The following is a 115,343-nucleotide window of genomic DNA, read 5'->3' on the forward strand; positions in this document are numbered from 1 at the left end:
CTCCCGGCGGTCTGGACCAACGACGCGGTCACGATGCACGAGGCCGTCGACCACCTCGTCTCGCTCGGGCACCGGCGTCTCGCGCACGTCACGGGTCCGCGCGAGCTCACCCACACGCTGTCCCGGATGGAGGCGTTCACCCTCGCCTCCGACCTGCCCGACGTGGACACGGTCTCGATCGGCGGCGACTACTCGCGGACGTCCGGCTACCAGGCCATGCAGACGCTGCTCGCCCGAGAGCCCAGACCGACGGCGGTCGTCTTCGACAGCGACGTGATGGCGCTCGGCGGGCTGCAGGCGGTGCAGGAGGCCGGGTTGCGGGTGCCCGACGACCTGTCGATCGTGGCGTGGGACGATTCGGCGCAATGCCAGCTGTCGGACCCGCCGATGTCGGCGCTCAGCCACGACGTGCAACGCATCGGCGAGATGGCGGGCGAGGAGCTGCTCGAGCTGTTGGCGGGTCGCCCAGGTACCACACGGGAAGCGCCGCACGCCGTGGTCATCGAGCGCTCCACCTCGGGTCCCGTCCCCGTCGCTTGAGGTTTCGAGGGCGCGAGTGAGGTGGATTCCCTGTGATCGATTTGTTATATAAATTAATAATGTTTAGTCTTGACGGGCGTGAGACGGCAGACGATGCTGGACAGCGAGCGACGAGGCGACCCGGCCCTTCGCCCCCATGAACGAAGGAGTTCCCATGTCCCGGAGACCGATCATCGGCCTCGCCGCAACGGCTGCGGCCGCGGCACTCGTCCTCAGCGGCTGTTCCGGCGGAGCCGCCAACGACGACGGCGACCCGAGCGGCGAGATCACCGTCCTCACGAACCGCACCGACCTCGTCGACACCACCTTCAAGGACTACGCGGCCGAGTTCGAGAAGCAGTACCCCGGCACCACCGTCAAGTTCGAGGCCCTGACCGACTACGAGGGCGACGCCAAGATCCGCCTCAACTCGAAGGACTACGGCGACGTGCTCCTCATCCCGTCCTCGAATGTCACCAAGGATCAGTACGCGAACTTCTTCGAGCCGCTCGGCAGCACCGAGGAGCAGTCCAAGACCTACCGCTTCGCGAACGAGGCCTCCTTCGACGGGACGGCCTACGGCGTCTCGACCTTCGGTTCCGCCATGGGCTACGTCTTCAACCGCGACGTGTGGACCAAGGCCGGGATCACCGAGCCGCCCGCCACCGAGGAGGAGTACCTCGCCGCACTCGAGAAGGTCAAGGCGAACGGCTCGATCCCGTACTACACGAACTACAAGGACGGCTGGCCGCTCGCGACGCTCGAGGGCAACCTCGGAGCCGGGCAGGGCCCGAAGGTCCGCACCGAGATGATCGCGACCGACAGCCCCTGGACCGAGGGCAACGACCAGTACAACATCGACGGTCTCCTCTTCGACACCGTCGCGGCCGGCCTGAGCGAGCCGGACCCCACCACCACCAACTGGGAGGAGTCGAAGAACCTCCTCGCCTCCGGTGAGATCAGCTCGATGGTGCTCGGCTCCTGGGCCGTCTCGCAGATGCAGGACGCCGCCGAGAAGGCCGGCGAGTCCCGCGACGTGATCGGCTTCTGGCCGATGCCGTGGAAGACCGACGACGGGTTCACCTCCGTCACCGCCTCCGACAAGTTCCTGGCGGTCAGCAAGTACTCGAAGAACAAGGCGACCGCGAAGGCCTGGATCGACTGGTTCACGAACGAGTCAGGATTCGCCGCCAGCCAGGGTGCCATCAGCCCCGTCATCAGCGACCCGGCACCCGACACGCTGGCCGACTTCTCCGACCTCGGCGTCACCTACCTGGAGCTCGCTCCGGACCCGGTGGGCAAGGAGGCCGTGATCAACGACATCGCCAACGCCGCTGAGATCGACCTCTTCGGCAACACCTACCGCCAGAAGCTCATCGACATCGCCCGCGGCGCAGCCGACGGCGACAAGGAGAGCGCCTTCGCCGACCTCAACGAGCGCTGGGCAGCCGCCCGCGCCGACGTCGCCGAGTAGCACCCATCCGATCGACACCCGGGCCCGTCCCCACGGCGGGCCCGGGTGTCCTCCACCCCGCGCAGCGAAGAAGGCAACCAGCATGGTCACAGTCCAGGGAGCGTCACCCGCCACCCGAGCGGTGGTGACGAACCATCCACGCCCGCCGCGCACCCTGCGCCCGGGCAGACCCCCGAAGGCCACCGGGTCGCGTGTCACCCCCTGGCTCTTCCTCGTGGTGCCGCTCGCCTTCCTGATCGTGCTCACCTACGTGCCGGTCGCGAACATGTTCTGGTACAGCCTCACCTCGTGGGACGGACTCGAACCCGAGCAGGAGTTCGTCGGCATCGACAACTTCGTGCAGATCTTCACGAAGCCGGAGATCTTCCAGGTCTTCTTCGTGAGCCTGTACTACCTCGTCGGGGCCGTCGCCCAGCTCGTCCTGGCGCTGTACCTCGCCACGCTGTTGAGCTTCCGCACCCGCTTCAAGAACCTCTTCAAGGGCGTCATCTTCTTCCCCTACCTCATCAACGGGGTCGCGATCGGGCTGGTCTTCCTCTACTTCCTCCGCCCAGGCGGCACCCTCGACGCCCTCCTCGCGGCGGTCGGCGTGCAGGACACCCCGCAGTGGCTCGGCGACCCCTCGTTCGTGAACGCCTCCCTCGCCGCCACGTCCGTCTGGCGGTACATGGGCCTCAACTTCGTCCTGTTCCTCGGTGCGATCCAGTCGGTCCCGTCCGAGCAGTACGAGGCCGCGGACCTCGACGGCGCCAACTCGTGGCACAAGTTCCGCTTCATCATCCTGCCGAGCATCCGGCGCATCCTCGGCCTCTCGTTCATCCTGGCCATCGCCGGAGCACTGTCCGCCTTCGAGATGCCGTACGTCATGACCGGCGGTGCCAACGGCTCCGAGACCTTCGTGATCCAGACGGTGAACACGGCCTTCAAGTTCTCGAAGGTGGGTTTGGCGTCCGCGATGGCCGTCGTCCTGCTGCTGATCGTCCTGATCATCACCTTCGTCCAACGCCGGGTCTTCCCCGACGAGAAGGGAGGCGAATCGTGACCGCCCCCGCCGACCGACCGGTCTCCGCTGCCACACCCGAGCCCCGACGCGCACTGCGACGGACGCGGCGCGGGCCGAAGCGCCCACAGGGTGCCGCCGCCCTCACCGCGACGACGATCAAGTACGCCTCGCTCATCATCGCGAGCCTCTTCGCGGTGGTCCCCCTGGCCACGATCTTCATGCTCGCGTTCAAGACCGACCGCGAACAGCGGACGACCGGTCCCCTCACCCCGCCGTCGAACTGGTTCAACTTCGACAACTTCGTCGTCGCCTTCGACCAGGGCGGCATGGTCACCGGCTTCCTCAACACCGCGATCATCCTGCTCGTGTCCGTCGCCGGGACCATCCTGATCGGCACCATGTCGGCCTACGCACTCGACCGGTTCCGCTTCCGCGGACGGAAGCTCGTCATGGGCCTGTTCCTCCTGGCGACGCTCGTGCCGTCGGTCACGACCCAGGTGGCCACGTTCCAGGTGGTGTCCGCACTCGAGCTGTTCAACACCCGTGGCGCCGCGATCCTGCTCTTCATGGGGACCGACATCGTCGCGATCTACATCTTCCTGCAGTTCATGCAGTCGATTCCCGTCTCCCTCGACGAGGCCGCGATGCTCGACGGCGCGAACCGCTTCACGATCTACTGGCGCATCATCCTCCCGCTACTGAAGCCCGCTGTTGCGACGGTGGTCATCATCAAGGGCATCGCCATCTACAACGAGTTCTACATCCCCTTCCTGTACATGCCGTCGCAGGACCTGGGGGTGATCTCCACCTCGCTGTTCCGGTTCATGGGACCGTTCGGCGCCCAGTGGCAGATCATCGCGGCCGGGACGATCCTCGTGATCATCCCGACGCTCGTCGCCTTCCTCTTCCTGCAGCGATACATCTACAACGGCCTGACCTCTGGAGCAACCAAGTGAGCATCATCGACACCGCCACCGTCCGTCCCCTGACCACCCGCCTCCTGCACGAGGGGTGGAGTCTGCGTGCGGTCGGTGGCGCGATCCCCGAGGCATTCGTCGGGACGAGCGTGCCCGCGACGGTGCCCGGCCTCGTGCACACGGACCTCCTCGACGCCGGGCTCATCCCCGACCCCTTCCTCGACCGCAACGAGCACCTCGTGACGTGGATCGGATCGACGGACTGGGAGTACCGCACCACCTTCACGTGGGAGCCGGACGGCCACGAGCGGCACGACCTCGTGTTCGAGGGACTGGACACCGTGGCGACGGTGACCGTGAACGGCTCGGTCGTCGCGACCACGCGGAACCAGCACCGCACGTACCGCATCGACGTCGGTGCCGTCCTGCGCGAGGGTGAGAACGAGCTCGTCGTCCACTTCGCCTCTCCCGTCGCCGCGGCGGACCTGGCCAGCCTCGAGATCGGCTACCGCCCCCACACCTACTCCCACCCGTTCAACGCCATCCGCAAGGCCGCCTGCAACTTCGGCTGGGACTGGGGACTGGACGCCGCTTCGTCAGGGCTCTGGAAGCCCGTGAGCCTGCAGTCGTGGTCGACGGCCCGGCTCGCCTCGGTGCGTCCGGTCGTGACCGTCGACGGCGGCGAGGGCCGGGTCGCCGTGCACGTCGACGTGGAACGCGCCGGCGGCGGTGACGCGCCCCTCGCGCTCACAGCGACGGTCGCCGATGCGAGCACTGATGTCGTCCTCGCGGCCGGTGCCGACACCGCCGTGGTCGAGCTCACCGTCGCGGATGCCGAACTGTGGTGGCCGCGCGGGTACGGCGAGCAGCCACTGTACGACCTCGACGTCGTGCTCAGGCAGGACGAGGCACGCCTCGGCGAGTGGTCGAAGCGGATCGGGTTCCGGACCGTCGCCGTCGAACTCGAACCCGACGCGGAGGGCACCTCGTTCCGCTTCGTCGTGAACGGCGAGGCCGTCTGGGTGCGAGGCGCCAACTGGATCCCCGATGACGCCTTCGTGACCCGCGTGGATCGCGCACGGCTCGCGCGCCGGATGGACCAGGCCGAGTTTGCGAACCTCAACCTGCTCCGTATCTGGGGCGGCGGCTACTACGAGTCCGACGACTTCTACGAGCTCTGCGACGAGCGCGGGATCATGGTCTGGCAGGACTTCCTCTTCGCCTGCGCGGCCTATGCCGAGGAGGAGCCGCTGTGGAGCGAGGTCGAGGCGGAGGCGCGCGACAACATCACGCGCATCATGCCGCACGCGAGCCTCGTGCTGTGGAACGGCAACAACGAGAACATCTGGGGCTTCGAGGAGTGGGGCTGGGAGAAGCGTGTCCAGGGCCGCACGTGGGGCATGGGCTACTACCTCGATCTGCTGCCACGGCTCGTCGCCGAGCTCGACCCGGCCGGCAACTACACCGCGGGCAGCCCATGGTCGGGAACGCCGGACATCCCGGCCAACGATCCGGACCACGGATCCGTGCACCTCTGGGAGCTGTGGAACCGCGTCGACTACCCCGCCTACCGCGACGTCTCGCCGCGCTTCGTGGCCGAGTTCGGTTGGCAGGGTCCGGCGACGTGGTCGACGATCGATCGAGCCATCTCGGACTCCCCGCTCACGCCGGAGTCGCCCGGCATGATCCACCACCAGAAGGCGACGGACGGGAACGACAAACTGACCGACGGACTCGTCGCGCATCTGCCGCTGCCGGACGACACCGAGGACTGGCACTGGGCGATGTCGCTCAACCAGGCCAACGCCGTGACCGTCGCGATCGAGCACTTCCGGTCGTGGAGCCCACGCTGCATGGGGTCGATCGTCTGGCAGCTGAACGACTGCTGGCCAGTCACGTCCTGGGCGGCCGTCGACGGCGACGAGCGCGCGAAGCCGCTGCTCTACGCCTTGCGACACGTCTACGCCGACCGGCTCGTGACCGTGCAGCCGCGAGGGGAGTCCCTCGTGGTCGCCGTGCTCAACGACGGCCCGGACGCCTGGGCGGGCGACCTCGTCATCCGGCGCCTCCGGTTCGACGGGACCGAACTCGCCTCGGTGCGCGTCCCGGTCGACCTGGACCGACGCTCCTCGACGCTCGTCGAGATCCCCGAAGCGGTCGCGGTCGCGGGCTCGGCACCCGATGAAGTACTCGTCGCCACAGTCGGGGCGGAACGCGGCTTCTGGTCCTTCGCCGAGGCACGTGATTCGACGATCCCCGCCCCTCGGTTCAGCGCCGAGGTCGCCCGCCAGGAGGACGGTTACGCCGTGACCATCACGGCCGAGTCCTTCCTTCGCGACCTCACGCTGCTCGTCGACAAGCTGGACCCGGCCGCCGTCGTCGACGACCAGCTCGTGACCCTCCTGCCGGGAGAGCGCGTGACGTTCCACGTGCGGACCGAGGTGGAACTCGGCGAGGACGAGCTCCTGTCGACCCGGGTCGTGCGCACCGCGAACCAGCTGGTCGAGGACTGGGCACGGTGACCCTGGCGGACATGACCGCGGAGCGGGATCCGTCGGGGTCGGTCGCGCTCGCGGTCGACCTCGGCGGCACCAAAGTGGAGGCCGCGCTCGTCACGGCCGAGGGCGTCGTGGTCGACGGCAGCGCGCATCGGGCGCCGACGGGGCCCGATGCAGGGCGCCGTGCACTGGAAGACGCCGTCGACCGAGTGGTCCTCGCCTCGATCGCGCACCTGCCGGACGGTTCCGCGCTCGTCGGCGTCGGCATCGGTTCGGCGGGTCCCGTCGACCTCGGCCGCGGCACCGTGAGCCCGAAGAACCTCCCGCGACTGCACGGCTTCGACCTCCGGACACACGTCGCGCGGCTGTTACCGGACGCCCCGGTGGTGGTCCGTCTCGACGGGACCTGCATCGCGATCGCGGAGCACTGGCTCGGAGCGACCCGCGGCACCGAGAACTCGATGGCGATGATCGTCTCGACCGGTGTCGGCGGCGGGATCATCCTGCACGGGCGGTTGATCGCCGGCCGGAGCGGCAACGCCGGCCACATCGGTCAGGTGCAGATCGCCTCGCGCGTACCTGGAGAGTCCGCCGACGACGCGACGCTCGAGCGCATCGCCTCCGGACCACGGAGCGTCGCCTGGGCGCGGGCCCACGGCTGGGACGGCCGCACCGGCGAGGAGCTCGCCGTCGACGCCTCGGCGGGGGATCCCGTCGCGCGGTCCGCCGTCGTCCGTTCGGCCACCGCGGTCGGACAGGCGATCGCGAGTGCCGCGACCCTGCTCGACCTGGAGGCGGTCGCCGTCGGCGGCGGGTTCACCGCCGTCAGCACCGACTATCTCGACCTCGTCCGTGCCGCGGTGCAGGACGCCATCGTCCTCGACTACGCGGCCGGCGTCGTCGTGACCGGTTCCGCTCTCGACGGCGCGGGTCCGATCCTCGGCGCCGCAGCACTCATCCACCGACCGGAGGCACTCGGCCTCCCACCGCTCGACCCGATGCACCATCCCAGACGAAGGAGCCTGGCACGATGAATCGCACCCCCGACCCCCGCCCATCGCACCGCGACACGAGCGGCCGCCTCGCCGCCGGCATGCTCGCGGCGGCCGTCACCGCCGCACTGCTCCCGGCGCTCGCGGCGCCGGCAGCTGCAGCCCCGGCCGACTGGACCTCGCTCAACACCTCGTTCGTCGAGCGTGACGGCTCCCGCCTCGTGCTCGACGGCGAGACCTTCCGCTTCAGCGGTCCGAACATCTACTGGCTCGGTCTGGACGAGAACGTGGGCGGGGTCGACTACCCGACTGCGTTCCGCATCGCTGACACCCTCGATGCGGCGGCCAGGATGGGTTCGACCGTCGTGCGGACGCACATGATGACCTCGACGGGCCAGGACGGTGCGAACCCCCTGGCGATCATGCCGGCCCTCGGGCAGATGAACGACGAGGCGTTCGCGACGATCGACTTCGCCGTCGCGTACGCCGGCAAGCTCGGCATCCGGCTGGTGCTCCCGCTCACCGACGAGTGGGAGTACTACCACGGCGGGCATCGCGACTTCACGACCCCGTACGGGCTGACGTCGGCCGACTTCTACACTGACGAGCGGCCGATCGCCGCGTACCAGGCCTACGTCGACGCGATCCTGCAGCGGACGAACGCGCTCACCGGCGTCCGGTACACCGAGGACCCGACGATCATGGCGTGGGAGCTCGGGAACGAGTTGGAGGGGATGACCGCGCCGTGGATCGACCGGCAGGTCGCGTTCATCAAGGAACGCGCCCCGCAGCAGCTCGTCGCGGCCGGTCGTCGATTCGACATCGACCCGGACACGCTCTCGGCGCCGGGGCTCGACATCGTCGATGTGCACTACTACCCGCCCACCGCCGCACGCGTGTCCGCGGACGCGGCCACGGTCACCGCCGCGGGCAAGGTCTACATGGCCGGCGAGTACGCCTCCACTGCTGCGAGCCCGGCGTTGCTCGAACCGCTCGTCGCCGACCCGAACGTGACCGGCATGCTGTTCTGGTCGCTGTTCGGCAACAGCGACCGTGGTGGGCTCGTCCCGCACGACGACGGGTTCACGATCCATGCACCCGGTGCGACCGATGCCGAGCGCGCCCGGGTCTCCGCGATCACCGCCTATGCCGCTGCGATCGGTGCCGTGCCGGCTGCTCCCGCCGTCGGGACACCGCTCATCACAGCGGTCGACCGCGCGGACGGCATCAACACCGTCCGATGGCGCGGGGCCGGCGGCGCGGTCTCGTACCGGCTCGAACGCTCGCTCGACGGGATCTCGTGGACCGCGGTCGACACCGGCGCGCTCCGGGCCGATGCCGGGTCCGCGACGGACTTCGCCTCGCCGACGGGAGCGGTCTACCGCGTCGTCGCGATCGACGGGGCCGGGGCCGACGCGGCGCTGTCGGACCCGGTCATGACCGAGACCGACACCCGCGTGCTCGTCGACCCGCTCGAGTCCTGGCTGCTCACCGAGGCGCACGACGGTGCGACGATCGTTCCACGCGCAGATGGGACGAGCGTGGTCGCCGCCTCCGATGGAGCCAGCGTCACCTGGAAGCAGGACCGACTCTCGGCGGCGTCGTTCATCGTCTCCGGATCGGTCGTGGTCGAGTCCAGCGCTGACGGTTCAGCCTGGGTGACCGCCGCGGCCGAGGTCGGACCCGGCGGCACGGTGATCGCTCGCGATCTGGCGGGGCCGTACCTCCGGGTGACCCTCGCCGCCGGCGCGACCGTGTCGCGGGCCACCATCTGGTCGGCGGTGGACGCTCCGAGCGGGCCGCCGGCGGCGTTCGCATCCGTCTCACCGGCGCCCGGCACCGTCGATGTGACCGCGACGCCGACCTTCACCTGGGAGTCGGCGGCCGGTGCGGCCTACTACCGCTTCACGCTCGCCGCGCAGGCCGACCTCGGAAACCCGGTCGTCGTCGTCGACGGTGTCGGAACCCCCTCGGTCACCCCGACGGTCTCCCTCACGCCGGGACAGCGGTACTGGTGGTCGGTCACCGCGGTCAACGGAGCCGGGACGACCGCCTCGAGCACGGGAGCGGCGGACTTCCTCATGAAGGCGCTGCCGAGCGAACCGCTCGTCGTCGAGGACTTCGAGTCGTACGCCGATGACGCCGCCTTGCAGGCTGCCTACGTGCGGAACACCGGGGGCGGCGCCGTGACACCGACGCTCACGCCGAACCCCGACACCGGCACGAACGCGATGTCGGCCGCGTACGACCTCGCCGGTCCCGGCTATGCCGGCGTCGTCCGCACCTTCCAGACACCGCAGGACTGGTGGGGCTACACCGGGCTCCAGCTCTGGGTGCAGGGGACACCGGGCGACGATGTCACCGTCCAGTTCGTGACGAGTGGGACGTACTGGGAGACGGTCGCGCCCTTCGAGGGCGAGGGTTGGCAGCTGATCGAGATCCCGTTCTCGGCCTTCGCCCCACCGGCCTGGGCCGGCGAGGCGGCGTTCGACCCGACCTCCGTCACCCAGATCGGGTTCTACCTCGGTGGTGAAGGAGCCGGCACCCTGCTGGTCGACGACGTCGTCACGACGGTCGCGGCGGTGGAGCCGGAACCGGGCACGGGACAGCCGGGCACGGGACAGCCGGGTGGGTCTGACGGCGCTGACCCGGTGGCGCCGACGGACGACCTCGCCCGCACCGGCCTGGACGCCACGCCCTGGATCGTCGGCGCGTTCGCGCTGCTCGCGACGGGTGGTCTGCTGCTGGTCCGCGGTCGACGGCGGGCTCTCTGATGGCGCTGCACCGCATCACCAGCGACCCCAAGCGGTACGCCTGGGGGTCGACGACGGCCATCCCGGAGCTGCTGGGGGTGCCCGCCGACGGTTCGCCCCAGGCGGAGCTCTGGCTCGGGGCACACCCTGGCAGCGTGACCGAGTTCGTCGAGCCGGGTCACGGTCGTCCCGACAGCCTCAACGACTGGATCGCGTCGGACCCCGACGCGGCTCTCGGTGGGCGCTCCAGGATGCCGTTCCTGGTGAAGCTGTTGGCCGCCGCGAGGCCGCTCTCCCTCCAGGTCCACCCCACGCCCGACCGGGCCAGGGCGGGGTTCGCGGACGAGGACCGCCGCGGCGTGCCGCTGGATGCACCGCATCGGAACTACAAGGACGCCTGGCACAAGCCGGAGATCATCGTCGCCCTGCAGGACGGCTTCCGCGCCCTCTGCGGATTCCGGGCGGTCGAGGAGTCGCGCGCAATCCTCCTGCACCTGTCCGCCTACGTCGAGGGGCGTGACCGGATGGTGCTCGAGGCGTTCGAGGCGGAGCTCCGTGACGCCGGTCTGGAACCGACGGTGCGAGCGGTGCTCGAACGACGGACGCCCGGCGTGGTCGCCGCCCTGGTGACGGCCGCCGGTGTCGGCACCGGCAGCGGAGCGGTCCCGGACGCCGATCGTCGATCGCGCTGGTCGGCCGAGCGCGAGCTCATCCTGCAGCTCGCCGAAGAGTACCCGGGGGACCCCGGCATCGTCGTCGCGGCGCTCCTCAACCTCGTGACGCTGCGGGAGGGTGAGGCGTTGTTCCTGCCCGCGGGCAACATCCACGCCTACCTCTCCGGCTTCGGGGTCGAGGTCATGGCCTCGAGTGACAACGTGCTTCGCGGCGGACTGACGCCGAAACACGTCGACGTCCCGGAGCTTCTCGCGGTTCTCGATTTCGAACCGTCGCCGGTCCCGTTCGTCGAGCCGATCGTGCGAACCGGCGGTGGGGTCATGTACCCGGTGCCGGTCGACGATTTCCGGCTCGTCCGGATCGATCCCGGGACGGCGACCGACCTTGCTCGCGGCCAGGCGGCGGTGATCCTCGTGACCGGTGGTACGGCGCGGGTGGAACAGGGTGCGGACACCGTCGTGCTCGAGCGCGGGACAGCGGTGTTCGTCTCTCCGGGCCCGGAGTCGGTGACGGTGTCCACGGACGGTCGGGTCTTCGTCGCCACCGGCTGACCGGCCGACACCGTCGGTGGCTGCTGTCCGCCACCCGTAGGCGTGAATCCATGCGGGGACGTTTCGTCGTGACCACAGGCGTGCGCTGCTCGAGCCGCTGCTCGAGCCGCTTCGCGTCGGATGGCTCTTGACGTCGTCGAGCATGCTCGCCATCATTCGAGTGCGATCGACGGCAACGGACCGCCGGCACCCTCGAGAGAGACGGCCCCGATGCCCACCATGATCTTCATCAACCTGCCCGTCAACGACCTGGCGCGGTCACGCGTGTTCTTCGAAGCACTCGGGTACTCGATCAACGAGGGTTTCAGCGACGAGAACGCGATCAGCGTGGTCATCAGCGACACGATCACGGCGATGCTGCTCACGCGAGAGTTCTTCGCGGAGTTCACGAGCAAGTCGATCATCGACGCCACCACCTCCACCGAGGTGCAGCTCGCTCTCAGCGCCGAGAGCAGAGCCGACGTCGATTCGATTGTCGAGAAGGCCATCGCGAGCGGGGCTACGCCTGCCGGCGAACAGGACCATGGCTTCATGTATTCGAAGAGCTTCGACGACCTCGACGGCCACCACTGGGACTTCGTCTGGATGGACCCGGAGGCGGCCGCCGTCGGCGCACCCGAGATGACCGTCGAGGAGATGCGCGCGAACACGACGCACAGCTGAGCGCCTTGATGAGAGGATCGTCCAGCGGAGACGTCTGACACGGATGCTCGAACGAACACCGGAGAGGCCACTCATGACCACCACGCGCAGGCGCATGCTGCAGCGTCGGATCGCCGCTTGGATCACTGTCCTCGGACTGCTGCCAGCGTTCCTCGTTTCAGTCACCACTGCCATGGGGGGAGGTAGCGCTGAAGGCTACATTCTCAGTGCGGTGTTCTTTGTGATCGGCCTCGCCGGGCTCATCTGGTGGGTCATCCTCCGACGCTCGACAGACTGACCCGAGCTCGTCGAGTCCGCTCGGTGTGCCGGCGACCTCCGGCGCACGGCGATGAGCCGGCTCAGACCCCGGCGGTGTTGGCGTCCCGTGGGCGACTCATGCCAACCTGGCATCGGATGGAGAGAGCAGGCGACATGTCGAAGCGTTACGGGAAAGCTCGATGACGGGTGGGTTGGAGCCTGCGTCGAGCATGGGCGATCGGGTGCAGCTGAAGATCCGTCGGGCCGTTCCGGCGGACGCAGGCGCAGTGCTGGCGCTCTTCGATGCAGCAATCGCCTGGTTCGTGCGGATCGGCAACACACGGCAGTGGGGTACCGAACCTGCATCTGGGCAGGAGCGCTGGATCACGCGTGTCGAGCAGTGGTGTGCCTCATCCGATGCCTGGGTCGTCGAGCATCCCACGGTCGGGGTTTGCGGAGCGCTCGTGCTGGGCGAGGCGCTCGAGTACGTGCCGGCCGCCACCGAACCGGAGGTCTACGTCCGCGTGTTGATCGGCTCGCGCGACCCGCGGGTGAAGGGCATCGGTCGCCGCTTGCTGGCATTCGCCGAGGAGCGCGCGCGGGCTGCCGGGGTCGGTCGCATGAGGGTCGACTGCTACGCGGGTGGCTCGGGAGATCTCGTCCGCTTCTACGAGGCCGCTGGCTATGAGCGTGACGTGACGTTCACGGTCGGCGACGGGGCTGGCGCATGGCCGGGCCAGGTGTTGTCACGGCGAGTCGATGTTGCGAACGACCTGGTGCGATGAAGTGATGAGCGCCGGGGAACAGAGGAGGCGTGTGACACCTGCCGGGTAGATGGGGCGATCGGTCTCGCTGATCGACACCCATCGAACCGGACTTCCCTCGTCCAGGACGTGGAGGCGGGCGTCGAGCGGGATGGAATCGATCTCGACGGACTCGACGGCGAAGATGTGGGCGATCTCATGGCCTGGCTCACCCTCGTACTCAAAGATGTTCTCAGCGACGTCGAGCAGGGTGACGGGGCCCAGCGTGACGCCGAGCTCCTCGACGAACTCGCGGCGCAGAGCGGCTTCCGCGGTTTCGCCGAACTCGATGCCGCCCCCGATCGCGCGATGGAAGGCCTGGTCCTTCACGGTGTCCACGCCGTTCAAGACGAGTACGTGACCGTCTCGGATGGGAAGGCCGACGGAGATGTTCCGAATCGAGGGCATGTCATCGACTCTAGAGCGACCGCTGACCTGGTGTATGGAGCGGATGACGGGAATCGAACCCGCGCTATCAGCTTGGGAAGCTGAAGTTACCAACCGTCGACTAACTGGGGCTCACTCGGGCGAACTTCCGTGTGATTTCGCGGGAGCGTTAGACGTGGTTGGACGTGGTGTGCTCGAATTTCGGGTGAGAAAAGGGTGACTACAGTGGTGGTGACTGAGTGGCTCCTGGACCGATGTTCGAGACCAGCTCCGCCCGGTCCTAGAGGATCGGGTGGGCCAGATCCATGAGAAACGCGCCCGCCTCGACCAGGCCGACCATGGGCTCGCTATCCGTCCAGACCGAGACGATCACTGCTCCACTGAACGCGAGTTCCGCACCCGGACGACGCCGGCCGTCGGTGCTAGCTAGCGCGTCAGCGATCGAGCATCCCGTCGACCGAGCATCCCGCGTCCACGCCTATGTGGACACCCGAACGGCGTCCCGCGGTGAGCTGAGTGTCGGCGGTAGGAGAGGTCAAGACCGAAATCAATCGATTCCGGGCCGCCTACGGTTCCGCCCCGATTGTGTTTGGTCACTGGCTTCGGGTGCACTTTGATCAGCGGCGCGGCGCGGCGCACTGCCCGAGGCGAGGGAGGTGAAGACGTCGTCGAAGACGTCGCGGAGCGCGGCAGCCTCGTCGTTCGCCCAGCGTTCCCAGGCGATGTCGACGACCGTGTAGGCGGCGGCGGTGAGGACAGGGGCTGCGTTCGGGTCCTCGATGCGCGTCGCGAGCGCTGCGGCCACCTCCTCGATCTGGGACGCGCGCTTCTCGGCGATACGCGCCTTGAGGGTGGGGAGAGCCGAGATCATGCGCAGCCGTTCGCGCAGCCGCTCCGGCTCACGGTCTGCCGTGATCGCCGCCGGCTCGAAGGCTGCGCGGAGGAGTTCCCAGGCGGTGCCGTCCTCGGCTGAGAGGAGCGCCTCGGCATGCCGGACGCCTGATCCCTCGGTCGCGACGACGATGACGTCCTCCTTCGAGCCGAAGTAGCGGAAGAACGTCGCCCGGGAGATGCCGAGTTGGTGGGAGAGGTCCTCGACCGTGATGCCGTCGAAGCCATGGTCGACGAACAGGTCGACGGCCGCGCGCGCGAGTTCGGCGCGGAAGGCGTCACGAGAGCGTTCTCGAACAGTGGCGGTCATGCGAAGGAGTCTACAAGGTGATATCGTGACTCCATGATGAGACTCAGTCTCATGGACGTTGACGTCGCCACCACCCGCCGCGCGATGTCCGCGGCCCTTCACCTTCAGGAGTTCCCATGACCCGAACCGATTCCGTGCCCGTCCAGCGCGCGAGTGCCAGGCCACCGCGGCATCGGGGCCTCGTCGCCGTGCTCGCTTTCGCAGGCATGGGCGCATCGTTCATGCAGACGATCCTTATCCCCATCCAGGCCCAGCTGCCGCAGCTGCTGAACGCCGCGAGGGAGGACACGGCCTGGGTCATCACCATCACGCTCCTCGTGTCGGCGATCTGCGTGCCGATCTCCGGCAAGCTCGGCGACATGTACGGCAAGCGCCGCGTCGCCCTGGTCCTGCTCGGTCTCCTCGTCACCGGATCGGTGATCGCCGCGCTGTCGCCGACAGTCGTCCCGCTCATCATCGGGCGAGGCCTGCAGGGCACCGGCATGGGCGTCATCCCGCTCGGTATCGCCATCCTGCGCGACACGCTGCCGCCGAAGAAGCTGAGCGGTGCGATCGCACTCGTCAGCGCAACGCTTGGCGTGGGTGGTGCACTGGGCCTGCCGCTCAGCGCGTTCGTGACCGAGCACTTCGACTGGCACATCCTCTTCTGGGTCGCAGCGGGCATCAGCGCAACCTCGTTCGTCCTCTTCGCCACGGTCGTGCCAGCCAGCACACTCCGCACCGGCGGACGGCTCGACATCGTGGGCGCGATCGGGCTGGCGATCGGCCTCGTGGGGGTGCTCCTCGCCGTCTCCAAGGGCAACGAGTGGGGCTGGGACGCACCGCAGACGCTGATCCTCCTGATCGGTGGGGTCGTCGTCCTGCTCGCATGGGGATGGTTCGAGCTGCGCGTCACCAACCCGCTCGTCGACCTCCGGGTGAGCGCCCGCCCGCCGGTGCTGCTGACGAACCTCTCGTCCATCGCGATGGGCTTCGCCCTCTTCTCCTCGAGCATCGTCTTCCCGCAGCTGCTCGAACTCCCGACAGAGACCGGCGGGCTCGGACTCACTCTGCTGCAGGCGAGCTTCATCCTGATGCCCTCAGGCCTCGCCATGCTCGCGATGTCACCGATCGCCGGTCGCCTCTCGCGCACGCTCGGTGCGAAACCGCTGCTCGTGATCGGCGCGAGCATCATCGCGATCAGCTACCTCGGTGCCGTCTTCGTCGACCTGCAGGTCTGGCACGTCCTGCTCTTCAACATCTTGATCGGGATCGGGATCGGCCTCGGCTATGCGGCGATGCCGACGCTCATCATGCAGGCGGTACCCGCGACCGAGACCGGTGCGGCGAACGGCCTCAACACGCTCATGCGGGCCCTCGGGACGAGCGTGGCGGCAGCGATCATCGCGGTGATCCTCGCGGACTCCGCCGTACCGTTCGGCGACACCCTGGTGCCGAGCGGGCCGGGCTTCCAGCTCGCCTTCATCTTCGGGCTGGTCGCGGCAGTGGCCTGTGCCGTGATCGCCGCGTGCATCCCGAAGCCGAAGCCTCACCCAGGCGAGCACGAGGCACTGCCGGAAGACCTCACCTGAGGGAACCGTTCGCCTGTTCCGTCGAGAGCAGCTGCCGTCATGGCAGCAGGAAATGGACGCGATGTCGAAGATGACAGAGCCGACCCCCGCTGATGCGGGCGCAGACAGGGCGGTCGTCGCGGAAGCGTCGGCGACGCCCGGGGTCGGCGAGGCCCTCGCCGCGTCGCCCCCGGAGCCGTCGTCGGGTGTGCCAGGGCTGCGCCGGGTCGAGATCGCCCTGCTCGTCATCGGAATGCTGGGCTCGGCGCTCGCCTATCTCGTGCCGATGGTCTTCACCCTCGCGCTGAAGATCGACTCGCTCGACCCGGGAGACGGGGTGGTCCTCGGTTACATCCTCGGCGTCGGCTCGGTCGTCACGCTCGTCACCGCGCCTTTGACCGGCGTGCTCAGCGACCGGACGCGCACCCGGTGGGGTCGCCGCCGGCCCTTCACCCTCGCCGGGATGCTCGTCGGCATCGGGGCGATCGCGCTGATGGCCGCGTCGCAGGACTTCGTTCTCCTCGGACTCGGCTGGGTGCTCGCCAACCTCGGCTGGGGGACCGCGATGGGTTCGATCGGGAACATCCAGGCCGACCGCCTGGCGCCCTCTCAGCGTGGCAAGGTCGGCGCGATCATCGGTGTCGTCGCGCAGGTCGCGCCGGTGACGGGCATCCTGCTCGTCGGCCCGATCGCCAGCGACATCGGCTTGTCGATGTGGCTCCCGGCCCTCGTCGGCATCCCGCTGGTCGTCGCCTTCCTCATCGGGGTCCGGGAGGCCGATTCGCGCGGCACGGTCTTCGAGACGAGGCTCTCCGTCGGCATGCTGTTCCGCAGCTACGTGTTCCGACCGAGCGAGCATCCGCTGTTCGCCTGGAACTGGCTGGGGCGCTTCCTGTTCTTCGCCGGCATCACCTTCACCTCGACGTATTCGACGTTCTTCCTCGCCTCGCGGCTCGGCCTCTCCGTTCGAGAGATCGCCCCGATCGTGGGGCTCATCTCGCTCACCGGGACGGTGGTGTCGGCGATCGCTGCCATCTCGGCGGGTTGGCTCTCGGACCGCTGGGGGAGACGGCGTCCGTTCATCCTGGTGTCCGTCCTCGTCTACGCAGGAGGCGTCAGCGTGTCGGCGTTCTCCTTCTCGCTTCCGGGCCTCATCGTGGGTGCCGTCTGCGGCTCGCTCGGGGTGGCGTTGTTCCTCGCCGTCAACCAGGCCGTGGTGCTCGATGTGCTCCCGCACCGCGAGACGCAGGCCGGCCGATTCCTCGGTATCACGGCGTTCTCGCAGAAGATCCCCAACGCGCTCGCGCCGCTCGTGGCTCCCGTCCTGCTCGCGACCGGTGCAGCCGGCAGCGACAACTACACCCTGCTCTATCTCAGCGCGGGTGTCCTCGTGCTGCTCGGGGGGTTCATCATCTGCCTCCGCGTCCGGCCCGCGATTCGTTCGTGAGAGCCGCCGGCCGGACACGGGGGTTCCGCTAGATCCTGCCGGACGCCGCGATCTCACCGAGGCGGTACAGGCTCGGCTTCGGGTGGCGCTCGAAGGTCGTGCGGTCCACGGCGATGAGTCCGAACGTCGGCTCCCAGTGGCCCCACTCGAAGTTGTCGAGGAGGCTCCAGTGCAGGTATCCGAGTACCTCGACGCCGTCGGCCATGGCCTCGCCGAGCCCGGCGAGTGCGGACTCCGTGTACGCGATCCGTCGCGCATCGTCTGCGGTCGCGATGCCGTTCTCCGTGATGAGCGCAGGAACGCCTTTGGTGACCGCCCAGGCGTGTCGTACGGCGATGCCGAGGGCGTCCGGGCGGTACGGGGAACCGACGAGCGTGTTGTCGGGGTGGGGCGGGTGCGCGATCGGGCCGTCGGGGCCGACGGCCCGTGTCGAGTAGGCCTGGACGCCGATGAAGTCGTCTCCGCGAGCGGCCTCGAGGAAGACGTCCTCTCGGGCGTAGCGCTCCTCGGTGCACCTCTCCTCGCTGGTGATCACATCTCAAACCTGGCTCGCGCGTTGTTGCGCAAAAGCTTGGCAACCGGTTGTCAGCGATGGTGACATCTGGCTTACTTCTACCAGCGTGCATCGGGCTACGCAGCAACACACTCGATTTCCAGCACTCATTTCATCCAAAGGGGTATGAAACATGTCACCATCCATCCACCGCACGCGAGGACTGGTCCTCGTTGGCCTCCTCGCGGCGAGCGTCATGGCGATCGCCGGCTGTTCAGCGCCCTCGGCCGAGTCGTCGAGCGGTGCCGCAGCAGCGCCAGACCTCAAGATCTCCGCGATCTCCGGCCCCAACTCGCTCGATCCCGCTCAGCTTGTCGACGGTCAGCAGGTGTACGTCTGGTCGTCCGTGTACGACACCCTGCTCGCACGGGACAACAAGACGGCAGAAGTTGTTCCCAATGCAGCCGAGAGCTGGGAGTATAACGACTCTGGGACCGAACTGACCCTCAAGCTCCGGTCCGATATGACCTTCAGTAACGGCGACAAGGTCGACGCGGCCGCGGTCGCTGCGACCATGCTGCGGTCCAAGGACACGCCGGGTATCGTGCAGCCGAAGTTCAGCCTCGTCGCCGACGTCATCGCGAAGGACGAGCTGACGGTCGTCGTCTCGTTCACGAGCTATGACCCCCAATTCCTCTACAACCTGGCGCTCGGCGCTGGAGTGATCGGTGACCCGAAGGGCTTCGACGACCCGGCCCTTGCGACCGACCCCGTCGGGTCCGGACCGTACGAGCTCGACGTCGCCAAGTCCGTTCCGGGGACCACCTACGTCCTTACCAAGCGTGACGACTATTGGAACTCGGACGCGTTCGCCTTCCCGACCGTGACCGTGCGGGTACTGCAGGACCCGACCGCATCACTCAACGCCCTCCAAGCAGGCGAGGTCAACGCGGCCACGGTCCAGGCGCAGCTGGTCAAGCAGCTCGACACCTCCAAGTTCACGGTGAACGAGATCAAGGGACAAGCCCTTGCCTTCCTCGACATCCTCGACCGCGGTGGAGAGACGTGGCCGGCGCTCGGTGACAAGCGGGTCCGCCAGGCGATCAACTACGCCATCGACCGGGAGAACATCCTGACCGGCATCTACCAAGGCGTCGGCGAGACGACACAGCAGGTGTTCAGCACCAACGGCGCAATCTTCGATAAGGCGCTGAATTCCACGTACGAGTACGATCCCGCGAAGGGCAAGAAGCTCGTCGAGGAGGCCGGATATGCCGGTGAGACATTCAAGATCCCCAGTACCTTCCTGACGACCTCCATCGAGCCGACGCTATCGCAGGCGTTCGCGGACATCGGACTCGGGCTTGAATGGGTCGCTGTACCACCGCAGCAGGCGCAGTCGGCGCTCCAGTCAGGCGAGTTCGGCCTCACCTTCCAGGTGACCGGGTACAACTCGGACGCGGCCGACGCCTTCTTCCATTACGGCGTCGGCGGGTACGGCAACCCGCGCAGCTTCTCCGATCCGACTCTGGCGAAGATCTTCGACGACATCGACTCGACGGTCGACCCCGAGCAAGCGGCTCCGTTCTACAAGCAGCTGAACGAGTACGTCGTCGACCAAGCGTTCGAAGCGCCGATCGTCTACGTCGGAACGACCTGGGCGACCACCGATGGCATCTCCATGGTCGCGTACGGCGGAGCTCCAGCGACCGTTCGTACGTTCAGCTTCTCGAGCTGACTCCTCCGGGGGTGGGCCGTAACGCCCATCCCCGTATTCGATTGGAACCTAGATGCTGCTCTACATCGCGAAACGAATCAGCGTCGGAGTGATCCTGGCGCTGCTGGTCACGCTCATCGTCTTCCTCATGCTCAGCACGTCCTTCGTGGACGTCGCCCGGACCATCCTCGGACAGTCCGCGACGCCGGAGAACGTGCAGGGCGTCCTAGCCGCTCGCGGCTGGGACCAGCCCGTGTTGGCCCAGTACGTCACCTGGCTCACCCACGCGCTCCAAGGTGACTTCGGCACCTCGGTCTACACGTCACTGCCGGTCGGACCATCGGTCGTGCAGCGGCTGACCGTGACGCTGTCGATCATCGTGCCGGCCCTACTCATCACGGCCGTCCTCGCAACCCTCCTCGGCGTCTGGTCCGCGGCACGCGGTGGCATCGTCGATCGCATCGCGCAGGGAATATCCCTGGTCGGCTACCTCATTCCAGGGCTGCTGCTCGCCATCGGCCTCGTGGTCATCTTTGCAGTGCAGCTCAAGTGGCTTCCGGCCACCGGGTTCACACCGCTCACGGAGGATCCGGGCGCATGGCTTCGGAGCATTACGATCCCCGTCATCGTCCTCACGATCGGAGGCGTCGCGAACATGGCGGCGCAGGTCCGCGGGCGCATGATCGACGAGCTTCGGAAGGACTACGTCCGGACCCTCCGCACCCGAGGCATCCCCACGAACACCATCATCCTGAAGCACGCGCTCCGTAACGCGGGCAGTCCGGCTCTGACGGTGATGTCCCTGGAGTTCCTGCAGATGTTCGGCGCGGCGCTCATTATCGAGAACGTCTTCGCGCTCCCCGGCTACGGAAGCTTCGCATTCAACGCTTCCTTGCAGGGCGACATCCCCGTCGTCCTCGGGATCACCGCCTTCGGCGTCATGCTCGTCATCGTCGTCAACCTCGCCACCGACCTCGCGAACGGCTGGCTCAATCCGAAAGCGAGAGTCCGATGACCTTGCCGAACGAACCGACAACAAGTCCACCCGCAAATCAGCGCATCGAGACCTCGACGTCCGATCCGATCTCCCCTCAGACGAAGTCGGTCTCTCGACCGGACACCGTCGCCGTCCAGACCGCTCAGGTCGCGAACCGCTCGACGCGGACCCCGCTCTGGAAGCGGCTGGCCAAGGATCCACAGGCGGTCAGCACGGTCGTCATCCTCGTCGCGATCCTCGCGCTCGGCGCCCTCGCTCCGGTGATCGCGCCTTTCGGCCCGAACGAGTCCAGCCTGAAGTTTGTGAATGCGCCAATGGGCACCCCCGGCTACCTGCTCGGTGGGGACGAGTCCGGCCGGGACATCTTCAGCCGTCTCCTGTACTCGATACAGACCGCCGCTATCGCCGGGGTCATCGGCACCGGCGTCGCACTGGTCGTCGGAGTGACCGCTGGCCTCGTCGGCGGCTACTTCGGCCGGTTCACGCAGTCCGCAACGGAGTGGCTCTTCAGCCTCATCATGACGTTCCCGGGCGTCCTGTTGCTGATCATCCTGATGCCGGTCACCGGCGGCGACTATCGCGCGACCATGCTCATCTTCGGCGTCCTGCTCGCGCCAGGCATCTACCGAATCGTCCGCAACCTGGTGCTCGGCGTCAAGAACGAACTGTACGTCGACGCTGCGCGGGTGTCCGGGGTCGGGACGCTTCGAATCCTCGGCCGACACGTCCTGACGGTTGTGCGTGGGCCGATCATCATCGCTGCGGCCTTCCTCGTCGGCTCGGCCATCTCGGTGCAGTCGGGTCTCGCCTTCTTGGGCGTCGGGTCACTGCAGGTGCCGAGTTTCGGGGCGATGATCGCTTCCGGGTTCCGCAACCTGTACATCGCGCCGACGCAGTTCCTGTGGCCGAGTCTGCTGCTCGGGCTGATCACCGCTTCGCTGGTGCTCCTCGGCAACGCACTCCGGGACAACTTCGAGGAGGCACGTCCGAAGCCGGTGAAGGCCGGTGCGGGCCAGCGCGTCGCGGCGGACCCGGTAGCGACGCCGACCGGCGAGGCACCGGGTGCGCTGCTCTCCATCGACAACCTGTCGATCGCGTACCCGGCTCCCGGGGGAGGTCACGTCGAAGTCGTGCGTGCCGTCACCCTGAGCGTCGGGGCTGGCGAGGTCGTCGGCCTGGTGGGGGAATCCGGCTCCGGCAAGTCGCAGACCGCGTTTGCGACTCTCGGCGTCCTGCCGCCTGAGGCGACCATCATGTCGGGGTCGATCAGTTTCGACGGTCGTGAACTCGTCGGACTGAGCGACCGAGACCTCCGGGGTCTGCGAGGCAAAGGCATCGCCTACATCCCGCAGGAACCCATGTCGAACCTCGATCCGTCCTTCACGGTCGGGTACCAACTCATCGAAGGCGTCCGGGCCGCCTTGCGCGTCAGCCGCGCCGAGGCTCGCTCCCGTGTACTCGCTCTGCTCACGCGCTGCGGGATCGCTGATCCCGAGCGCACGTTCAACTCCTACCCCCACCAGATCTCCGGGGGTATGGCGCAGCGGGTCCTCATCGCGGGTGCCGTCGCCAGCCGGCCCAAGCTGCTCATCGCGGATGAACCGACCACCGCCCTCGACGTCACCGTCCAGGCGGAGATCCTCGACCTCCTGCGGGGGATCCAGGCCGAGCTCGGCATGGCGATCCTCATCGTGACGCACAACTTCGGTGTCGTCGCGGATATCTGCGACCGCATCGCCGTCATGCAGCAGGGGCGGATCGTGGAGTCTGGAGACGTCCTCGACGTCTTCCGCGATCCGCAGGACGACTACACGAAGACGCTGCTGGCCGGGATTCTGGATGACGCCACCGTGCGCACCGATCCTCCGGTGGCACGACCGGGAGGTACAGCATGAGTCTGCTCGAGGTGCGGGATCTCCGCGTGAACTTCCCGGGCAAGGGTTTCCGGGCCAAACCGGTCGAAGTGCTCCACGGTATCGACCTCCATGTCGACGAGGGAGAGACCCTCGGCCTCGTCGGAGAGTCCGGCTCAGGTAAGACGACCATCGGACGGGCTGTCCTCGGACTCGTGCCGCTGTCCGGCGGTGAGATCCGATTCGACGATCGATCGATCGGTGGGCTCAGCGGGCGGAAACGGCATGAGGTCGCGAAGGACATCCAGGTGGTGTTCCAGGACCCGTACACCTCGCTCAACCCGTCGCTGACCATCGGCGACATCCTCAGTGAACCGCTCGTGGTCCAGGGCGCGACGCCGCGGGACGCGAGGGCGACGGTGCGAATGCTTCTCGATCAGGTCGGCCTACCGGCGAACGCCGTGGAACGCCTTCCCCGTGAATTCTCGGGCGGACAGCGCCAGCGGATCGCCATCGCGCGCGCGTTGGCACCCGGTCCCCGACTCATCGTGTGCGACGAACCGGTCTCGGCGTTGGACCTTTCGACCCAGGCCCTTGTCTTGGAGCTGTTCATGGAGATCCAACGTGCCACCGGCGTCGCATACCTCTTCATCTCGCACGACCTCGCCGTCATCCGCCACATCAGTCACCGGGTCGCCGTCCTCTACCGAGGAGACCTGGTGGAGACGGGACCTGGGCCCGAGGTCACCTCCCGACCGAAGCACCCGTACACGGAGAAGCTCCTTCTGGCCGCGCCCGTCGCGGACCCCATCGAGCAGCGCCGCCGACGCCTCGAGCGGGAGCGCCTCGCTTCGGCGTGAAGCGCCGTGACGACGCGAACCTCACGAGCCCACCATCGAACACCAAGAAGAACAGGAACTGCGATGAGCACCTTCCCGACCGATTTCCTCTGGGGTGCGGCGACAGCCGGCCACCAAATCGAAGGCAACAACGTCAACAGCGACTGGTGGACGCGCGAACAGACCTCACCAGGAATGGCGCTCTCCCTGGATGCCTGCGACAGTTACCACCGCTATCGCGAGGACATCGCACTCCTCGCGGGGGTTGGGCTGAACGCGTACCGGTTCAGTCTGGAGTGGTCACGGATCGAGCCGTTGCAAGGACATTTCTCGAACGCCGAACTGGCTCACTACCGACGGGTCATCGAGTGCTGCTTCGAACACGGCGTGACGCCGGTCGTGACCATGCAGCACTTCACGGCTCCCCAATGGTTCGCCGACCGGGGCGGCTGGTCTGCCGACGGCGCAGCTGAGTTATTCGCAGCCTACGTGGACCGTGCGTCCTCGATCCTCGACGGCGTCGAGTGGGTCGTGACCATGAACGAACCGAACATGCAGGCGGCGATCATGACAGCCATGCGCCGCATGGCCGAATCCGGTGGCGGCTGGCAGAGCCCGACGGTCGACGATCGGACTGACGAGGAGCGTCAGCGCTCCTCCAGGGAGTTCCTCGCGTACGCCGACCCGGAGATCGGCAGGATGTTCGTGGGCATCCACCATGCCGCGCGAACGGTGCTGAAGGCGAAGACGTCCGCAAAGGTCGGTTGGACGATCGCAGCTCAGGCGCTCACCGCGGCGCCCGGGGGCGAGCAGAAGCTCGCGGAGATGCGCTATGGCAAGGAGGACGTGTTCTGGGAGGGGAGCAGAGGCGACGACTGGGTCGGCGTGCAGGCTTACTCCAGCCAGCAGGTCGATGCCCAGGGGCTCGTTCCACACCCCATTGCACCCGACAACACGCTCGTCGGGACCGCCTACCGCCCCGATGCACTCGCCATGGCTGTCCGCCACGCCCACGAGGTGACCCGTGGGGTCCCGATCATGATCACCGAGAACGGCATCGCCACCGCCGATGACGAGCAGCGGATCCGATACACCGCCGAGGCGCTCGCCGGTCTCGCGGAGACCATGAACGACGGCATCACCGTCCACGGCTACCTGCATTGGAGCCTGCTCGACAACTTCGAATGGGGCCACTGGGAACCGACGTTCGGCCTCATCGCCGTCGACCGTGAGACCTTCGTCCGAACGCCCAAACCGAGCCTGGCGTGGCTCGGCGCAGTGGCCACGAACCAGGGGCTGTCCTGAACGCGGCGGCCCCGAGCCGCGGTCGGCTGCCGATGTCGGGCATCCGCCGCGAGCTGACGACCTCCCTGGACGGGGCTTGGGAGTTCCGGCTCGAAGCGGGTGGGGTAGCGGATGTCGCCGCGGACACCGACGCCGACACCGACTGGACCGTCGTCGACGTGCCCTCGCTCTGGACGATGGATCCGCGGTTCGGTCGACCGCACTACACGAACGTCCCGATGCCCTTCCCGGAAGTCCCACCGCAGGTCCCGGCGGTCAACCCCGTCGGCGTCTATCGAAGGACGTTCGACTGGGCGGAACCGTCGGGCAAGCGACTCGTCCTCCACGTCGGGGCCGCCGTGGGCTGTCTGACGGTCATCGTGAACGACGTCGAGATCGGGACCAGCACGGATTCGCACCTGGCCGCCGAGTTCGACGTCACCGAGGTGGCGGTGGCCGGCGCCAACCGGCTGGAGTTGCGCGTGGCGGCCTGGTCAGCTGAGAGCTATCTGGAAGATCAGGACCACTGGTGGCAGCACGGCCTCAGCCGGTCCGTCGGGCTGATCGAACGTCCGACGATCTCGCTCGACGACCTCGTGGTCGTGAGTGACTACGACCACGTCGCCCAGACCGGATTCCTCCGCGTCACGGCGATCAGCACAGATCTCGCCGACCGCGCAGACACCGGGCATACCGTCCGGGTGACCTTCCTCGAGGCGTCTTATGAGACACCGGTGTCCGGGCGCTTCGTGCAGCCGAGCCTGCCTCGTGGGAAGGCTCCGCGATCCGTACGGCCGGAACCACGCCTGCCGGAGGACTTCATGGACATGATCTCCATCCGCGCCGCGAGTGCTCCGGTCCCACCCGAGTTCCGTGCGATGCCGAACGCCTTCGGTCAGGCTCCGATCGCGGCCAGTCCGGCAGGGACGGCGATCGTCACCGTGCCGGATCTCGCCGTCTCTCCCTGGTCTGCGGAGACGCCGAAGCAGTACCGGCTCGCTGTCGAACTGCTCGGACCGCAGGGCGAGGTTGTCGACGTCGCCGAGCTGCGCGTGGGGTTCCGTCGAGTCGAGGTCGTCGGACGAGACCTGCTCGTGAACGGTGCCCGCATCCTGATCCAGGGCGTGAACCGGCACGACTCCGATCCCTGGACGGGGAGGGTGATGTCAGAGCAACGCATGCGTGACGAGCTCGCGCTCCTGAAACGCTCGAACGTGAACGCCATCCGCACCTCCCACTATCCGAACGACCCCTTCTTCCTCGACCTGTGCGACGAGTACGGCTTCTACGTGGTCGACGAGGCGGACATCGAGGGCCACGCCTTCGCCTCCACGATCGCCGACGACCCGAGATACCTCACGGCGATCGTCGAGCGCGTGCAGCGCATGGTGACGCGCGATCGGAACCGAGCGTGCGTGATCGTCTGGTCGCTCGGGAACGAGACCGGGTACGGCGCCGCCCACGACGCTGCGGCGGCCTGGGTCCGTCACGCCGATTCCACCCGACCGGTGCAGTACGAAGGGGCGGTCTCCACCGACTGGCACGGCGGACATGCCGCGACCGACATCGTCTGCGCGATGTACCCGTCATTCGCGTCGCTGGTGGCCTACTCGAGCGACCCGCGAGCCGACCGCCCGATGATCACCTGCGAGTACGCGTACTCGCAGGGCAACAGCACCGGTGGATTGGCCGAGTACTGGCGACTGTTCGAGTCGCTGCCCGGTTTGCAGGGCGGGTTCATCTGGCAGTTCCTCGACCACTCACTGGATCGCGATCACAACGGTCGGTTCCGCTACGGCGGCGATTTCGGCGATGTACCCAACGATGGTGCCGTCGTGTTGAACGGCCTCGCGTTCAGCGACCTGACGCCGAAACCGGCGCTGCTCGAGGCGCGCGGTCTGTTCAGCCCGATCCGTATCGTCGCGACGCGTCAGAGCGCCCTGCAGGTGCAGAACCGCCAGTCGTTCGCGGCGCTCGACGCGTACGTCATCGAGGCGCGCGTGGAGAGCCGGGATGGCGAGCCGGTCGTGGCGACGCTCGACGTGCCGGACGTGCTGGCCGGGGCCTCCGCGTGGATCCACCTTCCTGATCTCATCATCCAGGCGGCCCGGTCGGCGGACGCGCTGGCGATCACCTTGATCGTCCGGCTCCGGACCGACCTCGCATGGGGGCGAGCCGGGACCGAGATCGCAGCCGTCCAGACCGTGCTCGAACCCCGGACGCCGGCGGAGCTGCCTGTCGCCGCCCGACCCGTCGTCGCCCAAGAGGACCTCGGTCACGCCCTGCTAGCCGCCGCTCCACGACTCTGTCTCTGGCGGGCGATGACCGACAACGACCAGTCCTTCGCCCTCGATCAGCGGTTCGTCAGATCCGGGTTCTTCGACCTGCGGCTCGAGGACGAAGTGGAGACGCAGTCGGAGGTCGGCACGGTTCGTGAACTGACCTACCGGGCGGCGTTCGGCGACATCGTGAAGCACCGCCGACGGCTGACGACCGACGGGGACGGCACCTTCGTCTGCACCGAGGATGTCGTGCTCCCGGAGGGCACCCGCGACGGTTTGCGCGTCGGAATCGAGTTCGAACTCGTGCCAGGGTTCGACGAGGTGGACTGGGTCGGCCTCGGCCCGTGGGAGAACTACTCCGATCGTGCCGCGGCGGCGTTGCTCGGCCGCTGGAGCGCGAGCGTCGACGACATGTCGGTGCCCTACCTCCGCCCGAGTGAGAACGGAACGAGGGGAGGCGTGACCGACGCGCGCATCTGGGGCCCGAGTGGGTCGGTGCGCCTGCGGGCCACCTCGCCGATGCACCTGTCCGTGTCGCGAAACAGTGTGGCGCAGCTGGAGGCGGCCGATCACTGGTGGGAACTCCCTGCCGACCGCTCCACATTCGTCCACCTCGACATCGCCCACCGGGGCGTCGGTACCGCGCTCCTCGGCCCCGACACGCTAGCCCCGCACCGCCTTGTCGGACACGCGTACTCCTGGCGATGGAGTCTGTCGCTCGGATCGTCGTGAGCAGCGACATGCTGGCCGAGGAAGGCGGGCTCGTGGCCGCTGCGTCGGCCCGCCTGCCTCCGCTGCGAGGATTCAGTTTCTCCCGCCCGGCGACCGCGACTTTCGTCCTCTCTCCGGGGGGGCACCTCTTGAACCTGACCGCCGCCGCGTTCGCCCTCACCGACTAATTCGTCATCGTCTTCGGTGTTCCCACATTGACTATCTGGAAAGCAGTCCCTATGCGCCGTCACCTCGACATCACCCTTTCGCCAGCCGACCGCGCCAGCGTACTCCTCGGACAGATGACCGTGCCCGAGAAGGCGCAACAGCTCGTCGGAGTCCTCCCGCACTCGCTCCAAGGATCGGAACGACTGGAGGCCGCTCTCGGACTCGGCATCGGACACATCTCCGGCATGAACATGATGGTGGGCGGCCCGGCCGAACTCGCACAGGCGAACAACGAGTTCCAACGCTTCCTCGTCGAGCGAACCCGTCTCGGCATCCCGGCCATCGTCCACAGCGAAGCGCTCAACGGCCTGCTCGGCAAAGGGTTCACCTCGTTCCCCACGGCGATCGGACTCGCCGCGACGTGGAATCCCGAGCTGGTCACCGACATGGCGGACATCATCAGGCGGCAGGCCCGGTCCATTGGGATCACGCAGGCGCTCTCGCCCGTGCTCGACGTGGCCCGTGATCCGCGCTGGGGCCGGGTCCACGAGACCTACGGGGAAGAGGTGCTCCTCGTCACGGCAATGAGCGTCGCCTACGTCAGCGGCATCCAGGGGACGGATCTCGCTGACGGGGTGCTCGCGACGGCCAAGCACTTCCTCGGCTATGCGGCGACCGAGGCAGGCCAGAACCTCGCCGCAACGCACCTCGGCCCGCGTGAGCTATACGATGTCCACGCGACGCCTTTCGAAGCGGCCATCCGCCTGGCGAAGCTTCAGAGTGTCATGAACAGCTACTCGGAGATTGACGGCGAACCCGTTGCGACCTCCCGGGCCTACCTCACCGAGTGGCTGCGTGATCGGCTGGGCTTCACGGGCACGCTCGTCTCCGACTACCGGACGACGCAGTTCTTGGTCGACCGGCAGCACGTCGCCCGGACCGCAGAGGAGGCCGGAGCACTCACTCTGGCAGCCGGGCTCGATGTCGAGCTCCCGGGCGCGTACGCCTACGGTGCGACGCTTGCAACCGCTGTCGAGGCGGGGCGCATCGATGCCGCCCTGCTCGACCGCAGCGTCCTCCGTGTCTTGGAGCAGAAGTTCGCCTTGGGACTCTTTGAACGCCCGATCGTCGACGAGGATCCGATCGTGCTCGCTACCATCGCGGCGGAGGGCGCCGAACTATCCGCCACGCTCGCCGAACAGTCGATCACGCTCATCCGCAATGATGGAGTCCTCCCACTCGACCTGCAGACGCAGCAGCGTATCGCTGTCGTCGGCCCGCACGCCGCTTCCACCATGTCCGGCTTCGCGAACTACACCTATCCGGCATCCTTGGAGATGCTGCGGGGCCTGGCGACCGGTCGCGCTCGACTCGCTGGCATGGAGGGTGTGCTCGGCGACATGCCGCCCGCGATGCAGCGGGCGGCCGCCGAGCGCATGGAGGCGATGTCCGCCATCGACCTCGACGAGGTGTCCCGAAGCGAGTACGGCGCGATCGGCTTCGGCGAGGCGCTCGCTGCGCTGAACGCGGATTGGGCAGTCGAGACCGTCGCCGGCTTCGACGTAGTCGACCATGACCAGGCGGCGACAGCGGAGGCGATCGAAGCCGCAAAGGGCGCGGACGTCATCGTCGTCGCGCTCGGCGGTCGCTCGGGGGCGTTCGCCGGGCGGATGACGGAGGGGGAGGGCACCGACGCCGCGGACATCGACCTTCCCCAGCACCAGCGCGACCTGGTGAAAGCACTAGCGGTGCTCGGGAAACCGATCGTCGGGGTGCTCTTCGGCGGTCGCCCGTACGGACTGGCCGAGATCGACCCGCTGTGCGCGGCAATCCTCGTCGCCTACTACCCGGGACCAGCGGGCGCTGAGGCCGTCGCCCGCGTCCTCGCCGGACTCGTCTCCCCGAGCGGGAAGCTGCCGTTCACCCTGCCCCGAGCCACCGGCCAGACTCCGATCTACCAGGCCGCCAAGACCGGCAGCGGTTACCGCAGGGAGGCGGCGGACAACTTTCAGGCCTACTCGGACCTCCCCGCGTCACCGCTCTACTCCTTCGGACATGGTCTGTCCTACACACGGTTCGAATACGGTGCGGTGACCGTGACCGACTCCGTGGCGATGGACGGCGTCATCGCGGTGGCCTTCGACGTGACGAACGTCGGCGACGCCAGCGGTGCCGAGGTAGCCCAGATCTACGCATCGACCACGGCGACCGGTCTGACTAGACCCTGGCAGCAACTCGTCGCGTTCGCCCGCGTGGAGCTCGCTGCCGGGGAGCGCGCCCGCGTGAGCGTCGACGTCGATGTCGCCCAGCTCGGCTTCAGCGGTCGTGACGGGCGCTTCGTGGTCGAGCCCGGCAGCGTGACCTTCCGCGTCGGTGCCTCCTCGGAGGACATCCGGACCACGGCGATCGTCGACCTGACCGGCGAGCTCACCGACGTCTCGGGGCGCCGGAGCTTCCTCCCGGAGGTGACCGTGTCCCGAACGCCCTGACGAGCGCGACCGATCGCATCTCGTCGATCTGCCGTCACCTCCTGATCCTCCCGATTCTGCTCACTCGCCCCGGTCCTCGTGACCAGGGGAGAAAGGTCATCATGCTGAAACCCATTGCCACCGCCACCCGAGAGCTCGTCAACCTCGACGGGGTGTGGCGGTTTGCCATCGATTCGCGGCTCCCGGAGAGCCCGTGGACGGCACAGCTGGACACACCGCTTGAGGCGGCCGTGCCAGCCAGCTACAACGACCTCTTCACCGATCCGGAGATCCGCAACCACGTCGGGTGGGTCTACTACCAGCGGCCGGTCCGAGTACCGCGTGGATGGACCGACGACCGCGTACTCCTTCGATTCGGCGCGGCGACGCACGCGGCGAGGGTCTACGTCGACGACCGACTCATCGGCGAGCACATCGGCGGTTACACCCCGTTCGACGTCGACGTCACGGAACACGTGACGGCGGGAGCGGAGTTCCGGCTTACCGTGGCGGTCAGCGGCGACCTGAGCAACGAGACCGTGCCACCCGGGAAGATCGAGGTGACCGGGGCCGGTCGCCGCAAGCAGGTCTATTACCACGACTTCTACAACTACGCTGGCCTGGCCCGGTCGGTGTGGCTGCACAGCCTGCCGCAGGTCGCAATCGACGACATCGTCGTGACGACCGGACACGTCGGGACTGTGGGAAGTGTCCACTACGTGACGCACACGACAGGCGGAGATGAGGTGCGCGTCAGGCTTCGAGACGCGCGCGGTGTGATCGTCGCCGAGGGCAGCGGCCGGGAGGGCACGCTCGAGGTCCAGGACGTGACGCTCTGGAAGCCGGGGGCTGCATACCTCTACGACCTCGAAATCGAACTCCTCACGGGAGCTGCCGTCGTCGACACGTACGCGCTCCCGGTCGGCGTGCGGACCGTCGAGGTCCGGGGCTACGAGTTCCTGATCAACGGCGAACCGTTCTACTTCACCGGCTTCGGAAAGCACGAGGACACCCCGGTGCGCGGCAAGGGGCACGACAACGCCTACCTCGTGCACGACTTCCAGCTCCTCGAATGGATCGGTGCGAACTCCTTCCGGACCTCGCACTACCCCTACGCCGAGGAGGTTCTCGAGTTCGCCGACCGACACGGGATCGTCGTTATCGACGAGACGGCCGCGGTCGGTCTGAACATGGGCGTCGTTGGAGGCCTAGCCGGGAAGCCGCCGTTCCCGACGTTCTCGGAACAGTACGCGAACGACCGGACTCAGGGCGCGCACGCGCAGCACCTCCGCGAACTGATCGAACGCGACCGCAATCACCCCTCAGTGGTCATGTGGTGCATCGCGAACGAGCCGGCATCGAACGAGGACGGCGCGCGCGAGTACTTCGAGCCACTCGTGAACCTCGCCCGAGAGCTCGATCCCACCCGCCCGCTCACCTACGCCGTGGTGCTGTTCGCGACGTTCACGAACGACCAGATCATCGACCTGTTCGACGTGGTGAGCCTGAACCGCTACTACGGCTGGTATGTCGCCGGTGGGGACCTCGAGACGGCTCGCGAGTACCTGGCCCGTGACCTCCAGGGATGGATCGACCGCGTCGAGAAGCCGATCATGATGACGGAGTACGGCGCTGACACCGAGCCAGGCGTGCACTCCGTCTGGGACAAGGTCTGGACCGAGGAGTATCAGACCGCGTTCCTCGAGGCGCACCACGAGGTCTTCGACCGCTTCCCGCAGTTCGTGGGAGAGCAGGTCTGGAACTTCGCCGACTTCGCCACCGACAACGGGCTGCACCGTGTCGACGGCAACAAGAAAGGGATCTTCACGCGGGACCGGAAACCGAAGTCGGCCGCGACGTCGCTTCGCCGACGGTGGCGTGGACTTGACGGGCGGAAGCCCGGGACCACCGAGCATTGAGCGATGACGATGCCTGACCCGCGGGGCGTGCGGTGGGCGGTCGTCGGAACCGGGGCGATCTCGGAGTCGTTCATCGCGGACATCCTCGCAGCCGGCTCCATCGTCTCCGCCGTCTGGGGGCGCCGAGCTCACCGCGCACGTGACGTTGCCGAGCGGTTCGGTATCGCGACCTGGACCGACGACCTGGGCGCGGTTCTGGCCCGGCCGGACGTCGACATCGTGTACATCGCGACACCACCCGCCGTGCATGTCTCGCAGACACTCGCAGCGCTCGACGCAGGAAAGCACGTCCTGGTGGAGAAGCCGATGGCGACGGCGGCCGCGGACGTCGTTCGGATCTTCGACCGGGCGCGCCTGCGCGATCGCTTCGTTATGGAGGCGATGTGGATGAAGTTCAACCCGCTCCATCGGGACGTATTGGCGCGCATCGCGGGCGGCGCGATCGGAACACCGCGGACGATGCGCGGCGGCTTTGGCATGCCGTTCCCGGCCGGCGGCAGTCGGTGGAGTTCCGAACTCGGCGGAAGTTCGGTGCTCGACCAGGGCATCTACGGCATAACGCTGGCGGTATGGGCACTCGGCTCCGTGGTGAACGTCTCAGCTGCCGGTACGGTGCGTGAGGGTGTCGACGTCACCGCCGAACTGACTCTGCAGCACGAGCACGGCTCGACCTCGCAGATCGCCTGTTCGATGCTCGACTTCGTCGACCCTTCCGCCTCCATCAGCGGGAGCCGAGGGTGGATCGAGATCCAAGCGATGTTCTGGGCTACTGACCGTGCGGCTGTCCACGCCGGTTCGGTTGAAGCACTCTGGGAGAGGCCCGAACCGGTCGAGCACCCACGGCAAGGGAACGGATACGTCCCGATGATCCGCGCTGTCGAGGAGGCGCTGTCGACAGGCGTCCTCGAGCACGCCGACCATGATCGGGAGGCGACGCACGCCGTCGCTTCGGTCATGGACGACGTCCGCGCGCTGGTATTCGGTGGTGGGGAGTGAGCGAGGCGCTTCTGACGCACGCTTCCGGCCCGGGGACGCCCCGGGAGGCGACGATCTACGACGTCGCCGAGGCCGCCGGCGTCGCCCCCTCGACCGTGTCGCGGGCGCTCTCGAAACCAGGACGGATCAGTGCGCCGACCGAGGCGAGGATTCGAGCGATCGCCGAACGGCTCAATTTTCGCGTCAACCCCACGGCCCGAGCGCTCCACAGCGGTCGTACCCGGACGCTCGCGCTCGTGGTCGCCGACATCACCAATCCCATCGTCTTCGGCATCGTGCGAGGGGCCGAACATGCGGCGGCGGCGGCGGCGGGATACACCCTGGTCATCGCCGAATCCCAGGAGTCCGGTAGACACGAGGCCAAGACGATGGAGGAGCTGCTGCCGAGTGTTGACGGACTGGTGCTCGCGACGACCCGTCTCCCGGACGTTCGGATCCGTGAGATCGCGCGCCGCAAGCCCGTCGTGCTCATCAATCGTCTCGTCGCCGGCGTCCCCGGTGTCCTGCCGGACGTCGCCGCCGGCATCGACCAACTGTTGAAGTACCTCGCGTCGGAGGGCCATCGTGCGATGGTGTACCTCGCGGGCCCTGAGGCGTCGTGGATCAGCGAGCGCAGATTCGAACAGGTGCTGCGCAACGCTGAGCAGATCGGACTCCGGATCGTCGAGATCGGACCGATTACGCCGACGATCACCGGGGGACATGCGGGGTTCCGCAGCTCGTGATCGCCTCACGCCACAGCCGTCATCGCTCTTAACGACCTCCTGGCGATCGTTGTGCTCCAGGCTCAAACGAACCGGCGATCTGCTCGGCGAACACCTCGCCAATGCTCACGGTGCCTTTCCGTGCGCGTGCAGATCCTGCCGGGTGTCACCGTCGAGCGGGCGCGGCCCGTCGGGATCAGCCACCCCGTTGGCCAGGTCGAGCGCCGGTTCCCCGTTGATACAGATCAATACGGCGGCCCCGCCCGTTGCCGGCGCTCTTCGGCAGAACGAGTCAGCGTTGCGTTCCGGGTCTGGTCTGACGAAAGGTTCGACGGATTGCGTTTTCATGGTCACCTCTACTGCGCGTCGACTTCTCGGCAAAACGCTCATCGCGGATGAGATCGGCTACCGACAGAATCTCCGGATGATTGCAGAAACGCAGGGGTCGCGAGCGGATGCGCCGTTTACGGAATCGCCGTCTGGGTCGACTCCCGAACGACTAGCCGCGTCGGCAGTTCTACCCATTCACCTGAGCCCACAGTACCCGTGCGGAGTTCATGAATGAATTCGACCGCTCGCGAAGCCATCTGGCGAATCGGCTGCCGAACGGTTGTGAGCGGGGGGGAGGACGTTGAGGCCAACGGTGTGTCGTCGAAACCGACGACTGAGAGATCCTGAGGAATGCGGAGCCCCAACGTCTTGGCTGCACGGTACACGCCCATGGCCATCGCGTCGTTGCACGCAAACACACCGAGAGGGAGCTTTGCCTCCCGCAAGAGCGGGCGGAAAGCGACGGCCAAATCTGCATCAGTCCAGTTGGCCTTCACCGTGGTGACTTCGGCTCCGGGCACGAGCTGTTCCACCGCATTGCGAAAACCCTGCTCGCGGGCGCGGCCAAAACGGAATGGCGGGTGGCCGACGACGATGATGAAGTTCTGGAGGCCGCGCTCCGCCAGATGAGCTCCGGCCTCGAAGCCTCCGGCCGCATCAGTGGTGCCGATACCCTCCAGGTCTCCCTGTGGATCCGACCTCGGCTCGAGCAGAACAACGGGGATGTTCAAGCCTCGGAGCTGCGCAAGTTGGTTCTGTGTCGGTCGTATCAAACCGAGAATGACCCCGCCAGATCGACGAGCGGCTGCTCGCCTCGGCCAATCATCGGCCGGGTTGTCGCGCTCTGCCGTAAGGATGAGGTCGTAGCCGAGGCGGGCGGCAGCCGATCTTGCACCGGCTACGACTTCGTCCGTCCAAGGATCATCGAAACCACGGAGCACCAACTCGATCGTTCGTGGATCGTTGGTTGAAGGACGCCCGCGGGGGGCAACATCTCGCACATAGCCGAGCTCTGTCGCGACTACCTGTATGCGCAACCGTGTAGCGGGTGGGAGGTCGCCTCGACCGGACAGCGCGCGCGAAACAGAGGACAGAGAAACCCCCGCTGCCGCTGCCACGTCTTTCATCGTGACGATTCGAGCCAGTGCGCTCATCATTGAACCACCCTCTCCAGGTCTGGGCGCACCTTTTGCGCAAGTGCCGCACGGAACGGACTTTACCCAACATATGATCACTTCGCCACCGGGTAACCGAATGCTCAGACGTGGCTTCGGAGAACGAAACGCATCCCAAGCAGGTAGGTCAATGACGACGACAATCAAAACACCGGTCGCGGTACCGGCGCCGCCGAACAGAACCCGCGGACCGCGCCGCCGACGCAGTTCCGTGGGTCGAGCGCTCTGGTGGTTCGCGGTACCCGCGGTCGCGGTCTACCTGCTCATCGTGATCGTCCCGACGGTCCAGGGCGGCTACATGTCGATGACGGACTGGTCGGCATTCAAACTCGATGCGACCTTCGTCGGGTTCGACAACTTCGTCACCCTGTTCCAGGGCGACTCTGGGGACGCCGCATTCCGCACGCTGTTCATCGCGATCATTACGGTCGTCGCACAGAACGTCCTTGGTCTGCTGTTGGCAGTCGTGCTCAACGGTCGTCTCAGGGGGCGCAACGTACTCCGCACGATCATCTTCGCCCCAATGGTCGTGTCGCCCCTGGTGGTCGGATACCTCTTCAAGTACATCTTTGGCCCGCCGAACACCGGCGCGCTCAACGTCGTGTTCAAGACTTTCGGGTTACCGCAGGTCGACTTCCTGGGCAATCCCACCTCGGCGCTATGGATCATCATCCTCGTCATCATCTGGCAGTTCACGGGTTCAACGATGATCATCTACCTGGCCGGGCTGCAGGGCGTTCCGCCGGAGCTCCTCGAGGCCGCGTCTCTGGATGGCGCCAGCACGTGGAAGAAGTTCTGGTACGTCACCCGACCGCTCCTCGCGCCTGCCGTCACCATCAATCTGATGATCGGACTTATCGGCGGCTTGAAGGTCTTCGACCAAATCTTCGCTATCACGGGCGGTGGCCCGGCGGGATCGACCGAGACTATCTCGACGCTGATCTTCAAGAACTTCTCGCAGTACGGGTACTACGGGCTCTCCGCAGCGCTCGCCATCCTCCTCGCCATCGGCGTCGCGATCCTCTCGCTCATCCAGTTCGCCGTCCTCCGCCGTCAGGAGCGCAATTCATGAGTACTTCGAACACCCTCGGTCGCACAGGCGGCTACGTCTTCTCCTACGGTTCGACGCTTTTCTTCCTGATCCCGGTCTACCTCCTCGTGAACCTGGCCATCCGACCCGCTGGCGACTTCACGCCTGCTTTCATCCCGAGCACTCGGACGACGGGGGACAATTTCGTGCAGGTGTGGACGCAATCCGGTCTGCCCGCAGCCATCGCGACAAGCATGCTCATCACCACCGTGTCCTGCATCGCGATCATGGTCATCGCGACGATGGCCGCCTACCCTCTGGCCCGATCGACCGCGAAGCTGTCGACGACGACGTTTTACTTCTTCCTCATCGGACTCCTTGTGCCTGCTCAGGTTGCCCTGCTGCCGCTGTATCTGACGATGCGAGATCTTGGACTTCTCGGCACGCCCTGGGCGCTGATCATCATCTACGTCGGCGGGAACATGCCGTTCGCAATCTTCCTCACGACGACCTTCCTCCGTTCCAGCGTCCCCCTCGAGTACGAAGAGGCGGCTCGAATCGACGGCTGCAGCGACGCCAGGGTCTTCTTCAACATCGTGCTTCCACTCCTCCGACCGGTGCTTGGAACCCTCATCATCCTGGTTGGCGTCGGTATCTGGAATGACTTCTTCAGCCCGCTGCTCTACCTCGCCGGGAGTGGGATCACCACGATCCCCGTCGCGATCTATCAGTTCGTCGGTGCGTACTCGACCAACTGGTCGTTGATCTTCGCCGCGCTCATCATCTCGATGGTCCCGGTCTTGACGATCTACCTGGTCTTTCAGAGGTACGTCATCCAGGGGTTCGCCGGCGGTCTCAAGGGCTGAACTACGGGCACCGCACGACGAAACAGACTTCCGGCTCTGCCGGTCGGCACCAACCCTCACATCACTCTCAACAGCAATCACAGAAAGCAGGATCGATGAAGATTCGGACCGGACTTGGCGTTACCGCCATTGTCATGACAGGTGCACTGCTCGCCGGCTGTTCCGGCGGCGGCGCAGCCCCCGCGAGCACCAGCGGTGAAATCACCGGAACCGTCACGGGGATCTGGGACGCGACGTTCAAGAGCTCGATCGACCCGATAGCCAAGGCCTTCGAGAAGGAGCACCCGGGCGTCAAGATGGACATCACCTATCAGGGTGGAGACCTCAGCAGCGTTCTCAGCACGCAGCTACAGGCGGGTACCGCACCCGACATTCTCATCACATTCCCTGGCGGCACCCCCGGTGCCGGCGGTGGTACGACGGTTCTGACTCTCGCGTCTCAGGGGCGTCTGCTCGACCTGTCTTCCTCGCCCTGGACCAAGACCATTCCGGATCAGTGGAAGAGCGAGGTTAACTACAAGGACAAGACGTACGCCTACCCCGGCATTGCGCAGGGTATGGGGGCCATCTACAACCAGTCCACGCTTGACGAGTACGGCCTGAAGATCCCGACCACGCTCGACGAGGTGTTCACGCTCTGCGCTGACGCGAAGGACCAAGGTGTCTACGCATATGCGCAGGGCCTCGGCGAGTCCACCGGCGGACCGCAGATGATGTCCTACGCACAGACAGCGACGCTCGTCTACGGACCGGACCCTGACGCTGCGAAAGAGACCACAGACGGGACCTTCGACTTCGCGAAGTCCGGCTGGAAGGACCAGCTCGAAATCTACAAGAAGATGAACGATGAGGGCTGCTTCGGCGAAGGTGCGCTTGGTCGTGACCGTGCTCAAGGAGGCGACGATGTTGCCGCTGGTCGGGCGCTCGGCATCGTTGACGTGTCCGCCGTGATGAGCGCCATCCAGGCGAAGGCGCCGGACGCGAAGTTGGCTTTCGCACCAATGCCCGCAACCAACGATGCGAAAGAGACGGTTGCCGCTGCGCTGCTTGGCTACACCTTGGCGATCAATGCGAAGGCCAAGAACCCTGTTGCGGCGCAGGCGTTCCTTGAGTTCCTGTCGGAGCCGAAGCAGATCGCCACGCACGCAGCGGGATTCGCGGCGCTTCCGGCCATCCCCCAGGAGGGCTACGAGGCGCCAGCTGGCCTCACCGAGTTCGCGAAGTACATCGACTCTGGCAGCTTCACCAAGCTGCCGGTCTGGCCAAACGCGAACACGCAGGACACGATCAACGTGGCCGTTCAGTCCCTGATGCTCGGAAACGACACCGTCGACAGCACGCTGGCGAAGATTCAGGCTGCGTATGACAAGGGTGCCGAGTAGGTCGACTCCCGCCATGCGACGGTGCCCGTCACCTTGGTCCGAGGGTCGAGGTGACGGGTACTCTCGCAGAACTGCTGCACAACAACCGCACGAGATGCAGCATCGCTGCCGAAACACAGCCGAAGACGAGCCCGAGGTGTCCAGTCAAATGATCACAACTCCAGTGACCGACACGGTCTATCCGCCGAGGATCAGTGCCGCGGTCGAACCGATCCTTCACGGGTTCCACCCGGATCCGACCATCTGTCGGGTCGGTGGTGACTACTACATCGCGACCTCGAGCTTCGAGTATTTCCCGGGGGTGCCGATCTTCCACAGCACAGACCTCCTCACCTGGTCTCCGCTCGGCCATATCCTGTCCCGCCGAAGTCAGTTCCGCCCTGGCACCGGAGCGGAGTCGAACGGCATCTACGCTGGCACCCTGCGACACCATGACGGTCGGTTCTGGTACGTCACCACGAACGTCAGTGATTTCGGATCGGGTCAGGTGCTGGTGTCGGCGACTGATCCGGCCGGTCCCTGGTCAGAGCCGGTCTTCATCGGCGAAGCCATCGGCATCGACCCGGACCTCTGCTGGGACGATGAAGGCGACTGCTTCCTCAGTTGGAAGGGTATGGACTTCGTGACGGAGACTGGCATCCTCCAGGCACGTCTCGACCTCGATTCGGGCGCGCTGCTGTCGGCGCCGTACCCGATTTGGCAGGGGAGCGGTCTCGATGCTGCGGAGGGCCCCCACCTCTACGCCGTCGACGGAGCCTGGTATCTCATGCTCGCCGAGGGCGGCACTGAGCGCGGACACGCCGTGACTGTTGCGCGAGCACCACATCCTTCCGGCCCGTTCGAGTCACACCCGGACAACCCCATCTTCTCCCGCCGGAGCGTCATCACCCATCCGGTGCAGAACGTTGGCCACGCGGATCTCGTGCAGACCCCTGACGGCGGGTGGGTGGCGGTGTACTTGGGCGTCCGGAGTCGCGGCTCCACCCCCGGGTTCCACGTGCTGGGTCGAGAAACTTTCCTGGCCGGTATTGACTGGGCCGAGGGTTGGCCGGTCTTCGACGAAGAGGCTTACATGGTGCCGCAGGTGGACAATTCCTTCTCCGACGATTTCAGCTCGCCGACACTCGACCTGCGTTGGGTGAGTCCTGGTGGCGAACCAGACAAGCTGTCGGAGGTGCTGCCAGAGGGCGGACTCGCCCTGCGGGCAAAACAGGTCCCGGGGATCATTTGCGCTCGAGTGCAGGATCTGCGGTGGCGCGCTGAGGCGACGGTGAGTGGGTCGGCGATGTTCTCGCTCCGCCTCGACGACACACACTGGTACGCGTTGAGACTCGAAGATCAGCGTGTGCACGCTCGAGCGCAGATCGGAACAATCCATCACGGGATTGGTCAGATCGCGATCGAAGGGGACCGAGCCGTCCTGCGAATCGAGAGTACGGAGCCCAGCGCAAGACCGGAACCCCTGCGCATGCAGGGACCAGACGACATCGTGCTGTCGGTAATCGGTCCCGACGGAGTTGTGCACGAACTCGGACGTTTGGATGGCCGCTATGTCTCCACCGAGGTGGCGGGCGGGTTCACCGGCCGAATGCTCGCGCTCGGAACACACTCCGGAGGCACGGTTCACTCGGTTTCATACACGTCCAAGTGATGAACCGGCCGGCCGATCACGGGCACAAAGCGAATGACTGAGAGGCGTGGAAGATGACCAGCAGCATCGGAACTGAAAGGAAGGGAACCGTGGAGTCTTCGCCGGTCGGATGGAGCGAGGACGGGTTCGGCGTCGTTGTGGATGCGTTCGCGTCGACGATCACCGACGACGGCCGCACTGGCGGCCAGTTGTCGGTCTGGGTTGGCGGTCGTCAGGTCGTCGACGTTCACGGTGGAGTGGCCGACTTCCGGATCGGGAAGCGCTTTACGGCTGATACTTTGGTCCCCTTCTTCTCTTGCTCGAAAGGCGTCGCGACTCTGCTAGTTGCGATGCTCGTCGAGCGAGGACTCATCCCCTCCTTCGAGACCCCGGTGTCCGAGATCTGGCCCGAATTCGGGGCGAACGGCAAGGCTTCGCTCTCCATCGGTGACGCTCTGGCGCACCGTGGTGGTGTCTCGGCACCTCGCAAGGACCTCACCCAGGAGCAGGTACTGGACGGAGTGACTTTGGCGAACGTACTTGCCGCTCAGGAGCCGCTTTGGGAGCCTGGCACGAATCACAGTTATCACGCTCTCACCCACGGAGTCTTCACCCAACAGCTGGTAGAACGCGCATCCGGGGTGCCGTTCTCCCGCTTCTTGCGGGATCACCTCACCGGCCCTTTGCAGGCGGACGTGTTCTTCGGGCTGTCCGACGATCAGCTGCCTCGCCTCAGCCACTGGGTCGACGAGGAAGCCGAACCGAGCCAATTCTCGAACGCCGTCCCGGATGCCGATCCGGAGGCGGTGACCTGGCATGAGCGGGCGATGACGTTGGGTGGCGGGATTGGTATCCCCGACTTCAACCGCCCGGAGGTGTTTCGTCACCTGCTCGCGGGTGTCGGTGGTGTGGGGACGGCATCGGGTCTCGCGCGCATATGGTCGTCGACGGTCGTTGAGACCCTAGGACGCCGCACGATCAGCGATGAGACGGTCGAGGTGCTGAGGGCGCTCCGGAGCTCCGGTCCTGGTCGATTCCCTGTCGGGCCCCCGCCCTATCAGTCCTGGGGCGCCGGTGTCATGGTCCCCTCCGATTGGCAGCGTTACCTCACCCCGCGCTCGTTCGGCCATGACGGCGCCGGTGGGCAGATCGCGTTCGCGGATCCCGAGCACGGCGTCGCGGTCGGATATCTGGCGAACCTGATGGGCGGGTGGGATCGTGGGAACCGGATCCTCAGCGCGCTCAAAACCGCGCTTAGCATCTGACTCTTCCTTTGGAGATCGCGCATCATCCAGCCTTTTCACAGGCTCGTCGACGTTCGCTCTTGCGTCCATCGCGCACCCCACTTGCTCGACGACGCCGTCTGCCTGGGAGTGAGGTCCCCCCCTCGCTTCGATTGCGAACTCCGGCGTGGGTCGGCTCTACGATGCTCTGGTGGCTGCGGGTGGCCCACCTAGAGACGGGACCTGGTCCGAACTCCTGGGTGACGAGGGGTTCATGGCGCTACGCAGGCAACCTCTTCACAACGCTCCTCACGTGCCTCTGGTGCGTGGCCACGCTGGAGACCGCGCGCTGGGTCTCCGGGTCGCCTAGAGGATCCCGAGGATCGCTGACGCGGCGGCGCGCATACCCGCGCGGGTCGGGTGGAAGTGCGAGCCGTCGTTCGCGCGGACCTGCCAGCCCAGCGTGTAGGCGTCCGTGCTTCCCGCGCCATGTCCGGTGCCGTATGCCGAGGCGGGGACGAGGTCCGCTCCAGTCCTCTTCGCCGCTGCCGCGAAAACAGCTGCCAGCTCTTGGGCTACATTCCGAAAGTGGTCGATTTCGTCCGCGCTCAGTGGGAGGATCGGCCCAGGCGCACTGTCGTCGTCGATCACCGGAAGATAGTCGACGAGTACGACGCGCGCGCCCGGCGCCCGGCGGCGGCATTCAACGACGATCTCCGACAGGCCGTCGGTGGCTCGCCGGAGCTGATCGGCGGTGGGTGGGACGAGGGGTGCGCGACGGATTGAACGCTCGCCGATCCAACGCGTCAGAACGTTTCGAGTGCGGGCGTTGGCCAAGGATCGCGACCACAGGCTGCCGATGTACTGGAGATCGTTGCCGGCTGCGGTCACGAGAATGAGATCCGCATTCTCATCGACGCTCTCGATCTGGGGGGGAAACCGCCGTCCACCCGCGCGTTGCGAGTCGTGCAGGATGGTCGCGGTGGTCGCTCCGGAGACCGAGGCATCGATGAGGCGCGCGCCGAGTGTCCGACTCACCAGCTGGGCGGCGTTGTCGGCGGATCGCTTCGCGGCGCGATTCGCAATCGGCGTGATCCCCGGCCCGGCCGCAAAGGAGCTTCCCAGAGCGACGACGGTCGTGTATTCGGTGACCCGCTTGGCTGCGGTACCCGGGTCGTCGGAGTTCATCGTGCCGGAGCGGTTCGTCGGGGCCGGGACACCATGAGCCAGAGCAACAGGGTGGCGAGCGTCATCGCCGATCCCATCACGAGACCAAGTGGGACGAAGGTCGTCACGCCGAGAGCGCCCACGATCGGGGCTGCGACACCGGCGAGTCCGAAGTTCACGGCGCCGAGCAGCGCTGCCGCGGTCCCGGCGCGGGCTGCGTGGTCTGCCAATCCGGTCGCGCCGAGGCAGGGACCACACGCACCCGCCAGAGCGAAAAATAGCAACATCGTGGGAAGGACGGGGCCGAAGCCGGGGAACGTCCGCGAGATCAGGCCGAGAAAGAAGCCCGCGACCGCCATGGCGGGCAGCACCACACGGAGCACCATGATGGGCGACGTCCGTTCCGCGATCACCGCCGACGCCTGCGTGCCTATCACGAACGCCACAGCGTTGCCGGCTGAGACCACGCCGTAGACCTGGGGTGTCATCCCGAACTGTTGCTGGAAGAGGAACGAGGAGCTCGAGAGGTAGGCGAACACGGCGGAGACCATCATACCGCCGATGAGCGCGACGCCGATGAAACGACGATCCCAGAGGAGCGCGCGGTAGTTCCCCCACACGGTCGCGCGCCCGGGCCTACGTGATCGGCTCTCGGGAGAATGCGTCTCGGGGAGCCACAGGACACAGGCCAGGAGCATGGTCGAACCGTACGCTGCCACCACGACGAAGATGCCGCGCCAGTCGAAGAGGTGCATGAGCTGGGCGCCGAGGAACGGTGCCACGATCGGAGCGATGCCGGTGAACAGCGCCACCCTCGCGAGTCCACGGATGAGCTGCCTGCCCTCCGCCACATCGCGGATCATCGCCATGGCCACGACACCGCCACCAGCAGCCCCCGCCCCCTGGACGACGCGTAGGACGAGGACCCAGGTGACGTCCGGCGCGGCGGCTATTGCGAGGCTCGAGGCGACGTGCGTGGTCGTAGCGACCAGAAGTGGCAGGCGTCGCCCCGCGGTGTCGCTCCACGGTCCGACGATGAGTTGGCCGATCGCGAAGCCGATGGTCGCGGCGCTCAGCGTCAACTGGATCTGCGTAGGCGTCGTGGACAGCGCTTCCTGCATCTGCGGGAACGCCGGGAGGTAGAGGTCGATCGTCAACGGGCCGAGCACGGCCAGGAGTCCGAGCAGAACCACGAGTTGTGGAGCGACTTGTCTTTGGTCTCCGATGGACGGTTTGGTCGTCGTCATGATCGCGGTTCCTCCGGAACGAACGTGCTGCTTCCGGGGCGGTACCGGCGAGTTGATGGTGGGATCGAGGATGGCAGTTCTCGGGCCGAATATGCTGTTCCTTGCGCAAAAGCGCCGCCGAGTCGGTACTGTTGATCTCGGGGCGGAACGCGCTTCCACATGGTGGAATGGTGGAGATGAGTAGCACGACCGAGAATTCTGCCGACCGTGTGGTGGGTGCAGCGCGAGTTCTCGCCGTCCTCACGGAGCTCGCCGAGCACCCTGCCGGGATAGCTCTCGACGACCTGACTGGCATCCTCGGCGGTTCCAAGTCGACCGTGCACCGAGCGCTGGCCGCCCTGCGTGCGGCCGGCCTGGCCGAGCAAGTGTCACGCGGCGTGTACGTGCTGGGCGACGAGTTTCTCCGCTTGGCGTTCCTCAACTCGGCGGGGCGCCCAGCGGCTGCGCGCGTTGAACCCATCCTCCGCTCGCTCGCGGAACGGTACGGCGAGACGGCGCATTTCGCGGTGCTCGACGGGCCCGAGATCGTTTACCGTGCGAAGGTCGACCCTGCGGGAGGCGCCGTGCGCCTCACCTCCGAGGTCGGGGGCCGGAACCCCGCTTATCGCACCGGAGTGGGCAAGCTCCTCCTGGCCCTGGAAGTTTCGAGCGAGGAGGAACTCCGACGACGTTTGCACGGCGCCGACCTGGTTGCGCGAACGGAGCGGACCATCACGTCGATCGGTGCACTGTGGGAGGAGCTGCAGACGATCAAACAGCGTGGCTACGCCGTCGACGACCAGGAGAACGAACCCGGCATCAACTGCATCGCCGTCCCGTTCCGCCTCGACCCCGAGCTGCCGGCGATGGGAGCCATTAGCGTCAGCGCGCTGGTGTTCCGTATGTCGCTCGACCAGCTCATCGCCGAGGAACGGAACATCCGCTCGCTCGTCGATGGCGGATTGCCGGGCGACGCCGTGGATCAGTAGGTCGCTCGCCCGCCGCTGATGTCGTAGATGGCCCCGGTGGAGAAGCTCACTTTGTCGGACGAGAGCCACGCGACGAGTTCGGCGACCTCCTCGGGACGGCCGATGCGCTTCATCGGGATGAGGCCGGTGATGTGGGCCAGTGCGTCCGGTGCCGTGGTGGCGTTCATCGGGGTCGCGATGACCGCGGGCGCAATGGCGTTCACGAGCACACCGGTCGTCGCGAGCTCCTTGCCGGCGGACTTCGTGAGGGCGATCACAGCCGCCTTCGACGCCGAATAGATCGACAGGTTCGGGTTGCCGTCCTTGCCAGCCATGCTCGCGAAGTTAATGACCCGTCCCCAGCCTCGCTCGACCATTCCTGGGACGAACGCACGCATCATGGCGACTGTGCCGAGCACGTTCACCGATAAGACTTGCTCCCAGTCAGCGTGCCTCGTCTCGATGAGCGGGACGCCTGGTCCGACGATCCCGGCCGAGTTGATGAGGATGTCGACCGCGCCGAGCTCGGCGGCGAGCGCAGAGAGCGCGGCCTCATCGGTGATATCCAGGTGGCGGTCGACGTCACCGACGAGGTCCACGGTGACGACGGTGATCCCATCGGCACGGAGGCGCTCGGCGGCTGCAGCGCCGAGGCCTCGTGCGCCGCCGGTGATGAGTGCTGTGGTCATGGTGTGCTCTTTCGTTCGAAATGACAACGGTGTGCTGATCACACCGTCGGGATGCGGATGCTCGATATGCCGCCGTCGAAGGTCAGGACGGTTCCCCTGGTCGATCCGCTGTCAGCCGAGGCGAGGTAGGTGATAGCTGTGATGACCTCGTCAGGGGTGACGAGCCGACCGAGCGATTGGCGTCGCCGGGGCGCCTTGATGACTTGGCGGAACGACTGTTCATGATCGCCGGGTGGGCGCTCCGGCGCAGATGGGCGAGTGCTGCCGCGGTCACCAGCTCGCTGCTGATGAGGTTGACGGCAGGCGCTGATGCCACCTTGACGAGGCCGGAGAATTCGCTCATGGGACTTCTGCTTCCAGGCGGTTCAGTCGAGCGACGGGTCGACGTGGATCTTCGGGCCCGGGCCGGAGGACGGAGGACGTTCTCCGCCGAGTACCGCGCCGACCGAACCAAGTCCGACCGTGGCCGCGATGAGCGGCCGTGGGTCGACCGCGCCACTCGCGTAGTGGTCGATCGTCGCCGTGAGGCCCGGTGAGGCGCTCAGAATTCCTACCGCTGTCACGTCCTTCAGAGCCATCGTGCGCGTGTCGAGGAGGCTCGGGCTTCCGGCCAGACCGACATACACGACCCGACCGGCCGGTTCGACGAGGTCGAGGGCCTGCGCCGGAAGTGAAGGTGCGTTAGACGCGTCAATTACCGCGTCGAACGGGACGTCGGGGAGGGCGTCGGCCGACCACACGCCGTCGAAGCCAAGCGTGCGGGCGAACTCGAGCGAACGCTCGGAGCGGCCCATGAGGTGGACCTCGGCCCCCTGCGCTTGGGCGAAGAGTGCCACGAGGAGGCCAATCGTCCCTGGGCCCAGCACTAGTGCGCGGTCGCCCTCCTCGAGGTTCGCGCCCCAGACCGACCGCAGCGCGTTCCCGCCCGGCTCTACGAGGGCGCCGAGCGCGGGGTCGAGGTCCTCGGGAAGAGCATGCAGTGCGCGCACGGGCATCGCCAGCTGTTCGGCGAGTGCGCCGGGGAAGCCCCCGCGGACCCCCACTTCGTAGCGGTGCTCGCACACGTGCTGGTTCCCGGCGAGGCAGCGGCGGCAGACGCCACAGCCCAGCATGGTGTCGCCTGTGACCCTGCGACCCAGCCAAGACCGGTCGACTCCGTCGCCGATCGCGCTGACCGTGCCACTCCACTCGTGGCCGAGGCGAAGCGGATATTCGGCGAGGCTCTCATGGAGGTACTGCATTTCACCCGTGTAGAACTCGACGTCAGTGCCGCACACCCCGACCCGCTCAACGTCGATGACGACGTTCGCCGGCGTAGCCTCAGGGGGCTTGACGTCCTGTACTTCGAACTCGTGCGGCCCGGTGAGAACGAAGGCCCTCATCGGGGTGCCAGGACGTGCTGTCGCTGGGAGCCGAGGCCATCGATGCCGAGTTCCATCACGTCGCCCGGCTGCAGCCAGATCGGTGGAGTGAAGCCCATGCCCACACCGGGTGGGGTTCCGGTGTTGATGAGGTCGCCGGGTTCGAGGACCAGGAACTGGCTCAGGTAGTGGACGATGAAGTACGGGTCGAAGATCATGGTCGAGGTGGATCCGGTCTGTCGCGGAATCCCGTTCACGTCCAGCCACATGCCGAGGTCCGAGACGTCGTCGATCTCGTCGGGCGTGACCAGCCACGGACCAGCCGGGTTGAACGTCTCCGCCGACTTGCCCTTCGCCCACTGGCCGCCGCGTTCGAGCTGGAAGGCGCGCTCGCTGACGTCGTTGACCGTGACGAATCCGGCGATTGCCTCGCGAGCGTCCTCGACACTGTCGAGGTAGCTCGTGCGCCTGCCGATCACGATGCCGAGTTCGACCTCCCAGTCGGGCTTGGTCGAACCTCGGGGGATGAGCACGTCGTCGTACGGGCCGACGAGGGTATTGGGTGACTTCGTAAACAGGATTGGCTCCTCGGGGACTGCCTGACCGGTTTCTGCCGCGTGGTCGCTGTAGTTCAGGCCGATGCAGAGGATCTGGTGTGGGCGGGCGATGGGCGCGCCGATGCGGACACCGTCCAGCGTCCGCGTCCATCCCTGCCGTGCGCGCTCCTCGATGATGGGGCGGATGCGGTCGATGCCGCCGTCGCCGAAGAACCGTTCGTCGAAGTCCGTGACGACGTCCGAGAGGTCGACGTAGGTCTCCTCGCCAACGAGCGCTGCGGGCTGCTCTGCTCCGGCTGCTCCGATTCGCAACAGTTTCATAGTGTCCTCACGAGTGGGTGGGTGTTGGGAGAGGCAGTGAATCCGCCCCAGTGGGCGACGGGTGCACCGAGCACCCCGGGTGTCACAGTGAAGAGCTTCCCTGAGTCGGGATGCTCGTGCAGCTCGTTGGTATTGAGCCCCTGGGTCGCTGTGGTGATCACCAGGGTGTCGAGGAGCGGTCCGGCGAACGCGACGCTGGACGTGTGCGGTGCGGTCGTCTCGACGATCGCGACGAGGTCGCCATCCGGGGAATACCGGTGGACCTCTCCGAGACCCCACAGGGCGATCCAGAGGTGGTCTTCGGCGTCCATGCACATGCCGTCGGGATACCCCGAGGACAGCTGCAGGAACACCTGCCGTCCGCCTGTGGTGCCGTGCTCGGAATCGTAGGAGCGTCGGTACACGATGCGGCTGAGCGTGTCGACGCTGAAGAGCGTCCGTCCGTTGGTGCTCCAGGCAAGCCCGTTCGAGAGCGTGAGGTCGCTGTCGAGGACGCGGATCGTCGCGTCGGAGTCGATGATGGTGAGCGTCTCGCCGGACAATCCAGCGTCGGTCAGGTCGAGCGATCCGATGAGGAAGCGACCGGCGGGGTCGACCTTCCCATCGTTGAGCCTGCGGCCGCTGTCCGGCGGCAGGATCCACGGTCCTCGGTGGAGGTCTCCGGCCGCGGACTGGACAAGGAGCGATTCGGCGCCGGCGATCAGAAGGTCACCGTCAGTCGAGACTGCGACCGCGCCGACCGTCTCGTCGAACCGCCGTTCGTCGGTGATGGCGACGGACCCGTCGCCGACGAGCCGTCCGAATGCGACAAGTCCGCGTCTGATGTCCACCCACAGCAGCTGGCTTCTCTTGGCGTCCCAGACCGGTCCTTCCGCCAGGATGTGCACAGCGTCGTTGGCGACTCGCGCGACGGTTCTCTGGGTCATGGGGGGTGGTTCTCCTGGATTGTGGGAAGCGCGACGGATGGGCGTGCCTTTTATTCGTCGAGACCTTATGCTACTCAGAAGTTCTAACAGTTGAACAGCAATTCTGAAAGTTGGGAAAGTATGCCCTCTAGGCTGCGGAGTTCCGAGTGGTATGACGGCGACGACCGGAACGCGTACATTCACCGAGCCTGGATGCGGCGCGGGACCCCTGGTTCGGCGTTCGACGGTCGGCCGCAAATCGCGATCGCGAACACCGCTTCGGACCTGACGCCCTGCAACTCCCATCTCGACGAGGTGGCGCAGTCGGTGAAGAACGGCATCTACGAGGCCGGTGGCATCCCACTCAATCTCCCCGTGGTGTCCCTCGGCGAGACGCAGGTGCGACCGACCGCCATGCTGTGGCGGAACATGGCAGCGATGGCGACCGAGGAGATGTTCCGCGCCAACCCAATCGACGGTGTCGTCCTGCTCGGCGGCTGCGACAAGACCATCCCCGCACTCCTGATGGCCGCGGCATCCGTCGATCTTCCTGCCATCGTGGTGCCGGGTGGCCCGATGATTACGGGAACGTTCCGCGGTGAGAGCCTCGGGTGCGGCACGGACGTCTGGAGGCTGAGTGAAGAGGTCCGCGGAGGAACCCTCAGCCAGCAGGAGTTCCTGAAGTCCGAGTCGTCGATGATCCGGAGTAAAGGGCACTGCAACACGATGGGCACGGCGTCGACGATGGCGCTCGTCGCAGAGGCGCTCGGCACGATCATGCCGGGTCTCGCCGGGACGCCCGCGCCCGACAGCCGTCTGCTCGAAGCCGCCCATGAGACGGGCCGCCTGGCAGTCCAGTTGGTGGCCGAGGACCGACGCCCGAGCACGTTCCTCACCGCCGCCAACTTTCACAACGCGATCGTCGCGCTCGCCGCAATCGGGGGTTCGACCAACGCCGTCGTGCATCTGCTCGCCATCGCCGGTCGTCTCGACATCGACCTTACGATTGACGATTTCGACCGCATAGGTGCGAACGTCCCGCTGCTCGTGAACCTGCAGCCGGCCGGCCGCTTCCTCATGGACGACCTGCATCGCGCCGGAGGCTTCCTCGCGGTGTTGCGCGAGGTCCGAGACCTGCTCGACCCCGACGCGCTGACGATCACGGGGAAGCCACTGGTTGACTACCTCGATGACGCCCGGATCTGGGATCGGGAGGTCATCACGCCCCGTGAGTCGCCCCTGCAGTCGGCGGCCGGCATCTCCGTGCTCCGCGGCAGCCTCGCACCCGGTGGTGCCATCATCAAGCCAGCCGCCGCGTCGCCGCACCTGTTGAAGCACCGGGGGCCGGCGGTCGTATTCGACAGCATCGAGGACTTCCACGAGCGCATCGACGACCCGGACCTCGACATCGACGAGAACTCGATCATGGTCCTCCGTGGCTGCGGGCCGCGCGGCTACCCGGGCATGCCCGAGGTGTCGAACATGCCCCTGCCCAAGAAGCTCCTCGAACGCGGTGTGCGCGACATGGTGCGCATCTGCGACGGTCGGATGAGCGGAACCGCGTACGGTACCGTCGTTCTCCATGTCACGCCGGAAGCGGCCGCAGGCGGACCGCTCGGCCTCGTGCAGACGGGCGACAGCATCCTGCTTGACGTCCGTGCGGGACGGCTCGAGCTGGAGGTCCCTGCCGACGAGCTCGCCCTCCGCGTTCCGAACGAGGCGACCGTGCAGGGCTTCGCGAACCCACGAAGTGGTTGGGAACGGCTGTACATCGACCACGTCATGCAAGCGGACACCGGCGCCGACCTCGACTTCCTGCGCGGTTCTCGCGGATCGAGGGTGAGCCGTGAGTCGCACTGAGTCCTTCACGACGCTGGCGCCGGTCTCCGAAGCGCTCGTCGCCTCGCTCGTCCTCGCCGCTCCCGGGGCGGTAGCGACCCGCGCGACGGACCGTTTGGCATCCGCCCACGACGCCTCGCACTACCTGCTGACGCCGCAAGCCGTGGTCACCCCGACGACCGCCGCAGAGGTGGCGGCCGTCCTCGCGGCCAGCCGTCACCAGAACGTTCCCGTGACGTTCCGCTCCGGCGGCACGAGCCTCAGCGGTCAGGCGAGCTCGTCGGGTGTCCTCGTCGACACGCGTCGTCACTTCCGAGGCATCGAGGTCCTCGATGACGGTCACCGGGTCCGCACGGGACCAGGGGCGACGGTCCGAGCCGTGAACACGAGGCTCGCTCGCCACAAGCGCAAGCTCGGACCAGACCCGGCGAGCGAGATCGCCTGCACCATCGGCGGTGTCGTCGCCAACAACTCGAGCGGGATGGCGTGCGGCATCTCGGACAACACCTACCGCACCCTGGAGTCCGCGATCCTCGTGCTGCCCGGCGGGACGGTCATCGACACGTCAGCGCTCGACGCCGACGAACGCCTGTTCCGCGCGGAACCCGAACTGCACGCTGGACTGCTGCGCCTTCGCGATCGGGTCCGCGAGAACCCTGAGTCGGTGGCGCTCATCCGCGAGCTGTACTCGATCAAGAACACGATGGGGTACGGTCTCAACTCCTTCCTCGATCACGACAGCGCCGTCGACCTCCTGCTCCACCTCGTGATCGGGAGCGAGGGCACGCTCGCTTTCGTCGCCGAGGCGACCTTCAGAACTGTCGCGGTCGGGACGTCGGTCGCCACCGGTCTCCTGATCTTCTCCGACCTTGCGGCAGCGACGAGCGCGCTTCCGGCCCTCGTCGCCGCCGGATTCGCGACGATCGAGCTCCTCGACGCGACAAGTCTGCGTGTCGCCCAGCGCGATCCCGAAGCGACCGAGGACCTCCTTGCCCTACGGGTCGAGGCTCAGGCGGCGCTGCTTGTCGAATACCAAGAGCACTCCGAGGAGGCACTCGCGGTCCGATTTGCGCAGGCCACGGAGGTGTTCGGCTCCCTGCCGCTCGCGAGCTCGGGCGTGCTCAGTACCGACCCGGCTCGCCGTGCCCAGCTGTGGCACATCCGGAAGGGTCTCTATACGCTCGTCGCGGGCAGCCGCCCGTCGGGGACCACGGCGCTCCTGGAGGACATCGCTGTCCCGGTCCACCGCCTCTATGAAACGTGCACGCAGCTCATCGAGTTGTTCGAGCGGCACGGGTATGAGGACAGCGTCATCTTCGGGCACGCGAAGGACGGCAACATCCACTTCATGCTCAACGAGCGTTTCGACGACCCGGTGTCTCTCCAGCGGTACGAGGTGTTCACCGAGGAGATGGTCGAGGTCGTGCTCGCCCAGCACGGCACGCTCAAGGCTGAGCATGGGACCGGCCGTATCATGGCGCCGTTCGTGCGGCGTCAGTACGGCGCCGAGCTGTACGAGGTTATGCAGGAGCTGAAGCGCCTCGTCGATCCGGACGGCCTGCTGAACCCTGGCGTCCTCCTCAACGACGATCCAGAGGCGCACGTCCGCGACCTCAAGACGGCGCCGACGGTGGAGTCGGAAGTCGACCGCTGCGTCGAGTGCGGCTACTGCGAACCCGTCTGCCCGAGCCGTGACATTACGACCACCCCTCGGGAACGGATCGTGCTCCGCCGCGAGATCGCTCGGGCGGACAACGCCGGCGACACGGTGCTCCTGCGCACGCTGGAACGTGAGTACGAATATGACGCCGTGGAGACGTGCGCAGTGGACGGCATGTGTCAGATCGCGTGTCCGGTGCAGATCAACACCGGCGATCTCACCCGGCGGCTCCGAGCTGAGAACGCGTCTGCGATCGCGCAGGCCGCTTGGAAGGGTGTCGCGAAGAACTGGGACACAGTGAGCCGTGTCGGCGGCGTCGCGCTGACGTTGGCCAAAGGCGTGCCGTCGGCCCTGCCTGGGCTCGCGACGACAGTCGGGCGCGCCGCACTCGGCGACGACACTGTGCCGAAGTACTCCGCGGAACTTCCTGCCGGCGGCCGACGTCGGAAGGTGATCACCGCCGCTGAACCGGCCGCCGTGTACTTCTCGAGCTGCACCACCACGATGTTTGGGCCGGAGGGCGGCGACGGCGTCAGTGAGTCGTTCCTCCGTCTCTGCGAACGCGCGGGCGTGAGCGTCGCGACCCCGGACGACATCCCGTCGCTCTGCTGCGGCACCCCGTGGAAGTCGAAGGGACTGACCGAGGGGTACGCCGAGATGCGCTCGCGCGTCACCGAATCGCTCCGCCGGGCCACCCGCGGCGGCAAGCTCCCGGTGGTGTGCGACGCGTCCTCGTGCACCGAAGGCCTCCACGTCCTGCTCGCGAGCGCTGACGAGCTCGATATCCGGGTCGTCGACGCCGTGGCGTTCGTGGACGAGCAGGTGCTGCCGCACCTCCCGGTGGGGGAGAAGGTCTCCTCGCTCGCGCTCCACCCGACGTGCTCGTCACGTCGACTGGGGATCGACGGTGCGCTGGCCCGCGTGGCGGCAGTGGCCGCCGACGAGGTGCTCATCCCGGACGACTGGGGCTGCTGCGCGTTCGCCGGCGATCGCGGGATGCTCCACCCGGAGCTCACCGCGTCCGCGACCGCTGCCGAGGCGATCGAGGTGCGGCGTGCGGCCGCCGAGGCCCACGGATCGGTCAACCGGACGTGCGAACTCGGCATGACGCGAGCGACCGGCAAACCCTACCGTCACGTCTTGCAGATCCTGGATGACACCCTCTCCTCCAAGCTCGACCCCACCCCAGAAGGAAACCTCAAGTGACCGAACCTCGTCCGCACCTCGACGAAGCCCTGCCCGTCGACGAACGCGTCGAACTGCTCCTCGCCGAGATGACGCTCAGGGAGAAGGCGTTCCAACTGACCTCCGTCGCTCCCTGGTACTTTCACGAGGCCGACGGCGCCGCGTCACCCCGACTGGCGCAGACGCTCGAGGATTCGCCCGGCCACATCTGCAACTTCGGCGTCGACGACCCGGCGTCGATGGCCGACATCGTTGGTCGCCTCCAGCGTGCCATGGTGGAGAATAGCCGACTGGGGATCCCGCTGCTCGTCCACACGGAGGCGTTGAACGGATTCCTGGCGGGCGGCCACATGGTCTTCCCGACACCCACCGGCCTCGCAGCCACGTGGAGTCCCGAGCTCGTCGCCGAGATGGCGGACGTCATCCGACAGCAGATGACGCGTGTCGGCGTGCGTCAGGCCCTGTCACCGAACATGGACATCGCGCTCGACCCTCGATGGGGTCGCGTGCACGAGACCTATGGCGAAGACCCGTACCTCGTCGCCGCCTTCAGTGTCGCGTTCACGCAGGGGATGCAGGGGCCGACCCTCAGCGAGGGCGTGATTGCCACGGCGAAGCACTTCGTCGGCTACGGACTCCCCGAAGGCGGCATCAACCTGTCTGGTTACGAGGGCGGGCCGCGCCGGACGCGTGACCTCTTTGCTTTCCCGTTCGAGGCAGCGATCCAAGACGCCGGACTGGCCTCCGTGATGAACTCCTACTCCGGGATCGACGGAGTGCCGGCGGCAGCATCATCCGCGGTACTCACCGGACTGCTCCGGGACACGCTCGGGTTCAGCGGCTTCGTCTCCTCCGACTACATGACGCTTGATCACCTGGTCAACCGCCAGGGAGCCGCTCAGACCCCGGGGGAAGCGGGGCGTCTCGCGATCGAGGCCGGGCTCGACACCGAGTTCCCACTGCCCTTCGGCTACGGCGACGCGCTCATCACAGAGGTCGAGGCGGGCCGCGTCGACCTGGCGCATGTGAACGCCTCTGTGCGACGTGTCCTCGCGGCGAAGTTCCGTCTAGGACTGTTCGAGCACCCATATCCGTGCAAGTCGATTGATCTTGGTGCAGCTGCTGCTGAGGGCACCGAGCTATCCAGGGAGCTCGCGCGGCGATCGGTGGTGCTCCTCGAGAACGACGGAGTTCTCCCTTTGGACCCCGATGCCGGGCAGACGGTCGCCGTCATCGGCCCACACGCCGATGCGGTGACCTACCAGTTCGCGACCTACAGCTACCCCGCGTTCCGTGAGATGACAACGTTCATGACGTCCGGTGGCATGGGTAACATGGTCGGCGTTGACCCGGAGATGGCCGCCTGGAACGAGCGGGTTTTCTCCAACGCCCCCGTCGAAGACTACGTCCGCGAGCACCTCGGAGCGAGGTCGCTCGTTGAAGCCGTCGCGGACCACGCCGGACGGGTCGTCACCGCGCCGGGGAGCTCGCTCACGCGCGATCTCGGTGACGATGCTCTCGCCGAAGCCGTCGCGGCGGCCGAGAGCGCGGACGTCGTCGTGCTCGCGCTCGGTGGCGCCAGCCTCTGGTTCAACGGTGAGCGCACCGAGGGCGAGGGGAGCGACTCCGCCGATATCGCCCTGCCCGCGGCACAGGTCCGTCTCGCGGAAGCGGTTGCAGCGACCGGCCGGCCGCTCGTCGTCGTCCTGACCCAGGGCCGGGCGTACACCCTTCCGACCGTCGTGCAGGATGCCTCGGCTATCGTCCTCACCTCCTACAACGGCCCGTTCGGTCCGACCGCGGTGGGTGAGACGCTCTTCGGCGAGAACACTCCGAACGGCAAGCTCCCGTACACGATCCCTCGTCACGGTGGGCAGGTCCCGATCTTCCACCATCAGCGATCCGGCTCCGGCTACCGCAACCCGCTGCCGCCGGACGTGGCCGAGCTCTACCTGGATATGCCCGCAACACCGCTGTACCCCTTCGGGCGCGGGCTCTCGTACACCGAGTTCCGGGTCGAGTCGCTCGAGGCTACAGCTTCCTTCGGCACGACCGGCTCCGCGCGTATCGCGTGCACCGTCGGCAACGTCGGTGATCGTGCCGGCGTCGCTGTCCCACAGCTCTATCTACGGCTGACCGGGTCCGGCGTGTCGCGCCCGGCCCAGCAGATGGCGGGCTTCGCGCGCGTTCCGCTCGAAGCGGGAGCATCTGCACGGGTCGAGTTCACGGTCGACGCGGCGCAGCTGGGCTACACCGACCTTGCCGGCGACTTCGTCGTGGACCCGGGCGAGGTCGGGATCTTCATCGGCTTCGACTCGGCGGACGAGCAGGTCGTGGGATCGGCGACGCTGACCGGGACGAAGCGTCCCCTTCGCGCGGACGAACGCGTGTTCCGGTCGGCTGTGGCGGTCGAGAGACGCTGACCTCGGACGGCGGCGGCCGCCGTCAGCTCAGCCCTCGTGTGACGTCGCGCGGACGGAAACCTCGGAGAAGAACGTCCGGTCGACCCCACGGACGACCCGCTCGGGACCCTCGACGCGGAGTGGCGGGCCCGCCACGGGTGCAGTGGCGTCGAAACCGATCGCGATTTCCAGCGATCCCGGCTGCACTGTGACCCGGCGATCCACCGCGGACGCGGCCAGCTGGTCGGTGTGGACCCGGAACCGGACGACCGCGCTCGCGTCGCGCTCCAGATCCACTTGCGCGAACCCCGCCAGCTGCTGGAACGGGCGGATGACGCCGCTGACCCGCGAACGCAGATAGAGCTGGATAATCGTGGACCCGTTCCGGGCACCGACGTTCCGAACCGGCACCTCGACGTCGAACGTCCCGTCGGTCGGCACGACGTCGGGAGTCGTGACGTCACCGAGCTCGAATGAGGTGAACCCCAGCCCGTGGCCGAACGGATACGCCGGATCGGCGTCCATATCCAGATACCCGGCCGTGTGGTAACCAGCGGTCGCGGGACGACCACCGCTCCCGGCCGTCCGGTGGTGGTAGATCGGGACCTGCCCGACGTGCTTCGGGATCGAATACGGCAGTCTGCCGATCGGTTCGGCGTCGCCGACCATGACGTCCACCACCGCGGATGCCCCGAACGGGCCGCCATAGGAGGACATGACGATCGCCCGTGCCTGAGCCACGACCTCGGGAAGCGTGTACGCCCGCCCCTGCACCAGAACCACGATGAACGGCGTACCTGTGGCGGCCACCGCCTCGAGGACGCGTGTCTGCGAGGCGGGGAGGGCGATGTCGGCCGTGTCGCTGGCCTCACCCTCAGTCCGTTCTCCGGTAAACCACAGACTGGCTCCGCCGAGCGCGACCACGACGAGTTCTGCTGCGCTCGCTGCTTCCACGGCCCGCGCGAGGTCCGCCGGGTCCAGGTCGTTCGTGAGGCTGGAGCCCGCCTCCACCGTGGTCAGCGCGCCGCGGGCGACGAGTGCCTCGGCGATTGACGTCGTGCCATATCGGTCGCGTCCGAGGTGCGAGGCTTCACCCGGCACAACGAGTTCGCGGAGCCAGGCGTCGGCGTCGTTGTCGATGCCGACCATGGTCATCTCGCCACCGAGGTGGATCGCCTCGACGGCCTGACGCCAGGAGACGTAGCTGTAGGCGGCGAACTGGAGTTCGGGGGCGTCGGCGTGCGGGCCGATCACGGCGATACGGCGGCCGGCTGGATCGAGTGGCAACACCCCGTCGTTCTCGAGGACGACCACCGAACGCTGCGCGAGCTCTTTCGACAGATCGTCTCCCTCTGCCGGGATTGCCGCGAGATCGATCGACTCGGTTGGGTAGGGATGCTCGAACAGCCCGAGTCGGAACTTCGCCTCCAAGACCCGGTGAACGGACCTGTCGACGACACCGATGTCCAGTCGACCGTTCGCCACCTCGTCCACGAGTACCGGTCCGTAGGCGACCGTCCGCGGGAACTCGACGTCGAGACCGGCGCCCAGCGCGAGCCGTGCAGCCTCACCGAGGTCGCTGGCCACGCCTTGCCGTGTGGCGAGCTGCTCGATGCTCGCGTAGTCGGCGGAGACGAAGCCCGTGAAACCCAGCTCGCCTCGGAGAAAGTCGGTGAGGATCTCCTTCGACGCGCCGACGGGGACTCCGTCGATGTCGGCGTAGGTGTTCATGACCGACGCGAGGCCAGCCTGGTTGATGGCCGCCTCGAACGGGAACGCGAACACGTCCCGCATCCGGCGGGAGGCAATCGTCGCGATCGACGAGTTCATCCCCGCCTCCGGCGCCGCGTAGCCGAGGAAATGCTTCCCGGTGGCCAGCACGCCGGACGCCAGGTCGTCGCCCTGGATGCCCCTGGTGAAGGCGACCGAGAGCGCCGCGACGAGATACGGGTCCTCGCCGAACGTCTCATGCACACGTCCCCAGCGGGGGTCGATCGCGACGTCCATGACTGGTGAGAGTGCGTGCCGCAGACCGACGCGCATCATCTGCCGGCGGGTCAGATCGGCCATCGCCCTGACCAAGGCTGGGCTCCAGCCGGCGGCGAGGCCGATCGCGGTCGGGAAGGCCGGGTGACCGCCGGCGAGGATGCCGTTCAACGCTTCCGCGTGGAATAACGCGGGGATGCCCAGTCGGGTGTCCTCGACGAAACGCCGCTGCAGAAGTCCGATGGTGTCGGCCAGCTGACGGGCATCCTCGAGGATCAGCTGCGCGACGTGACCGGGCGGCGTCGCTAGGGTCTCCGGTGCGGCCTGCGACGGTGAACCGTCTGGCCGGATAAGTTCCCACGCGAAGATGCTCGAGAGCTGCGAGCACTTCTCCGCCAGGGTCATCCGTTCGAGGAGTGCCGAGGCGCGCTCGGACGGAGAGGAACTGGAGGCGGTCGAGTGGTCCATCACACTGCTTTCATCGAGATCTTCTGAGCGACATGCGCGGCCACGCGTCACTGCGCACACCGTTCAGACTGTTGCAGGCGGAGCGTCCCGGCCGGAATCGTTGCGCAAAACAGTCCGGATCGGCCGTTGGATCGGCTGCTACTGGGTGTACCGTCTCGACGACGCTTCATCGATGAATCGAAAGGACGACTGCCATGGCGACGCTCGGACGACACGCCCGCGAACCACACGCCCTCGACCGGAACCGACTCGGAGCGAGCGGACTCGAGGTGACCGTCGTCGGGATCGGAGGCAGTCCGCTGGGCGGTGCCGAAGCCCTGTACGGACACGACACGACGAGCGAGTCCGCCGTGAGGACCGTGCAGCGCGTTTTCGCGGGGCCGATCAACTTCCTAGACACGTCCAACAACTACGGAGACGGGCGCAGCGAGCAGCGGATCGGCGCGGCGATCGGCGTCGAAGGTGGCCTGCCCCAGGGATTCGTCCTGGCCACCAAAGTGGACGCCGACCAGGGAACGGGTCGGTTTGACCGCGATCGTGTGCTGCGCTCGTTTGACGAGAGCACGGCACGCCTTGGGTTGGACCTCCTCCACCTGGTGCATCTGCATGATCCGGAGATGCATGTCAGCGCCGACGAAGCGCTCGGGAAGGACGGAGCGGTGGCGGGCCTCATCGAACTCCGAAACGCCGGCCGGGTGGGGGCGATCGGTATCGCCGGCGGCGTGGTCTCGGAGATGACCACGTACGTCGCGTCAGGGCTGTTCGATGTGCTTCTCACCCACAACCGCTTCACCTTGGTCGACCGGACGGCGGATGCGTTGATCGACGATGCGACCGCCCTCGGCATGGGTGTGCTGAACGCGGCACCGTTCGGCGGCGGTGTGCTCGCCCGGACACCCCGTTCCGGAGACCGGTACGCGTACGGGTCGGGCACCGCAGAGCAGGTCGCCGCGGCCATTGCGATGCACGAGCTGCTGGAGCCTCACGGCATCCCGCTCGCGGCGGCTGCGCTGCAGTTCTCGATGCGCGACTCCCGCGTGCACTCCACGCTCGTTGGCGCGTCGACTCCGGAGCGGATCGACGAGAACCTCGCGCTACTCGACATCGCCATCCCAGACGAGATCTGGGAGTCGCTTGAACGGCTGCTCCCCGCCCGAGAGTCGTGGCTCAACGACTGAGCGTTAACTCGTGATGGCCGGGAGGCAGTTCTCGGTCGACCATGCCAGGCCAGCGGACGACTGCGGGAGCCACAGTGTCGACGGTGAGCGCGACGACACCGTCGACCACCCGCCACCGGACCTTCACGCGCCCTGACGGCAGCTCGAGGGTGGTGTTGCACCAGTCCAGACCGGGACCCGGGCGCGGTGCGACGAGGATGCGGCGGTAGCCGGGCTCGAGCGGGGCGATCCCGCCGACGACTCGGTGCATCCAGTCAGCGACCGACCCCAGCGCGTAGTGGTTGAACGACGTCATCTCGCCGGGGTTGATCGAACCATCCACGAGCATGGAGTCCCACCGTTCCCACACCGTAGTCGCGCCCATCGTGACGGGGTACAGCCAGGACGGGCACTGCGTCTGCAGCAGCAGCCCGTAGGCGTCTTCGATGTGATCCGTGGCCGAGAGCGCGTCGGTCACGAACGCGGTCCCGGCGAAACCGGTGTTGATACGGTGGCCGTTGCTACGGACCAGCTGCGCCAGGCGCTCGCCGGCCGGCGCGAGTTCCTCAGCGTCGAGGAGGCCGAACACGATTGCGAGTGAGTACGCCGTCTCGGTTTCGACGGTGAGTCTCGACTCCTCGACGAAGTGCGTGCGGAAGCCGGAGCGGACCCTGGAAGCGAGCTCTCGCCACCGCTCGCTGTCCGACGTCCGGCCTAGAGCCGTGGCGGCCTGGGCGAGCAGGTCGAAGCTGCGGTACCCGCTGGCGGATGCCACGAGACCTGTCGGTGTCCGGGAGGCCCCGGGGTCCTTCGGTGGTGCGGTGGGGTCGAGCCAGTCGCCGAACTGGAACCCCCGATCCCACAGGCCGTCCTCGTCGAGCACCCGCGCGACGGCATCCCCGTGGAGGGCCATCGCGCGGTAGAGGCGAGCCAACCGGGCTGTGTCGCCGTCGTGCTGGTACAACGCCCACGGGACCCAGACGGCCGCGTCACCCCACACCGCCGTCGGTAGGGGAGAGCCCAGCACAGGGTTGTCGGCGGCCCCTGGTTCGAGCGCGAACATGTTTGGTACGACGAACGGAACGACACCGTCGGTCTGCTCTGTCTCGGCTATGAGGTCGAGCATCCAGTCCGTCAGGAAGTCCTGCACGTCGAAGAGGAACGTCGCGGTGGGGGCGAAGACAGCGAGGTCGCCAGTCCAGCCGAGGCGCTCGTCTCGCTGCGGGCAGTCGGTGGGGACGTCGACGAAGTTTCCACGCATCCCCCAGACGACGTTCTCGTGGAAGCGGTTGAGCAGGGGGTTCGAGGAGGTGAACCGGCCGGTCCGCCGCATCGTGGAGCCGATGACAACAGCTCGGAGCGCATGCCTCAGGTCCTCCATGGAGCCGGTCCAGCCTGTGATCTCCGCGTAGCGGAAGCCGTGGAACGTGAAGGTCGGCTCGAACACGTCGTGTCCGCCGGACAGAATGAAGCGGTCCGTCGCGAGGGCTGTGCGCAGCGGACGAACGCCGATCTCGTCCGCCTCGAGCACCTCGGCGTGCCGCATGCTGATCTCGGCACCTGCTCGTCCGCAGACACTCAGTCGGAGCCAGCCGACGAGGTTCTGACCGAAATCGACGAGCAGCCGTCCGCTCGGCGATCGCCAGACGTGTTGCGGGAGGATCTGCTCCTGGCGCGTGATCGGGGGGCCGACGTACGGTTCAAGTGCGCCGGCGGGCGAGGGCACAGCCTCTACCGCTCCCCAGGCTTCAGGTTCGCCGATACGCGCGTCGATGACCTGGCCGTCGTACAGGTCAGCGCTCGTGGTCGACGACGGTGCCCACTGCCAGGTCTCGTCGGTGAAGACATGTGACGACTTCCCGTCGGCGTACTCGATCGTCAGCTCCGCGGCCGCGGCCGGTCGGTCGCCGTAGAGCGCCCGGCTCTCGTAGAAGCCGAGACGGCCGGCGTACCACCCGGCTCCGAGGGTCAGCTCAAGCGTCCCGCCGGCGCGAAGGCGCTCGGGTTCGATGCGCTGCTCGGCGTAGCGGAGACGCCACTGGTAGCTCGACCATCCGGGAGTTAGCACGGATTCGTCGATCGGTCGCCCATCCAGTCGCACCTCGACGATTCCCAGGGCAGTCCAGCGCAGTGTCGCTCCGACGATGCCGCCGTGTGCATCCGCCGGTTCGCCGAGAACGTCGTCACCGATCGTCGTTCGGATCCGTACGACCCGTGCTGGATCGGAGTGGTCGTCGGGGGCGATGAACATCGGTGTCCAGGAGGGCACGTCGGGTCCTTTCACGGCGCGAACTGGGGCGACTCGACATTCCCTGCCGATCGCCGCGTTCGCCAACCCTAATGCGCCGATCCAGTTGCTGCGCGTGACGCTGGGCGACTTGCGCAATAGTTTTCGTCATCAGCTGCCGCCTGCGCCGTCGGACGACGGCAAGACGCCCCGGCATCACCTGCCGAGGCGTCCAGTCTCCGAGCGGATCTAGGCGTGCTTGCGCGCGCGTCGCGAGCGCACGAGCGCGAACGCCCCCACTGCGAGCAGCGCGAGCGCGATCCCCGCGGCCGTGAGAGGCACCTCCACGCCGGTCTTCGCGAGCTTCGACGTGTCGGTCACGCTGGGATCGGCCGCAGGTGGGGAGGCCACCGGGGGCGAAGTCGACGGCGCCGCAGCGACGACCGCTGCAGTCTCGGCAGTCGTCGCGCTGGCGGACGTGAAGCCCTCCTTCGTACCTGTCACGGTCACCGACAGGCGTGCCCCCAACTGCGCGGCGGTGACATCGAAGGTTTCACCAGTCGCCCCGGCGATCGGCTCGCCGTCCGCCAGCCACTGATAGCTGAGGGCGACGTCAGTGGGATCCCAGGAGCCCGGGGCGACCGTGAGAACGGATCCGACCCGGATGTCGCCACCGATCGCGGGCGTCCCTGCCGTGATCGGTCCACAGGCTTCCGGACCGGCCGTCGCGCAGTCGGCCGTCACGACGACCTGGACCCTGTCGAGGTTCTGGATGCGCGCGAACTGGGCGGTCGGGTCACCATCCCGAACGGACGTGACTCGGAGCGCGACGAGGAAGGTGCCCGGCGTGTCGAAGACCGGTGCCGCCTCGATTGTCGTCTCGGAAGCGATCTCGTCCAACGGGGCGTCCGTGAACACACCATCCCCGTCGAAGTCCCATTCGGCCGAGACGATGGATCCTGTTCCGGCGGGAGCCGTCACCCGAGCTTTGAAGGCAACAGGCTGCCCAACTGAAGCGGCCGCAAGCTGATCACCGTTCGCGGTGAGCTCAACGGTTGGCTGTACGCCGTGTCGCTCAGAGGCGTTGTCAGCGACGACGATCTGGGCATTCTCGACGCTGTACTGCGTTGAGTCGGGCGGTGTGACACCGTCTTCGGCCCAGGCCGCGACGTCTCGGAGTGCCTGTTCAACACCTCCGAAGGGATCCACCAGGTGTTTTGACCGCTCGTCACCGGGTACCGGTGGGCCCTGGTGATCTGCGTGATCCTGGAAATACACACGGTAGTTCTCCTCCGCGCCGATGGATCCCAGACTCGCCTCGACCTGCTTGCGATACCAGTCGGTGTGCCACGGGAGTGCGTCGGTGTCGTACAGGTCCGAGACGGCGATCAGCTTGCCGCTGATGGAACCGTCGAACTTGGCATTCCCAGATGCAGCAGTGGAGATGGTCGCCGCAACGGATCGTTGCGGGTAAAGCGGCGTACCGTCCTCAGCTCGGAACTGATCGAGACCCACCCAGCCGTCATCTTCGGCGGGAAGCTGATACCGGTAGTAGAACTTGTTCGCGATGTCCCACCGGTTCGAAAGAGTGTCGCCCCGTTGCGCGAGCTTCTCGCGCACGCGTTCGCCGAGCGGCGACTGCTCCGTGCCGAGGTAGCCGGCGGTATTCCAGAAATCGTCGACATATGTGGGGTCGGCCGACAATGGTGCTTCCGTCGAGATGCCGCTCGCCGACGTATTACCCAGCAAGTAGTCGGGGTACTCCCAACCCTTCAACGGGATGCCGAGCGCGGTCACTTCGGCGAACATGGCCCGCTGAGCTTCGTCAAGTGTGGCGTACGGGTCACCACTCCCACCGGGTACGAGTGCAGCTCGGATACTCAACGCCTGGTCGGAGAGGATCAGGCTCGCAGCCGCACGGCCGAGAAAGTTGTAGGAGGTTGGCTGCTGCACCGCCTGGATCGTCGGCACGAAACCCTGCCATACGGCCTGGGTGTTCTCCGCGGCGCCGACCGTCTGGAGGGAACCGCCGCTGCCGCCGAACAGATAGCCGAAGATGGGCGAGTCGGACCCGTAGTATTCAGCAGCCACCTGTCGCGCGAATTTTGCCGCGGCAGCGGCGTGGCGGTATCCGACCGAAACCTGTCCGTTGCCGGCAGCGACGGCGTACCCTCCGCTCGATAGGGCAAATCCGAGGTTGCGATCACTTACTCGGGCGGTGTTCTCATCGGCTGTGAAGGCGATCGGGTAGACCGATTGGAAGAAGCGGCCCTGCCACTGGACTTTGTTTTCCAATGAATGGAGGTGGATGTTGAACTGGATGTTGGTGCCCTCGAAGTGTCCACTGACGTGGTGGTTCGGAATGGGGGTCGTCTCGTCAGTCACGCTGTCGACAACGGGGTTCGCGTACAGCGGGTCAATGCAGTCGGCTGTCACCTGCACCGCTCGGTCGACGGTGGCGCAGTCGACTGCCGCGGCCGAAGCAGCCGGAGCCACGAGCGCTGGGCCGAGCACGAGTGCGGCCGTCAAGGCTGCGATCGTTCCTCGGCGGGCGATTCTGGGATGAACGGGCATGATCCTCACTTCATTGGGGTATCGCGTTCGAGCGCCTGGTGCTTCGTCGCGTGACAGGTGGAGAGCGGTAGTGAGTTGAATTCTCTACAACATCCCCAGGACGCTAACCGTCGTTCGGAGGCGCGGTCAACGGCTCGAACCGCGTCGGCGGTGTTTTGCGCAACACGACGCTCCAGAACGCGCAGAGATACACATCCGCGCTAGCATCCTGACCTGAGCCTTGAAAGAGTGCTTGTTTACAGGGTGGTTCAGCACGTTCTCCGGCGACTGTGAGTAGTCTCACCAGGCACTGGAACTTCATCACGCTTCTTGGCGGGTCGTGATGACGCGCGCCTCGATTCGAGATGACTCCTCGAATCGAGGCTCCACTCTGTGGGCTTATCGAACCCGAGATCGAGCTCGTTGATCGAGCGGACCCTGGTCGCCCGCGTTCCGCCATGGACCCCCGCACCGACGCCGTCGACGAGGCGACGCAGCTCAGTCGATCTTCCACATCAAGCTTGGACCGTGTCCGGGAGCGGCCGGCGGGCTCGACCTCTGGTGCGGGACGAGGTGTAGTCGGCGGCGTCGACGACCGCCCAGATCGTGCGTAGCGCTCCGTGCCCAAACCCTGTGCATGGCAAGCTTGCAGAAGGCCGCCCTGACGGTCTCCAACGCCGCACAGCGGCGCCTGTTAGATAGCGTGGAGGTGGATTCTGATGTTGTTTCGGACTCGGGTGCAATATCGCGATGTCGAGGCTCGGGTGCTTCGGGAATTCCCGCGGGATTTCACGTTCTTTCCTAGTAAAGGACGGTTCCTCGAACCCGGCATACGCATGGCGTCCGTTCGCCGCGTCACGGCCGATGCAGCCACGTCCACTCCTGCGGCCCGAGATAAACGCGCTCGACTCCGACGTTGACGGCGTCAGAGGTGGGGATGTCCAACCAGACGTCTGTCGCCCCATGATTGATGAAGAAGACGTGCTGATCCCGCCGGCTTGCCTCAACGAGTTCCGGCAAGCCGGAGAACTCCGCACCCACGCCCGCCTGCTCGGCGACCCAGCGGACGACCGAGGTCATGCCGGCGTCGTCGGGGATTGTGGCGAGGTAGTACCCGACACCTGAGCCGAACCGGTTCGCGGTGAACGCCGGTGCTCCGGGGATGGGGCCGTCGGTGAACCGACCGAGGACATCCGCGGTGACGGCGTGGATCTCGTCGACGAGGAATGTTCCGACGAGCGGGCCCGCGGGGGAGTCGAGCGTGGCGGAGCGGAACCCGGGTCCGTCCGTGCCTGGGAGGACGAGTGCGTCGTACTCCTCGACCCGGACGCCGAACGTCCCTCCGAGGGTGCGCAGGTATCCGCCCGGCCGGAAGGCATCCGTCTCGTCGACGACGTCCGTGAACGCTGAGACGAGCAGGTGACCGCCGCCTTCGACGAATGCCGAGAGGTGCGCGGCGCTCTGATCGGAGACGAGGTAGAGCAGCGGCGCGACAACGACGTCATAGCCGCTTAGGTCGGAGCGCGGGTTCACAATGTCCACGCCGATGTGCTGACGGTGGAACGCGTTGTACCACCGCTGCACGATCTCGTTGTAGTCGAGTTGGGCGGGGAGCGCCTCATCACCGATCGCCCACAGGTTGTCCCAGTCGAAGACGAGGGCGGCGCGCGCTCGTGACCCGATGCCGAGCTTCGGCAGGCTCCGGAGGTCGTCGCCGAGTGCGGTGATCTCGCGGAACACCCGCGTCTCTGGACCTGCGTGCGGGAGCATCGCCGAGTGGAACTTCTCGGCACCCGCTCGCGACTGTCGCCACTGGAAGAACAGCACGCCGTCGGCCCCACGGCTCACCGACTGTATCGACCAGGCGGCCATCACGCCCGGTTGTTTCCGGGCATTCGACGGCCGCCACTGAACCGCGTTCGTCGATTGTTCCATGAGGAGCCACGGCTTGTCGGGCTTGAGACCGCGCATCAGGTCGCTGGCGAACGCCAAGGAACGGAACGCTTCGGGATCGTTCGGGTCGGGGTAGGCGTCGTTGCTGACAACGTCCATTTCAGCCGCCCACTTCCAGTAATCGCCCGGCGGGAACGGCCCCATGAGGTTTGTCGTAATTGGCTGGGTCGCGCCGGCGGCGCGGATGATGTCGCGCTCCATGATGAAGAGCTCGAGGAGAGCGTCGGAGGAGAAGCGCTTGAAGTCGAGAACTGCGCCGGGATTGTGGAACGAGGGCGCTTTACGCGGCGGAAGCACTTGGGAGAAATCGGCGTACCGCTGCGACCAGAAGACGGTGTTCCACGCCTTGTTGAGTGCCTCGATGGACTGGTACCTCGCTTCGAGCCAGCGGCCGAAGGCGGCACTCGCGTTGTCCGAGTAGTCCCATGGAGTGTGACAGCCGAGCTCGTTGTTGACGTGCCACATCACGACCGCGGGGTGATCGTGATACCGAGCGGCGAGTTCGGTGACGAGCGTTGCGGCGAGGCGTCGGTAGTCGGGCGAGGTCGGAGCGTAGTGCTGTCTGCTTCCCGGCCAGAGCGTCGCTCCGCCGTCATCCTGCGGCAGGACTCCCGGGTAACGTTCGCTCACCCACGGCGGTGGCGACGCCGTGCCGGTCGCAAGGTCGACGCTGATCTCGTTCTCGTGCAGCAGCTCGAGGACGCGGTCGAGCCACTCCCACTCGAAGATGCTCTCCCTCGGTTGGATGACGGACCAGGAGAAGACGTTGACGGTGACGAGTGTGACGCCGGCCGTGCGCATGAGGCGCACGTCCTCGGCCCACACATCTTCCGACCACTGTTCCGGGTTGTAGTCGCCCCCGTAGTGCATGGCTGTCTCCTCCGAGTCGATACGGTCCAGGCTACGGACCGGTCTGTTTGTGCTGAATTCGTTGCGCAACTCCCATGAGGCGAACCGGAACCTTCCCCCTGGTCACTTGCCAGGACCTGAGCAGGTTAGGGATAATCCCCGGCATGCCGAAGCCGTTGAGTGATCGGCCGATCGGGCGGATCGACTCCTGATCGAGCGAGAAGCTCGACTCCGATATCGACAAACGACACCATCTTGGACCCGTCTCGGGATGACTTCTCGAGCAGAGAACGACCAAGAGCTCGGTGACGAGCAGCTGGGTGCGGAGGCGTGGCGCCAGGACCGTAGCAAGGCCAGTGTCAATGAGCGCTGCGTTGAAGCCGGCAGCGGCCGTGTAAGCGAAGAAACAACCCGCGCGGCACCTCGCGCCAGCGGCGGCATGGCGGGCGGAACACCTCTAGCCGGCCAACGACCGGACCAGGCAAGGGGCTGTACATGTGCCGAGGCGGGCCACAGCCGGTCAGGGGGTCGATTACGATCATCGGATGACGAGAGTTACAGCCGGGAGGATTGATCATGCGCTGGCATTCACTGAAGCCGTGCTGGGAGATGTCGACGAGATCGTTGACATGGTCAATCGTGCATACTCTCGGGCGCCGGGGGCTCCTGGGTGGGCCGGTGAACGATCCTTCCAACCGGGTGATCGGACCGATGCGCTCGAAGTGTCACGGTTCGTCGCGGAGCCATTGACGACTGTGCTCGTGGGGCGTCGCGACGGGAGGCTGGTGAGCTGCTGTTGCGTGACGGGACGGGATGACGCGACTGCCTACCTCGGCCTGTTCGCAGTTGACCCGGATCGTCAAAGCGGCGGTCTCGGGCGAGCTACCATGGCCGCTGGCGAGTCCGTTGCGGTCATGGCGTTCGAGGCGCAGCGTATTGTGGTCGAAGTGATGGAGCACCATGAGCCGTTGCGCGAGTGGTACCTCCGACTCGGGTATTGGCCAACCGGGTCGCGGTCAGTATTCCCGGGGAGTATCGCGGCAGAGCCCGTCTGGCTTGTTGAGATGGATAAGGCTCTTGCGCCGATCAAGTCAACACCTCTGGCGAGGAGCTGAACCCGAATAGCGGGTTCGTCTCTTGGACGGCGTTGAGGCGCTATCCCACATGCGACGATGCCCCTCGTTCCCGCGAAGCGTGCGCGGCAAGTCTCGGCTTTCATTGCTGAGCAGCCGGGTGGAGCGGGGTGTGGTGGTTCACGGTGAACGAAGCCAAGCACCTGCAGCGGCTGGAACACCAGGGTCTTATCCGGATCGTCGACGCGAAACGTGCCGAAGCTGCAGTGTGCTCGCGAACGAGGACCAACTCGAACATAGCGTCGTAGGTCAGACTTCATCGAGGACTGACGCCATCGCTCTTGCACCTAGCAACGCACATGGCCCCTAACCGTTGGCTGAGACCATGTCTGATACCAGCGCTCATCATCGACCAAGCATGCACCTGCGATGAATGGACGCTGCATTCCTGTTGATACACGTGTCGCGCACCTCGACGCCCGTCGACTACTCGAGGGTGAGTACGAACCGGGCGTACCCCGTGAGTGCCGGTGATCCATCGTCGACCGCCTGGACGATGACATGCACAACCGCACCCGACGGAGCATCCTCGGGGACCGTGACGACGAGTTGATCGTCGGCGACCTCTATCCTGCACGTCGGCCCCTGCTGTTGGAATGCCGTCACGGAGGTGGCATCCCCGTCCGGATCGGTCACCTCGAACGGCAGCTTGACGCGCTGCCCGGCGCCGACCGTCAGGTCGAGCTGCGGGGCGGTGATGCGCGGCGCATGGTTGGCGTCCGCGAACTCCGGAGTCACGCTCCACCGGAGGCGTGCCGCGAGGTCGCGTTGATAGGCGCCGATCCACTGGCCCACCTCGCCGGCGTCCACGACGGCTGCGCCGGGCGACCACGGCACCATGCCGGCACTGCTCCAGCGGTGGGGGTCCTGCGCATGTCGCTCCTGACGTCCACCCCAGCCGCCGAAAGAGGGATGCTCGGAGTTGCGGAGGCCGTTGTCGATGTGCATCGCGACGTTCGAGGTGTCGCCTTCCGAGATCCAGGAGCCCGCCGGTCGCAGGGGCGCCCACAGGCTGTAGCCGGCCGCCACGAGGTCCTCCGGGAAGGCGTCGGGGACGCCGAAGTAGTCCTCTGCGTCGAACCCGTCGGCCATCTGGCCACCGTCGCCCCACACGCGGTAGGCCGCTCCCATCGGACCGACGCCCGACACGTTCTCGCGCATCCACTCCGCGGACAGGTACCGCTGCGCGTCCTCGGGCACGACGTTCCAAGCGAAATAGCCCCATGCAGCGGTCGCGACATCGCGGAACTCCAGCTCCGGCCACCGCGGGCGGATATATTCAGCGAACGTCGCGTCCTGCTCGCCGAAGCTGGTGATGACGGTACGGCCGACGATCAGCCCGTACACCTCGCCCCACCGCTCGGTGCCGGCGAACTCCTCCTCGATCGACATCAGTGCACGGGCGATCGTGTTGGTGCCCGCCCAGGCCTGTGCGAACACCTGGCCGGGCGCATCGCCCAGCAGCACGTGCTTCACCAGCTCGGACCCGGCCGTCGGCTCCCGGGTGTCGCCGACCTCGTCTATGTTCCCGTCGGCGATGATCGTCCGTAGGTCCGCGGGATCGGGGTAGCGGGGATCGTGGCGGACGAGGTTGTCGTAGGCCTTCTCGTAGGCGTCGACGGCGAGGTCGATGTGCATCCGGTCGCCGGCCGCCGGCCAGCGGTGCGGCTCCACGCCACGCGCCAGGTTGCCCCGATGGTGGAACTCGCTGGCCGAGTACACGAGCGCCGCGATGTCGATCTCGTTGCTGTACAGCAGCAGTCGCAGCATGGAGTTGAGGTCGTCCAGCTCCGGGTCGGTCGTGACGATGATGCGGGCGGGCGGACGGGTCACGGGAGCTCCTCAACGCTGATGGACGTGCTTTCCTGTTGGCAGTGTAGAGCCATAACTGGACCATTGGTCGACCGGTCGACCGGTCGACCGGTTGGCCGAAATGGGCAGCGCGGTCTTCACAGGCCCTGGATCGACGCCCGGAGTCGATTGCGATGTCATCGATCGGGTCGTTCGAAGGAGCACACGCTGTTCACACGTCTGAAATGTATGGAATCGTCGGGCAGACAAGACCCGGCGCTAGCAATGAACAGATCGCCCGCGATGCCTTCGTCTGCGACACCATCCTCACCCTCGCCGAAGGAAACACCGACGCTCTATGGCCCCGAGGCACAACGGAACCCACTACGCATGGCGCCGGCAGCCCGCCCTACGACGCCACCAGTCACCCAAACGAAGTCCTCAACACATTCGCCGGCATCGAACGACCATGAAGTAGATGCCAGGTCATCGGCGGATCGTCCGGCCCTGCGCACGCGAGCGGCCAGCTCCGCGACGCGCTGTTCTACTGTTGCGAGATCGGGATGCGCCTGGCGCTTACAGTATGAAGGAGTCGACGACGCGACTGGCTGCCGGACTTCAGCCGCGGGGGTTTCCGGCTCTGTTCAGAAAAAGTGTGACAGTTGTGCATCTGCAGATGTTTGTCAGGACAGCACTGTGGGTGTATCTGGCTGGGTTTGAGGTTCTTTCAGGGAACAGCTCGGGCGCGTTTCTGGCCGGACTTCCGGATGCGCTTGGCGGAACCGACACCAACCTGGCGGCTGGAGTTCGCGGTTCTGGCACCAGTGCGACCCTGGCTGCGTTCGCAGCCCCTCCGCGGCTTCGAACAACGCTAGGTGAGAGGTCGCAATTCTTGGCTACCGCGCACGGTCGCCTCACCAGGGACGCTGACGCGGGCATGGTTGGTTGGACACCACGTGTCGGGTGTTTTTGGGGGTCGGTCTAGCCCACGGCCGAGAACCGATCACTAAAGTTCAAGACCTCGGCCGGACACCGACTGATGCGGCGGATGAGCGTCGTTGGAAGCAGCGTGTGGGTGTGGTCGATGGACTCTCTTCGAGAGCTTCCGAGCCAGTTCGGCAAATCGGCTGCTCGAAGCGACGTCCGGTGCGTCTACGGAGTGTTCGAACAGGCCCGACTCCCGTGCCTCTTGGCGACTGGCGTGGAGGTCCCGAAGGTATCCCGCGGCTGGGTCCTCGTCGGGAGTCCAGTCGATGAGACGGGGTGGCTCTCGCCAGCTCGAAGCGGAGGTCGACGGCGCGGTTTCTGGGCTCGCAGGCACGGCATCTACCGAAGCTTGGTGAACCTTGTCCAATGGGAGGTACGAGTCCGGACGCCAGAGCGGCCCGCCGGTCTGCGAGAGAACTTGGTCAATGCTCTCCAGTTGTTCGTCGATCGCCGCGTGTTGGCCGTGCCATTTCCCTGCCAATGCGTAGAACGTGTCGAGCCATGAGTCGGGGTCGTTGCCGCCTGCGTAGTCCGACGCCCCGGTGAAGCGGAGGAGGAGATCCATCTGTGCCTCTGCGATTCTGCGTTGCACATCTGCCTCCGGCCGGGGGTCGTCGCCGTGAACGTCCTCGGAGTCGTCGAACAGCTTCTCATCGTCCGGCTCCGGGTCTCGGAATTGTTGCCCGCGCTGATACGTTTCCACCCACCCTTGCTGGTCCTGGCTCAGGTCCGACGAGGGGACCGTCTGCTCTTCTGTCATCCTGCGGCCCCCTCGCTCAAGTCGGTCAGGCTGGCTCGACGCCGCGCGACACCACGAACAACGAATGGTGCGGCGCCGAGGAGCATCGTGGCAGCACCGCCGGCGGCGAGCATGGTGCCGTCGAAGCCGGTGCTCGCGAGCTTCTGGCCGGGGCGGTCGATGAAGAGGGTCTGCTCACCCTCCTGCCCACAGACACCTTCGCTGAGGAGCACCTGCTTCGTGTCGTCGGCATAGGTGCGTTCAATCCAGTTGACCCCGGTGCCCATGTCGCGGGTGGCGGTGAAGGTCGGCCCGGGGACATCCGTGCGGCTGTTGACCAGGATCGGCGCCGACTCCGGCAGGTATTCGGTCGTGGCGTCGCAGACGGGCTGGCCGTCGGTGATGCGGTAGGCGGTGAAGGTCTGCACGGCGGTGTCGGGGTAGAGAGTGACATCTTCATGGTGGGCGGTGTCGCCGTACTGCTCTCCCTCCATCGCCGTCGGTACGGCCTTCGTTGTGACGCGGGGGATGACCGTGGTCTCCTCGAGTAGCCCGAACGCGTCATGCCACGGTCCCTGCAGGACGGACTTGGTCGTGTCGGACTGCTTGTTGAGGTCGAGTGACCAGACGGCGGTGATCGGGCCGTCGGCTGCGTCGGGGTGGGGGAAGGAGGCTTCCATGACGTCGCCGACCCCGTCGCAGCTGGCGGTGGCCGTGCCGAGCGCCGGCCGCCCTTCCGGGACATCGGGGAGGCTGTCTTCGCCTGGAAGCTTTGCGTAGATCGCGACGTCCCAGGTGACTTCGACGCCGTTGCCGTCTTGGTTGCGTCGCCAGGTGGTGCTGGTGCTGTCGGGGGAGAGGTCGCAGGTGGCGTGGTCGACGATGGTGCCGCCGACGGGGACGAGGGTCTGCTGCATCTCGCTCGTCACGATCGGCTGGAAAGTCGTCGAGGCGGTGATGCTGGCAGCCGAGGTGAACGGGATGGGGGAGCGGTTGTCGCTGCCGCGGGCGAGGCGCTGTTGGCCGGGCGTCTCGTACATCCATGCCTCGGAGGCGTAACCGCCAGGCGTGCTCCAGGAGCCGTCGGCGCGGATGTCGTAGTCCGCGATGCCGTCGGCTGGATCGCCGGTGATGTCGACGCGGGATCCGTTGCCGACGGCCACCGAGGTCGCGCCCGTGCTGGTCTCGTGCGCGCCGGTGAGGGTGAGAGTGCCGGTGGCCGCGGCGGGGTCGACGCTCACGTCGATGTATCCGGTGGTGCTGTCGGTCATGGAGATGGTTGTGGTCGCCGTGTTCGAGCCGGCTGCGGCAGCCCAGTTCTCACCGACCCATGCCCAGATGCTGTTGAACGCTGCAGTCACAGCGACGTCGTGACCGTCGGCCTTCTGGCCGATGTAATGGATGGCGCCGTCATAGCCGGGGTGGTTCTGCGAGGTGAAGGCGTAGACGAACGCGGCCACGGCTGCTGCGGTGTCGTTGTCGGTGGTCTGCCCGAACTGGGAGAGGCCGGCGTTGAGCATCGCGAGTTCCGTGCCGCCGACGTCGCGCGTCCCGGCTGTTTCGCCGATACCGCCGACGAGAGTTCCGCCGCCGGTGGCACCAGACGGCCAGTCGGCTTGGACATCGATGCAGTAGGCAAGAGAGCCGTCCGGGGTGACGTAGTTCACGAGCTGGCCCCATCCGTAGGCGGTGGTCGCTCGAGGAGATGGAGCGGTGCTGTCCGCAGTGGCTGACGTGTCCTCCGCGGCGGGAACCGAAGCGCTCGCGGAAAGGGCAGGCAAGCTCAGCGTGGTGGCAAGCAGAATCGACGCGCCGGCCGCGCTCAGGATGCGGCGGCTCATGCGGCCTCCTCCACCCGAGCTCGGCCTCGTCGGCTCCGTACGGCGAGGGCCACGCCCGCCGCGATCGCGAGCAGACCCGCCGCAGCGCCGGCGATGAGAAGATCTTCGTTCGCCCCGGTCACCGCGAGCTGCGGGCGCTTGGTCCCGAGACTCCCGCCAGAGCGATCTGCAACGACATCGATCGCTGTCCCGCCGTCCTCCTCCTCTTCATCGACTGGTGGCTCGGTCTCTCCGCCCTCCTCCGGGTCGATGACGGCCGGTTCGGTGATATCGACGACGGACGACTCATGGATGATCAGGTCGAGACCCTCCGGATCGTTCGGGTTGTCGAGCGTCCAGGCGTACCCGCCGGCGGCCGAGACGCTCACGCAGTCGCCGTCGTAGCTCCACTCGGAGCCTGTCCAGGTCGCGGAGAACGAGCCGACCGTCGCTGCGTCGGCGATCGAACCGACCAATGGCCAGCCGTCGTAGGGTCCGGTGAGCGCCGCTGTGATCGGTTCGATCGCGATGCCGTCCTGGGTGCCAGAGACGTCGAGTGCGAAGCCGACGCAGTCGCCCATTTCCGCTACCGAGGGGCTCGCGGAGCCCGAGGCCGTGACGATGGAGGCGGGTGCTGGCGCGTCGAGGGGGATCGCTGGACCGGGCGTACCGAGCGCGGTCGCACTCAACGCGGTCGCTGCGAGTTGCAGTGAGAGGGGCAGTGCCATAGTGTCCTTCCGTCGCTTGCGCGAGTTGAGGTGAACGCTGGTGCGTTACCTCCTGCTCTTGCGCAGACAGACGAATCGCAGCGGACTAGGGCGCCAAGCGATGCTGCGGTCCGCCGCCTCCGAACGCCGATCAATGCAACTCGACGCTCCGAAAGCCGGGAGGAAGGCTGAGTCGACGTGCCCATCAAACACAGGACGAGATACGTTCCGCGGAGTCGCGCTTAGCCATAGGAAGCGACGCAAGAAAAGCACATATACCCGACACGGAGGCAATAATCGACACCGGTGAGCGCCCCGTCAGTTGCGCACGCGGGCGCTTCGAAGAGCCTTCAGGACGAACTTGAGTCCGACCCTCCGCTATCTTCGCTCACGAACTCTGCGGCCTCGCTGTTGAACTCCAATGAGAATCTCACCGAGGCACAGGCGCGTCCTCCATCGATGAACTGTACGACTCCCCGGGGAACCGGGAGATCGTAGCTGGCCATCGTGCGCCCTAGACGCTTCGCGGGGCACCGAGCAAGTTAGCTTTGGTCTGTTGAGAGTTGAGGTACATCTAGAACTGCCCCATCAGTTGGGCGCCGTCCACCTAAGCGCCTCGGCGTCCCAGGTGACCACCGGTTGTCTTTCCTCACCACTTGTCTGTGAAGCTGGTGCCGATCGGAAAAACTCTTCCATGATTGGTCCTATCGACTCGAATGCTTGCTGCGCGATGGCTTCGTCGCGCGTGGTCACGACTGCCTGAAGCGAGCGGTCGCCGTCGAAGACCGAGATGTTGATGACGGAGGGGGTCTCGGCGGAACCACCACTAGGTGTTCTACGACGTCGGAACAGGACCTTGATGCCGTCCCACATCGCAGCTGCTCCAAGCGAGACGACGAGAGGGTAGATAACGTCCAAGAAGATCTGCGGCGCGGGAACGAGTCCAAATTGATAGGTCCGTTCGACACGGAGGGTCTCGGGAGCTATCCCTAGGGCCAGAAGACTCTTCTCGGTTTCGAACAGTGCGTCATCTTCAAACCATGCGTGGTCCGCGCTCACCTCCAGCGTCGCGTTCGAGCGCTCCTCCGCCGCGCCATCCCGCTCTAGAGGAACTCGCATCGTGACTGACATCCCCCTGTTCAGCTCCAACAGAGGCAAGTCGTCTTCATGCATCTCTGCTTCGAATCGGAGTTCATCGATCCCGTCGGCACGGGTTACAACGAACGCTCTGGTGCCCCGAATGCGCAAGGGCTTCGACAGATCGTGTTCCAGGTGAAACGGAAGTCGACCTACGGTCATCTGCTCAGCCAGGTTGTTGAGGGTCTCCGAGGGAATCGTGATCCCGCCGTACGCGGCAATTGGTTCGCTAGTCATGAGAGTGCCTTGCACTGAACGCCACTGGGAATCGGTCATACGACGATGATGGCAGCAGGTGACTAGAAGCGCTCATTTATCCCAGACGTGCATCGCGATGAACGCTATCGATTGGTGGAATGCACGCAGGCACCGGCGTGGCCTGGTCCGCCGGAGCTGTCCGGCAGCGGCAAGAACTAACGAGGTGGAACGACCGCCCGGGGCAGGAGACACTCGTGCGCGGCGGCATGGTCAGATGGAAGCGAGGCTTGGCCTCGCAAGGACTCAAGCAGGCCGTCGACTATGCGCTCGATGGTTCCTGCGATGCAACTGTCGGCACCCCCGCTGGCATCGCCCGCGCGCTCGGTTACGCACCCGAGACCGTCACCCGCTTCATCGTAGAGAACGAACAGGTCACCTCTGACCAGCTCGACCGACAGAAACTGGCCGCCTGGGTCGCCGGCCGTGATCCCGACACCGAGGTCATGCGTGGCGTCCGGAATCCGTCACCTCGAGCGGACCTGCTCCTCGATGCCACCATCAACGCGTCGAAGTCGTTCTCCATCGCGGCGATCGTCGATCCAGAGATCGCGGCAGCTTACGACGCACTTCAAGATCGCCTCCGCGCACGCATCATCCTCGCCTGGCAGCATGAGCTCAACGCCCGTCGCGGGAAAGCAGGCCACCGTCGCATGCCGCTGACTCGCATCGAGATCGTGGAGCTCCGCCACGCCCGCTCGCGTGCGCTCGATCCCCACCAGCACCGGCACCTGTGGCTCAACATCAAGGTGCTCGGAGAGGACGGGCGTTGGAGCAACATCGACTCCCGCGTGGCACTCCGCTTCCAGACCGTCATCAACGCAGAAGGCGACCTCGCTGCCAGGACAGACCCGGAGTGGATCGCTGCGCTCGCCCGGAGGGGTTTCAGTATCGGCGACGACGGCGAGATCGAGCAGCTCGCTCACATTGTGCGGCCGTTGTCGAAGCGGTCGCGTCAGATCGAGCGGAACCGCGCCAACCGGCTCGATGAGTGGCGGCTCGAACACCCCGGCGTTGAACCTACGCCGCAGGACCTGACCGCCATCGATCAGTGGGCCTACGCGCACGAGCGCCCCGCGAAACCTCCCGCAATCGACGAAGCGGACTGGGTGAACCTGGTCCGGGACGAGATCATCGAACTTGACCCGAAACTGGCCGAGAAGCGAGCGCCAGCGGCACCGGTAGTGAGCAACCTCGATGATCTCGACATCGATCTGCTCGCGAGGCGGGCGGTCGCCGATGCTGACCAACGCTCGACCCCGAGTGGAGGACGATTCAGCCGATTCGACGTCCACGCCGGCGTGCTCCGGGCACTCGCCACAACGGGAATTGTCGCTGAACGCTCCGAGCTCGAACCACTCATCGAGCAGGTGCTTCAGCGCGCCGTCGACAAGGGCTGCACGGACCTGCTCGGCGCCGACGAAGTTCCTCCGCAAGTGAAGGGCTACCTCTCCAACCACACCGCGACGCTGAAGCGGGACGTCGACCGACGCATGGTCGCACTCACGTCCCCCGGACGGTCTCTGACCGAAGAGGCGGTCTCCCGCGCCGAGCGCGCGTCCCTTCCAACCGGCCGCTCGCTCGACGCCGGTCAACGAGCCGCCGCCGCAGTATTGGCGGGCACTGATCGGCTCGTCGCAGTGACCGGCCCTGCAGGAACAGGCAAGACGGCCATGCTGCGCGTCGCCTGCGACCTGCTCCGCCGCAATGGCCGTCGCCCGCTCCTGCTTGCACCAACGCGGAAGGCCGCCCAGGTCGCCGGTGCCGAGACGGACGCCGATGCAACGAGCGTGCACGAGCTACTTCGAGCACACGGCTGGACCTGGAAGACAGACGAAGTCGGCCGTGACGTCTGGACCTGGGAACGTCCAGCCAATCCGATCGCTCCCCGCTACCGACTCCGACGCAACGACCGCGTCATCGTCGACGAGGCAGGCATGCTCGACCTCGAGGCAGCACGCGCGCTCTGCATCACCGCAGAGCAAACTGGCATCGACCTGGCCTTCGTCGGCGACCCGATGCAGTTGCGCCCAGTCGGACACTCCGGAGCAATGCTGCTGGCGACCGAGGCCGCGACAGCACTCGTCGATCTCGAGGACGTCCACCGCTTCCGCAAACCGGACGGAACGGTCGACCGCGAGTACGCGCAGCTCACGGTCGCTCTGCGCGATGCACGGAGCCAAGATGATCGGCTAGCCGTGGCAGATCGTCTCATCGCCGGTGGCCATGTCGTCGAGCTGGAGCCTGACCAGGATCCGACGGCCTTCCTCGCCGAACGGTATCTCGCAGACACCGCGGCAGGGCTAAGTGTTGGGTTGGTGACGGCGACGAACGAGGAGGCGCAGCGCATCAACGACACGATCCAGCGACTCCGGCTCTCGCGAGGCGAGCTGCAGGCAAGGTCCGTTCTCTTCGCGCAGGACTCGCAACCCATCTACGAGGGGGACCTCGTCCAGAGCCGAGCCAACGAGAAGAACCTAGGCGTGAGCAACCGTCAGCTCTGGCGAGTCCGCAGAATCGCCGGTGAGCACGCCTCGCTCGAATCCGTTTCGGACCCAAGTCGCGTTCGAAACGTGCCCGCGAGCTACATCGCTGAGCATGTCCACCTGGCCTACGCATCCACGGCGCATGGCGCCCAAGGTGAGACCGCAGACGTCAGCTACACGTCGGGTGCAGTGAACGATGCGGCCGTCTACGTCGGTCTCACTCGCGGAAAGCTCCAGAACACCCTGGTGCTCCCGCCGAGAGTCTTCGACCTCCGTGAGCAGATCGCCGAGTTGCTTGCGCTCGGCGCTACCGAAGCGACCGTGAACGCCACACGGCACGCGGCGCGGGTCGACCTTGAGCGCGCGGCCCGGATGACGGCCGCAGCCGAAATGAGCATCTGACGCTTCCGGGTGCCGCGGATCGCGGGGGTTGAGAGATGGGTTCGTCCGTTGTCGCCGACACGACGTACACTCGCTTCATCGAACACGTGTTCGAATCTCGGAGGTGCGGCATGGCAACGATCGTCGACGAAGCAGTAGATGTTGATCTCGCGGCGGACGGCGATCCGCTGGCGTTCGTATGGAAACGGTTCGAACACCGGGTCATCGGCCAACCACAAGCGCTGTTCTCCCGCCAAGCCTGGTGGACAGGCGACTCCTCGCCAGCCCGCATCGATATCGAGACGTGGCGGGTCGACGCAGTGCGAGGCGACGAGGAGCCCACCCGCTACGACCTCCGCCGCGACACCACCGGAAGATGGACCCTCGCGGTCGCCTGGACGTGAGCTTCTCCCACCTCCACGTCGCCTCCCACCTCTCCGCACACTATGGCGTCACGTCGAGCGCCGCGTTGGCCGGTCTCGCAGCGGAAGACGGGGCATCGTTCCTCGCCCTGACCGACCGCGACGGCCTCTACGGAGCACCGAAACACGTCGGAGCGTGCCTGGCTGCGGGCATCTCACCGGGGCTGGGGGCCGACCTCGCCGTCCTGGACGAACATCAGGAGCCGATCGGCCGGATCGTCCTGCTCGCGCATGGTCAGAACCGCGGAGCTGGTTTCGCTCAACTGTGTCGGGCGGTCAGCGCTGCACACGGGCGTCGCGAGAGACCGGCGATCCTTCGCGATGAACTCGCCGCGATCCTCGCCGACGATCCCGCACTGACGGTGATGCTCGGACCTGAGTCCGATGTCGGGCAGGCGATCGAGCACCGGGATCACGCCGGCGCCGGTGCGGCTCTCGATCGGTGGCGGGACCAGCTACCAGCGCGTCATCTCGTGATCGAGGTCGTCTGTCATCTCACCGATCAAGGGGTCCGGGGCAATGTAGCGGCCGCGACTCGGATGCTCAGCCTCGCGGAGTCCGCCAGCATCCCTGCGGTGCTCACCAACGCCGTTCGATACGGACTTCCGGACGAGGCCGCCACCGCAGACTTGGCGGACGCCGCGAGATTCTTGCGTCCGCTGGCCGAGCTCGACGACCTGAACGAGCTGCAGGTGAACGGACAGGCCTGGTTAAAGCCCGCAAACCAGATGCGGCAGATCGCCAGGATGATCGTCGGCGCCGGTACACACGATGGCGGGGCGGTGCAACGACTACTTACCGAGACCGAGCGCCTCGCCGAACGGTGCGCCCTCGACCCCGTGTCCGACGTCGGCTGGAAGCAGCCCCGCATGCCGGAGGCCTCGGTGATTGGCATCAGCGGAGATCCTCATCAGGCGCTCTGGGAGCGGGCGCGTGCTGGCGTCGATGAACGGTACACGCGGCCGGGGATGCCTTCACTGGAAGACGCGCACCGGGCGCTCGAACACGAAATGCGGATCGTTGAGCAGCTCGGCATGCCGTCCTACTTCCTGACGGTCGCCAAGGTCGCCGACATCATCCGTGAGATGGGGATACGCATTCAAGCGCGTGGCTCGGGCGTCGGGTCCGTCCTCAACTACGCCCTCCACACGTCGTCGGTCGAGCCAATCAGCAACGGGCTCATCTTCGAACGCTTCCTCTCGCCGGAACGCACCAACCTGCCCGACATCGACCTCGACGTCGAGTCCGCCCGCCGACACGACGTCTACCGCGAGGTCTTCGCCCGCTTCGGCTCCGACCGCGTCACGCTCATGTCGATGACCAACGCCTACCGCTCGCGCGGGGCCGTCCGGGACGCTGGCCTCGCTCTCGGCATGGACGAGTCGATGATCGACATGATCGCCAAGCAGATGTGGCGATTCAATGCCCGCGAGTTCCGCGACGCCCTCCGAGACAAGCCAGAACTGGCCGACCTCGCTGACGCGGTTCGCGAGTCCCGCGAACTCGACCTGCTCGTGGACGTCACCGAGCGTCTCGATCGCCTGCCGCGCCACATCAGCGTCCACCCCTGCGGTGTCATCCTGTCCGACACCTCCCTGCTGAACCGCACGTCGACACAGCTGTCGGGCATGGGCCTTCCGATGTCGCAGTACGACAAGCACGACATGGACAACATGGGCCTCATCAAGCTCGACATCCTCGGCGTGCGGATGCAGTCGGCCATGGCCCACGCTGTCAGGGAGCACGAACGGCTGACCGGCGAGACCATCGAACTCGATGCCCTGCCGCTCGACGATGAACCCACGTATGAACTCCTCCGTTCAACGCGCACGCTCGGTGTCTTCCAGCTCGAGTCTCCCGGGCAGATGGAACTGGTCGGCAAGCTACAGCCAGAGGTCTTCAACGACCTCACTGTGGAGATCTCACTCTTCCGTCCCGGGCCGATGCAGAACAACATGCCGCTGCAATACCTCCAGGTTCGGCACGGCGAGACGATGCCCGACTACATCGACCCGAGACTTCGGCCCATTCTCCGAGAGACGCGCGGCGTGGTCGTCTTCCACGAGCAGGTCATGCGGATCATCGACGAACTCACCGGCTGCGGTCTCGGACCCGCCGACGTCATCCGCCGACAGCTCGCAGACCGCGGACGCCTCGCCGGCATCGAAACCTTCGTGCGCGACCGGGCGATGGCGCGTGGATTCCGGCCCGCCGTGATCGACAAAGCCTGGACGATCCTCGCTGGCTTCGGGTCCTTCGGATTCGCGAAGGCGCACGGAGCGGCCTTCGCGTTACCGACGTTCCAGTCGGCCTGGTTGAAGCGGCATCACCCGGCCGAGTTCATGGCCGGGCTCCTCACTCATGACCCGGGGATGTGGCCGAAGGATCTCATCCTCGCTGAAGCGCGCCACCTCGACGTGCCCGTCCTGCCGATCGATGTGCAGCGCTCGGGGCTTGAGTACGTCGTCGAGATCGCGCCCGACGGCCGGCTCGGCGTGCGAATGTCGCTGGTCGAGATGAAGGGAAGTACCGAGAAGGAACGAGCCCGCATCGCGCGGCACCAGCCATTCTCCTCACTCCAGGACTTCCGAGACCGAGTCCGTCCACGCCGCCGCACCTTCGAGGCATTCGCTCGAGTGGGTGCTCTCGATGCGTTCATCGACTACATCCCGAGACGACGCCACGAACTCCTCGCCCACCTCGTTGGAGTCACCACGAGTGCCCAGCTCATCGCCGACGAGCAGCTCGCCTTCGAGCTCGACCTGCCCGTGCCCGAGCGCAGCACGATCACCTCGCTCGAGCTGCGCGGTCGAACTCAAACTGACCTCGAACTGCAGGAGATGCGCCTGGCAGTGAACCGCCACCAAATGGAACGGTTCTACCCGCTCTTCCGCGAACTCGGCGTGACGCCGGCACGCGACCTCGTGGACCTGCCCGGTGGAACCGAGGTCCTCATCGCCGGCGTCCGCCGGGCGACGAACACCCCGCCGATGCGGGGCGGCAAGCGCGTCGTCTTCGTGTCTCTTGACGACGGTACGGGTCCGGTCTCCAACGTCGTCTTCTTCCATGACGCCCAGGAGCACATCGGCTCCAAAGTGTTCCAGACCCATTACATGCTGGTTCGTGGGATGACCCGACGCTCCGGCGCGCGCGGCGTATCTGTGACGGGCGCAGCTGCTTGGGACCTTCTGCAGCTGCAGCGGGATGTGAAGGAAGAATGCGGGGAGCTCCCAGGGGTATCGGTCCTCGACCGTCGAGTCGGTTGAAAATCGGAGTGATAGAGCGCGACGGGGCAACCGGTACACCCTCAGCTCGGACCGGAGTTGTGGGTGACTCCTGCAGTCTCGGCGCAATACGGCAGGACCAGCTGGCGTCAGAAGGTGAGGTTGCGAACCTCCGGCGGGCGACTACGGGATACTTCCTAGGTGGCAGCCTCACGAAGGGACTTCGCTATCACTAACAAACTCACCGCGCTAGGCATGAAGGCTTCTGGACCGGAGACAACCAGCTTCTCCGGAGAGGCTCTCCTATGGGAAAGCGTCCCCGGTGGCAGTGGGGACGGCATGACAGAGCTTGGGGACACAGTGTGCGTCGACGTCGGCCTCACTCGCGAAATGGGCGAGGAGGTGGCCAAGCGTGCCCCCGCTGTCCTCGTGCTTACCCATGACGATGCTGATCACATCGGCGGATACCGGGGTTTCGCTGCGACAGGGCTGTCTAGCCTGAGGGAGCTTTGGGTTCCCTTTGATTGGGGAGCACTGGCATTTACGCTTGCCCAACCGACAGTACTCGACGCTAACGCGCCGCCAGTCGCACTATTGGAAGGAGAGGTCATCAGCAGGCTCGTAAGAGCTCGCGCCCTCAATGAAGAAGAGGCAGTTTTCGCTGTCGACGAGTTGCGCAACATTCTTGCTCGCACCTCTGCGCAAGCACTAGAAGCAATCGAAATCCTTCAGCGCGACGCTGGTTTAGTCGAATTGCTCGGTCGCATTCTGAATTCAGATGGATCCTACCCATCCCAACATAGGCACATCCCGGACCGTACTGCGGCTGATCGTGCTTTGAATCGAGCTCGGGTGCTTATGGAAATACTCTCGAGCGCGTCCCGAGCGGGCGTCAAAGTTCGATTTTTTTCAGTGGATTACGTCACGGATCGGAGGCGATCATGGGAGTTCGCTGGCACTCCAGGCCTCGCTACTATGCTCAACGCGGTTGAAATTGGCACTCCTCGACATTGGGAAGAAGGCTCGATTCAGTTCGTCGGTGGTTTGCTAGCGTTGAGTATTCAGAATCGGCGGGCTCTCTGTACCTTGCTCTGGCACAATGGTGCGATAGATGGCGGGGCGATTGTCTGGAGCGATAGCTCCGGAGAATGGCTCGATAGCCATGACGAATTTGAACCGATTTATCGCGTCAGTATATCGACGGCGCCGCATCATGCTTCGGAGAACTCGAGCCATGATCGAATTTGGGATGTCATGAGGCCTCGCCTGAAAGGCCTCCTGCTCTTATGCGCTGGGGGTCATCAATCGCAGAAAGGCGTCCGACCTGAGTTTGGTCGACACCCAGAGTGTCGCAGGCGCTGCACACGATGCAGGCATGTAAGACTGCCGAGTCGACATGCTGCCGACGTGGTAGCCGTCGTTAAACATCGACGTGCCCGATTCTTGAGCCCCGTATGTGCGCGTTAGGAGTCGAACGGGTAGGGCACTTTCGTTGCGCTATCAACATCTCCCGCGGAGACCGCTGAGGAAGATCGAACTTCCGCGGCGCGCCACGGGGTAGCATAGAGCTACGACGGGCTGGTCACCAGAACGTTGTTCGCCGGATGCCCCGCCTCGCGGGGCTTTCGTGCTTAAGGGCGCCAGACCCAGACATGGGCGACCGCCGGCTCGATCGCTGCCCATAACCGCTCCGCGGAGCGACGTGCGCGAGCGTCTCCTTCGGGGTGGCCATCCAGCCGGTGGTACAGGTAGGCGACCAGGTCTGCTGCCTGGATGCCAGGGGTGCCTCGCGACGCTCGGAAGCTCAGCGGCAGCTCGATTCCGGTGAGCGTCGACGAGGCATAGCCTGGCGTACCGACGTCGCGGAATCGGCGAACGAGTGTGTGCAGGGCGGTCTGATCGGGGAGTTCATCGGCGACGACGGTCAGCCACGTGCCTCGGGCAACAGCATGGTCGCTGAGCTCTTCGAGGATGTGCTGCAGGACGATCTCGTGCGGCCGGCGCGGATACCGGTACCGCGCGTGTAACCGTGCGACGTCCAATCCTCGGACGAAGACCTCGACGGGAACCTCGACGAGCAGCTCGAGCGCCCGACGGTAGATGGTCGCGACCGCTCGATGACGACCTCGAAGCGGAGACCACGCGCCTTTGCCCGCCGTCATCTCGTGTGCGTGCAGTTCGAGTTCACGGGGGAGACCGAACGCCTCGGCAATGCCCGCCGCGCGCACGATCGCCTCTCGGAGCCGGTCCTCGTGCTCCGCATCGATGACCACGGCAGCGATGTAGTAGTAGTCACGCGTGTAGGACTCATCGAGGTACGCGATCAGCATGTGCTGTCTGTCTGTCGATCAGGACAGTCAGCGAGATAGCCGTCTGCCCGTCTGTGCGTCTTTTCGTCTGTCATGACGGATTGCGGTTGAGGCGGTCGCGAATCGCCTCGTCGAGGAAGTCGACGATGCTGATGTCGTGGATCGCGAGGTAGCGGTCGAGGTCGTCCCGGAGGGAGATCTCGATCTTCGAGGAGAACGGCTCCATCCGGCGGCGATTGCGCGGCCGACCCGGTCCCAGGCGGCGGGAGGCGAGATCATCCGTCATGCCGCCGGGCCGACCGGCGGGCGAAGTCAGCGCTGTGAGGTCATCGACCGTCGGCGCCTTCCTCAGCGCTGGGCGACGGTCATCCGCGCTCATGCTGCCACTCCGTGCAGCACCTCAGTGAGTGCAGCGAATCGCTCGGTCAGGACCAGCGCGCCGGGAGTCGTCAACGAGCTAAGTGGCCGCCGACGGCTCTCCGCATCTTGCGTCGCCGTGCGTTCTGGCAGGAACGGGCGGAGCAGGACTTCGCCGTAGGTGGCCTCGAGCTCCTCCAGGCGGTAGCGGTGCTCTGAGGTCAGTCGGGGTGTGACTCGGTTGACGACGATGCCGGCGAATCGCAGGGAGGGGTTCAAGTGTGGGAGCGCCCGAACCTTTGCCACCGTCTCGAGGTACTGTCCGACGCCGGTGAGGCCGAAGGCGGTGGGGTCAGTGACGACGATGGTGCTGTCCGCCCAGAGCAGCGCGTTGAGCGTGAGTCGTCCGAGCGCCGGTGGCGTGTCTATCAGGACGTCGTCGTAGGCGTCGAGCTGCGCGCTTCCCCAGGCGGACGTCTTGAGCCGCAACTCAGGCGTCAGGAGCGACTCCGACTCAATTCGCGCGAGATCCGGGGACCCGGCGATGAGGTCGACGTTTTTCCAGTCGGTCGGAGCCGCTGCTGCGCCGAGCGTTCCTGCGTCGCCCGCGTAGAGGACATCGAAGACGGTGTACTCACCGCGTCTCCCGAGTACGGTTGTCGCGTCGGACTGCGGGTCGAGGTCGATGACGAGGACCTTTCGCCCCTCTTGGGTGAGGGCGTCTGCTCGACCCAGGAGGACAGTTGTCTTACCGACACCGCCCTTGCGGGAGCCGATGGCTTCTATCTGAGGCATGCGTTGACGTCCATTCGTACGGTTTGTCGGAAGGGTGGATGGTGTGACGGGCGGCCGTCCATCAATACGTCATGACGTATTGACCGGATGAGCCGCCGCCCTCGAATGCGGCGAACGTGTCAGCCTGCGCCGAGCTGTGTTTGCCGGACGTGGATCAAGCCGTCGAGGGCGGCATCGTCTGAGTCGTATCTGCCTGCCGGGAGCGCGAGGAGTGCGCCACTGCAGAACGTCAGCACGAGGAACGCGAGGTATCGAGGCTGAACAGGGCGACCGGGAGCTTCGCGCATGGGCTCCTCGTGGACGTGTTCGTGAATCCGCTCGACGTGGTCGAGGTTGATCCACTGCCACTCGGCCGCTGTCTCGGATGGCAGCCCGGTGTCGTCGAAGGTGGTGAGCATCATGCGGGTGAAGCGAGTCATTCGGTGTCCTGTCCGTCGTTGCTTCGAACGTAGGGACGGCGACACCGGCCGCGGGGTGACAAGCGTCGGACTGTGGATAACTTCTGCGCTGAGACCGATGTGGATCGCGTCAGCTCATCGCCGGACCGTTCCGGCCCCGGCTAGCGCGGCGAGCGAGTTGCTCGGCCTCGCGGCGCTTCTCCGCTTCCACGGCCAGCTGGAGTGCGCGTGCACGGGTCATCCCGACTGGGGTGACCTTCCCGCGCTTGTACGGTCCGGTCGTCGGCGTGGGTCGCATTGCGGGGTCGATCCGTGAGCGGGACTCGAAGATCTTCCGGCGTTCTTCGGCCGTCGGGCGGCCTGGCTCCGGATGGAGGAGCCTCCACAGTTGTTCGCCACCACGTCGCTCCTGGTAGAGCGCCTCCAGCCGGCCAGGGCTTGCCCGACTCAACGCGGAGAAGAAGCTCCTGGCACGCTGCTCCGCGAGTCGCTGTTCCGCCGGCGTTGTCTCGTGGAGTCGGGGCGGCGGGAGTAGTACCCGCGTCGGCAGCGACACGTAGTTCCGCTTGGCGTCCTCGCGGTAGAGGCCGAGCAACGACTGGGTGCGCTGTTTCGCGAGGGCCTTCTCCCTCCCGTACCCGAGCCCGCGCGCTTCGCGGATGTGCTCGCGGGCGATCCAGTCGCGAGACTCCCACAGCACGAAGCTGAGCTTGACGTCGTAAGCGCCCTCATTCAGCAGCGCCTGCAGGCGCTCGGGGCTTGCCTTCTTTAGCCCTTTGAAGAACGCCCTAGCCTCGGCCTGGTAGTCGAGGGTCTTGGGAGCCGCGACGAGCATCAGGGGACCGTTCCATCTCGGTCGGCGCGGCCGATGCGCGCGCGGAGCTCAGGTCCTTCCGACATGGTGCGGCTCGCCGTTTCCAGGTGTCCGTTCGCGCAGCCCTCGGGCTTGTAGTGGCGAAGGCGGGAGCGGAAGTACTCGAATCGCTCGTGCCAGCCGAGGGGACCGTGTCCGCCGCTGTCGGCTTCGTCGAACGACACCTCCCAGCTGCTGAAGAGCGCGGAGAGTTCCTCCACGATGCCGTCGTGGAGATACCAGCAGTCCGGGATGAGCCGGGCCGGGATCGTGTACCGGGTGCAGATCCAGGAGACCCATTCCGCGAGCAATCGCCAGACCTCTGGCTCGCGTTCGTCCGGCAAGGACCGCCAGTTGACGACACCGAAGTACTCGGACTCGGGTAGTGCCGGCCAGGTGTCGAATCCATCGCCGGCCTCGTCCGCGTCGTCCAGCGCGAACGGAGCCCGGAATTCACGCTCCGCTGCCTGCCGCCATCCGCCAATCTCAGCCATGCGTCTTCCGCCGGGCTTCGGACTGCTCGGTGAAGACCTGCCGCTGGGCTGCCTCCGTCGCTCGCTTGCCCGCGACGATCTCGCGAGCGTCGCGTCGTGTGGTCCATCCCTCGACGTCGAGGAGGACACCCCGTCGGTTCCGGTAACTCAGCAGGCCCATGCCTTCAGGAAGCCGGCGGAGTTCATCGACCGTCAGTACCGGCTCGAGCTGTCGCTGTTCGGAGCGGGTCGTGCCCGTCTCGCTGCGGCTGACGGACCCACGGTTCACCTGTCGTTGGCCGAGCATGCTCGACACGTCCTGCAGGTGCTTGATGTTGGACGACCCGCCGAGCATGAGCTTGGCGATGGCGGAGTTCCAGATCGTGTCCGCCTCGCTCTCCGACCAGGCGGACTTCGCCTGCGACAGCGACTGGAGCACGACCATCGTCGAGATCCCGATACCGCCACCATCCGAGAGGATCGTCGGCAGCTGCGGCCAGGCGAACATGTTCGCGATCTCGTCGAGGATCAGCCCGAGCGGAGGATCGAGACGGTTCCCGGGCGAGGCCAGAGCCTTGCGGCGAGCGGTCTCGACGATGTCGTCCAGTACCGCGCCGAGGAACCCACCGACCGCTCCCGCACCGGTCTTGGTGCCGATCAGATAGATCGTGTTCGAGCCGGCGAGAAACTCGTCGACATCGAGCGCCTCGTCGCGTCCCGGGTTCATCGCGTCGAACACGGACGGGATCGCGAGCGGTCGCAGGGCCTCGGCGACACCGAACCACTTCGATCCCAGTAGCTTCGCATCACCCTCGATCACATCCGCGAGGCCCATCGCCCACCCAGGCGCACCAGAGTCAGCGAGCACATCAACTGCACGCCCCGCCAACACCGGACTCATACCCCAGTCACGGAGCGCTGTCGTGCCACCGCCGCTGAGCGCTGCTGCATGCAGCAGAGCGGCCAGCAGCGTCCCCGAGGCGCCGGCCCACTCTTGGTTGGTGGAGGAGCGTCCAAGTGCACTGCCTGCGATGATCGTCCGGGCTCGTTGCTCGGCGACGAGTGGGTCAGCGCAGCCGGTCACCGGTGAGATCCGGAGGGCGGAGCGAACGCCCGAGAGCTGTTGCGGGTCGAAGACCGTAACGGTTCCGTGTTTCGCGCGGTGAGCCATCGTCGCGGCGAGGTTGTCGTTCCGGGTGGAGGTCGTGACCAGCGGGCCGTTCCAGTCGAGGATGGCGGAGATGATGACCCGCCAGCCTTTGCCGGAGCGGGGTGGGCCGTCGAGGAGGAGGGAGTCTTCGATCGAGACGTAGACGTCGAGGCCGCGCGAGGTGCCGATCCGCCAGCCCACATCATCGGCGGTGGGATCCGCGAGCGTCGGACGAAGGGTTCCCGCCCTTCGACGGAGCGCCCGCTCGGAGACCTGTCGCCGCACCTCGCTGCGTCCGGCCAATCCGTTGCGCCGCAGGAGCTGCGACCGGAACCAGCGGTCGGATTCACGGAACGACAACCATCCGGCAAGGCACAGCGCGGCGACGATCGTGAGCAGGACCACTATGCCGATGACCGTCCAACGGGCGCCATCAGTGGAGACGATGCAGCCCCCACCAGGTGTTGCGGGAACCGAACCGCTGGCGACCAGCAGCCCAGCTGCGGCGAACGGACCGAGTCCAGCCGACAGCTCTCCGCAGGTCAGCAGCACGAAGACCATCACCACGGCGCCGGCGATGCCGATTGCGGTCGCCGCGATGGCGATGATGCCGAGGAGAACGAGCACGAGTCGGTCGGTCATCGGGGTGCTGCTCCGGGCCCGTCTGTGCGGAAGACAGCCAGTTCGCCAGGTGTGCAGTCGTTGCGGACCTTGGCTACCCGCTCCGGTCCGATCTGCCAGAAGCCTTCGCCACGGCGGAGTTTGCGGACAAGCTCGGTCTGCGTCCGGTTCCATCCGAGGACCTGCGAACTGCGCTCGAGTTCGCCGGTGTGCTGCGCGTAGTTGACGCGGGTGTCGCAGTCCGCCAGGAGCCCGAGGGCTTGAGCATGCAAGGCGGACCCGCGATCGCCAAGCGCGTCAAAGTCGTTGATGCGGTGGATGAGGTAGCAGTTCGACCGCCTCTTGTGACGAGCGGTCTTCTCGTCGCTCACTCGTCCGACGAGATTGCCGCCGCCCGCGACCTCGTTGAGCAGGGCGACGGCTGCCTCCTCGTGCACGATCAGCCGCGCCTGGCCAGGACCGGCCGGGGTGCCACGCTCGATCCAATCGGTCGTCGCCAGGCGGAGAAGTGCTTTCGTCTCCGCACTCGCGCGCAGGAGCCCCGAGGTGTCGACGGTCAGCATCGGTGTGCTCGCATCGAAGGCAACCGTTGAGGGGCGGTCCATCAGGTCGGCGAGATCGCCGACCGTGACGCGACGAAGGGTGTGGGCGAGCATCTGGCCGCCCGCGCCGATCTCCTCGGCGATGTGGGACTCAGGGTGACGCAGCGCTTCCCACACCATCGGCACCAGCGCGGTCGAGCTCGACCGGTGCACCTGCTCAAGCGCGAGATCGATAGCCGTGTGCTCGATCTCGCTGAGCTCCGTCGTGTTCCGGAGGATGGCGACCATGGCGCGGACCTTGGCCCGCTGGAACTGCAGGACTTCCTGCGTCCAATCGGCATCGCTCACGTCAGCGCGGCGGGGTCCCGGATCGAGTGGGTTGATCCGCGCGGCCTGACCAGGGCCCAGGCGCATCGTTACACCTCCGACGTAGGTGGCGACGCGCGTCCACTCGCCGTTCGGATCGTGCGGCACCGCGACCTTCCGGCCTAGCCGACACAGGCGAGTGCTGAGTGCCTTCGCGAGCACGGACTTGCCGCTGCCCTTCACCCCGAAGATCGCCATTGAATGCGAGCGAATGACACCCGCGGCGTAGGACTCCCACGGGTCGAAGCAGAACGTGGACCGAGACAGCAGGTTCGGACCGATGTATGCGCCGGCCATCGGTTCGCCGCTCTCGGCAAGGAAGGGCAGCGCGGCACCGAGGGTGCGTGAGGAGGCGCGGTGGACCGGCGCGACGACACCCGGCCGCGCACGGAGGTTGTGCGGTGCTTTCCAGCCGCCGGCAGGCATCGAACTCGCCGGAAGCGCGTCCTCGGCGATTGCATCGCGCCATGCGCTCACACGCGACACAGATCCGGATCGACGCCGGCTCATCGTTTGCCCACCGGAGTCGGGAGTGCGGTCGACATGAACGCCGCGGCCTGTTGGAAGTACATCGCAGCGAGCGTGACCCGGGCCGGCTGCGCTGCCTGCAGGATGGAGGCCGATGCGCGGGTGAGGCCGTCGATGTCGGCGGCCGAGACGGTCACGAACCCGCGGAACTCCATGTCGGTGAACCCGTCGACGATGTCATCCTCGCGTTCGCCGAGATCCTCGTATTCGCGATCCTGCTCACGGGTGGTGATCATCCCGCGTCGCTGGCGCAAGCCTCGTGCGACCTCGAGGTCGACCTTCGCTCGCCCCACCTGACTCAGAGCCTTGTGGGTCGGTACCGGCCGCAAGCTGAGGGTGAGTACCCGCGTCGCGTCGCCTGAATAGAGCAACTTGTCTAGGAACCCCACGCTGATTTCGGAGCGGGGCCACTCGGCGATCCAGTACGTGCGGTGGACCGAACCATCGATCTGCACGTGATCCCAGCGCTCCTCGATGCCCATCACCGGAGCGAGTCGGTTCGGGCCGTCACTCCGCGACTCTGCTGCAAAGCTCGTCGGGTTCATGGCGAGTGCGAGCATCTCGTCGATCGCTTCTGTGTCGAGCCAGTTCCGGAGCTCGACGCCGATGACTTCGAGCGAGTCACGCATCTGCTCGACAAGATCGGTCACGATGGCAGCGATGCCGACGAGGCCACCGCCAGAGTGCTTGATCGCCGACCGGAGCGAGCGCAGGTCGCAGGAGACGGTCACCGTGTTGGTGAACTGCATCGATCGATCGGCACCCGCGGTGATCAGCGTGTCGTACTCCGCTCGGACCGCTGGGCTGACGGTCGACGGAGCGGTTCGATCGCGTTCCGCTGCGTAGCGTGCGAGCTCGTCGGCGGGTTTGGCGTCGACCCGGATACGCGCCGTCGCATCGACCAGCCCAGGGACCGCCTCGAGCCCGCTCATCCATCCGACGAAGCCGTCGTAAGCCGCCTGCTGGACGCCTTCGTCGAGCAGCGGCCAGGCGGAGCTCAGGACGTCGACCGAGAACGAGACGAGCGATCGTTTCGGGTCGAGGATGAATCCGCCCCGACCCGGGACTTGAACGAAGCGCAGCGATCCGTGCGCGCCGGGGAGGCGATGGCGATGGATCTCGCGTGGGCCTTCAGCCCCGCGCCGCTTCGTTCCGATGTTCAAGGGTTCGTCCTTTCGTGAGTCCCACACGTCGCGCCTGAAGCTCGTCTGGAGGCGATGCCGCCGAGAGGCGTACGTGAGCACACGCCAGATGAGCGCGAGACCGGACTCGCGATGCCAGGTCCAGCTGCCGACGGCGATCGAGAGCGCTGCCGGCCAGATCCCGATGCGCCAGTAGACGCCCCAGTCGATCAGGAGCCACACGACGGAGGCCGAGGCCGTGGCGCAGATGACGGTGAGTTGGGGCCAGCTCAGACCGAGGAACGCGCCGCGCCGCTCGCGCTGTGCGAAGCGGACGCGGGGCAACGCTGGCGAGTTGGTCACTTCGCGAGAATCCGAGCGAGGACGCGCATGGCGTTCTGGGCCTTGCCTGAGACGTGCGGCCGGGGCTGCAGGGAGTTGCGGACCTCGTCGCCGGCGAATGACACCAGGCGGACTGCCCACAGGGGAGCGAAGGCGGCAGCGAAGACGACGCCGGCGGCGACGATCACGACGCCGAGGTCGGTGGCGTCCGTGACCAGTTGGATCGAGAGGACAAGGATCGCCGCCGCCAACGGTTCGGCGATGACGAGGCCGATCGTCAGGTTTGCCCACCTCGTCGCCCAGACAGCGAATTTCGGCTGCCCGATCATCATGAGGCCGATCGGTGCCGTCGCGGCGAGGGCGACGAGGGAGAAGGAGCGGATCGACATCGAGACGTAGAGGAAGAGCGCGGCCAGCGCCATGATGGCGAGGATGAGGAAGACCACCGTGTACTGGCCGATGACCGCGTTCGGGGCGAGCTTGGCGGTGGTGATGGCCTGAGCGATCGCGCCATCGTCGGTCGGGACGGCGACGTCAGCGACCATGCGGTATCCGAACATGCGCAGCAGTGCGTTACCGAGGCTCTGGTCCTGGACGGTTGCGACAAGTGCGTCGGTCGTCTCGCCGCCGTAGGTCACAAACTGTCTCATCACGTACACCGCGGCGACGCTGGACGGCACCGCGACGACCAGGCCGACGGCGACCTGCGCGATCCGCCGGCCGTCTCGCATGATCGCCGCGGGTGCGAGCTGGAAGCAGGCGACGATTGAGATGACGAGCCCCATCGTCGCGACCCAGAACCAGAACTGTCCGTCGGCAATGGTCCAGCTGGACTCGCCGGGACGGCTGCCGATGAAGGCATTTGCAAGCATGTCGGTCATGAAGTCGCCGAGGCCGATGATGCCGCCGCCGATGAAGCGTGCTGCAGACTCCTGAGCCAGACAAGGGATGTCGGCGGGCCCGCAGCCGAACTGGGGCACGCCGAAGTCGTCAGTCCGGAAGTGACTCATACGATCTGCAGCCCGATGCCGAAGTTGATGAGTGCGGTGGTGCCAGCCGCGATTGCGGCAGCGGCGACTGAGCAGAGAACCCCCGCGATCCCGACGGACTTCAGTGCTCCGTTCTTGATGAGCCAACCGAGCGCGATGCAGGCGGCAGCGAGGAGCACCCCGATGCCGCAGAGGATGAGGACGACGAAGAGGATGTTGCCCGCAAGGTCCTGGATGGCTTTCGATCCAGGACCAGCCTTCGGCGTGATGTCGGGGATCGTCTTCAGGAGAAGCCCGCCGGCGTCCGTGGTCCACAGGGACGTGATGACGAATTCACCCACGGTCTTCACTCCGCGTGGACCGGGACGGAGAGGGTCAGCGGGTCACGCTGCGAGGGAACATCGACGACGAGATCCAGCGTGGACACACCGAACGGCACGTAGTAGGCGAGTGCGAAGCTCGTGCTCAGGTGGTTCGGCAGAGACCAGTCACGACCGCGCCCCTGCGCGCCGGCCGGTCCCCACGGGACGCCGGCATCGGCCGCGAAGTCCGGTCCTTCGTTAGTGTCTAGTTCGGCCGCGTCGCCGAGGCCGGCCCAGCTCGTCTCCCGAACGGTGAGGCCGGTGAGGTCGAGTTCGCCGAAGGGGACGAATCCGTCGAGCGAAACCTGGATGACGATCACGAAGCTGCCGGACGGAAAGCGGTCCGTTCCGCCGGGCTGGCGGAGTAGGCCGGAGCCCTGGGTCGTCACGTAGCTGCCGAGTTCGTAGACGGCGACGCCGAGGTCGGAGGTGGCCGCCCGGGCGACTGGCTCTAGATCCGGAGCATCGGGGGAGAGGTCTGTTCGGTCTGTGGATGAGGCTGTGGACTGGGGTGCAGCGCCGGCATCGACACACCCGGTCAGAGTGATGGCCCCGATGGCAAGCAGTCCTACAAGCAGCGGTCGCCGCATCGATCCTCCCGAGAATTCGCGAGGACGTGCGCGTCCTCGATCGCTCTTGTAGTGACGCGGGGAGACCAGCGGACCTAGTTGCGGCGGCGGTAGGGAGTGAGGTCTAAGGAAGTACTGAATGACGCCTGGGCAGTGCGCTGGCACCGAGCGACGTGTCTGATGTAGAGCGTCGCGTTCGCGGCAGCAGCAGCCCATATGAGGGCGAGAACCAACGCGCGTGTCGCGGGATCCTGATGCGCGTCGTGCAGCAGAACCGCGGTTCCGAACAACGAGACGACGACCTGGCTGATGACCCAGCCGCCCCAACGGCTGAGGATCACCACGACGAGCACGATCGCAAGGAACGGGAGCGGGAGCAGGAACATCCAGCCGCGCAGCTTCATCGGTTCGCCCAGGTCATGCAGTCGACGCTAGGCGCGGGAGCGGCCCCGCCTCGGGCGAGGATGGGCGTCTGTGGATAACTTCCCGGCTACTTGGACGCTGATCGATTCCGGCCCAGGCCAAGCTCGACGCCGAGATCCCGGTAACGCTCGGATACAACGTGCTCGAGGACGACGTACTCGTACCGGTGCCGTTTGCCGTCAGGTTCCTGGATCGGGTGTGCCTCGATAACTCCCAGTTCACGCAGCCTTTCCAGGTGGTCCTGCACCGTGACCCGGTTTACCTCGACGAGCTCGGCGATCCGTCCTCGCGTGAGTGGCCCCTCTGTTAGCAGTCTTGCGAGGATCGCGAAGTTCACCGGTTCACCGAGGGTCGCGAGCGCACTCCGCGCATCGTCGGAGAGCTTGGGGCGAGCGACGCGGGGCATGGGGTCATTGTGCACGGTCTGCGCAAGTGGCAGGATTTGCGAACGGCAAAACCATCCTTAAAAAGATTGCGAGGCAGCATGGTCGCCTGGATCCACATGGTCGGACGCGTCATCGGGTCGACGCTCGTTACGGAAACCGACCGAGAAGCCGTTGCTTCGTTCATCATTGCTGACGAGCAGTCTGCGCTCGACGAAGCTGGTCGAACCACCGCCACCCTGCTCCCGTGGTGTCAAGTTGTTTGCACCGGTGCCGCATTGGTGAGTTACGCGCGCTCGCTTGCTCCAGGAGACGAGATGACCGTCCGTGGCGAGCTCATGATTCAGAAGCAAGGTGCTCTGACCGACACCTCGGACGCCGTGCTCGTGTCCGTGCTCGCCGAGTCAATGCATGTGACGAGCGGACGGGCCATCACCTAAGGTCCGAGACCTGGTCGACGCGGGGTGAATTGGCGTCATAGTGAGCATGAGCGAAAGGGCCGAGGGAGACGACCAGCATCTCAAATTCAACCGCGCCACCGCCCCAGACGAAGTCATTGCTAGGTAGCTCGCTGGATCGCGCAATGCTGTCAGCTAGCGCGTCTGCACAAGCTGATGCTACGCGCGCCGCATATTGACCTTCAACAAGCCGTGTTTACGCACGGGTGAAACGGAACTGACCTTGCCGTTCTGCCTGAGCCAATCGACCAACTGACGGAAATGCTCGCGCGCGGGGACTAAGACCGGACTGTGGCCGGGTTTGGTCAGAGCTACTAGTGGGCCCCCGCCTAAGAGCAATACCGACCGAACATTGTCCGGCCTCCGTACCTCCAGACGAATTGACAGCAGCCGGACGATTTCATCATCGGTCATGCCGAAGCCCATCATCAATCGCAGGGAGGGTGATTGCAGGTACCAGCCTCGCCGTAATGCAAGCTGAATCAACATCTTTCCAGCATCGGCATGAACGGACTCGAGTGCTGAACCTGAGGAAAGAATGGCTTTCGCGATTCTCAGAGCTGGACCAGGGGAGCCAGCGTCGGTTTCCACCATGGCCGTGTGTGCTATTGCGAGGTGATCATCGTCGGAAAGTTCGACTTCTTCGATGAAGTCAACGATTCTGGTGCTCGTGAGCAAAAACGCCAGTCTCGCGGCTGAAGCGGCAGGGTGATATGAGTTAAGGCTCTCCGGTTCATCACTGATGATGCCCTCGCGGAGCATCATCGGCCACAGGTCACCCTCCGTGACTCGTATCTCACTAACGTCTAGAGCGAGCCCTGCACATAGTCCTCTCACAGCCTTAATCTGCTGGTCGTCGTCGAGGGAGTCGGACGCGATGACCGATCTAGCGGCATCCAACTTGCGATCGTCACTCACCTGTCCGAAGAGTGCTACCTCTGCCGCGTCCTCAAGCAGCTCAGGTACGGAGGCAAACGCCCCTGCTTCCACGAGCAGGACGAGGTTGACGACATTGGCGGCGACCCTGCCGGACCGCACGGCCGCAGGTATCGCCCCAGGCTCGAGGTCGGTAAGGTCATCGATTCTCACAGACTCCTCAGCAAGCGACAGTGTGCGTTCCAATTTGTCAGGCCAGCGCTCCTGAACAAGATTGGCAATACGGATGACATCGCTGGAGCTGTGAACGGTAACCATAGAACCGGCTGATTCGCTCACGGTGGTGAGGTACCTCGGTAGATCCTCCAGCACGCGATCTGCGACCTGCCGACTCTGACGGAGGATTTCATCCAAGGCGCCATTGTCAGCCCCCGACAGGAAAGCAATGTTGTCGAAGTTCAGTTCCCACGCAGCGTGATCCACGACCGGACTGTAGTAGATATCCGAAAGCGCGCGAACATCAGGAATCTCCACGTTCATCTGAGCGAGTACTGCACAGACGCTGGCGGCCACACTCGTCAATGAGGAATTCGTGAGCACTTGCAAGTCTGAGACCGATGAACGGAGTGCCTCGCGGGTCGACTCGGAGGACACATAAGTCACAGACGGTGACGCACCCTCGAGGGCGGCTGAGAATAGCTCCAATTTGAGATCTTGTGCCATCGTGAGGGATTGGAGTAGATCGAATACCCGTGGGAAGGTGTGCGCGAGAGAACGAACGAAATCCGCTCTGTGCCCGCCGCCCGCCAGATAGGCGCCGACGAATGCCTCGTCAATAGGCGAGTCCTCGCCCAGCGATTCTAAGATCCCAGCGATTCTAGGATCGGAAGTATCTAGCATGTGGTCAACGAGAGAAAGATTGTATAGCGATCTGTCGCTAAAGGCGAGAGCTCCTGCCTTTTCGAGGAGTTCCTGGAGGTCATCCGTCGGATCAAAGACGAAAGTAAAGTCTGGTGACTTGCGCTGTACGTGCTGAATGAGGTAGTTCATCGCGGTTGCTGACAAGCGAGTGTCTAAAAACTCTGAACCGTACAGAAGGTAGTTCTGGTCGATGTACCCGAGACGCAGAAGATCAAAAGCAAGATCAGTGGCGAGCAATGCACGCGCGTACTTTTCTAATGTGTAGTCACCCTCGGTAATGCCCGGTGCTTGAAGTGCCTCTGGACCGTAGCTTACCGTGAATGTTAGCGGCTGTTCAAATAGATCCGACATGCTCAGCTCTGCAAAGACAGTGCGCGCAAATTGCGCAGCGCGAATTTGACGCTCAATGTCCTCGCGGCTCGAAGTCACCCACCGAGGGAGATCGATGCCCCCGTCGATTTGGCGATTGACGTCAGAATACGTAAACGCGGCAACCGTAGGCGTATTGTAGCGACGATATACGACCTCCAGATCCCATTCGTGGTCAACCCATTCTTGCCAGAACTGAGGCGTCCCGAACTTAGTCTCGTCGATGACCTCTCCGTTCATCCGGTAGGAGGCGGGAACGAAGTCGAACTGATCGAGACGTTCCCGGATCATCGTTGTCAACTCAGACTGAATTCGACTCAAACGCGATTGCTGGGTGACTTGCGTCTCCAATTGAGCGCGTAGTTGACTGACAAGGCCATCGTTTCGCTCGATTGACTGACGAACAATCTCCCTACTCGCCTTGTAAATCAAGTCGATGGAGCTGGCGGCGATGCGAAGTTTCTCGTAGTCGGCCAGGTGGGTATTTTTGTAGACCATCATGGCGAATAATCGGTCCAGGTCTAACCCTTGGATCCCTCTGCCGCCGAGAATCTTCGGCTCAAACACCATGAGTTCATTATTGATATTCTTGATCAGTCTCATGTCCGTCACGTGGGTGGCCACAATTTCGATCAAGGCTGGGGAAACCGCGGAGTGACGATCGGCCAGTGTGCTCGTGATATGACTAGCGGCGCTTCGGTACGTAATAAACGGAACGATCGGTATGATCACGTCGAAGAACTTTGTGCGGTTGACGACGTCCTGTGAGAGCGTGCCATTGGCAGCGTCGGTTGAACCGCTCGCCGTGCTGAAAATGCTGTCTTTGATGGCATAAATGAAACGAACTTGGTGTTTCTTTCGTAGCTGCTTCGAGGCGTTCAGGATTCCATTAAGTTCACGCAGGGTCTCGAAAATATGGGGGTTGTGAAATCGATCGAGATCTTCGAAGATCACAACTGATCGCCCAGTGCGCTCGAAGAAATAGATAATCTCGTCGAGATACTCATCGAAGTAATTCGACGATGTCGCCGATAAAGATATGGAGGCGACGCCCGTTTCGACCTGGGCCAGGGAGAATCTGTCGAACAGGTAGACCTGGAGGATCATGGATGCTCCGAAGCTACCGAGGAATAGTGCGCCGTATGTGAGTGATTCCGCGAAGTCCGTATCAGGCCACAATGCCACGATTCGCGCAAGCAAGTTTGTGATATAGGAACCGGCGGTGACCGCGATCGAAGTGATCGTCGCCAAGGTTATGGTCAGCCCCCACCTTATAGGCGCGATTCGGTGGAACCGTGATCCTCGCATGCGACGGGGTTTTTCGAGGTAGAGAAGCTGTTTGACAATCTCTTTCTGGATAATGTTGGTTCGAGAAATCGCGGGCGTGGACGTGCTGGATGACGTTTCGTGCCTCTGTGTAAGCGTGTCCTCGCCCAGGGCTAGAAGAGAGATAACCACCGTGCTCTTTGGGTATATCTCGCGCACGCGTTGCAATATGCTACTTTTGCCAGCTCCATAGCTGCCGGTGAGTGCAATGTTGAGGGGCGCGGCGCTTGATTTGCTCTTGAGTTCGCGGAGGAGAATTTCAACATAGGTGTCGTGAAATGCTGAGTCGTATGCTGGTCGTAGTGACCTCAGCGGACTGGGGGCAGGTGTCTGACTGCGCAGGACAGTTCTCAAGAGCGACCAGAGTTGGCTCGGGAGGCGCGCAACGGTCTGGACCATGGGACCGACGTGTATAGGCACCCGAGAAGCATATCCGCGCTGGGGCTAGTCGGTGCCGATCGACGCCGAATTTCAGTGTCGAGTTTGTCATGCTTCCCGTTTCGATTCCGGGTTTCGTCCGCGTCACCGTCGGGTCTTCGGGTCTTCGGGCCTGCGAGCATGCGACATGTGGGATCTGCGTAGTACGTCATGGGCGATACGTTCGGCTGTATAAATTGGAGTAGTGCGCTGGCTGCGAAGAGGTTCGCTGTCGTATGCGGCGGGGTACTTGTGTAACTAGTTCGAGGCGTAGGCGACGTCGAGGTGCAGATGATTGCACGAGTCATCGAACTGCTGAAAGTTCCTCAGTGGGAGTGGTGAACGGCAGTTGCGCTGGCCGACCCTGGCTCCGCTGGGAACGACTGCATCCAGCGCCTCAATGAGCTGCAGAGAATTCTCGTTGCCTCCGTTGATCGCGAGGCCATCGATCGCGTATATGTCCACGGCCATGCCGCCACCATCGCGGTAGTGCGAAGAATTTTCGCCAGCCCCCTCCAACGACCCGCTGCAGCGGCGATTGAGGTCCGAGACTGCGACCTGCTCGAAGGTGTTCAGCGCGATGAGCAGGATCTGCATGATTCGGGAATCGACCCCGCAGTCCGCGTGCGCGGTGCCGTTCGAGATGTCGCGCAGTTGCTGCAGGTAGTCGCTACCGACGAGACGCCCTTCGTCCATCGCTGAGACGAGGCGAAGCGCGAGCTCACGGTTGTCGCCGTCGACGGGTAGGTAGTTGCAAGACTTGCCGATGGTGAGGTCCTCCGGAGGGAGGCCGGGCTCAACTGTCGCGAGCGCGTTGCGCGCGGCGGCCTCGGCCGCTGAGACGGTGGGCCCCTCGACATGAATGCCGATGGTGGACAGCCACCATCCGGCCGGCTCGTCGATCCAGGATGGCTCGGTCATGATGCCGGGACGACTCGGTCCAGCGCCTCCGAGAATCAACTTGGTTGCAGCCGCAGGATCCTGCAGCTCTTCCGCAGAACCCCACCCGCCCCGAATCGTCCGGCGATACACACCGAGCGGCGTGTCATCGGTAATCGTGGCGGGGTCGGCGCGCGTCATGTTCGACGCCGCGTAGGCGGCCGTCAGCGCGGCGAGCTTCGCCTTCGGCTCTGGGGTCACCGTCGCGACAGCACTGACGACTTCGCGGACCAATACTTCCTCGGCGACCGGGAGCGGACCGGTTGCTCGGCTGGAAGCCGCGCTGCCGGGCGCCATGCAGTACGCCTGCCGCAATGCGCTGCCGGCGGGAACGAACATCGAGATCGCGAGGGCGGGCAGAGCGGCGACTGCGATCACGATCCCGAGCAACGCGATGAGCACGATCGCCAAGAGCCTTCGCGGTCCGATCGCCGCGACGACCTTGATCGCGAGCATGGGTGCAGCCATCAGATGGTCTCTCCGTCGAGGATGCGAGAGGCGAGAACAAGGAGTTTTCTCACATGCGCGATCCTGCCGTGAACGCGGTGCTTACTCAGCCCGGTGATGGATGCCACGCCGGCGGCATCTCGCAGCATCGCGGGTTCGAAGACGGCGATCGAGCGCAGGCCATCCGCCTCGGGGATGCACTCGACCGCGGTCTGTCTTGTGTTCGGGTAGCCGCGGTCGGCCAGGCGAAGCGCCGCGCGAGTTGTCCACGCCGCCGCGGCGATGTTCTCGCGGGCCGTTCGAATCGCTCGGGGCGAGACGTTGAGCAGTTCCACGACGTCGTCGCGCGCCTCATCGGTCAGCATCATCTCCAGACCGATCAACCAGTCCTGCTCAGACACCGTCTCGCGCACCCAGGCGATGCAACGCCTCATCTCGAAACGGTGGACGAGCAAGTCCAGGGGATCGCTACCGGGCGCTGGGCGGTCGGTGTCGACGTCGATGGTGAACCGCCCGCAGTGAACGGCGGACTCACGTCTGATTGCAAGAACGACCTTGGCCGCGATGCCTTGCGCGTACCGCCCGAATGGACCGCGAGTGGGCTCGAAGCTCTCGGCACGACGCCATGCAATGACGCGGATCTCTTGCATCGCGGTATCGATCTCGCCGGGCAGACCATGCTGGTTAAGGACCCGAACGACGTACCCGCGTGTCGACTCGACGGCTGCGAGAAAGACGTCCAGACCGATGCGATCGATCGCGTCCGACGACTGGAGCAGTAGCTCCCGATCGACGACATCGCAGTCCTCCGATGGCATCGATTTCACTTCACGCTGAGTCACGGTCACGGTCCTCTCGCCATCCCGGGCGTTCCTCGCCACAGGTGCTGCACATCTCGCGGAACGTGCCGATGAAACGATGCCCGCGAGCACCGCACTCGGCGGCCGTTGGTGGGCGACTGCCGAGGCGGCCAGGGCCAGGCGAGGCTTCCATCTCAACCGACACATCGTCCTCAGAGGCGCGCTCGAGCCATCGCATCGGTTCACGCTCGATCGATCGGCCGACATACGCGACGGGGTCACCGATCGGTCGGGCAGCTGCGTGGATGACGTCGACACTGGCAGCGAGGAGGTCCAGTCGTGCCGGTTCGATCAAAGGCGCATTCCGAGCAAGCCACGATCGCAACCGGGCGAGGCTGAGCCCGGGGTGCAGCGCGTGGAGGGCGAGCTCCAAACTCGCGACCGAAGAAGATTGGTCTTTTAGTTGTTGGTCTTCATTAAGCGGCGGGGCAGCCGTCGTTGGTTGAACCTCGGAGGAAGACCCGACGTGGTTCACCGCAGGTACAGCGGGCGACGGTTGCCGCATCGGCATGCGAGTCAGTGTCGTCTCGGCAACAGCCGCATCAGCACTCTGAACCCTTGGCGGATGATCCGCCGAGGCCAGAGGCACACGCTTTACCGCCGCGTCCGGCTGAGGGGGATCCATCAGGATCAGCAGGACTCTTCGGTGCCCGGCGATCGAGTTGCCGTGAGCGTCGACCGTGCCGGGCGGGTGCCGATGCTCTTCAACCCGCAGGTACCCTGCGGCCTCCAGCTTCTTCCGCGCCGCGCGGAATGCATCCTTGCCGAGCCCGAGGTCAGATTGAGCGCGTGACTGGGTGATCCGGTAGGTGCGCTGATGGGTGACGAGGTAGAGCAGGAGCGAGAACGGGTTGCCGACGATCCTTTGGTCTCGGGCCCACCAGTTCCGGTACTGACCGTACTCGCGCTCGAATGCGAACTGCGGACGGATGAACTCAGCTTCGGAGACTGGGAAACCGTTGGCAGGCGGGGACTGCTGCTCGGCGCTCACTCGCTTGCACCTTCCGTCTCGTCGGAGTGTTTCGCAGCGCAGGGGGTGATTCTCGTCGCCAACCAGGCGTCGAGATCCGCGGGGTAGTAGACGGTCTTCCGTCCATGTTTGAAAGCGGGCGGGCCTTGTCGCTTCGACTGCAGGTTGTACATTGTGCCTCGGGACAGCCCGCAGTAGACGGCGGCGTGGGATGTATCGAGAACCATGCCCGAGCGGCTCTCGGAGTCGATTAGCGTGCGAATGTCAGACACCACGATCGCCTCCAGCTGGACGCCGATCTGCGGGGAGCATCTCTGACCTCCGGCACCCTAGTGCCGTGGCGATTCGGTCGAGCTCATCCACGGTGAAGTCCAGCTCGCCGGCGAGCTTCAGCTGGAGATGACCCGGTGGGATGTCAGCGACATTCGCGGCGTCGTCCTGAGAGAGATCGTGAGTCCACAACATGCGTTGGACATGTTCGGCAGTGCGCCGAGTGAGGGTCTTGGTAGCCATTCGGTCACCATAGGAACCGAACGGCAACCATGTCAAATGTTAAATTTGTGCCTGTGTATATCTGTTTGCTACGGTCTCCGTATGGCTACTCCCGGTCGATTCAACGCGGCGGTCGCGACTGCGCTTCGCGATGCGAGGACCGCCCGCGGGCTGACGATCGACGATCTCGTTCGAACGTCTGGGATGGTGCGCGCGACCGTGCTGCGGTACCTCAATAATCAGCGGGAGATTCCGATCTCGGCGCTCTACACCCTCGCCGGCGCGCTTGGCGTCGAAGCACATGCGATCGTCGCGGCCGCAGAAGCAGCTTGCGTGATGGATACCGAGGGCGAGAATCGAACGCCCCCACCGCCCATCGAGGTCGCTCGGCGTGTCCGCCTCCTGGTCACAGCGCAGGCTCGCGGACGGGGATCTTCGGACGGGTACGCAGAAGTCTCGACTGCGCTGGCTGATCGAGGCGTTGTCATGACACGAGAAACATGGGCTGGCCTCCTGGCGGGCAAGGAAATGGACGCTCCGTCGACGGTGCTCCAAAACCTCGCAGAAGTGCTCGGTGTCGACCCGGTCTACCTCCGAGGGAGTCGTGCGGATAGCCGCGTGGAAGCCATCGATGCGCAGCTCGAGTTTGCCCGCGCCGCCCACGATGCGGGCATTGATGCGATCGCTGCTCGCGCGATATCGGACGTCACGGCTCAAACACTGAGGGCCGTGACCGCTGAACTCGACGCGGCTCGAACGTAGACGGCAACTGCCGCGAAGGACCACGACGGGGAATCGTGAAGCACACACTAGGGGACCTGCCGCGTCAACTGCGGGCAGAGGAGGTCTATCGCAGCGATGCCTGCGCTTCTGTCACTTCGCTCGCAGAAGCTATCCGCCACGTCGAACGTGTCCGAGACCTTTCCATACGCACCAGACCGCTGCGCGCGTTAGGCGACACGTCGGTGTGTGGTCTCCTCCTCGTGGAGGGGCAGCGATGCACGATCTTCCACGCGCCGGCATCCTCCGCCATCCATCGTCTGCAGTGCCTCCTTCACGAGCTGGGGCATCTCCTGCTGAGGCACGACCTGTCGACGCAGAGCGCGCCGACACTGAATCGGTTTCTCCCGGATGTCCGGCTCGAGGTGGGTGATCGCTTGTTCGGTCGTGCCGATCTGTCAGACGGGGACGAGATCGAAGCCGAACGCCTGGCCGATCTTCTAGCGGCCGGGATCCGTCGGCGACCGCAACACCCCATTGGTCTCGAGGAGTTCCTCGGATGAGCGCTCTGATCATCGCCGGTGCGATGTGGACGTTGTCCGTCGTGCTCCTGCTCACGGCCCGCCGTAGGCGGAGCCAGCGCATTCTCGTCGCGTCGAGCCTGATAGCCGCAGCTCAGACGCTGAATGTGGACGACGTCTACTTTGCCGCCGATGCCTTGATGGGGTCTCGGAACTGGATGATGCTGCCGGCAAACCTCCTCCAGGTTTGTGGGGTGGCCGTGCTCTCTACGGCGATCCAGGGATCGGTCGGCGCGGCGTCGTCGGCGAATCGGCGCTGGACCTACGCATTGCTCGTGTTGACGGCTTGTGTGATGGTCGGGTCGTTCGCCTGCATCAGCATGACCACGACGACTGGCTCGTTCATGCGCGAGTACGGTGCTCAGCCTGCAGCTGCCGTCTTCAACGGCGTCGAGATGGCGTATATCGGAGCGGTTCTTGGGCATGCAGGCTGGGTGCTGGTTCGTTTCCTCCCCACAGTCTCTGACCGGATGTTCGCGGTCGGAGTCTGGTTGCTGATTCTGGGGTCTGTCTTCGCTGTGGGATTCAGTGCTGCGGCCGTCGTCATGGACGTCGCTCATGTCGTGGAAGACGCGCGGACGATGGATGTCGGACGACGTCTCTACGGATCGTTGATGACGGCTTCAGTCCTGCTGTTGTGCGGAGGCTTCTCGCTGATGCCACTCGCGCGTCGATCTGAGGGGTGGCGTCGCATCAGACGGGTGAACCGGCTGATGGCGGGTATCGAGCAGGTCTGGGAACGTGTCACGCCTTCGGACGTACAGCGCCGACAAGGGTTCGAATACTGGAGCTCGGAGATGAGGCTGCACCGCCAGGTCATCGAGATCGAGGACGCGCTTCTGGCATCCCCTGGGGAGATCTTCCTGAGTCGACGGGAGTCTTGTCTTATGCGCTCAGCTCAGGCGTGGCTCGCCCGACTGGCGCAGTTAGAAGTTGACCGATGAGCCGATCGGGCACCCTCGTTGTCGGAGCAGGAGGCTGGCCGAAAACGAGGAGGAAGGTGCGGAGCGGCCAAGACTCGAGAGAGCCGCTGTGACCAGGCCCCCATTGCCTCTCGAAACCTGGGGCAAGATCAATCGGGCTGAACGCGACGGGCGTCCGGCCGCAATCGCAAACTATCGGGATTCGGATGGCCGCACTCGAAGGGTCCAGCGCACCGGACGGACGTACGCCGAGGCGGAGCGGCGCCTCCTTGAGGCACTCCGAGATCGCCTTGCCCCCTCAGACCAAGACCTGACTCGAGAATCGACGCTGGGGTCGTTGGCTGATCGATGGATCGAGAGCGTGCGGCGTGAAAGACGCGCCGCTGCGACCATCGCAAAGTACGACGCCACGGTCGCCCGTCATGTTCGGCCCCTTGAAGACATACGTCTCCGAGAGGTGTCAGTACCGCGGCTACAACGGCTCATCGACAGCATCTCGGACAGCTCCGGTCCCGCCGCTGCGCGGATGACGAAGGTCGTACTCACCGGCATGTTCGACCTCGCAGTCCGGCTCGGCGGTGCCGACTCAAATCCCGCGACCCCGGTGAAGGTACCGAGGGTCGTGACGCCGGCCGTGCGGGCCCCCACGGTTGAGGAAATTCAGCAGCTCCGGGCAGCCTTGTGGCGCTGGGACGAAATCAAGACGTCTCGAACCGATACGCGTCGTGACCTGTCAGACATCGCCGATGTGATGCTGGGAACCGGCGCGCGCATCGGCGAGGTGCTGGCCCTCCGCTGGGCGGATGTCGACCTGGAGGCGAACACGCTGACGGTTCGGGCGACAGTCGTGCGTGTGCCCGGTGAAGGACTGGTGATACAGGAGCACCCGAAGTCTCAATCCTCAGAGCGGAAGCTACACCTCCCTCAGTTCACAGTGGAGGTCCTCGAACGGCTGAATGCCGAGAGCTCAGGCGAGCTCGTCTTCCCCTCGCTCAATGGCACACCTCGGTGGCCCGAGAACATCCGCACCGCCTGGGCCCAAGCTGTTGCGGATACGCCAGTGAGTTGGATGACAACGCGGGTCTGCAGGAAGGCAGTGGCTACCCTCGTCGCGGATGAGCATGGTATCGAGGCAGCGAAAGAGCAGCTTGGTCATCACAACTCGTCAGTGACGAAGAAGCACTATGTGCCGCGACAACTCGAACGACCGAACGTGTCGCCCACCCTTGATGGACTTGCGTGATGCTCGGAGATCGGTGTCGAGTTAGCACCGACTACGAAACTTGCCGTGGCTGTCGTGCGCGGTGAGTGATTGCCGCAACTACTGAGACGGAGATCGTCCGCCGGTAGCCTGCAACCTTCATCTGTTGACACCGCAGATGTCCGCTGTCGCTATCGTTGTACCTATTCCGAGCGTCGCTTCCCCCGCCGGGTCTCGCTGCATTCACAGCTGATGACCTGATGGCGCTCGTTCTACAAAGGAGAGTAAAACCCATGGCACAGAAGATTGTTACCACTTTGGTCGATGACCTCGATGGCTCAGAACTGAAGCAGGGCGAAGGTAAGACGATCACGTTTGGTCTCGAAGGGTCGACGTACGAGATCGATCTGTCCGAGAAGAACGAGAAGGCGCTGCGTGAGGCGCTCGAGCCTTTCGTGAAGGCTGCGCGAAGCTCATCGCGACCCAAGGCGTCCAGCTCCACCAGCGCTAACCGAAGCAACAAGGAGGAGCTCGCGGCTGCACGAAGCTGGCTCCGTGCCAACGGCCACGATGTCTCCGACCGCGGCCGCATCCCCGGCGCCCTCCTCGAGAAGTTCCGCGCCGCGGCGAAGTAGGACGTGGGCCCGGCGGTGGGTGCCACAGGACTGTCGAGTGTGGCACTCAGCGCCGACCAGCAGAGAGGATGATCGTGGCGCTGACGCTCGGTGCGATCTTGCGTGACGCCGATATCGGACTCTCTGACGCGCTCGTGATCCGCCACACCTACGTTCGCGAGCACGAGGAAAGCGGGCTGCGTGGAATCCACGGAGACTCGACGGACGACGAGATCCTCGAGTACACGCGAAACCAGTCTCCGGACCCAAGACGGTTCCCGATCGCGCCGGCTCCCCTCTGGGTGGTCTTCATCCGCGAGGGAGGTGACCGGGCGAGGCTCTGGTCGGTGGTGGAGAACCTTGGCGAAGTAGGGCGGACAGAGCATCTCCGGACGTTTGACCTTGTTCGGTCTCCGTGCATGGACGACCTCCGAAACCGGCTCGTCGTCGGTTGGCGGTCGCCGCGCAGTTGGCGGATGAACGCCACCACGGCAGCTGACTATCCCGTGGTCGGGATTGCTGACGCTGAGCCGCTGCCCTTTCCTGGTTTCGACAGACTCCTATTGAGTTACGACCAGCTGCAGGCAGTGATGCGCGAGCCTCGGTACGCGTCCTGGCGGACCGCCCTGGCGTCAGTCATCGGGATCTACCTGATCACCGACACTCGAGACGGTCGGCACTACGTTGGGAAGGCCGACGGCGCGGAGAGCATCCGCCAACGCTGGAGTTTGTACGCTGCCAACGGGCATGGCGGCAACACCGGGTTGCGCGGACTCGATCCCATGAGCTTTCGGTTCTCGCTGCTGCGAGTGTTCGACCCGTCGACACCGACGCCGGTCATCGATATGGCTGAGAGTCACTTCAAGGTAGCTCTCGATACGCGTACGCATGGGCTGAATCGAAACTGAAGCTATCAACTGTCGAGTATCAGGTAGTCGCCGACTTTGATCCAGCCCCCCGCGAACGCAAAAATGCTGCCGGTCATGGACCCTAGCGGAGCGTGCTCCGAGGACGAGCGAAAGTCGTCTACCTAGCGCCCGGCGGTCGGACGGCATCCGAGCTCAAGCATTGGCTCACTGGCTGTACGTCCGTAGGCTGGCTGAATGACAATCGAACAGCTCGCGACTGGATCATCACTCACTGGGCTGATTGTCGATGGAGTAGCAGGCACCCCGTACGCCGCGGGCACGTTGCGGATCGACGAGACTACTGGTCCGCTCCTTGAAGTACCGTACATTCGCGGTGACCCCACTGGTCAATTCGACCCAGTCCACGAGTGGTTCTCAACGCGGACGCCGCCGACGAATCTTATCCTGCGAACATCAGAGGGAGACGTGTCACTCTTCGACGTGAGCTGGTTCGGTCATTCAGAGCGCAGCGGTCGGTCTGTATCGCTCGGCAAGTTACGCCCCTCCGAGATAGTCCTAGACACGCGTAAGGCAGATCTGTCGGCACCGCTCATGATTGCTGAGGTCAGGAGCCAAATGGATGGCTTGCGAGAATGGACCGAATTCTCCGCAATTGCAGAGGAGCGAACCACCGACGAACACAACTACATACGAGGCTTTCACATCGACGTCTCGAGCGAGGCGTCGTTGGAGTGGCTTCAAGGGGACGCGAGAATGACGCTACAAACGGATTGGCGCGCCGCGACCAGCCACGTTCGAGGTGAACCCAGTGTTGGCGTTTTTGAGTGGGTTGTTCTCGATAGCGCTTTTAACTCGCCTGTCCCGTTCCTCACGCACCTTGTAGAGCACCAGAAGATCAAGCACCTGCTCGTGCTGATGTTTGATGGTGCGATTCACTTCAGACAGCATCGGGTGAAGGACGAGAGCTTTGCTAAGCGGCACGGACGCATGTCAGAACTGCATCTGCCTTTCGTTGAGTTGATCAGCCGCCGCACCATACATGAGTACGCCGCGAGCGAGCCCGATGCGCGTGCGGCGAGAATGCCGCTCGTATACCTGGACCAGATCGGCGCAGAGGGGCTGACGAAGTGGTCTGATCGCTACGAGGCCTGGGAGCGCTTCATCCTGCCGACGGTTGGCGTTCTCGGGCGGCAAGACGTGTTCGTCGAAGATCTCGTGGTCTCCCTCTCCATGTCGGTTGAAGCCGCGGGGCATCTGATCGGTGTAGCGGAAGGGGAAGTCGAAACTTACGGGAGAAACCGCAAGCCGTCGACAGCGACCCACATCTACCGCTGCCTTCGTGCCGTCGATGTTGCATGGGGCGATCATGTGGAGAGCATTGTTGGTCTCGCGCGGGCCTCGGCAGACGTGTACAACTCGATCAAGCATTTTGATCGCGGTCAACTCCCCGATCACGAGGAGATGCTGCTCATCTCTCTTGTCCTGAGGCATCTCATCCGACTCACCGCGCTCAACATCATCGACTCGACGGGTCAGCTGCTCCTCCAAGCGGACGGCCAGCGAGAACTAAGCGCCATCCATGCGAGGTTCTCCGTGATCGAACGACGTGTTCGTCACGACGGCAGGTGGGAACAGCTGCCAGTACGCGCTGAAAAGCCACTGCCTAAGGGGTTCACCACTTGGTGAGCGCCTCGGCGTGAACTCCGGGACCAAACGGGGCGGCGAAGCTTGAGTGGCGTCGGCGCCGCGGCAGCATCGCGGGAGAGTCTCCGCACCCGCATCACAAACGCAACTCAACGAATCCGGTGAGTAAACGGTGAGAGCCCGCCAGGAGGTGCTGAGGCAGGTGCGCAAGTCTCACGGCGGAACAGGCCTCTGAGCGGGCATTTGGAGCGGATGACGGGAATCGAACCCGCGCTATCAGCTTGGGAAGCTGAAGTTCTACCATTGAACTACATCCGCGTGGCGCCGGAGCGTCCTGAGTAATCGTACATGACCCGGCGGGCCTCCGTTCGGTCCCTGTGTGCGGCCCCCTGTCGGTCCCTGAGCTTGTCGAAGGGCGGGGTGTGGTCGTGTGCCCTTCGACAGGCTCAGGGACCGGGGCGAGTGTTTGCTCAGGGACCGGGGTTGGGCTCAGGCACCAGGGGTAGCTCAGCGAGCGGAGTCGGCTCGGTGAGCCGGGTGGCCCGGAGCTAGGCTGGTTCACCGTTCCCCGAGCGGGACGGGATCGAGGGTGTGACGTGAAGCGCAGCGCGGGTATCGTCGTGGCCGGCCTTGCCACTGTTGCGGTCGCGGGATTCGGGGTCGCGAGTGCCATGGTCGCCCGGCGCGTCATCGGAGCAGGACGCGTGCACTACAGCGACGTGCTGCCGACCTCGTCGCCGATGACCGTGCGGCTCGAACGGAACGCTGCCACCGCGCTGCCGGGACGATACGGGCTCGAGTTCGACGACGGCTCACGGGTCATCGTCGGGCCGGTGATCGGCCGCGAGACGACGGACGGTTCGGTGATGCGGAGTGTGGTCAGCGGCCGCCTTCCCGCAGGTGCGACCCGTGCGCGGTTCACCGGCGCGGCCGTGACACCCGCGGAACTCGGGGTGGACGAGGAGCGCGTGCCGAGGACGCGGTCAGGGGCGTGGCGATTCGACGGCGATGACAGCGAGGCCCGCGACGGCACCTGGGTCGTGCACACCCACGGACTCGGGGCCTCGCCGCTCGCGACTCTCCGCTCCGTGCAGGCCGTGCAGCGCGCGGGACTGCCGTCGCTCGTCACCTGCCTCGGGTCCGCGTTCGCCGAGCGTCGCTCCGGGGCTGACGCCACGGACGTCGACCGCGTCGTCGCGGCCATCGACGACGCCGTGGCGCTCGGTGCGCGACGGGTCGTCGTCTGCGGGTGGTCCTACGGCGCCGCCCTGAGCCTCGCGGCTGCACGCGAGCGACCCGAGGTGGTGCAGGGCGCGATCCTCATCTCGCCGATGCTCGGCCTCAGCGAGACGGTGCTGCATGCTGCCGCGGTCGCCGGGGTGCCGCGGGTGCTCGTGCACTCGGCGCTCGCCGTGCTCTCGACGCCGGTGCTGGCACGATCCGCCGGGGTGCGCGGCGCGGTTCCGGTCCGCGCGCTGTCCGCCGGGCCGATCGACGGCCTGCCGACGCTCGCGATCCACTCGCCCGGCGACACGACGATCCCCGTGGAACTCACGCGGGCCGTCGCTCGCCGCGTACCCTCGTTCGAGCTTGTCGAGGTCGCTGCGGCGCCGCACGGCTTGGAGTGGAACGTCGCGCCGGAAGCGTTCGAAGCGGCCGTGAGGGAGTGGCTCGGGGCGCGCTGATCGGAGTGCTCCTCGGTCCCTGAGCTTGTCGAAGGGCGGGGTGTACTCGTGCTGCCCTTCGACAAGCTCAGGGACCGGGATGGTTGGGGGCCGGGTCACGGTCGGTTGGGTGCGTGGTGCCCTTCGACAGGCTCAGGGACCGGGATGGTTGGGGGAGCGGGTCACGGTCGGTTGGGTGCGTGGTGCCCTTCGATAGGCTCAGGGACCGGGATGGTTGGGGGAGCGGGTCGCGGTCGGTTGGGTGCGTGGTGCCCTTCGACAAGCTCAGGGACCGAGGTGGTTGGGGCTCCGGGACCGACGCCCTTCGACAGGTTCAGGGACTGGTGCCCTTCGACAGGCTCAGGGACCGGTGCCCTTGACAGGCTCAGGGACCGGCGGGGCCGGACCTACTTCGCGTAGCGGTAGCGGGCCCCGGTGTGATCGTCGGGGAGACGGTCGCCACGGCCGTGGAGCTTGTGGCGGAGGCTGCCCTCGACGTACTCCTCGGGGTAGGCACCGCGGCGACGCAGCTCGGGGATGACGAACTCGACGATGTCCTCGAAGGTGCCCGGAGTGATCGCGTAGGCGAGGTTGAAGCCGTCGACGTCGGTCTCCTCCACCCACTCCTGCAGGGTGTCGGCGATCTCCGACGCACTGCCGACGATCCGCGGACCAAGCCCACCGATCGCACCCATGCGCGCGATGTCCTTCACCTTGAACTCGCCACCCTCCTCGTTGGCCGCCTGGTAGTTGGCGACCGCCGACTGGATGGCGTTGCTCTTGACGTTGCCGATCGGCTCCTCCGGGTCGTATTGCGACAGGTCGATGCCCATCCAGCCCGACATGAACACGAGCGCACCCTCCTGCGACGCGTACTGCAGGTAGTCCTCGTGCTTCGCCTGAGCCTTCTCGCTCGTCTCGTCGGTGATGATCGTGAGCAGCGTGTAGATCTTCGCCGAGTACCGGTCACGACCGGCGGCCTCGAGGGCGTCGCGGATGCGACCGACCGTCGCCTTCAGGCCCGCTTTCGTCGACGCACCGACGAAGATCGCCTCCGCGTTGCCCGCGGCGAACTGGATGCCGCGCGGCGACGCACCGGCCTGGTAGATCACCGGTGTGCGCTGCGTGGACGGCTCGGACAGGTGGATGCCGGGCACCGTGTAGTGCTTGCCGAAGTGCCCGATCTCGTGGACCTTCGTCGGGTCGGTGAACACGCCCGTCTCGCGGTCGCGCACGACGGCTTCGTCCTCCCACGAGCCCTCCCACAGCTTGTACAGGACCTCGAGGTACTCGTCGGCGACGTCGTACCGCTCGTCGTGCTCGAGCTGGTCGTCGTGCCCCATGTTGCGCGCCGCACTCGGCAGGTAGCCGGTGACGACGTTCCAGCCGACCCGCCCCTTCGTCAGGTGGTCGAGCGTCGACATGCGCCGCGCGAACGGGTACGGGTGCTCGTAGGCGGTGCCGGCCGTGACCCCGAACCCGAGGTGCTTCGTCACCGCGGCCATCGCCGAGACGAGCAGGATCGGGTCGTTCACGGGCACCTGCGCGCCGTTGCGGATCGCGGCCTCGTTGCTGTCGCCGTAGACGTCGTACGTGCCGAGGACGTCGGCGATGAAGATGCCGTCGAACTTGCCTCGCTCGAGCAGCTGCGCCAGGTCCGTCCAGTAGGAGAGGTCCTTGTAGGTGCTCGAGCGGTCGTCGGGGTGACGCCACATCCCCGACGCCTGGTGGGCGACGCAGTTCATGTCGAAGGCGTTGAAGCGGATCTGTCGGGTCATACGCATGATCCTGCATCACGAGTCCCGGACGTCGCCTGGCAATCGGCCTCGCCCGTAACAGGGCGTCATCTGGGCGCAGCGCACTACCCGCGCGAGGTGTCCTCCGCGGCGATCGCCTCGGCGTACTCCGCGTCACTGAGGGCACCGACCGTCGAGTGCCGACGCCCGTACCCGAGGTAGAGCGCCGCGCCGACGAGCATCCAGATGAGGAACACGATCCAGGTCGTCCCACCGAGCGACACCATCAACCCGAGGCACATGACGATGCCGAGCGCGGGGACCACCGGGAACAGCGGGACGGAGTAGCTGCGGTCGAGATCGGGACGCAGGCGACGCAGCAGGATGACCGAGAGGTTCACGAGGGCGAACGCGAACAGCGTGCCGATGCTCGTGGCGTCGGCGAGCTCGCCGAGCGGGATGAGGGCGGCGACCACGGCGACGACCGCACCGACGATGACGGTCCCGGCGACGGGCGTCCCGCTGCGACGACCCACGCGCGAGAACACCCGCGGCACCATGCCGTCCTGCGCCATCCGGTACAGGATGCGCGTCTGCCCGTAGTACACGGTGAGCACCACGCTCGCGATCGCGATGACCGCGCCGATGGAGAAGAAGAGCGCGACGATCGGCTGTCCGGTGATCTCGGTGAGGATGCCGACGAACGCGGACTCGTCGTCGGCGAACTCGGTCCACGGCCGGGCACCGATCGCGGCGATGGCGACGAGGATGTAGACGGCGGTGACGATCACCATCGACAGGATGATCGCGCGCGGCAGGTCGCGACGCGGGTTCGTCGCCTCGTCGCCGGCGGTCGACGCCGCGTCGAAGCCGATGTAGGAGAAGAACAGTCGGCTGGAGGCTGCCGCGACACCGGCGACCCCCATGGGCGCGAGCGGTTCGAAGTTGCCGAGCGAGAACGCCGAGAACGCGATGACGACGAAGACGAGCAGTACGGCGAGCTTCACGAACACCATGATCGTGTTCGCCCAGGCGCTGTCCTTCGCACCGCGGACGAGCAGCAGCATCGCGAGCAGGACGAGGGCGGCGGCCGGCAGGTTGATCAGTCCGTCGGCGACGCCGATCGGGTTCGCGAGTGCCGGCGGCAGTCCCAGGCCGAACACCGCGAGCGCCTCGTTCACGTACTGCCCGGCGCCGACGGCGACCGCGGCGACGGAGACCCCGTACTCGAGGACGAGGCACCAGCCGCACACCCAGGCGACGCCCTCACCCATGGTCGCGTAGGCGTAGGAGTAGCTGGATCCGGAGACCGGCACCGAACCGGCCATCTCGGCGTAGGACAGGGCCGACAGGAGTGCAGCGAGCCCGGCGACCGCGAACGCGATCCAGACGGCGGGGCCGGCGAGCGGGACGGCGGTGCCGAGGACGACGAAGATGCCGGTGCCGAGTGTCGCGCCGACGCTGATCATCGTGAGCTGCCAGACACCGAGCGAACGGCGGAGCGACGTCCCCGAGTCGGCGGGATCCGTCCCGAGTCGGACGAGCGGCATGCGCCGGCGCAGCTGCGCGAGGAGCGGGAGTCGGCGGTTGGTCACGGGTATCCATGGTAACCGTGGGTGCGGGGAGCGTCGGGCGCGCTCGCACTCACCCCGTCTCGGCGAGCTCGGGTCTGGTCTCGTGTCGTCGACCGTCGGGTGTGGTCCAGGTGAGGATGCCGCCGGGGTGGTGCTCGAGGTTCCAACCCGGCAGGTGTTTCAGCCGGTGATGATGTCGGCAGAGACAGGCCAGGTTGTCGACCGCTGTCGTGCCGCCGTCCTGCCAAGCGATCGAGTGGTCGAGGTCGCAGTTCCGGGCGGCTCGTCCGCAGCCCGGAGCCCGACACGTGGTGTCTCGCAGGCGGACGGCGCGCGCCAGGTCTGCCGGCACCCGGTACTGCTCGCGCCCGACGGACACGACGGCTCCCGTTTCCGGTTGGGTGAGGATACGGGTCATGGAAGGGGCTGTGACGGCGAGTCGGGCGGCGGTGTCGGGGTCGATCGGGCCGTAGCCGTCGAGCACGCCGGGTTCGTCGGTGACGCCGAGGGTGGACAGGGCCGGGACGGTCATCTGGACGGTGGCCCGGATGCGGGCCTCGATGCCGACGGGCTCGGCGAGCAAGGGGTCGGCCCCGGCGGCGACCGCCTCCTCCGCGATCCTGGCTGCGTCGTCGAGCGGCGCGGAACCGGGCAGCCAGGTGAACGCCCCGGTCGTCTCCCGGTCGACCGGGATGGGACCGACGTCGTCGCTCACCGTGCCGGCCACGGCGAGCGACGCCAGGGCGTCGGCGCGCAGCTGCGCGAGCGTGCGGGTGTCGCCGGCGATCCGCGCCGGGACCGCGACGGCGTCGAGGCGGTTCCTGATCGCGTGCGCCAGCGGGGCGGTGGTGAACAAGTGCAGCCAGGCC

The 115,343-nt window shown here is 65.8% G+C and carries 89 protein-coding genes and 1 tRNA gene (2 of these 90 cut by a window edge); 46 read left to right on the plus strand and 44 right to left on the minus strand.

The genetic code is table 11. The features are described 5' to 3' along the window. From ACQG07_RS10085 to ACQG07_RS10135, 11 genes are all read left to right on the plus strand, one after another. On the plus strand, positions 1-540 hold the 3' portion of the coding sequence (locus ACQG07_RS10085; protein ID WP_138946119.1) for a LacI family DNA-binding transcriptional regulator. It extends 330 nt beyond the left edge of the window; only the last 540 of its 870 coding nucleotides appear in the window; the start codon falls outside the window, past its left edge; it ends in the stop codon at positions 538-540. A gap of 154 nt (positions 541-694) precedes the next feature. Then, complete coding sequence (locus tag ACQG07_RS10090) at positions 695-1,993, plus strand: ABC transporter substrate-binding protein (RefSeq protein ID WP_426738175.1); 1,299 nt, start codon at positions 695-697, stop codon at positions 1,991-1,993. A gap of 82 nt (positions 1,994-2,075) precedes the next feature. Continuing rightward, the gene (locus tag ACQG07_RS10095; protein WP_085512119.1) at positions 2,076-3,035 is read left to right on the plus strand and encodes a carbohydrate ABC transporter permease; all 960 of its coding nucleotides are present in this window, start codon (positions 2,076-2,078) and stop codon (positions 3,033-3,035) included. Continuing rightward, positions 3,032-3,952, plus strand: coding sequence for a carbohydrate ABC transporter permease (locus ACQG07_RS10100; protein WP_426738176.1), 921 nt, complete (start codon positions 3,032-3,034; stop codon positions 3,950-3,952). The genes ACQG07_RS10095 and ACQG07_RS10100 overlap by 4 nt, the downstream gene beginning before the upstream one ends. After that, complete coding sequence (locus ACQG07_RS10105; protein ID WP_426738177.1) at positions 3,949-6,435, plus strand: glycosyl hydrolase 2 galactose-binding domain-containing protein; 2,487 nt, start codon at positions 3,949-3,951, stop codon at positions 6,433-6,435. Before ACQG07_RS10100 ends, ACQG07_RS10105 begins: the two co-directional genes overlap by 4 nt. Before the next feature lie 11 nt (positions 6,436-6,446). After that, a complete protein-coding gene (locus tag ACQG07_RS10110; RefSeq protein WP_426738178.1) occupies positions 6,447-7,445 on the plus strand; it encodes an ROK family protein in 999 nt (332 codons plus the stop codon). Next, on the plus strand, positions 7,442-10,177 hold the full coding sequence (locus ACQG07_RS10115) for a CIA30 family protein (RefSeq protein ID WP_426738179.1): 2,736 nt from the start codon (positions 7,442-7,444) through the stop codon (positions 10,175-10,177). The genes ACQG07_RS10110 and ACQG07_RS10115 overlap by 4 nt, the downstream gene beginning before the upstream one ends. Then, positions 10,177-11,382, plus strand: a complete 1,206-nt coding sequence (manA, locus tag ACQG07_RS10120) for a mannose-6-phosphate isomerase, class I (RefSeq protein WP_426738180.1) — start codon at positions 10,177-10,179, stop codon at positions 11,380-11,382. The genes ACQG07_RS10115 and manA overlap by 1 nt, the downstream gene beginning before the upstream one ends. A 210-nt stretch (positions 11,383-11,592) precedes the next feature. Beyond that, on the plus strand, positions 11,593-12,045 hold the full coding sequence (locus tag ACQG07_RS10125) for a VOC family protein (RefSeq protein WP_426738181.1): 453 nt from the start codon (positions 11,593-11,595) through the stop codon (positions 12,043-12,045). 73 nt (positions 12,046-12,118) lie between these two features. Beyond that, complete coding sequence (locus tag ACQG07_RS10130) at positions 12,119-12,322, plus strand: hypothetical protein (RefSeq protein ID WP_159877247.1); 204 nt, start codon at positions 12,119-12,121, stop codon at positions 12,320-12,322. Between the two features lie 202 nt (positions 12,323-12,524). Beyond that, a complete protein-coding gene (locus tag ACQG07_RS10135; protein ID WP_426738182.1) occupies positions 12,525-13,067 on the plus strand; it encodes an N-acetyltransferase family protein in 543 nt (180 codons plus the stop codon). Here ACQG07_RS10135 and ACQG07_RS10140 read toward each other — a convergent pair. Then, positions 13,029-13,493 (minus strand): NUDIX hydrolase, encoded by a 465-nt coding sequence (locus ACQG07_RS10140; RefSeq protein ID WP_426738183.1) that lies wholly within the window; start codon positions 13,491-13,493, stop codon positions 13,029-13,031. The two genes, ACQG07_RS10135 and ACQG07_RS10140, sit on opposite strands and share 39 nt — an antisense overlap. 526 nt (positions 13,494-14,019) lie before the next feature. Continuing rightward, on the minus strand, positions 14,020-14,673 hold the full coding sequence (locus ACQG07_RS10145; protein ID WP_426738184.1) for a TetR family transcriptional regulator: 654 nt from the start codon (positions 14,671-14,673) through the stop codon (positions 14,020-14,022). Positions 14,674-14,789: 116 nt separating this feature from the next. Here ACQG07_RS10145 and ACQG07_RS10150 point away from each other — a divergent pair, with 116 nt between their 5' ends. After that, positions 14,790-16,244 carry an MFS transporter gene (locus tag ACQG07_RS10150; protein ID WP_426738185.1) on the plus strand — a complete coding sequence of 485 codons (1,455 nt, stop codon included), beginning with the start codon at positions 14,790-14,792 and terminating at the stop codon, positions 16,242-16,244. A gap of 61 nt (positions 16,245-16,305) precedes the next feature. Next, the gene (locus ACQG07_RS10155) at positions 16,306-17,670 is read left to right on the plus strand and encodes an MFS transporter (RefSeq protein ID WP_426738186.1); all 1,365 of its coding nucleotides are present in this window, start codon (positions 16,306-16,308) and stop codon (positions 17,668-17,670) included. A gap of 28 nt (positions 17,671-17,698) precedes the next feature. Here ACQG07_RS10155 and ACQG07_RS10160 read toward each other — a convergent pair whose 3' ends face one another. Beyond that, positions 17,699-18,205 carry a family 1 glycosylhydrolase gene (locus tag ACQG07_RS10160; protein ID WP_426738187.1) on the minus strand — a complete coding sequence of 169 codons (507 nt, stop codon included), beginning with the start codon at positions 18,203-18,205 and terminating at the stop codon, positions 17,699-17,701. Between the two features lie 151 nt (positions 18,206-18,356). On the opposite strand from ACQG07_RS10160, the gene ACQG07_RS10165 reads away from it, so the two are divergent. The 10 genes from ACQG07_RS10165 to ACQG07_RS10210 all read left to right on the plus strand — a co-directional run bounded on the left by ACQG07_RS10165 (position 18,357) and on the right by ACQG07_RS10210 (position 34,122). Further along, positions 18,357-19,901: an ABC transporter substrate-binding protein gene (locus ACQG07_RS10165; protein WP_426738188.1), complete on the plus strand. Its 1,545-nt coding sequence runs from the start codon at positions 18,357-18,359 to the stop codon at positions 19,899-19,901. A gap of 52 nt (positions 19,902-19,953) precedes the next feature. After that, entirely contained in the window at positions 19,954-20,895 is a 942-nt protein-coding gene (locus tag ACQG07_RS10170) for an ABC transporter permease (protein WP_426738189.1), read from the plus strand. Continuing rightward, a complete protein-coding gene (locus tag ACQG07_RS10175) occupies positions 20,892-22,772 on the plus strand; it encodes an ATP-binding cassette domain-containing protein (RefSeq protein ID WP_426738190.1) in 1,881 nt (626 codons plus the stop codon). The genes ACQG07_RS10170 and ACQG07_RS10175 overlap by 4 nt, the downstream gene beginning before the upstream one ends. Beyond that, complete coding sequence (locus tag ACQG07_RS10180) at positions 22,769-23,590, plus strand: ATP-binding cassette domain-containing protein (RefSeq protein WP_426738191.1); 822 nt, start codon at positions 22,769-22,771, stop codon at positions 23,588-23,590. Before ACQG07_RS10175 ends, ACQG07_RS10180 begins: the two co-directional genes overlap by 4 nt. Positions 23,591-23,653: 63 nt before the next feature. Then, positions 23,654-24,874 (plus strand): glycoside hydrolase family 1 protein, encoded by a 1,221-nt coding sequence (locus ACQG07_RS10185; protein WP_426738192.1) that lies wholly within the window; start codon positions 23,654-23,656, stop codon positions 24,872-24,874. Beyond that, positions 24,835-27,867, plus strand: coding sequence for a glycoside hydrolase family 2 TIM barrel-domain containing protein (locus ACQG07_RS10190; protein ID WP_426738193.1), 3,033 nt, complete (start codon positions 24,835-24,837; stop codon positions 27,865-27,867). Before ACQG07_RS10185 ends, ACQG07_RS10190 begins: the two co-directional genes overlap by 40 nt. Before the next feature lie 218 nt (positions 27,868-28,085). Next, on the plus strand, positions 28,086-30,503 hold the full coding sequence (locus ACQG07_RS10195; protein WP_426738194.1) for a beta-glucosidase: 2,418 nt from the start codon (positions 28,086-28,088) through the stop codon (positions 30,501-30,503). Between the two features lie 101 nt (positions 30,504-30,604). Next, entirely contained in the window at positions 30,605-32,401 is a 1,797-nt protein-coding gene (gene uidA, locus ACQG07_RS10200; protein WP_426738195.1) for a beta-glucuronidase, read from the plus strand. 3 nt (positions 32,402-32,404) lie between these two features. Beyond that, positions 32,405-33,397 carry a Gfo/Idh/MocA family protein gene (locus ACQG07_RS10205; RefSeq protein WP_426738196.1) on the plus strand — a complete coding sequence of 331 codons (993 nt, stop codon included), beginning with the start codon at positions 32,405-32,407 and terminating at the stop codon, positions 33,395-33,397. Further along, positions 33,394-34,122: a LacI family DNA-binding transcriptional regulator gene (locus ACQG07_RS10210; protein ID WP_426738197.1), complete on the plus strand. Its 729-nt coding sequence runs from the start codon at positions 33,394-33,396 to the stop codon at positions 34,120-34,122. Before ACQG07_RS10205 ends, ACQG07_RS10210 begins: the two co-directional genes overlap by 4 nt. A 105-nt stretch (positions 34,123-34,227) precedes the next feature. On the opposite strand, the gene ACQG07_RS10215 is transcribed toward ACQG07_RS10210, so the two are convergent. Together ACQG07_RS10215 and ACQG07_RS10220 are read right to left on the minus strand one after the other, a co-directional pair. Next, complete coding sequence (locus ACQG07_RS10215; protein WP_426738198.1) at positions 34,228-34,449, minus strand: hypothetical protein; 222 nt, start codon at positions 34,447-34,449, stop codon at positions 34,228-34,230. Positions 34,450-34,565: 116 nt separating this feature from the next. After that, on the minus strand, positions 34,566-35,588 hold the full coding sequence (locus tag ACQG07_RS10220; RefSeq protein ID WP_426738199.1) for a LacI family DNA-binding transcriptional regulator: 1,023 nt from the start codon (positions 35,586-35,588) through the stop codon (positions 34,566-34,568). A gap of 148 nt (positions 35,589-35,736) precedes the next feature. Here ACQG07_RS10220 and ACQG07_RS10225 point away from each other — a divergent pair, with 148 nt between their 5' ends. The 5 genes from ACQG07_RS10225 (at position 35,737) to ACQG07_RS10245 (ending at position 41,779) form a co-directional block, all read left to right on the plus strand. Next, positions 35,737-36,678, plus strand: coding sequence for a carbohydrate ABC transporter permease (locus ACQG07_RS10225; RefSeq protein ID WP_426738200.1), 942 nt, complete (start codon positions 35,737-35,739; stop codon positions 36,676-36,678). Continuing rightward, complete coding sequence (locus ACQG07_RS10230) at positions 36,675-37,502, plus strand: carbohydrate ABC transporter permease (protein ID WP_426738201.1); 828 nt, start codon at positions 36,675-36,677, stop codon at positions 37,500-37,502. Before ACQG07_RS10225 ends, ACQG07_RS10230 begins: the two co-directional genes overlap by 4 nt. Positions 37,503-37,597: 95 nt before the next feature. Beyond that, a complete protein-coding gene (locus tag ACQG07_RS10235) occupies positions 37,598-38,884 on the plus strand; it encodes an ABC transporter substrate-binding protein (RefSeq protein ID WP_426738202.1) in 1,287 nt (428 codons plus the stop codon). Between the two features lie 163 nt (positions 38,885-39,047). Next, positions 39,048-40,535, plus strand: coding sequence for a family 43 glycosylhydrolase (locus tag ACQG07_RS10240; RefSeq protein WP_426738203.1), 1,488 nt, complete (start codon positions 39,048-39,050; stop codon positions 40,533-40,535). Between the two features lie 53 nt (positions 40,536-40,588). Beyond that, positions 40,589-41,779: a serine hydrolase domain-containing protein gene (locus ACQG07_RS10245; protein WP_426738204.1), complete on the plus strand. Its 1,191-nt coding sequence runs from the start codon at positions 40,589-40,591 to the stop codon at positions 41,777-41,779. 324 nt (positions 41,780-42,103) lie between these two features. Here ACQG07_RS10245 and ACQG07_RS10250 read toward each other — a convergent pair whose 3' ends face one another. Together ACQG07_RS10250 and ACQG07_RS10255 are read right to left on the minus strand one after the other, a co-directional pair. Further along, positions 42,104-42,925: a GDSL-type esterase/lipase family protein gene (locus tag ACQG07_RS10250; RefSeq protein WP_426738205.1), complete on the minus strand. Its 822-nt coding sequence runs from the start codon at positions 42,923-42,925 to the stop codon at positions 42,104-42,106. Continuing rightward, complete coding sequence (locus ACQG07_RS10255) at positions 42,922-44,151, minus strand: multidrug effflux MFS transporter (protein ID WP_426738206.1); 1,230 nt, start codon at positions 44,149-44,151, stop codon at positions 42,922-42,924. The genes ACQG07_RS10250 and ACQG07_RS10255 overlap by 4 nt, the downstream gene beginning before the upstream one ends. 176 nt (positions 44,152-44,327) lie before the next feature. On the opposite strand from ACQG07_RS10255, the gene ACQG07_RS10260 reads away from it, so the two are divergent. Then, entirely contained in the window at positions 44,328-45,119 is a 792-nt protein-coding gene (locus tag ACQG07_RS10260; protein ID WP_426738207.1) for an IclR family transcriptional regulator, read from the plus strand. On the opposite strand, the gene ACQG07_RS10265 is transcribed toward ACQG07_RS10260, so the two are convergent. The 5 genes from ACQG07_RS10265 to ACQG07_RS10285 are packed head-to-tail and all read right to left on the minus strand — an operon-like array spanning position 45,113 to position 48,952. After that, positions 45,113-45,787: an SDR family NAD(P)-dependent oxidoreductase gene (locus ACQG07_RS10265; RefSeq protein WP_426738208.1), complete on the minus strand. Its 675-nt coding sequence runs from the start codon at positions 45,785-45,787 to the stop codon at positions 45,113-45,115. The two genes, ACQG07_RS10260 and ACQG07_RS10265, sit on opposite strands and share 7 nt — an antisense overlap. 38 nt (positions 45,788-45,825) lie before the next feature. Continuing rightward, on the minus strand, positions 45,826-46,122 hold the full coding sequence (locus tag ACQG07_RS10270; RefSeq protein ID WP_426738328.1) for an SDR family oxidoreductase: 297 nt from the start codon (positions 46,120-46,122) through the stop codon (positions 45,826-45,828). Positions 46,123-46,152: 30 nt separating this feature from the next. Continuing rightward, complete coding sequence (locus tag ACQG07_RS10275) at positions 46,153-47,169, minus strand: zinc-dependent alcohol dehydrogenase (protein WP_426738209.1); 1,017 nt, start codon at positions 47,167-47,169, stop codon at positions 46,153-46,155. Further along, a complete protein-coding gene (locus ACQG07_RS10280; protein ID WP_426738210.1) occupies positions 47,166-48,026 on the minus strand; it encodes a fumarylacetoacetate hydrolase family protein in 861 nt (286 codons plus the stop codon). The genes ACQG07_RS10275 and ACQG07_RS10280 overlap by 4 nt, the downstream gene beginning before the upstream one ends. Next, on the minus strand, positions 48,023-48,952 hold the full coding sequence (locus ACQG07_RS10285) for an SMP-30/gluconolactonase/LRE family protein (RefSeq protein WP_426738211.1): 930 nt from the start codon (positions 48,950-48,952) through the stop codon (positions 48,023-48,025). Before ACQG07_RS10285 ends, ACQG07_RS10280 begins: the two co-directional genes overlap by 4 nt. A 120-nt stretch (positions 48,953-49,072) precedes the next feature. Between ACQG07_RS10285 and ACQG07_RS10290 the strand changes: the two genes are divergently transcribed. The 3 genes from ACQG07_RS10290 to ACQG07_RS10300 are packed head-to-tail and all read left to right on the plus strand — an operon-like array spanning position 49,073 to position 56,038. Continuing rightward, a complete protein-coding gene (locus ACQG07_RS10290; RefSeq protein WP_426738212.1) occupies positions 49,073-50,791 on the plus strand; it encodes an IlvD/Edd family dehydratase in 1,719 nt (572 codons plus the stop codon). Then, entirely contained in the window at positions 50,778-53,636 is a 2,859-nt protein-coding gene (locus ACQG07_RS10295; protein WP_426738213.1) for an FAD-binding and (Fe-S)-binding domain-containing protein, read from the plus strand. Before ACQG07_RS10290 ends, ACQG07_RS10295 begins: the two co-directional genes overlap by 14 nt. Next, a complete protein-coding gene (locus ACQG07_RS10300; RefSeq protein ID WP_426738214.1) occupies positions 53,633-56,038 on the plus strand; it encodes a glycoside hydrolase family 3 N-terminal domain-containing protein in 2,406 nt (801 codons plus the stop codon). The genes ACQG07_RS10295 and ACQG07_RS10300 overlap by 4 nt, the downstream gene beginning before the upstream one ends. Positions 56,039-56,065: 27 nt before the next feature. On the opposite strand, the gene ACQG07_RS10305 is transcribed toward ACQG07_RS10300, so the two are convergent. Further along, positions 56,066-58,471, minus strand: coding sequence for a glycoside hydrolase family 3 N-terminal domain-containing protein (locus tag ACQG07_RS10305; RefSeq protein ID WP_426738215.1), 2,406 nt, complete (start codon positions 58,469-58,471; stop codon positions 56,066-56,068). A gap of 194 nt (positions 58,472-58,665) precedes the next feature. Between ACQG07_RS10305 and ACQG07_RS10310 the strand changes: the two genes are divergently transcribed. After that, positions 58,666-59,649 (plus strand): aldo/keto reductase, encoded by a 984-nt coding sequence (locus ACQG07_RS10310; protein ID WP_426738216.1) that lies wholly within the window; start codon positions 58,666-58,668, stop codon positions 59,647-59,649. Here ACQG07_RS10310 and ACQG07_RS10315 read toward each other — a convergent pair. The 3 genes from ACQG07_RS10315 to ACQG07_RS10325 all read right to left on the minus strand — a co-directional run bounded on the left by ACQG07_RS10315 (position 59,639) and on the right by ACQG07_RS10325 (position 67,231). Beyond that, a complete protein-coding gene (locus tag ACQG07_RS10315) occupies positions 59,639-61,897 on the minus strand; it encodes a family 78 glycoside hydrolase catalytic domain (protein ID WP_426738217.1) in 2,259 nt (752 codons plus the stop codon). The genes ACQG07_RS10310 and ACQG07_RS10315 overlap by 11 nt on opposite strands. A gap of 207 nt (positions 61,898-62,104) precedes the next feature. Then, complete coding sequence (locus ACQG07_RS10320) at positions 62,105-64,384, minus strand: hypothetical protein (protein WP_426738218.1); 2,280 nt, start codon at positions 64,382-64,384, stop codon at positions 62,105-62,107. Between the two features lie 879 nt (positions 64,385-65,263). Beyond that, the gene (locus ACQG07_RS10325) at positions 65,264-67,231 is read right to left on the minus strand and encodes a beta-galactosidase (protein ID WP_426738219.1); all 1,968 of its coding nucleotides are present in this window, start codon (positions 67,229-67,231) and stop codon (positions 65,264-65,266) included. Between the two features lie 524 nt (positions 67,232-67,755). Here ACQG07_RS10325 and ACQG07_RS10330 point away from each other — a divergent pair. Then, positions 67,756-68,325: a GNAT family N-acetyltransferase gene (locus ACQG07_RS10330; protein WP_426738220.1), complete on the plus strand. Its 570-nt coding sequence runs from the start codon at positions 67,756-67,758 to the stop codon at positions 68,323-68,325. 444 nt (positions 68,326-68,769) lie between these two features. Here ACQG07_RS10330 and ACQG07_RS10335 read toward each other — a convergent pair whose 3' ends face one another. The 5 genes from ACQG07_RS10335 to ACQG07_RS10355 all read right to left on the minus strand — a co-directional run bounded on the left by ACQG07_RS10335 (position 68,770) and on the right by ACQG07_RS10355 (position 75,800). Next, the gene (locus ACQG07_RS10335; RefSeq protein WP_426738221.1) at positions 68,770-70,176 is read right to left on the minus strand and encodes a nucleoside hydrolase-like domain-containing protein; all 1,407 of its coding nucleotides are present in this window, start codon (positions 70,174-70,176) and stop codon (positions 68,770-68,772) included. A 964-nt stretch (positions 70,177-71,140) separates the two neighbouring features. Beyond that, the gene (locus ACQG07_RS10340) at positions 71,141-71,881 is read right to left on the minus strand and encodes a hypothetical protein (RefSeq protein ID WP_426738222.1); all 741 of its coding nucleotides are present in this window, start codon (positions 71,879-71,881) and stop codon (positions 71,141-71,143) included. Continuing rightward, a complete protein-coding gene (locus ACQG07_RS10345; RefSeq protein WP_426738223.1) occupies positions 71,878-73,701 on the minus strand; it encodes a hypothetical protein in 1,824 nt (607 codons plus the stop codon). The genes ACQG07_RS10340 and ACQG07_RS10345 overlap by 4 nt, the downstream gene beginning before the upstream one ends. Beyond that, entirely contained in the window at positions 73,698-74,408 is a 711-nt protein-coding gene (locus tag ACQG07_RS10350; protein WP_426738224.1) for a hypothetical protein, read from the minus strand. The genes ACQG07_RS10345 and ACQG07_RS10350 overlap by 4 nt, the downstream gene beginning before the upstream one ends. 567 nt (positions 74,409-74,975) lie before the next feature. Then, positions 74,976-75,800, minus strand: coding sequence for a hypothetical protein (locus ACQG07_RS10355; protein WP_426738225.1), 825 nt, complete (start codon positions 75,798-75,800; stop codon positions 74,976-74,978). Positions 75,801-75,988: 188 nt separating this feature from the next. Here ACQG07_RS10355 and ACQG07_RS10360 point away from each other — a divergent pair, with 188 nt between their 5' ends. The 3 genes from ACQG07_RS10360 (at position 75,989) to dnaE (ending at position 82,334) form a co-directional block, all read left to right on the plus strand. Next, complete coding sequence (locus tag ACQG07_RS10360; protein WP_426738226.1) at positions 75,989-78,667, plus strand: AAA family ATPase; 2,679 nt, start codon at positions 75,989-75,991, stop codon at positions 78,665-78,667. 110 nt (positions 78,668-78,777) lie between these two features. Next, entirely contained in the window at positions 78,778-79,050 is a 273-nt protein-coding gene (locus tag ACQG07_RS10365) for a hypothetical protein (protein WP_426738227.1), read from the plus strand. Next, positions 79,047-82,334 (plus strand): DNA polymerase III subunit alpha, encoded by a 3,288-nt coding sequence (gene dnaE, locus ACQG07_RS10370; protein WP_426738228.1) that lies wholly within the window; start codon positions 79,047-79,049, stop codon positions 82,332-82,334. Before ACQG07_RS10365 ends, dnaE begins: the two co-directional genes overlap by 4 nt. 1,589 nt (positions 82,335-83,923) lie before the next feature. On the opposite strand, the gene ACQG07_RS10375 is transcribed toward dnaE, so the two are convergent. The 14 genes from ACQG07_RS10375 to ACQG07_RS10440 form a co-directional block, all read right to left on the minus strand. After that, positions 83,924-84,622: a DUF3800 domain-containing protein gene (locus tag ACQG07_RS10375; RefSeq protein ID WP_426738229.1), complete on the minus strand. Its 699-nt coding sequence runs from the start codon at positions 84,620-84,622 to the stop codon at positions 83,924-83,926. Positions 84,623-84,692: 70 nt separating this feature from the next. Then, positions 84,693-84,980, minus strand: a complete 288-nt coding sequence (locus tag ACQG07_RS10380; protein WP_138944935.1) for a hypothetical protein — start codon at positions 84,978-84,980, stop codon at positions 84,693-84,695. Then, a complete protein-coding gene (locus tag ACQG07_RS10385; protein ID WP_426738230.1) occupies positions 84,977-85,753 on the minus strand; it encodes a ParA family protein in 777 nt (258 codons plus the stop codon). Before ACQG07_RS10385 ends, ACQG07_RS10380 begins: the two co-directional genes overlap by 4 nt. 119 nt (positions 85,754-85,872) lie before the next feature. Continuing rightward, positions 85,873-86,172 (minus strand): hypothetical protein, encoded by a 300-nt coding sequence (locus ACQG07_RS10390; protein ID WP_426738231.1) that lies wholly within the window; start codon positions 86,170-86,172, stop codon positions 85,873-85,875. A 109-nt stretch (positions 86,173-86,281) separates the two neighbouring features. Further along, positions 86,282-86,986 carry a hypothetical protein gene (locus ACQG07_RS10395; protein ID WP_426738232.1) on the minus strand — a complete coding sequence of 235 codons (705 nt, stop codon included), beginning with the start codon at positions 86,984-86,986 and terminating at the stop codon, positions 86,282-86,284. After that, positions 86,986-87,498 (minus strand): hypothetical protein, encoded by a 513-nt coding sequence (locus ACQG07_RS10400; RefSeq protein ID WP_426738233.1) that lies wholly within the window; start codon positions 87,496-87,498, stop codon positions 86,986-86,988. Before ACQG07_RS10400 ends, ACQG07_RS10395 begins: the two co-directional genes overlap by 1 nt. Continuing rightward, on the minus strand, positions 87,491-89,269 hold the full coding sequence (locus tag ACQG07_RS10405) for a type IV secretory system conjugative DNA transfer family protein (RefSeq protein ID WP_426738234.1): 1,779 nt from the start codon (positions 89,267-89,269) through the stop codon (positions 87,491-87,493). Before ACQG07_RS10405 ends, ACQG07_RS10400 begins: the two co-directional genes overlap by 8 nt. Beyond that, positions 89,266-90,633 carry a helicase HerA domain-containing protein gene (locus ACQG07_RS10410; protein ID WP_426738235.1) on the minus strand — a complete coding sequence of 456 codons (1,368 nt, stop codon included), beginning with the start codon at positions 90,631-90,633 and terminating at the stop codon, positions 89,266-89,268. Before ACQG07_RS10410 ends, ACQG07_RS10405 begins: the two co-directional genes overlap by 4 nt. Before the next feature lie 29 nt (positions 90,634-90,662). Continuing rightward, complete coding sequence (locus ACQG07_RS10415) at positions 90,663-92,168, minus strand: SCO6880 family protein (RefSeq protein WP_426738236.1); 1,506 nt, start codon at positions 92,166-92,168, stop codon at positions 90,663-90,665. Continuing rightward, a complete protein-coding gene (locus ACQG07_RS10420) occupies positions 92,165-93,157 on the minus strand; it encodes a hypothetical protein (RefSeq protein ID WP_426738237.1) in 993 nt (330 codons plus the stop codon). The genes ACQG07_RS10415 and ACQG07_RS10420 overlap by 4 nt, the downstream gene beginning before the upstream one ends. Beyond that, on the minus strand, positions 93,154-93,477 hold the full coding sequence (locus ACQG07_RS10425; protein WP_426738238.1) for a hypothetical protein: 324 nt from the start codon (positions 93,475-93,477) through the stop codon (positions 93,154-93,156). Before ACQG07_RS10425 ends, ACQG07_RS10420 begins: the two co-directional genes overlap by 4 nt. 5 nt (positions 93,478-93,482) lie before the next feature. Further along, on the minus strand, positions 93,483-93,887 hold the full coding sequence (locus tag ACQG07_RS10430) for a hypothetical protein (RefSeq protein ID WP_426738239.1): 405 nt from the start codon (positions 93,885-93,887) through the stop codon (positions 93,483-93,485). Positions 93,888-94,162: 275 nt separating this feature from the next. Further along, positions 94,163-94,471, minus strand: coding sequence for a hypothetical protein (locus ACQG07_RS10435; protein ID WP_426738240.1), 309 nt, complete (start codon positions 94,469-94,471; stop codon positions 94,163-94,165). 86 nt (positions 94,472-94,557) lie between these two features. Beyond that, positions 94,558-94,896, minus strand: coding sequence for a winged helix-turn-helix domain-containing protein (locus tag ACQG07_RS10440; protein WP_426738241.1), 339 nt, complete (start codon positions 94,894-94,896; stop codon positions 94,558-94,560). A 78-nt stretch (positions 94,897-94,974) separates the two neighbouring features. Here ACQG07_RS10440 and ACQG07_RS10445 point away from each other — a divergent pair, with 78 nt between their 5' ends. After that, positions 94,975-95,313, plus strand: coding sequence for a hypothetical protein (locus ACQG07_RS10445; RefSeq protein ID WP_426738242.1), 339 nt, complete (start codon positions 94,975-94,977; stop codon positions 95,311-95,313). A gap of 177 nt (positions 95,314-95,490) precedes the next feature. On the opposite strand, the gene ACQG07_RS10450 is transcribed toward ACQG07_RS10445, so the two are convergent. The 5 genes from ACQG07_RS10450 to ACQG07_RS10470 form a co-directional block, all read right to left on the minus strand. Continuing rightward, positions 95,491-99,222, minus strand: coding sequence for a hypothetical protein (locus ACQG07_RS10450; protein WP_426738243.1), 3,732 nt, complete (start codon positions 99,220-99,222; stop codon positions 95,491-95,493). Between the two features lie 276 nt (positions 99,223-99,498). Beyond that, positions 99,499-100,635, minus strand: a complete 1,137-nt coding sequence (locus ACQG07_RS10455) for a hypothetical protein (protein ID WP_426738244.1) — start codon at positions 100,633-100,635, stop codon at positions 99,499-99,501. Between the two features lie 11 nt (positions 100,636-100,646). After that, positions 100,647-101,468: a hypothetical protein gene (locus ACQG07_RS10460; RefSeq protein ID WP_426738245.1), complete on the minus strand. Its 822-nt coding sequence runs from the start codon at positions 101,466-101,468 to the stop codon at positions 100,647-100,649. Beyond that, positions 101,455-102,477 carry a hypothetical protein gene (locus ACQG07_RS10465; protein ID WP_426738246.1) on the minus strand — a complete coding sequence of 341 codons (1,023 nt, stop codon included), beginning with the start codon at positions 102,475-102,477 and terminating at the stop codon, positions 101,455-101,457. The genes ACQG07_RS10460 and ACQG07_RS10465 overlap by 14 nt, the downstream gene beginning before the upstream one ends. After that, entirely contained in the window at positions 102,474-102,683 is a 210-nt protein-coding gene (locus ACQG07_RS10470) for a helix-turn-helix transcriptional regulator (RefSeq protein ID WP_370581850.1), read from the minus strand. The genes ACQG07_RS10465 and ACQG07_RS10470 overlap by 4 nt, the downstream gene beginning before the upstream one ends. Before the next feature lie 367 nt (positions 102,684-103,050). Here ACQG07_RS10470 and ACQG07_RS10475 point away from each other — a divergent pair, with 367 nt between their 5' ends. From ACQG07_RS10475 to ACQG07_RS10505, 7 genes are all read left to right on the plus strand, one after another. Continuing rightward, positions 103,051-103,710, plus strand: coding sequence for a helix-turn-helix domain-containing protein (locus ACQG07_RS10475; protein WP_426738247.1), 660 nt, complete (start codon positions 103,051-103,053; stop codon positions 103,708-103,710). Between the two features lie 35 nt (positions 103,711-103,745). Continuing rightward, positions 103,746-104,231 (plus strand): hypothetical protein, encoded by a 486-nt coding sequence (locus ACQG07_RS10480; RefSeq protein WP_426738248.1) that lies wholly within the window; start codon positions 103,746-103,748, stop codon positions 104,229-104,231. Next, entirely contained in the window at positions 104,228-105,193 is a 966-nt protein-coding gene (locus ACQG07_RS10485; protein ID WP_426738249.1) for a hypothetical protein, read from the plus strand. Before ACQG07_RS10480 ends, ACQG07_RS10485 begins: the two co-directional genes overlap by 4 nt. Positions 105,194-105,281: 88 nt before the next feature. Further along, the gene (locus tag ACQG07_RS10490; protein ID WP_426738250.1) at positions 105,282-106,415 is read left to right on the plus strand and encodes a site-specific integrase; all 1,134 of its coding nucleotides are present in this window, start codon (positions 105,282-105,284) and stop codon (positions 106,413-106,415) included. Positions 106,416-106,666: 251 nt separating this feature from the next. Further along, positions 106,667-107,008 (plus strand): histone-like nucleoid-structuring protein Lsr2, encoded by a 342-nt coding sequence (locus ACQG07_RS10495; protein ID WP_426738251.1) that lies wholly within the window; start codon positions 106,667-106,669, stop codon positions 107,006-107,008. Between the two features lie 68 nt (positions 107,009-107,076). Continuing rightward, positions 107,077-107,895 carry a GIY-YIG nuclease family protein gene (locus ACQG07_RS10500; RefSeq protein ID WP_426738252.1) on the plus strand — a complete coding sequence of 273 codons (819 nt, stop codon included), beginning with the start codon at positions 107,077-107,079 and terminating at the stop codon, positions 107,893-107,895. A gap of 195 nt (positions 107,896-108,090) precedes the next feature. Continuing rightward, positions 108,091-109,542 (plus strand): hypothetical protein, encoded by a 1,452-nt coding sequence (locus tag ACQG07_RS10505; protein ID WP_426738253.1) that lies wholly within the window; start codon positions 108,091-108,093, stop codon positions 109,540-109,542. A 202-nt stretch (positions 109,543-109,744) separates the two neighbouring features. On the opposite strand, the gene ACQG07_RS10510 is transcribed toward ACQG07_RS10505, so the two are convergent. After that, a tRNA-Gly gene (locus tag ACQG07_RS10510) sits at positions 109,745-109,818 on the minus strand. A 278-nt stretch (positions 109,819-110,096) separates the two neighbouring features. Between ACQG07_RS10510 and ACQG07_RS10515 the strand changes: the two genes are divergently transcribed. Then, on the plus strand, positions 110,097-111,185 hold the full coding sequence (locus tag ACQG07_RS10515) for an alpha/beta fold hydrolase (protein ID WP_274499206.1): 1,089 nt from the start codon (positions 110,097-110,099) through the stop codon (positions 111,183-111,185). Between the two features lie 386 nt (positions 111,186-111,571). On the opposite strand, the gene ACQG07_RS10520 is transcribed toward ACQG07_RS10515, so the two are convergent. The 3 genes from ACQG07_RS10520 to ACQG07_RS10530 all read right to left on the minus strand — a co-directional run. Next, positions 111,572-112,942 carry an LLM class flavin-dependent oxidoreductase gene (locus ACQG07_RS10520; RefSeq protein WP_426738254.1) on the minus strand — a complete coding sequence of 457 codons (1,371 nt, stop codon included), beginning with the start codon at positions 112,940-112,942 and terminating at the stop codon, positions 111,572-111,574. 83 nt (positions 112,943-113,025) lie between these two features. Beyond that, positions 113,026-114,450 (minus strand): APC family permease, encoded by a 1,425-nt coding sequence (locus tag ACQG07_RS10525; protein ID WP_426738329.1) that lies wholly within the window; start codon positions 114,448-114,450, stop codon positions 113,026-113,028. 94 nt (positions 114,451-114,544) lie between these two features. Then, positions 114,545-115,343, minus strand: the 3' portion of a protein-coding gene (locus ACQG07_RS10530; protein ID WP_426738255.1) for a DUF222 domain-containing protein. It continues 623 nt past the right edge of the window; the window shows 799 of its 1,422 coding nt (coding positions 624-1,422); its start codon lies off the right edge, out of view — the gene reads right to left on this strand; its stop codon occupies positions 114,545-114,547.

The organism is Plantibacter sp. 2H11-2 (assembly GCF_050031945.1).
Lineage (GTDB): Bacteria > Actinomycetota > Actinomycetes > Actinomycetales > Microbacteriaceae > Plantibacter > Plantibacter auratus.

Bases quoted from the DNA above. Each gene is read 5' to 3' on its own strand.
- ACQG07_RS10090 (WP_426738175.1), top strand. From the start codon at position 695: ATGTCCCGGAGACCGATCATCGGCCTCGCCGCAACGGCTGCGGCCGCG.
- ACQG07_RS10095 (WP_085512119.1), top strand. From the start codon at position 2,076: ATGGTCACAGTCCAGGGAGCGTCACCCGCCACCCGAGCGGTGGTGACG.
- ACQG07_RS10110 (WP_426738178.1), top strand. From the start codon at position 6,447: ATGACCGCGGAGCGGGATCCGTCGGGGTCGGTCGCGCTCGCGGTCGAC.
- ACQG07_RS10115 (WP_426738179.1), top strand. From the start codon at position 7,442: ATGAATCGCACCCCCGACCCCCGCCCATCGCACCGCGACACGAGCGGC.
- manA (WP_426738180.1), top strand. From the start codon at position 10,177: ATGGCGCTGCACCGCATCACCAGCGACCCCAAGCGGTACGCCTGGGGG.
- ACQG07_RS10125 (WP_426738181.1), top strand. From the start codon at position 11,593: ATGCCCACCATGATCTTCATCAACCTGCCCGTCAACGACCTGGCGCGG.
- ACQG07_RS10130 (WP_159877247.1), top strand. From the start codon at position 12,119: ATGACCACCACGCGCAGGCGCATGCTGCAGCGTCGGATCGCCGCTTGG.
- ACQG07_RS10140 (WP_426738183.1), bottom strand. From the start codon at position 13,493: ATGCCCTCGATTCGGAACATCTCCGTCGGCCTTCCCATCCGAGACGGT.
- ACQG07_RS10145 (WP_426738184.1), bottom strand. From the start codon at position 14,673: ATGACCGCCACTGTTCGAGAACGCTCTCGTGACGCCTTCCGCGCCGAA.
- ACQG07_RS10150 (WP_426738185.1), top strand. From the start codon at position 14,790: ATGACCCGAACCGATTCCGTGCCCGTCCAGCGCGCGAGTGCCAGGCCA.
- ACQG07_RS10155 (WP_426738186.1), top strand. From the start codon at position 16,306: ATGTCGAAGATGACAGAGCCGACCCCCGCTGATGCGGGCGCAGACAGG.
- ACQG07_RS10165 (WP_426738188.1), top strand. From the start codon at position 18,357: ATGTCACCATCCATCCACCGCACGCGAGGACTGGTCCTCGTTGGCCTC.
- ACQG07_RS10170 (WP_426738189.1), top strand. From the start codon at position 19,954: ATGCTGCTCTACATCGCGAAACGAATCAGCGTCGGAGTGATCCTGGCG.
- ACQG07_RS10175 (WP_426738190.1), top strand. From the start codon at position 20,892: ATGACCTTGCCGAACGAACCGACAACAAGTCCACCCGCAAATCAGCGC.
- ACQG07_RS10180 (WP_426738191.1), top strand. From the start codon at position 22,769: ATGAGTCTGCTCGAGGTGCGGGATCTCCGCGTGAACTTCCCGGGCAAG.
- ACQG07_RS10185 (WP_426738192.1), top strand. From the start codon at position 23,654: ATGAGCACCTTCCCGACCGATTTCCTCTGGGGTGCGGCGACAGCCGGC.
- ACQG07_RS10195 (WP_426738194.1), top strand. From the start codon at position 28,086: ATGCGCCGTCACCTCGACATCACCCTTTCGCCAGCCGACCGCGCCAGC.
- uidA (WP_426738195.1), top strand. From the start codon at position 30,605: ATGCTGAAACCCATTGCCACCGCCACCCGAGAGCTCGTCAACCTCGAC.
- ACQG07_RS10205 (WP_426738196.1), top strand. From the start codon at position 32,405: ATGACGATGCCTGACCCGCGGGGCGTGCGGTGGGCGGTCGTCGGAACC.
- ACQG07_RS10215 (WP_426738198.1), bottom strand. From the start codon at position 34,449: ATGAAAACGCAATCCGTCGAACCTTTCGTCAGACCAGACCCGGAACGC.
- ACQG07_RS10220 (WP_426738199.1), bottom strand. From the start codon at position 35,588: ATGATGAGCGCACTGGCTCGAATCGTCACGATGAAAGACGTGGCAGCG.
- ACQG07_RS10225 (WP_426738200.1), top strand. From the start codon at position 35,737: ATGACGACGACAATCAAAACACCGGTCGCGGTACCGGCGCCGCCGAAC.
- ACQG07_RS10230 (WP_426738201.1), top strand. From the start codon at position 36,675: ATGAGTACTTCGAACACCCTCGGTCGCACAGGCGGCTACGTCTTCTCC.
- ACQG07_RS10235 (WP_426738202.1), top strand. From the start codon at position 37,598: ATGAAGATTCGGACCGGACTTGGCGTTACCGCCATTGTCATGACAGGT.
- ACQG07_RS10245 (WP_426738204.1), top strand. From the start codon at position 40,589: ATGACCAGCAGCATCGGAACTGAAAGGAAGGGAACCGTGGAGTCTTCG.
- ACQG07_RS10250 (WP_426738205.1), bottom strand. From the start codon at position 42,925: ATGAACTCCGACGACCCGGGTACCGCAGCCAAGCGGGTCACCGAATAC.
- ACQG07_RS10255 (WP_426738206.1), bottom strand. From the start codon at position 44,151: ATGACGACGACCAAACCGTCCATCGGAGACCAAAGACAAGTCGCTCCA.
- ACQG07_RS10260 (WP_426738207.1), top strand. From the start codon at position 44,328: ATGAGTAGCACGACCGAGAATTCTGCCGACCGTGTGGTGGGTGCAGCG.
- ACQG07_RS10265 (WP_426738208.1), bottom strand. From the start codon at position 45,787: ATGACCACAGCACTCATCACCGGCGGCGCACGAGGCCTCGGCGCTGCA.
- ACQG07_RS10275 (WP_426738209.1), bottom strand. From the start codon at position 47,169: ATGAGGGCCTTCGTTCTCACCGGGCCGCACGAGTTCGAAGTACAGGAC.
- ACQG07_RS10280 (WP_426738210.1), bottom strand. From the start codon at position 48,026: ATGAAACTGTTGCGAATCGGAGCAGCCGGAGCAGAGCAGCCCGCAGCG.
- ACQG07_RS10285 (WP_426738211.1), bottom strand. From the start codon at position 48,952: ATGACCCAGAGAACCGTCGCGCGAGTCGCCAACGACGCTGTGCACATC.
- ACQG07_RS10290 (WP_426738212.1), top strand. From the start codon at position 49,073: ATGCCCTCTAGGCTGCGGAGTTCCGAGTGGTATGACGGCGACGACCGG.
- ACQG07_RS10305 (WP_426738215.1), bottom strand. From the start codon at position 58,471: ATGGACCACTCGACCGCCTCCAGTTCCTCTCCGTCCGAGCGCGCCTCG.
- ACQG07_RS10310 (WP_426738216.1), top strand. From the start codon at position 58,666: ATGGCGACGCTCGGACGACACGCCCGCGAACCACACGCCCTCGACCGG.
- ACQG07_RS10325 (WP_426738219.1), bottom strand. From the start codon at position 67,231: ATGCACTACGGGGGCGACTACAACCCGGAACAGTGGTCGGAAGATGTG.
- ACQG07_RS10330 (WP_426738220.1), top strand. From the start codon at position 67,756: ATGACGAGAGTTACAGCCGGGAGGATTGATCATGCGCTGGCATTCACT.
- ACQG07_RS10340 (WP_426738222.1), bottom strand. From the start codon at position 71,881: ATGACAGAAGAGCAGACGGTCCCCTCGTCGGACCTGAGCCAGGACCAG.
- ACQG07_RS10345 (WP_426738223.1), bottom strand. From the start codon at position 73,701: ATGAGCCGCCGCATCCTGAGCGCGGCCGGCGCGTCGATTCTGCTTGCC.
- ACQG07_RS10350 (WP_426738224.1), bottom strand. From the start codon at position 74,408: ATGGCACTGCCCCTCTCACTGCAACTCGCAGCGACCGCGTTGAGTGCG.
- ACQG07_RS10355 (WP_426738225.1), bottom strand. From the start codon at position 75,800: ATGACCGATTCCCAGTGGCGTTCAGTGCAAGGCACTCTCATGACTAGC.
- ACQG07_RS10360 (WP_426738226.1), top strand. From the start codon at position 75,989: ATGGTCAGATGGAAGCGAGGCTTGGCCTCGCAAGGACTCAAGCAGGCC.
- ACQG07_RS10365 (WP_426738227.1), top strand. From the start codon at position 78,778: ATGGCAACGATCGTCGACGAAGCAGTAGATGTTGATCTCGCGGCGGAC.
- ACQG07_RS10375 (WP_426738229.1), bottom strand. From the start codon at position 84,622: ATGCTGATCGCGTACCTCGATGAGTCCTACACGCGTGACTACTACTAC.
- ACQG07_RS10380 (WP_138944935.1), bottom strand. From the start codon at position 84,980: ATGAGCGCGGATGACCGTCGCCCAGCGCTGAGGAAGGCGCCGACGGTC.
- ACQG07_RS10385 (WP_426738230.1), bottom strand. From the start codon at position 85,753: ATGCCTCAGATAGAAGCCATCGGCTCCCGCAAGGGCGGTGTCGGTAAG.
- ACQG07_RS10390 (WP_426738231.1), bottom strand. From the start codon at position 86,172: ATGACTCGCTTCACCCGCATGATGCTCACCACCTTCGACGACACCGGG.
- ACQG07_RS10395 (WP_426738232.1), bottom strand. From the start codon at position 86,986: ATGCTCGTCGCGGCTCCCAAGACCCTCGACTACCAGGCCGAGGCTAGG.
- ACQG07_RS10400 (WP_426738233.1), bottom strand. From the start codon at position 87,498: ATGGCTGAGATTGGCGGATGGCGGCAGGCAGCGGAGCGTGAATTCCGG.
- ACQG07_RS10405 (WP_426738234.1), bottom strand. From the start codon at position 89,269: ATGACCGACCGACTCGTGCTCGTTCTCCTCGGCATCATCGCCATCGCG.
- ACQG07_RS10420 (WP_426738237.1), bottom strand. From the start codon at position 93,157: ATGAGTCACTTCCGGACTGACGACTTCGGCGTGCCCCAGTTCGGCTGC.
- ACQG07_RS10435 (WP_426738240.1), bottom strand. From the start codon at position 94,471: ATGAAGCTGCGCGGCTGGATGTTCCTGCTCCCGCTCCCGTTCCTTGCG.
- ACQG07_RS10440 (WP_426738241.1), bottom strand. From the start codon at position 94,896: ATGCCCCGCGTCGCTCGCCCCAAGCTCTCCGACGATGCGCGGAGTGCG.
- ACQG07_RS10445 (WP_426738242.1), top strand. From the start codon at position 94,975: ATGGTCGCCTGGATCCACATGGTCGGACGCGTCATCGGGTCGACGCTC.
- ACQG07_RS10450 (WP_426738243.1), bottom strand. From the start codon at position 99,222: ATGGTCCAGACCGTTGCGCGCCTCCCGAGCCAACTCTGGTCGCTCTTG.
- ACQG07_RS10455 (WP_426738244.1), bottom strand. From the start codon at position 100,635: ATGCTCGCGATCAAGGTCGTCGCGGCGATCGGACCGCGAAGGCTCTTG.
- ACQG07_RS10470 (WP_370581850.1), bottom strand. From the start codon at position 102,683: ATGGTTCTCGATACATCCCACGCCGCCGTCTACTGCGGGCTGTCCCGA.
- ACQG07_RS10475 (WP_426738247.1), top strand. From the start codon at position 103,051: ATGGCTACTCCCGGTCGATTCAACGCGGCGGTCGCGACTGCGCTTCGC.
- ACQG07_RS10485 (WP_426738249.1), top strand. From the start codon at position 104,228: ATGAGCGCTCTGATCATCGCCGGTGCGATGTGGACGTTGTCCGTCGTG.
- ACQG07_RS10495 (WP_426738251.1), top strand. From the start codon at position 106,667: ATGGCACAGAAGATTGTTACCACTTTGGTCGATGACCTCGATGGCTCA.
- ACQG07_RS10500 (WP_426738252.1), top strand. From the start codon at position 107,077: ATGATCGTGGCGCTGACGCTCGGTGCGATCTTGCGTGACGCCGATATC.
- ACQG07_RS10505 (WP_426738253.1), top strand. From the start codon at position 108,091: ATGACAATCGAACAGCTCGCGACTGGATCATCACTCACTGGGCTGATT.
- ACQG07_RS10520 (WP_426738254.1), bottom strand. From the start codon at position 112,942: ATGACCCGACAGATCCGCTTCAACGCCTTCGACATGAACTGCGTCGCC.
- ACQG07_RS10525 (WP_426738329.1), bottom strand. From the start codon at position 114,450: ATGCCGCTCGTCCGACTCGGGACGGATCCCGCCGACTCGGGGACGTCG.